The organism is Aeromicrobium sp. JP4, from assembly GCF_054957925.1.
The window spans coordinates 1,350,741-1,462,730 of the sequence record NZ_CM143290.1 but is presented as its reverse complement, the minus strand read 5'-3'; the positions used below and the strand labels follow the sequence as shown (position 1 = coordinate 1,462,730).

Here is a 111,990-nt window from a genome sequence, read left to right as displayed (position 1 = left end):
CCCACGACCGGAGGTAGTGCGTGACCGTGGACTCTCCGAACGGGTAGTCGACGGTGCGCCCGACCGCCTCGGGCCAGGCGCGCCGGCGGAGGTCCGCCAGGTTCGCCAGGTACGGATCGATCTCGCGGTGGAACTGCTCCGACATCCTCACAGGAAACGCACCTCTCGGCCGACGATCTGACTTGAAGTTGAAACAAGTTTCAGTTTGAACACTATGACCTTCATCACGTCTGGTCAACGCCACATTCGCGCGGGCCGGTCGGGGAATTCCCGCTGAACGATCGTTCACCACTGGGGCGTGGCGAGTTGAGGTCCGTGCGGTGCCGTTGAAGATTTCCCCTTGCCTGATGTGATTTCCGTCTCTATCGTCGTCGGCACGAGGACCTAAGCAGTCGCTTAGACCACTCGAGCGTGACCACCTGCGAAAGGAACCAGCTCATGATCAGGTCCCGAATCGGCGTCGCCGTCGCGGCCGCCGTGCTTGTCGCGGTCAGTGCCTGTGGAGGAGGAGGGTCGGACGACGGATCGGGCAGCGGCACGCTCCGCGTGGCCACCCAGGCCGACATCTCCTCGATGGATCCCATCCGGGGCAACTCCGGTGGCGACCACCAGATGCTCTACCCGCTCTACGACACCCTCGTGTCGTTCGACAAGGACCTGAAGCCCCAGCCCGGGCTGGCCGAGTCGTGGGAGTACAAGTCGCCCACCGAGCTCGTGCTGAAGCTGCGCGACGGAGTCACGTTCCACGACGGCGCGCCGTTCAACGCCGAGGCGGTCAAGTACAACCTCGAGCGCGCCGCGGCCGAGGGCTCGAACATCGTCGCCGACGTCGAGTCGATCGAGTCCGTCGACGTCGTCGACGACCTCACCGTGCAGCTGAACCTCGCCCAGCCGAACTCCGCGCTCGTCATGACCCTGGCCGACCGCGCCGGGATGATGGTGTCGCCGAAGGCGGCCGAGGCCGCGGGTGGCGACCTGAGCACGAAGCCGGTGGGCGCCGGCGGCTGGAAGTTCGTCGAGTGGAAGCGCGGCGCCTCCATGACGTACGAGAAGTTCGACGACTACTGGGACAAGGACGTCGAGCGGATGGACAAGGTCGTCATCAGCGTCATGCCGGAGCCGAAGACGCGAGCCACGTCGCTGCGCTCGGGTCAGCAGGACATCGCCTGGGACATCGTGCCGTCCGACGCCGAGTCGATCCAGAAGGACGACAGTCTCACGCTCGACGAGCAGCCCCGCATGTGGACCTGGATGATCTACACGAACCGGGCGTCCAAGGAGCTCGGCGACCCGCGGGTCCGCCGGGCGCTGAGCCTGGCCATGGATCGCGACCTGCTCCTCAAGAGCGCGTACTTCGGCCTCGGTGCGAAGCCGCGCGGCTTCCTGCCCGACGGCTACTGGGCCGAGCCCGCGGACGACGTCCAGCTGGACTACGACCTCGACGAGGCCAGGAAGCTGATCGCCGACGCCGGCGCGGAGGGCCTGACCTTCGACATGCTGCTCTACGCCGACGCCACGTCGACGCGCGTCGGGGAGATCCTCAAGGAGCAGTGGTCCGAGATCGGCGTGACCGTCAACCTGATGCCCCGTGAGGTCAACCAGGCCAACGGCGACTACTTCAACGACATCAAGACGCCGGCGTTCTTCGCGGCGTGGACCGGCCGTCCGGACCCGGCGCTGACCTACCGGCTGATGTTCACGAAGGAGGCCTACTTCAACACCTCGAAGCAGTCGACGCCCGGCATCGAGGAGGCGCTGGCCAAGGACGCCGGCCTGACCGAGCCGGAGGAGCGCAAGGCGGCGCTCGACGATGCATCGCGGGCCGTGGTCGACGACATGCCGATCATCCCCATCGTGTTCCAGCACTCCCTGACGGGACTGGGGGAGAAGGTCGAGGGCTTCGAGAACAACCTGCTCGGCAAGCCGAAGCTGACGGGCGTGACGTTGAAGGAGTGACCCGAGGGAGCGCCCCGGACCGTCGTCGAGGACGGTCCGGGGCGTCTCACGTCTCGACCGTGCCTCGCCGTTGCCACCAGCTGCCGTCCCGCCCCTTGGGTCGCGGAGCACAGGAACGGCGAAGGCCGCGAACCCCGAGGGGCTCGCGGCCTTCGCCGTTGCTGCGTCAGCTCACTTCCAGCGCTCGCTGGCCGGAACGAAGTCCAACTGGCGTCCGCCGGTGTAGATCTGCTTGGGGCGGGCGATCTTCTGCTCCGGGTCGTCCACCAGCTCGAGCCACTGCGCCAGCCAGCCCGACGTGCGGGGGATGGCGAACAGGACCGTGAACATCTCCGGCGGGAACTGCAGGGCCTCGTAGATCAGGCCCGAGTAGAAGTCGACGTTCGGGTAGAGCTTGCGCTTGACGAAGTACTCGTCCTCGAGCGCGATCTTCTCCAGCTCCTGGGCGACCTCGAGCAGCGGGTTGACCCCGGTGACCTCGAAGACGTCGTCGCAGGCCTTCTTGATGATCGTGGCGCGCGGGTCGTAGTTCTTGTAGACGCGGTGACCGAAGCCCATGAGGCGCTCGTCGCCGTTCTTGACGCCCTCGATGAACGCCGGGACGTTCTCCTTGGTCTTGATGCGCTTCAGCATCTTGAGGACGGCCTCGTTGGCGCCACCGTGCAGCGGGCCGTAGAGGGCCGCGATGCCGGCGGTGACCGCCGAGTACGGGTCGACCTGGCTGGAGCCGACCGAGCGCACCGCGTTGGTGGAGGCGTTCTGCTCGTGATCGGCGTGCAGGATGAACAGCACCTCGAGGGCCTTGGCCAGGCGCGGGTCCGGGTCGTACTTCGGCTCGCTCATGCGGAACAGCATCGAGAGGAAGTTCTCGGTGTACGACAGGTCGTTGTCGGGGTAGACGTACGGCTTGCCCTGCGCGTGGCGGAAGGACCAGGCGCCGAGGGTCGGCATCTTCGCGATCATGCGCACGATCTGCTCGTGGCGGATCTGCGGGTCCTTGATGTTGCGGGCCTCGGGGTAGAACGTCGACAGGGCGCCGACGCTCGACAGCAGCATGCCCATGGGGTGCGCGTCGTAGCGGAAGCCCTGCAGTTGGCTCTTGAGGTTCTCGTGCACGAAGGTGTGGAACGTGATCTCGTGCACCCACTGGTCGTGCTGCTCCTTCGTGGGCAGCTCGCCGTGGATGAGCAGGTAGGCGACCTCCAGGTAGGTGGAGGACTCGGCGAGCTGCTCGATGGGGTAGCCCCGGTACTCGAGGATGCCCTTGTCGCCGTCGATGTAGGTGACGGCGCTGCGCGTGGAGGCGGTGTTGGTGAAGCCCGGGTCGTAGACGGCCAGGCCCGGGTCGTCGTCGGACTTGCCGATCTTGCCCAGGTCCGCGGCGCGGATGCTGCCGTCGGTGATCTCGACCTCGTACTCCTCGCCGGAGCGGTTGTCACGAATGGTCAGCGTCTGCTTGTCGGTCACGATTCGGGTCTCCTGTGACGTCAGAGAAGTAACGGCCGCGGGGGTGAGCGACCCACTCCAACCTAGTGTCCCCCGCACTCTCGCGCGAGAGCAGGGTCACGTTGTGGTGACCCGTTTTGACCCGCGTGGGTGCGGGCAGGTAATCTGGGCAGTCGTTGTGTTGCGGCATGTCATGTGGATCGTGCCCGACCGACGCGAAAGTCCCGACTTCACAGATTTCGATTTGCAGCGAGAAGGTCACGCCGTGCGTACGTACAGCCCGAAGCCTGCTGACATCACCCGTCAGTGGCACGTCATCGATGCCCAGGACATTGTCCTGGGCCGTCTCTCGGTTGCTGCGGCGACCCTCCTGCGAGGCAAGCACAAGCCCACCTATGCGCCCCATGTCGACGGTGGTGACTTCGTCATCATCATCAACGCCGACAAGGTCGCACTGTCGGGCAACAAGCGCTCCGACAAGAACGTCTACCGCCACAGCGGTTACCCGGGCGGCCTGAAGCAGATCGCCTACGGCGACCTGCTCGACAAGGACGCCCGCAAGGCGATCGAGAAGTCGGTGCGCGGCATGCTCCCCAAGAACCGTCTCGGCCGTCAGCTCATCACGAAGCTGAAGGTCTACGCCGGCCCGGATCACCCGCATGCCGCCCAGAAGCCCCAGCCGTTCGAGATCACGCAGATCTCCCAGTAAGCGAGAAGCAGGTTCATCGTGGCTGAGACCACCACCGAAGAGACCGAGTACACCACCAACTCCGAGGGTGTCGCCTACACGTCGGAGTCCTCCGGCGCTGCCGCGACCGGCGAGATCAAGTCGATCATCGCTCCCGGCTCGGCGACCGGCCGTCGCAAGGAGGCCGTGGCCCGGGTTCGCATCGTTCCCGGCACCGGCGTCTGGACCGTCAACGGCAAGCCGCTCGAGGAGCACCTGCCGAACAAGCTGCACCAGCAGATCGCCAAGGAGGCGCTGGCCGTCACCGGCCTGGTGGACTCCTTCGACGTGATCGCTCGCGTCAGCGGCGGCGGCATGACCGGCCAGGCCGGCGCGCTGCGCCTCGGTGTGGCCCGTTCGCTCAACGCGATCGACGTCGAGGTCAACCGACCCACCTTGAAGAAGGCCGGCCTCCTGACCCGCGACTCGCGGATCAAGGAGCGCAAGAAGGCTGGACTCAAGAAGGCCCGCAAGGCGCCGCAGTACAGCAAGCGCTGATCTGCCGGCGCGCATGGGCCGGATCTTCGGTACCGATGGTGTTCGGGGTCTGGCCAATCGGGACCTGACCGCCGAGCTCGCGGTCGACCTCTCGGTCGCCGCGGCCCACGTCCTCGGCGAAGCCGGTGCCTTCGCCGACCAGCGCCCCACGGCAGTCGTCGCCCGCGACACCCGCGCCTCCGGAGAATTCCTGGAGGCCGCGGTGGTCGCGGGTTTGGCGTCTGCGGGGGTCGACGTGCACCGCCTCGGCGTGGTGCCCACCCCCGGTGCGGCCTACCTGACGGCGTTCCTCGAGGCCGACATGGGCGTCATGATCTCCGCCAGCCACAATCCGATGCCCGACAACGGCATCAAGTTCCTGGCGCGCGGCGGGGTCAAGCTCGACGACGCGATCGAGGCTGCCATCGAGCAGCGCCTCGAGGAGCCGTGGGACCGGCCCACGGGTGCCGACGTGGGTCGCGTCGGTGACAGCCACGCCGGACTCGGCGCCTACGTGCGCCACCTGCTCGACACCCTGCCCACCCGCCTCGACGGGATGCGTGTCGTCCTCGACTGCGCGAACGGCGCCACCCACGAGGCGGCCCCCGACGCCTTCGCCCGGGCGGGCGCCGAGGTCATCGCGATCCATGCCGAGCCCGACGGGCTCAACATCAACGAGCGCTGCGGCTCCACGCACCTGGACGACCTGCGCCGCGTGGTCGTCGAGCGCCGGGCCGACGTCGGCTTCGCGTTCGACGGCGACGCCGACCGCTGCCTGGCGGTCGACCAGTTCGGCGAGGTCGTCGACGGCGACCAGATCCTGGCCATCCTGGCCCTGCGCGACAAGCGCGAGGGCTTGCTGGTCGACGACACGGTCGTGGCCACGGTGATGAGCAACGTCGGCTTCTCCCGCGCGATGGACGCCGCGGGCATCACCGTCCTGCGCACGGCGGTCGGCGACCGCTACGTGCTCGAGGAGATGCGCGCCGGGGGTTACACGCTGGGCGGCGAGCAGTCCGGCCACGTCATCATGGGCCGCCACGCCACCACCGGCGACGGCACTCTCACGGCGCTCCAGCTGGCCGCCGAGATGGCCACCACGGGCCGCACGATGTCCGAGCTGGCCTCGGTGATGCAGCGGCTGCCGCAGGTGCTCGTCAACGTCGGCGGCGTCGACCGCGCCGGTGCCGCCAGCCACGAGGTGCTGCTGGCCGAGGTCGCGGCCGCCGAGGAGAAGCTCGGCGACTCCGGTCGCGTGCTGCTGCGTCCCTCGGGCACCGAGCCGCTCGTGCGCGTCATGGTCGAGGCGCCCACCGCCGACCAGGCGCAGGAGATCGCCGACCACCTCGCCGGCGTCGTCCGCACGACCCTCGCGCTCTGACCATGGTCACCGTGGAGCCGGGAGGGCTCGACTGCGACGACGTCCGCGCGCTGCTGTCCGAGCACCTCACCGAGATGTTCGCCACCAGCCCCGCCGAGAGCGTGCACGCGCTCGACTTCGACGCCCTGCGGCACGAGGCGATCAGCTTCTGGACGGCTCGCGAGGACGGCCGGCTGCTGGGCTGCGGAGCGCTCAAGGACCTCGGATCGGGGCACGGTGAGATCAAGTCGATGCGCACGACGGCGCTCGCCCGCGGCCGCGGTGTGGCCACCACGCTGCTCGAGCACCTCGTCCGGAACGCGCGCGAACGCGGCTTCACCCGGCTGAGCCTCGAGACCGGCACCGAGCCGTACTTCGCTCCCGCCCGGCGCCTCTACGTCCGTCACGGGTTCGAGCCGTGCGAGCCGTTCGCCGACTACGTGCCCGACCCCCACAGCGTCTTCCTCACCCGCGCGATCTGACCCTGTCGGCGCCCGTGCTTCGGTGCGAGAATGCCCGGGTGAGCTTGACCATCGACGTGCTCGATCCCACCGACCACGGCAGTTTCGTGGAGTTCCACGACGTCTACCTGCGGTCCAACGAGCGCTACATCGACCAGCCGTGGTCCGCCGACGAGCTGCGCGTGCTGCTCATCGGCGACGCCTACACCCGCTGCGACTCCCTGCTGCTGCGCGACGGCGAGACCGTCGTCGCGGTGGCGCTGGCCGAGCTGCCCGAGCGAGACAACGCCACCACCGCGTTCGCGGAGGTGTGGGTGCCGCCCGAGCTGCGACGGCGCGGCCACGGCACCGCCCTGCTCGAGCGCCTGGAGCTGCGCGTGGCCGAGGACGGCCGCGACCAGGTCCTCACCGAGACGCTGCGCCCGATCGAGGACGAGACCGGGTCCGGGCGTGAGTTCATGCTGGCCCGCGGCTACCGCTTCGACACGCAGTTGGTCCAACGCGAGCTCGCCCTGCCGGCCGACGTGCCGCCCGCCGAGCCCCGGGACGGGTACACCCTGGCCGCGTGGCGGGGCGCCCCGCCGCAGCAGTGGCTCGAGCAGTACGCGCACCTGCGCGCGCTGCTCAACCAGGAGGCGCCGTCCGGGGAGACGCAGCTGGAGAACGAGTACTGGGACCCCGACCGGCTGCTGCACGAGGTCGACCAGTGGAAGCGCCAGCGCCGGGTAGCCCAGACCGTGGTGGCGGTCGCGCCCGACGGCACGCTCGCCGGCCACACGCAGCTGCTGTTCCCGCACGGGACGCCCGAGGTCTACCAGTGGGACACCCTCGTGCTGCCCGAGCACCGCGGCCACGGGCTCGGCTTCTCGCTCAAGCAGCAGGCCATGCGCGAGTCCAGCGACCTGATGCCCGGCCGTCGCCGCGTCGTCACGTGGAACGACGCCCAGAACGACCACATGATCGCCGTCAACGAGGACCTCGGCTACCGCGCCAGCGCGTGGGCCGACCAGTGGGTCAAGCACCTCGCCTGACGGTGCCGGCGGTCAGAGCTTGCGCAGCCGGACCCACTCGACCGTGTGGTCGGCCGACTTGCGCAGCACGAGGTCGGCGCGGCCGCGGGTGGTGGCCACGTTCTCGCGCAGGTTCGGCCAGTTGATCGTGTCCCAGAGCTCCTCGGCGCGCATGACGGCCTCGGCGTCGGTCAGGGTGCTGTAGCGGTGGAAGTACGACGCGGGATCGGCGAAGGCGGTCTCGCGCAGCCGCAGGAACCGGCTGATGTACCAGCGGCGGATGTCGCGGCTGTTCGCGTCGACGTAGACCGAGAAGTCGAAGAAGTCGCTGATCGCCAGGCCCGGCGAGCCGTCGCCACGGGTGCGCGGGGGAGCGAGGACGTTGAGGCCCTCGACGATGAGGATGTCGGGACGCTTCAGCGAGACGGTCTCGTCGGTGCGGTCGTAGGTGAGGTGGTCGTAGACCGGCGCCTCGATGTGCTCGGCGCCGCTCTTGGCCTGCATGACGAAGCGCAGCAGCGCCTTGCGGTCGTACGACTCGGGGAAACCCTTGCGGTGCATGATGCCGCGCCGCTCGAGCTCGGCGTTCGGCAGCAGGAAGCCGTCGGTGGTCACGAGGGCGACGTGCGCGTGGTCGTCGTGCTGGGCCAGCAGGTCGCGCAGCAGGCGCGCCGTGGTGGACTTGCCGACCGCGACCGATCCGGCCAGGCCGATGATGAACGGCACACGGTCGGGCTGGGGATCGCCGAGGAACCGCTCGGTGGCCCGGTAGAGCGCCTCGGCCAGCCGGACGCGCAGGCTGATGAGCTGCGTGAGGGGCACGTAGACCTGCTGCACCTCCTCGAGATCGAGCTCCTCCCCGAGGCCCCGGACGCGCTCGATCTCCTCGCCGGACATCGGTTGGACGGCATCGCGTGCGAGCTCGGCCCACGCGGAGCGTTCGAGCTCCACGTAGGGGGACGGGTCCCGTGACATACCGACCATTGTTGCCAGCGACCTCGCCCACCGCTCAGTCGGTACCCTGAACCCATGTGTGGAATCGTCGGATACGTGGGCCATCGCCAGGCGCTGGACGTCGTGATGGGCGGTCTGCGACGGCTGGAATACCGCGGCTACGACTCCACCGGAGTCGGCGTCGTCGACGGCGACCGGATCGCCTGGGCGAAGAAGGCCGGCAAGCTCGCGAACCTCGACGCCGAGTTGTCCGAGCACCCGCTGCCGGCGTCCACCACCGGCATCGGCCACACGCGCTGGGCCACCCACGGCGGCCCCACCGACGCGAACGCCCACCCCCACCTCGACCCGGGTGAGCGGGTCGCCGTCGTGCACAACGGCATCATCGAGAACTTCATAGTGCTGCGCGACGAGCTCGAGGCCGCGGGCTACGAGTTCGCGTCCGAGACCGACACCGAGGTCGTCGCCCACCTGCTGCACCGCGAGCTGCAGCAGACCGCCGACCTCCCCGGCGCCGTGCGCGCGGTGTGCCGGCAGCTCCAGGGCGCGTTCACCCTCGTGTTCGCCGACGCCCTGAACCCCGGCGTCGTCGTGGGCGCCCGGCGCAACTCCCCGCTCGTGGTGGGACGGGGCGACGGCGAGAACTTCCTCGGCTCCGACGTGGCGGCGTTCATCGACTACACGGCCGAGGCCATCGAGCTGGGCCAGGACCAGGTCGTCACGATCACCGCCGACTCGATCGAGGTCACCGACTTCGACGGCCGCGAGGCGCCCACCACCGCCTACACGGTCGACTGGGACGTCACCGCCGCCGAGAAGGGCGGCTACGAGTGGTTCATGGCCAAGGAGATCGACGAGCAGCCCAAGGCCGTCGCCGACACCCTGCTCGGCCGCGTCGGGGCCGACGGCCGTCTCCAGCTCGACGAGATGCGCCTGTCCGACGACGAGCTGCGCGAGATCGACAAGATCATCGTCATCGCGTGCGGCACCGCCTCCTACGCCGGCCTCGTGGCCAAGTACGCGATCGAGCACTGGACCCGCATCCCCTGCGAGGTCGAGCTCGCGTCGGAGTTCCGCTACCGCGACCCGATCATCGACCGCTCCACGCTGGTCGTGGCGATCAGCCAGTCGGGCGAGACCATGGACACCCTCATGGCCATCCGCTACGCGCGCCAGCAGCGCGCCCGGGTGCTGTCGATCTGCAACACCAACGGCTCCACGATCCCGCGCGAGTCCGACGCGGTGATCTACACGCACGCGGGTCCCGAGATCGCGGTCGCGTCCACCAAGGGCTTCCTCTCGCAGATGGTCGCCTGCTACCTGCTCGGTCTCTACCTGGCCCAGGTCAAGGGCGCGAAGTACGGCGACGAGATCAGCCACGTCATCGACGAGCTGCACGCCATTCCCGCGAAGGTCCAGCGGATGCTCGACGAGGGTGACCAGGTGCGCAAGCTCGCGGCCGACCTCGTCGACCGGCGCTCGTTCCTCTTCCTGGGCCGCCACGTCGGCTTCCCCGTGGCGCTCGAGGGCGCGCTGAAGCTCAAGGAGCTGGCCTACGTCCACGCCGAGGGGTTCGCCGCCGGTGAGCTCAAGCACGGGCCGATCGCGCTGGTCGAGAAGGGCCTGCCGATGTTCGTCGTCGTGCCGCCCCGGGCGCGCGACCAGCTGCAGGAGAAGATCGTCAGCAACATCCAGGAGGTGCGGGCCCGCGGTGCCTACACGATCGTCCTGGTCGAGGACGGCGACGACTCGGTCGTACCCTTCGCCGACGTCGTGATCCGGCTGCCGAGGACGCCCACCCTCCTGCAGCCCCTCGTGGCCACCGTGCCGCTGCAGATCTTCGCGGGCGAGCTGGCCGAGCTGCTGGGTCACGACGTCGACCAGCCGCGCAACCTGGCCAAGTCCGTCACGGTCGAGTGATCCGATGCTGACCGCCCACACCGTCGCGCAGGTGCGCGCGGCGGAGGAGGTCGCCGCCGCCGAGCGGGGCTGGGACGCCCTCATGCAGAGCGCCGCCACGGCGCTGGCGCACCGGGTCTCGCGGGTCGTGCCCGCCCACGAGGCGCTCGTCGTCCTGGTCGGTCCGGGCAACAACGGCGGCGACGCGCTGTTCGCCGCCGCGCACTGGTGCCGCGAGGGCCGTCGGGTCAACCTGTGCCTGCTCGACCCGGCGGCGGTACACCCCGCCGGGCTGGAGGCCGCGCGCGAGGCCGGTGCCCGCGTGGTCGGGGGACCCGAGGGCCACCGCTTCGTCGTGGACGCGATCTTCGGCATCGGGGCGCGCCCCGGGCTCGAGGGCACGGCGGCCGCGTGGGCGCGGTGGATCGAGCGCGAGCGGCCCTTCGTGGTGGCCGTTGACGTGCCGTCGGGCATCGGCGTCGACGACGGCCGGCTCGACGGGCCCGCGGTCCGCGCCGACCTGACCGTCACCTTCGCCACCGCCAAGTACGGCCTGCTGGCCGGTCCGGCGGCCGAGCTGGCCGGCGAGGTGGACGTCGTCGACATCGGACTTGACCTCGCCGCCGAGTCCGCCCTGGAGGCGCTCGGGCCGGGCGACGGGCCGCGGTTCCGCGACGCCATCGTGCCGGGACGTGACGCCCACAAGTACACGCGCGGCGTACTGGGAGTCCGAGCCGGCTCCCCGCAGTACGCCGGTGCCGCGCACCTCTGCGTCGCGGGGGCCCAGGCCGGTCCGGCGGGCATGATCCGCTTCGTCGGCGCCCAGGAGCTGGCGCGCCGGGTCGTCGACCGCGCGCCCGAGATCGTCGCCCGCCGCGGGCGGGTCCAGGCGTGGGTCGTCGGGTCGGGCGGCGAGGACACGCCCGCGCCGCTCGCCGCCGCGCTCCGCGACGACGTGCCGGTGGTCGTGGACGCGACGGCGCTGCACCACCTGCCCGACACCTTCGAGGTCGACGCCCTCCTGACGCCGCACGCCGGCGAGCTCGCCGCGGTGCTGGACACCGACCGCGAAGCCGTCGAGGCCGACCCGCTGCGCCACGCCCGCGAGGCCGCCGCGCGGTGGGGCGCCACGGTGCTGCTCAAGGGACCGCGCACCGTCATCGCCGCCCCGGACGGCCGCCTGCGGGTGAACCTCACCGGTACCCCGTGGCTCGGCACGGCCGGCTCCGGTGACGTGCTGGCCGGCTTCATCGGCTCCCTGCTGGCCGCCGGCCTCGAATCCTTCGACGCCGGCTCGGTGGGCGCCCTGCTGCACGGGCTCGCCGCCGAGCGCCTCGGCGGCCCCCTCGTCGCCTCCGACGTCGCGCGCGAGCTGCGCCCCGTCCTCCACGACTTCTGTGACGACGTTCCCCGGGGTGGCCGTCCGTGAGCGCCAACGCGGAGCTCGTCATCGACCTCGACCAGTACCGCGCCAACCTCGCGGCGCTGCGGGCCCACGCGCCCGGAGCCCTGCAGATGGCCGTGGTGAAGGCGAACGCGTACGGGCACGGGATGGTCCCCGTCGCGCGCGCCGCCCGGCAGGCCTCGGTGGACTGGCTCGGGGTCGCCACGCCGGCCGAGGCGCTCGAGCTGCGCGCCGCCGGCGACCACGGGCCGCTGCTGTGCTGGCTCGCGGTGCCCGGCGCTCCCTTCACCGAGCTGATCGGCGCGGACGTCGAGGTGACCGCCTCCGGCGTCGATCAGCTCGAGGCCATCGCCGCCGCCGGCGACCGCCCGCGCGTCCAGCTCAAGGTCGACACGGGACTGTCGCGCAACGGTGCCTTCGGGCCGCAGTGGGACGATCTCGTGGCGGCCGCCGCTCGCATGCAGGCCGCCGGCCGGATCGAGGTCACGGGCGTCTGGTCGCACTTCGCCAGCGCCGACGAGCCCGAGCACCCGGCGAACGACCACCAGGAGGCCGTGTTCCGGGCCGCGGTCGACCAGCTGGCCGCCGCAGGCGTCCACCCGGCGCTGCGCCACCTCGCGAACTCCGCCGCGGCGGTCACGCGTCCGTCCTCCCACTTCGACCTCGTCCGCCTCGGCATCGCCACCTACGGCATCGCTCCAGACCCGGCGGTCCCCGTACCTGACGTGCGTCCCATCCTCACCGCACGCACTGTGCTGGCGAACGTCAAACGGGTCCCGGCGGGCAGCTCCGTGTCCTACGGCTGGCGCTGGAGCGCCGACCGTGAGACCACCCTCGGCCTCGTCCCGGTGGGCTACGGCGAGGGCATCCACCGCACCGCCTCGAACCGGGCGCAGGTGGGGTTCGCGGGCGGCCGCGCGCCCGTCCGTGGGACGATCTGCATGGACCAGCTGGTCGTCGACCTGGGCGACCGGCCCGCCCGGATCGGCGATCCGGTCACGGTGTTCGGGCCCGGCGACGACGGCGAGCCCACCGCCCAGGACTGGGCGGACGCCGCCGGCACGATCGCCTACGAGATCGTCACGCGCCTCGCCGGACGGTGGTCCCGGACCTACCGAGGAGAGCGATGACATCGGTCGCAGGACGTGTCGCAGCCACCGCAGGCGCCTTCGCGGCGGCGGGGGTGGCCGGTGCCGCCGCGACGATCCTCAACAAGCGCAAGACCGAGCAGCGCCGCCTCCAGCGTGGCGAGGAGATCGCGTTCGGCACGGTTCGTGGCGACTCGTACTACGTCTCCGCCGCCGACGACGTCCCGATCCACGTCGAGGTCGACGAGGGCCCGGCGCCGACCGTCGTCTTCGTGCACGGCTGGATGTGCGACCTCGACACGTGGCACTTCCAGCGCCTCGCGCTGCGCGACCAGGCCCGTCTCGTGTTCATGGAGCAGCGATCGCACGGACGCTCCGGACGCAGCGGTCCGCGCAACTCCTCGCTCCACGACATGGCCGACGACCTGCGCCGCGTGCTGGACGCGCACGCCGCCGAAGGGCCCGTGGTCATCGTCGGGCACTCGATGGGCGGCATGGCCGTCATGCAGCTGGCCCAGCTCGATCCCGAGCTGTTCGACGACCGCGTGAAGGGCGTCGTGCTCATCAGCACGAGCGCCGGCCAGCTGATGCGGCGCAGCCCCGGCCTGCGCTTCGTCGTGCCGCTGGTGAAGGCCGCCAGCCCGCTGCTCGACTGGGGCCGCGAGTTCAACAGCTACTCGATCATCCGTCGCTGGGCGTTCGGGGCGCACGCGCAGCCTGCGATCGTCGACATGGCCGACGAGATGATCCTGCGCGCCCCCACCGCGGTGGTGCTGAACTTCTACGACAACTTCGTCGAGCTCGACCTCGGGGCGGGACTGGGCGCCATCTCGCGCTGCCGCACCTCGGTGGTGTGCGGGACGAAGGACGTGATGACGCCGTTCAGCCACAGCCGCTGGCTCGCGCGCCACATCGCCGGAGCCGAGCTCGTGCCGGTCAACGACGCCGGCCACATGGTGATGCTGGAGGAGCACGAGCAGGTGACGGAGGCGATCGAGCGGGTCCTGAAGGACATCGCATGAGCGAGCGCCAGCGAGTGATCGAGAGTCCCCTCATGCCGGTGCCGACGTACTGTGCTTCTCCCACGGAGGTGGCGGCATGAGCAGTGAGCTCGACGTCACGCTGGTCGGCCCGGATCGCGCGGCCGAGGTCGTCGGAGTCATCCATCGTGCCTTCGCCGCGCGGCCGCGCCTCGATCCGCCCGCCACGGCCGGCGACGAGACCGTCGCGACGGTGGCCGCCTCGCTCGAGCGCGACGGCGGCCTGCTGGCCACCCGCCGCGGCCACCCGATGGGCGCGATCCTGTTCGACCGCTCCCGCCCGGGGATGCTGGGCCTGAAGCGCGTCAGCGTCGACCCGCTCGGCCGCGACCGCGGGGTCGCGTCCGTCATGGTCGGCGTCGCCGAGGACGTCGCCGAGGAGCAGGGCATGGACGGCATCTGGCTGACCGTGCGCGAGGAGCTTCCGGCCAACTACCGGTTCTGGAACCACCGGCTGTACCTGCCGGTGCGCCAGGACGGTCCCACGATCGAGATGGGCAAGACGCTGTGGCTGGCGCGCGAGGTGCCCGACGCCGACGCGATGCGCGACCTCGCCGCGCGCGTCGCCGGGCTGCTGCGCCCCGGTGACCTGCTCGTGCTGACCGGTGGTCTCGGTGCCGGGAAGACCACGTTCACGCAGGGCCTCGGCGAGGCGCTCGGCGTCCGCGGGCCCGTGACGTCCCCGACCTTCGTGATCGCGCGCACCCACCCCAGCGAGGTGGGCGGCCCGCCGCTCGTGCACGTGGACGCCTACCGCCTCGGCGACGCGGCCGAGATCGACGACATCGACCTCGACGCCACGACGGACGAGTCCGTGACGGTCGTGGAATGGGGCGAGGGGATGGCCGAGCAGCTGTCCGACAGCTGGCTGTCGATCTCGATCGAGACCCGCGCGGCCAGTCCGGGCGATCCGCTCGGCACGGCCTGCGGCATCCCGTCGGACGAGATGCGCGTGGTCTCGATCCGGCCCCACGGCCGGCGCTGGCTCGAGGTCCCGTTGCGCACCGCCCTGCTCGGCTGAGCCCGGCGCGCCGAGCGCGTTCGGACCCTGCGATGCCCCGCAACTAGGCTGGGCCCGTGCTGCTGCTCGCGTTCGACACCGCCACCCCGGCGATCTCCGTCGCCCTCCACGACGGCTCGTCCGTCGTCGCCGAGGCCACGGGGGAGGGCGCCATGGCCCACGGCGAGCTGCTGGCGCCCGCGATCCGCACGGCGCTCGAGCGGGCTGGGGCCACCGCCGCCGACCTCACCGACGTCGCGGTCGGCGTCGGTCCGGGCCCGTTCACCGGGCTGCGTGTCGGTGTCGTCACGGCACTCACCCTGGGCCAGACCCTCGGCCTGGCCACGCACGGCGTGTGCTCGCTGGACATCCTCGCCGCCGAGGCCGCGGGCCTGCTCGACACCGACTTCGTCGTGGCCACGGACGCGCGTCGCAAGGAGGTCTACTGGGGCCGCTTCCGCGCCGACGGGTCGCGCGTCACCGGCCCCGACGTCGACTACCCCGACACCGTCGCCGCGCTCGGACTGCCGGTGGTGGGCCGCGGGGGAGTGCTGTACGCCGACCGGCTCGCGGCGGTCGAGGGTGCGCCGCTCGACCCGTCCGCCGCCGCCCTGGCCGGCCTCGTCGCCGCCGGGAGGGCCGCCGAGCTCCCGCTCGAGCCGCTGTACCTGCGCCGACCCGACGCGATGCCCCAGGTCGCGCCCAAGCTGGCATGATCCGGTCCGCGGGCCTGCGTGATCTCGACACGCTGGAGTCGATCGAGAACGCGAGCTTCGGCCGCGACGCGTGGTCGTCCGGCCAGGTCCGCGACGAGCTGGTGGGCGACCGGATCGTCCTGGCGCTCGTCGACGAGTTCGGCGTCCGCGGCTACGCCTCGCTGCGGATGTTCGCCCCCGACGCCGAGCTGATGCGCATCGCCGTGGGTCTGGGGTCGCGGCGCCAGGGTGTGGGCTCGGAGCTGCTCGAGGCCGTGCAGGACGCCGCCCGTGCTCGCGGCGCCGAGCGGCTCCTGCTCGAGGTGGCCGACGACAACGGGGCGGCGCTCGCGCTCTACCGCCACGCCGGGTATCGCGAGACCGGCCGCCGCCGCGGCTACTACCGCTCCGGCGCGGACGCCGTGCTCATGGAGCTGGGCTTGGCATGACCGAGCTGCTCGACTCCATCCGCGCATGGCCGTGGTTCTGGGCGTGGCTGACGTTCTTCGTCATCGTGCTCCTGCGCGCCGGTGCCACCTACGGGATCGGGCGCGCAATCGCCGCCGGTCTGCTGCGCGAGCGCGAGCCCGGTCCGCGCGTCCGGGCCGCCATGCGACAGGTCGACCGCTGGGGTCCTCCGGCCGTCACCGTGAGCTTCTTCACGGTCGGCGCGCAGACTGCGGTGAACCTGGCCGCGGGCCTCGCGCGCATGTCGTTCCCGCGCTACCTGACCGGTCTCGTGCCGGGCGCGGTGATCTGGGCGACCATCTGGTCCACCATCGGGATGAGTGCGTTCCTGGCCGTCTTCACGGGCGGATCCGAGCGTCTCGCCTGGCTCTTCGTGCTGATGGTCGTGGTCGTCGTGGCGGTCCTGCTGAAGCGTTCGGCCAGCCAGGCCGACCCCGCGCGCGAGCCCGGCCCGGACTGATCCGCACGACCGGCGCCTGCTCCGGGTGCGTGGCAAGGTGGAGGCATGACTGATCCGCGCAACCAGCCCCCGGCCCCTTCCCAGTACCTGAGCCAGGACCAGGACCAGGACACGCTGCTCGGTCGCGAGACCCATGACCCGCTCGACGAGGGGCTGACCGCTCCCGAGCGCTGGTCGGCCGGCGAGGGATTCGGCACGACGGTCGACGAGCAGATCCAGGGCGAGTCGTTCGAGCAGCGCCTCTCGCAGGAGGAGCCTGACGTCGACCCCGACTCCGAGTGGAGCGAGGAGGACCTCGACGACGGTGAGGTCGGAGGTCGTCGCTCGGGCCGCCTCGTCGATCCCGAAGGCGGCAACGGCGTCGACCACGTGTCCGAGCTCGTCGGCGACGATGTCGGCATCGACGGTGCCGGTGCGAGTGCCGAGGAGGCCGCGGTCCACGTCGTCGAGGACGAGTGACGAGAAGCCTCATCGGTGAACGCGCGTGCACTAGGGTTCACGCATGCGCGACGTGACGTACCCGCCCATCATCGGCACGGCCAAGACGTTGTTCCGGGTGCTGGGCATCAGCTTCCAGACGTCCGGCACCGAGCACATCCCGCGTGAGGGCGGGGCCATCCTGGCCTCCAACCACGTCAGCTACGTCGACTTCATCTTCAACGGACTCGCCGCCCAGCCCGCCGGCCGGCTCGTGCGCTTCATGGCGAAGAAGGAGGCGTTCGAGCACAAGGTCTCCGGACCGATCATGCGCTCGATGCACCACATCCCGGTCGACCGGGCCCAGGGCGAGGCGTCGCTGCACGCGGCCGCCGACTACGCCCGCCGCGGCGAGATCGTCGGCATCTTCCCCGAGGCCACGATCAGCCGGTCGATGGAGGTCAAGGAGATCAAGACCGGTGCCGTGCGCGCCGCCGCCGAGGGTGGTGTGCCGCTCATCCCGATGGTCGTCTGGGGCACGCAGCTGCTCAAGACGAAGGACCACGAGGCCGACCTGTGGGGCCGGGGCAAGACGATCGCGCTCCACGTCGGTGAGCCGATCCCGGTGACGGGGGAGGACCCGGTCGCCGAGACGGCGCTGCTGCACGACTCGCTGACGGCCCTGCTCGACAAGGCGATCCACGAGTACCCCGTCTCGCCCGAGGGCCAGTGGTGGGCCCCGGCCCGCTACGGCGGCACCGCTCCCACGCCCGAGGAGGCCCGCCGCCTCGACCTTGAGGAGAAGGCGGCCCGCGACGCCAGGCGCGCCGAGCGGGGCTGAGCCTGCGCACCGACGGCACGGTGCTTCCTGCTCCACGGCACAATGGTCCGGTGAGCGAACCGCTGGTGCTGGGGATCGAGTCCTCCTGCGACGAGACCGGTGTCGGCATCGTGCGAGGCACCACCCTGCTGGCGCACGCGGTCGCGTCCAGCGTCGAGGAGCACGTGCGCTTCGGCGGCGTCGTGCCCGAGGTCGCCAGCCGGGCGCACCTGGAGGCGATGGTTCCCACGCTCGAGCAGGCCTACGAGCAGGCCGGCGTCGACGTGCGTGACGTCGACGCGATCGCGGTGACGAGCGGTCCGGGCCTCACCGGCGCCCTGCTCGTCGGGGTCGCCGCGGCGAAGGCCCTCGCCCTGGCCCACGACAAGCCGCTCTACGGGGTCAACCACCTGGCGGCGCACGTCGCGGTCGACCAGCTGGAGCACGGCCGGTACACCGAGCCCTCGATCGCGCTGCTGGTCAGCGGCGGTCACACCGAGCTGCTGCTCGTCAACGACATCGCCACCGACATCACGCTGCTCGGCGGCACCATCGACGATGCCGCCGGCGAGGCGTTCGACAAGGTCGCCCGGCTGCTGGGCCTGCCGTACCCCGGCGGCCCGGAGATCGACAAGGTGGCGCGCGACGGCGACCCCACCGCGATCGCCTTCCCGCGTGGCCTGACCACGGGGCGCGACCTCGAGCGGTACCGCTGGGACTTCTCCTTCTCCGGGCTCAAGAGCGCGGTGGCCCGCCACGTGCAGCACGAGCAGCGGATGCAGCGCCCGGTCGCCGTGGCCGACGTCGCGGCCTCGTTCCAGGACGCGGTCTGCGACGTGCTGAGCCGCAAGGCGATCAAGGCGTGCCTCGAGCACGACGTCCCCCGGCTGATCCTGGGCGGGGGCGTGGCCGCGAACGGCCGTTTGCGCCACTTCGTCCTCGAGCGCGCCGAGAAGGCCGGCGTCGAGGTCCGCATCCCGCAGATCTCGCTGTGCACCGACAACGGCGCGATGGTCGCGGCGCTCGGCGCCGAGGTCGTCCGCCGGGGCATCGCTCCGTCGTCGCTCGACCTCGCCGTCGACTCCAGCCTGCCCGTCACGCGCATCGTCGCCGCCTGACCGGCCTGCCCCCGACACTCGCGACCCCGGTTTGCGCCACTCGGCGTTAGTGGGTCAATGCCGGGGCGTCAGGCGCGGTGGCGGCGGAACCGCAGCGTGTCGCCGGGCCGCAGCTGGGCGAGCACGTCGGTGTCGGCGTCGAGGACCACGCCGATCACGGGGTAGCCGCCGGTGACGGGATGGTCCGGACCCAGCACCACCGGACGACCCGAGGTCGTCACCTGGATGCTGCCGCGCACCACGGGCTCGCTCTCCAGCTCACCCTCGCGCGCCCGGTCGAGCGCGGGCCCCTCCAGCCTGACACCGATGCGGTCCGAGACGGGGTCGACGCCCCAGCCGGTCGAGAGCAGCGTCGCGACGGCCGCCGGGGTGAACCAGTCGTCGCGCGGGCCCAGCACGACCCGGACCGCCACCTCGCCCGTGGGCAGCAGGGGCGGCAGTCCTTCGAGCGAGACCGGTCCGACGGGAGGACCCACGGCGAGCTCGTCGCCGGCCGCCAGGGCATCGGGGCCGAGGGAGGCGAGCGTGTCGCGGGAGCGGCTGCCCAGGACCGGGGGCACCGCGATCCCGCCCGCGACGGCGACCGTCCAGCGCAGCCCGGCGACCGGCGCCCCGAGTCGCAGCACGTCGCCACGCCGCAGCGCGAGCGGGCGGCCGGAGTCGACCGGCCGGCCGTCGACGGTCAGCGGCCCCGCCGCCCCCGTGACGGCCACGACGTGCGGCAGGGTCGCCACCAGCGCGAGTCCGCCGCCGAGGGCCTCCACGACGGACGCGTCGCCCGGATTGCCGACGAGGTGGTTCGCGGTGCGCAGGGCGCGGCGGTCGAACGCGCCCGACGGCCCTACGCCAAGATCGCCCAGCCCGGGACGCCCGAGGTCCTGCACCAGGCTCAGGGCGCCTGCCTCCAGCACGCGCAGGGTCATCGCGTCACCTCGACGAACCGGACGGTGTCACCCGGGTGCAGTAGTGCAGGGTCGTCGCGATCGAGGTCCCAGAGCGGCGCGTCGGTACGGCCGATGAGCCGCCAGCCGCCGGGGGAGGCGCGGGGGTAGACGCCGCTGAACCGGCCGGCGAGTCCGACCGAGCCCGGCTCCACGCGTGGCCGCGGACGGTCGAGCCGCGGGACCTCGAGGCGGGGATCGCCCCCGGACAGGTAGGCGAAGCCGGGCGCGAAGCCGGCGAACGCCACCGTCCACGGCGTCGCCCCGTGGAGGCGCACGACCTCGTCCGGGTCGAGTCCGCAGTGTCGCGCCACGGCCTCGAGATCAGGTCCGTCGTACACGACCGGGATCTCCACCTCGGCCCCGGCGACGGCGGCCAGATCAGCAGGGGTGGTCGCGCCCACCAACGAGCGCAGCTCCTCGGGCCGCCCGCGCAGCAGCACGGTGGTCGCACCGAGCGTCGCTCCGCGATCGCGCAGCGCGGCATGCCAGCGACGGGCCTCGTCGGCGTCCGCGCAGTCGAGCAGCACGGCGCGATCGCCGCAGGGCAGGATCCTCATCTCAGTGGAAGGGCTCGATCTCGACGCGGTGCTCCACGAGGACGCCGCGCACGTGGCGCAGCAGGCGCTCGGCGTCCGGGCTGTCGCCGTGCACGCACAGGGAGTCCACCGATCCCACCAGCTCGAGAGCCTGGGCGGCGGCCTCGGCCGGATCGGTCAGCACGGCATGCGGCTGGTCGCGGGACACCAGGCCACCCTCGGGGGTGTACGCGCGGTCGGCGAAGCCCTCGAGCACGACACGGATCCCGGAGTCCTGCGCCATCTCGAGCGCGACCGACCCGGGCATGCCCACGAGGGGCAGCGGCGTCCCGTCGGCCAGCAGCGCCTCGACGACGGCCTCCGCCTGGTGGGGATCGTGGCCGATGCGGTGGTAGAGCGCACCGTGCGGCTTGAGGTAGGTGACCAGGCCGCCGACGCGGTCCGCGAGCTCGCGCAGGTGGTCGAGCTGGCGCCGGACCTCGTCCACGAGGTCACGGGGCGGCAGGTCCACGAACCGGCGGCCGAATCCCTCGCGGTCGCGGTAGCCCACCTGCGCCCCGATCGCGACGCCGTGCCCGACCGCGGCCTCGCACGTCGCGCGGATCAGGTCGTCGTCGCCGGCGTACGCGCCGCAGCAGACGTTCGCACTGGTCACGAGGGGGAGCAGGCGCTCGTCCTCGCCGGACGCCCACCGCTCGGGCGACTCGCCGAGATCGACGTTGAGGTCCACGCGGCCGGCCATGGCCCGACGCTACCGCGCGCCAGGTCATCGCTGGCGGTGACGTTCCGGGGGTGCGCACCGGCGTGTCGACCCCGCGAACGTCACGCTCAGCGCTGCCGTTCCACCAGGAAGGCGCGCGCCTCGTCGGCCACGCGGGTCAGCACGACCGTCGCGGTGCGGGACCCGGTGAGCTTGAGGCGGGCCACGAGCCGCTCGGGCACGACGTCGACGCCTCGCTTCTTGATCGTGAGGGTGCCGATGTCGCGCTCGCGCAGGGCGGCGCGCAGCTGCTTCTCGCGGAAGGGCAGCTCCTCGACGACGCGGAACGCGCGGCCGAAAGGCTCGGCCGCGGGGGAGTCCGTGGTGATCCAGGCGATGCGGGGGTCGAGGAGGTGGCCGCCGAGGTCCTCGGCGAGCTCGGCCACGAGCCCCGCCCGGATCACGGCGTCGTCCGGCTCGACGAGGTGCGACAGGACGTCCCCGACGCGGGCCCGGGCGCCACGACCCACGAGCGAGGCGCCGCTCGGCAGCACGGTGGCGTGGCGGGCCGGGTCCTGGCCGAAACCGGCCCCCCAGAGGCTCGCCTCGACGAGGTCGCCGCCGTGCGAGACCCACTCGGCCTGCACCCCCGGGGGGACGGCGTCGTGGGCGATGCCCGGCATCACCTTGGCCACGGCGCGGCCCTCGAGCAGGCCCGTGACGAAGTCCCAGGCGGGCACGAGCGCGTCGAGCCGGAACGTGCGGCCGGCGCCGTCGCGACGCGCTGGGTCGACGAAGGCGACCTCGTCGGCGCCGATCGGGGTCGTCGTGGCGTCACCGACCTCGACCGTCCCGGCGAGGCCGAGTGCGGCCAGGTTGGCTCGCGCGATCGCGGCGCGGACGGGGTCGAGCTCGACGCCGCGCACCTCGAGGCCTGCCCGGGCAGCGGCGATCAGGTCGCCGCCGATGCCGCAGCCGAGGTCGACCACCCGTTCGGCGCCGAGCGCTGCCAGCCGGCTCGCTCGGTGCGCCGCGACCGGCGCCCGCGTGGACTGCTCGAGGGCGTCGGGGGTGAAGTAGAGGAGCTCGGCCTCGGTCCCGAACTTCGTGACCGCGCGTCGCCGCAGGTGGTGCTGGGTGACGGCCGCCGCGACGAGCTCGGCGGGGTGGTCGCGTCGCAGTCGCGTGCCCAGTGCGAGGTCGGACTCGCGCCCCGCGCCGTCGGCCACCTGCGCCAGGAGCGCCTGCCCGGCGGGGGCCGTGAGCTCGGCGAAGGTGTGCGCATCCACGCGCCAGAGTCTGCCACCGGACGCTCTCCCGACCTCGGCTCTGGCACTCCGTTTGGTCGAGTGCCAGCCGGTGCTACGCTGACAACTGGCACTCCCACCGAGTGAGTGCCAACCGAACGTTACTCATCCGAAAGGGGAGGTCGACCAGTGTCGGTCACCATCAAGCCGCTCGAAGATCGCATCGTCATCAAGGCCGGAGAGGCCGAGCAGACCACCGCGTCGGGTCTCGTCATCCCCGACACCGCCAAGGAGAAGCCGCAGGAGGGCGAGGTCGTGGCCGTCGGCCCCGGTCGCGTCAGCGACAGCGGCGAGCGCATCCCCGTCGACGTGGCCGTCGGCGACAAGGTGCTCTTCAGCAAGTACGGCGGCACCGAGGTCAAGCACGGCGGCGAGGAGTTCCTCATCCTCAACGCCCGCGACGTCCTCGCCGTCATCGCCTGAGTCCACCCAGCCAACCGTTAGGGAGCACTCGTGCCCAAGATTCTGGAATTCGACGAGGACGCACGCCGCGCCCTCGAACGCGGTGTCGACAAGCTCGCCGACACCGTCAAGGTGACCCTCGGCCCCAAGGGCCGCTACGTCGTCCTGGACAAGAAGTGGGGCGCCCCCACGATCACGAACGACGGCGTGTCCGTCGCGCGTGAGATCGAGCTGGACGACCCGTTCGAGAACCTCGGCGCCCAGCTGGCCAAGGAAGTCGCCACCAAGACGAACGACGTCGCCGGTGACGGCACGACGACCGCCACGGTGCTGGCCCAGGCCATGGTCCACGAGGGCCTGCGCGCCGTCGCGGCCGGCGCCAACCCGGTCGGCCTGAAGAAGGGCATCGAGGCTGCCGTCGAGGCGGTCACGAACGAGCTGCACTCGCGCGCCCGCGCCGTCGACTCGGTCAAGGACATGTCGGCCGTCGCCACGGTCTCCAGCCGTGACTCGGTCATCGGCGAGCTCATCGCCGAGGCGTTCGACAAGGTCGGCAAGGACGGTGTCATCACGGTCGAGGAGTCCAACACCATGGGCACCGACCTCGAGTTCACCGAGGGCATGCAGTTCGACAAGGGCTACCTGTCGCCGTACATGGTCACCGACACCGAGCGCATGGAGGCCGTCCTCGACGATCCGTACATCCTCGTCAACCAGGGCAAGATCTCGGCCGTGTCCGACCTCCTGCCGCTGCTGGAGAAGGTCGTCCAGTCGGGCAAGAGCCTGTTCATCATCGCCGAGGACGTCGAGGGCGAGGCCCTGTCCACGATCGTGGTGAACAAGATCCGCGGCACGTTCACGTCCGTCGCGGTCAAGGCGCCGGCCTTCGGCGATCGCCGCAAGGCGATGCTGCAGGACATCGCGACCCTCACGGGCGCGACGGTCGTCACCCCCGACGTCGGCCTCAAGCTGGACCAGGTCGGCCTCGAGGTGCTCGGCACCGCGCGTCGCGTCGTCATCACGAAGGACGACACGACGATCATCGACGGTGGCGGCGACCAGGCCGAGGTCGAGGGCCGCGTGGCCCAGATCAAGGCCGAGTTCGAGCAGACCGACTCCGAGTGGGACCGCGAGAAGCTGCAGGAGCGGCTGGCCAAGCTGGCCGGTGGCGTCTGCGTCATCCGCGTCGGCGCGGCCACCGAGGTCGAGCTCAAGGAGAAGAAGCACCGCATCGAGGACGCCGTCTCGGCGACCCGCGCGGCCATCGAGGAGGGCATCGTCCCCGGCGGTGGCTCGGCGCTGGTCCACGCGGTCGGCGTGCTGGACCAGGACCTGAACCTGTCCGGCGACGAGGCCCTCGGCGTGCGCATCGTCCGCAAGGGCGCCGACGCCCCGCTGGAGTGGATCGCCCGCAACGGCGGCGTCTCCGGCGAGGTCGTGGTGGCCAAGGTCCGCGAGTCCGGTGAGGGCTACAACGCGGCCTCGAACGAGTACGGCGACCTGCTCGCGCAGGGCATCCTCGACCCGGTCAAGGTCACGCGTTCGGCGCTCGCCAACGCGGCCTCGATCGCGGCCATGCTGCTCACCACCGAGACCCTCGTGGTGGACAAGCCGGCCGACGAGGCCGACGATCACGCTGGCCACAACCACTGATCGGTCCCTGCTGACGATCTCGTCACGCACGAAGGCCCCGGGCACCCGCCCGGGGCCTTCGTCGTGTCCGGCGACGCCGCGACGCGTGGGTGAGACACGGGGACGACAAGGCGCGTCGGGCCCAATAACCTAGGGGTCGACCCGGTGTCCGCACCCGTTGATAGGACTGCCCCATGACGACGCCATCGACCACCTGCCCGTGGTGGTGCACCGACCACCGCTCCGGCGAGACGGCTGAGGACGAACAGCACGCGCGCGTGTTCCCGGTGCCCGGGGGTGCCTGGGTGGCGATCCTGCACGGGACCCTGCCCGGCGACCGGATCGAGCTGGCCTACGGCGCCGAGGCCTACGCCGCGTCCGCGGGAGAGAGCCGGGCCTTCGCGGCCGCCCTGCAGCACGCGGCCGACGTGTTCGACCGGATCGTCGCCGACGTCGAACGGGCCGCCGGGCTGGCCGGCGACCGCAGGAGGGTCAGCGCCCGGCGGAGTCCATGAACTCGCGGACTTCCACCAGCAGGTCGCCCAGCGACAGTCCGAAGGCCGCCTCGAGGGCCAGCAGGGTGTCCAGGCTCGGGTTGGCCGACGACCGTCCGGTGGCGTTGTTGTTCCGGTTGTTCTCCAGGTTCTGCACCTGGTTGCGGCTCAGGCCCGCGCGGTGCGCGAGGTCCTCCTGGGTCATGCCCGCGCCCTCGCGCCGGTGGCGCAACCAGGAGGCGAAGGCGCTGGCGACCTCGGCGGTGTGGGCCGTCGGTGTGCGTTTGGGCATGCACAACAGCATGGGCCCAATGGGCAGCCGGTGCAGCCCAATACGGTAGGGCTGAAGTCCGGTGCCCGGAAGTCTGGTGACACGCCTCACATCTATGTTACATTCACAATGTCACATACCGCTGACCGAGGAGATCGCATGACCGTCACCGACGATCGCGCCGCCGTCGAGTTCCGCCAGTCCATCGACATGGACACCGAGCTGGAGCGACTGCTGGAGTCCGCCGCCGTCCTGTCGTACGACCCCGACCAGGAGATCGACTGGGCCAAGCCCCTCGACCCGACCAAGTACGGCCTCAACCCCGAGTGGTCCACCCTCTACGGCACGCCGCTGTGGGACTCGATGAGCGAGCAGCAGCGGATCGACCTCACCCGTCACGAGGTCGGCTCCATCATGAGCACGGGCATTTGGTTCGAGACGATGCTGCAGTCGATGGTGCTGCGCTCGCAGTACTCCGCCGACTACGGCGACCCGGAGTTCCGCTTCGCCCTCACCGAGATCGCCGACGAGTGCCGGCACTCGCTCATGTTCAGCAAGACGTGCAGCAAGATGGGCGTCCCGCACTACCGCCCGCGCCGGCTCTTCCACGAGCTCGCCCGCGTCTTCCGCAGCACCGCCAACGGCGAGCAGTCCTACGCGTCGATCCTGGTCGCCGAGGAGGTCCTCGACGTCATGCAGCGCGACTGGATGCGCGGCGAGAACGTGCTCGAGGAGGTGCGCACCACGAGCAAGATCCACGTGGTCGAGGAGGCGCGCCACATGAAGTTCGCGCGCATGGAGGTCAAGGAGTACCTCGAGGGGGTCTCCAAGCCGCGGCGTCACCTCGCGGCCTTCGTCATCTCGGTCGTCGCGGCGATCATCGTGGACTCCCTGGTGAACGACGACGTCTACGCCAACGTGGGTCTGGACCCCGAGGTGGCCAAGGCGGCCGTGAAGGCCAACACCCACCACCAGAACCTCATGCGGATGAGCTGCGTGCACCTCATGGACTTCCTGTCCGAGGTCGGCCTGCTCACCCCGGCCGCGATGCGGATGTACCGCACCGTCCACATGCTCTGACCCGGCCCGGCCGACCCTCGAACCCGAAAGCACCCGCCGTGGCCTACGCGATCACCCAGTCCTGCTGCAAGGACGCCTCGTGCGTCTCGGTCTGCCCCGTGGACTGCATCCACCCCACTCCCGACGAGCCCGACTTCGGCACCACCGACATCCTCTACGTCGACCCGAAGGCCTGCATCGACTGCGGGGCCTGCGCCGACGCGTGCCCCGTGGCGGCGCCCAAGGCGATCGACCTGCTGCGCGGTGCCGAGGCGGTGTTCGCCGACCTCAACGCCGAGTTCTTCGAGCGGCGCCCGCCGCGGGAGAAGCCGAAGACCCACACGTGGGACGAGATGGGCGGCGACCTCGAGCGCTCGCTGTCGATCGCGATCGTGGGCACCGGCCCGGCGGCCGCGTACACGGCGCGGCAGCTGCTGCTGTCCACCGATGCGAAGATCACGATGATCGACAAGCTGCCCGTGCCGGGCGGCCTGGTGCGCGGCGGGGTGGCGCCCGACCACACGGACACGAAGAAGTTCGCCGACCTCTTCCACTGGGCCTACCGCCACCCCCGCACGAAGATGGTGATGAACGTCGAGGTGGGCCGAGACATCTCCCACGCGGAGGTGCTGCAGCACCACGACGTCGTGATCTACGGCGTCGGCGCCCGTCGCGACCGCGAGCTGGGGGTGCCGGGGGAGGACCTGCCCGGCGTGTACCCGGCGCCCGAGGTGGTCGGCTGGTACAACGGCGCGCTCGACGTGGCTCCCGACGGCGTCGTGCTGTCCGGCGACCGCGTGGTCGTGGTGGGCAACGGCAACGTGGCCCTCGACCTCGCCCGCCTGCTGCTGCACGACCCCGAGGTGCTGGCCCGCACCGACATGCCCGACCACGCCGTCGCCGCCTTCCGCGGTCTCGACGTGCGCGAGGTCGTCCTGCTCGGTCGCCGGGGACCCTCGGCCGCGGCGTTCACCCGTCCCGAGCTGCTGATGATGCCCCCGGGCATCGACGTGGTCGTGGCCCGCGACGAGTTCACCGAGGCGGAGCTAGCCGACGCCGAGCCCGAGTCGAACGCCGCCGTCCTGGCGGCGCTGCCCCTGGTCGACGTCGACCTCACCGCACCGCCCGGCGAACGCCGCCGGCTGGTGTTCTCGTTCGGCCGCCAGGTCGTCTCGGTGGAGGGGGGCGAGCGCGTCGAGGCCGTGCAGGTGGCCCCGTCCGGAGTGCCCGAGCAGGCCCAGAAGGTCCCGTGCGGCACCCTGATCCGCGCCACGGGTCACCGCGGCACCCCCGTCGCGGGCCTGCCCTTCGACGAGGACACCGCCACCGTGCCCAACGAGCACGGGCGCGTGGTCGACCCGGCCACGGGCGAGGCGGTCCCCGGCACCTACGTCGTCGGCTGGATCAAGCGCGGCGCCACCGGCGGCATCGGCACCAACCGCACCTGCGCCCACGAGACGATCGCCACGATCGTCGCCGACGCGAACGCCGGTCTCATCCCGCCGGCGCCGAAGCGCAGGCTCACGTTCGGGCCGTTCGTGCGCACCCGGGTCGACCGCGTCGTCGGCCGCCGCCGGATGCTCGCGATCGAGAAGGCCGAGGAGACGCGGGGCCACCGCGAGGGACGCCCGCGCGTGAAGTTCGAGTCGGTCGACGAGATGCTCCGGGTCAGTCCCGCCACGAGCCTGCACTGACGGCTCAGATCACATCCCGCGCGTGTGGGAGCGCGGTCGCGCGCGGGTAGACTCGGCCCATGGTGGGCATCCCCGACAAGTTCTCCTCCCTCGGCCTCACGTACGACGACGTCCTGCTGCTTCCCGGCGAGACCGACGTCATCCCCAGTGAGGTCGACACCACGACCCGGCTCACGCGCGAGATCTCGCTGCGGATCCCGCTGCTGTCCAGCGCGATGGACACGGTCACCGAGTCGCGCATGGCCATCGCGATGGCGCGCGAGGGTGGCATCGGCATCCTGCACCGCAACCTCTCGATCGACGACCAGGCGTACCAGGTCGACCTCGTGAAGCGGACGCAGACGGGCATGATCCCCAACCCCGTCACGATCGGCCCGAAGGCCACGCTCGAGGAGCTCGACGAGCGCTGCGGCGAGTACCGCGTCTCCGGCCTCCCGGTCGTCGACGAGGACAACACGCTGCTGGGCATCGTCACCAACCGCGACCTGCGCTTCACGCCCGTCGCCGAGTGGGCCACCACGCTCGTCCACGACGTCATGACCCACATGCCGCTCATCACCGGCCCGGTCGGCATCAGCCGCGAGGACGCCTCCGCCCTGCTGCGCCAGCACAAGCGTGAGCGCCTGCCGATCGTCGACGACCAGGGCAAGCTCGCCGGCCTCATCACCGTCAAGGACTTCGTGAAGTCCGAGCAGTTCCCGATGGCCAGCAAGGACGCCGAGGGCCGCCTGCTCGTCGGTGCGGCCGTCGGCTTCTTCGGCGACTCCTACGAGCGCGCCACGCGCCTCATGGAGGCCGGCGTCGACGTGCTCGTGGTCGACACGGCCCACGGCCACGCCCGCGCCCTGCTCGACATGGTGCGCAAGCTCAAGGCCGACTCCGCGTTCGACGGCGTGCAGATCATCGGCGGCAACGTCGGCACGCGTGAGGGCGCCCAGGCGCTGGTCGATGCGGGCGTCGACGCGGTGAAGGTCGGCGTCGGGCCGGGCTCCATCTGCACCACGCGCGTCGTCGCGGGTGTCGGCGTGCCCCAGATCTCCGCGGTCTACGAGGCGTCGCTGGCGGCCGAGCCCGCGGGCATCCCCGTGATCGCCGACGGCGGCCTGCAGTACTCCGGCGACATCGCCAAGGCGCTCGTCGCCGGCGCCGAGAGCGTCATGGTGGGCTCGCTGCTGGCCGGCTGCGAGGAGAGCCCCGGCGAGCTGATCTTCGTCGCGGGCAAGCAGTACAAGACCTACCGCGGCATGGGCTCGGTGGGCGCGATGGCCTCCCGCGGCAAGAAGTCCTACTCCAAGGACCGCTACTTCCAGGCCGACGTCACGAACGACGAGAAGATCGTCCCCGAGGGCATCGAGGGCAGGGTCGCCTACCGGGGTCCGCTCTCCTCGGTCGCGCACCAGCTGGTCGGCGGCCTGCACCAGTCGATGTTCTACGTGGGCTCGCGGTCGATCCCCGAGCTGCGTGAGCGCGGACGCTTCGTGCGGATCACGTCGGCGGGGCTCAAGGAGAGCCACCCGCACGACATCCAGATGACCGTCGAGGCGCCGAACTACACGATCCTCTGACGCGATCGGCGCCCGATAGGCTGGGCGGGTGAGCATCGACATCGGACTGGCCAAGCGAGGCCGGCAGGGTTACCACTTCGACGACATCGCCATCGTGCCCAGCCGTCGCACGCGCGACCCGCAGGAGGTGTCGACGCACTGGCAGATCGACGCCTACCGCTTCGACCTGCCGGTGATCGCCGCGCCGATGGACTCGGTGATGAGCCCCGAGACCGCGATCGCGCTCGGCAAGTTCGGCGGCCTCGGCGTGCTCAACCTCGAGGGCCTGTGGACCCGGTACGAGGATCCCCGCCCGCAGCTGGAGGAGATCGCCCGGATCGAGCCCGCGCAGGTCACCCGGCGCCTGCAGCAGATCTACAGCGAGCCGATCAAGGCCGAGCTGATCACCGCCCGCCTGCAGGAGATCCGCGACGCCGGCGTCACGGTCGCCGGCTCCCTGTCCCCGGGCCACACCAAGCAGTTCGCCGACGCGGTCGTGAAGGCCGGCGTCGACCTGTTCGTCATCCGCGGCACCACGGTCTCGGCCGAGCACGTCTCGGGCAACGCCGAGCCGCTGAACCTCAAGGAGTTCATCTACGAGCTCGACGTGCCGGTGATCGTGGGCGGCTGCGCCACGCACCAGGCCGCGCTGCACCTGATGCGCACGGGCGCCGCGGGCGTGTTGGTCGGCTTCGGCGGCGGCGCCACCCACACCACGCGCAGCGTGCTGGGCGTCGCGGTGCCGATGGCCTCCGCCGTCTCCGACGTCGCCGCGGCACGCCGCGACTACCTCGACGAGTCCGGCGGTCGCTACGTGCACGTCATCGCCGACGGCTCGATCGGCCGCAGCGGTGACCTCGCCAAGGCGTTCGCCTGCGGCGCCGACGCCGTCATGATCGGCTCGCCGTTCGCGCGCGCCACCGATGCGCCGGGCCAGGGCTTCCACTGGGGTGCCGAGGCCTGGCACGACGACCTGCCGCGCGGCGAGCGCGTGGAGATCGGCACGGTCGGCTCGCTCGAGCAGGTGCTGTTCGGCCCGTCGCACGTGCCCGACGGCACGATGAACCTCGTCGGGGCGCTGCGCCGCGCGATGGCCACCACCGGCTACACCGACCTCAAGGAGTTCCAGCGCATCGAGGTCGTCCTCGGGTGACGCTGCGCGTCGCAGCCGGCCAGTACGCCTCGGCCGGCGACGTCGAGGCCGACATCGCCACGGTGGTCCGGGCGATCGAAACGGCGCGCGCCGACCTGCTGGTGATGCCCGAGCTCTTCCTGGGCGGCTACCGAATGCCCCCGATCGTCGTGGGGGAGACCGACCCGCGGCTCCAGCCGATCGCCGACGCGGCCGCGACGGCCGGCACGGTGGCGCTCGTCGGCGCCTGCCTCGACGGGCCCGACGGCTTCACGATCTCCACGCTGGCGTTCGGCCTGGGCGACGACCCGGCCGGCCGGCGGATCTACGACAAGCAGAACCCGTGCGGCGACGAGGGCGACCACGTCGTGGCCGGTGCCCACAGCGTCCTCGTCGACGTGAAGGGCTGGGCCGTGGGCCTCTCGATCTGCTACGACGGCTGCTTCCCCGAGCACGCCCGCGCCGTGGCGCTCGCCGGCGCCGAGGTCTACGCGGCCTCGGTGGCCTACTACGCCGGCAGTGCCCATCGCCGCGAGGTCTACTACCGGGCCCGTGCGGTCGAGAACGGCATGTTCGTGGTGGTCAGCGGGCTCAGCGGCTCGGTGGCCGGTGCGGAGTTCGACGGCGGCAGCGCCGTGTACGACCCCGAGGGACGCGTCCTCGCCGAGGTCAGTGAGGTCGAGGGGCTCGCCGTGGCCACGCTCGACCGGCCGCTGCTGAAGGCGACCCGCGCCACCCACACGATGCTGGCCGACGTCCGCGACCCCGGTCCGGTGGTCCGGCGGTGACTGCGGAGATCGTCGAGGTCGACTTCCTCGACCCGCGGGCCGCTGCGCTGCGCAGCCGCATGGCGACGGAGATGGCCGAGCTCTACGGCGAGGCCCGCCACGGCACGGGCGCCGAGGGGATCGACCCCGACTCGGTGCTGGCCTGCCTGCTCGTCCTCGACGGCGACGAGCCCGTGGGCACCGTGAGCCTGCGCCGGCTGCGCGACCTCGTCGAGGTCAAGCGGATGTACCTCCTGCCGTCCACCCGCGGCACGGGCATCGCGGCGCGCCTGCTGGCCGGGATCGAGGCGCGCGCCGCCGAGATCACCGACCGTGTCGTGCTGCACACGGGGGAGCGGCAGCGCGCCGCGATCGCCCTCTACACGCGGTCGGGCTACGAGCCCATCGAGGTCTACCCGCCGTACGACCAGGTGCCGGAGTCGGTGTGCTTCGCCAAGCGCCTCGGCGGCACCGGCGTAGTGTAACCGTCGTTGACATGATGTGACAGACGCGGTGTCACATCAGGCCGTTCCGGGGTATCGTCCTCTTCATGCCTGATGTCGCCCAGATCACAGTCGCGCCCGCGCGCATCGCCGAGCTCACCGCCCTGATCCGGGCCACGGGCACGGAGACCCGCACGACCGTCTCGCCGCTGGACGGCGCCGACGTCGCCACCGTCCCGGTCTCCACCGACCAGGACGTGCTCGACGCCTTCGCGGCGGCCCGCGTGGCCCAGCTCGACTGGGCCCGCACGCCGCTGCGCCGCCGCAAGAAGGCCCTGCTGCGCCTCCACGACCTCGTGCTGAAGCACCAGGGCGAGCTGCTCGACCTGATCCAGCTGGAGTCGGGCAAGGCCCGCTCCCACGCGTTCGACGAGGTGCTGCACACGGCCCTGACCGGCCGCTACTACGGGCGCAGGCTGTCGCGGATCCTCGGCCCGCACCGGCGCAACGGGGTCTACCCGGTCATCACGGGCGTCCGCGAGCACCACCAGCCGAAGGGCGTCGTCGGGCTGATCACGCCATGGAACTACCCGCTCTCGATGGCGCTCGTCGACGGCCTCGCCGCGGTCGCTGCGGGCAACGCGGTGGTGCACAAGCCCGACAGCCAGTCGCCCCTCACGGCCCTGGCGATCATCGAGCTCATGCACCGCGCCGGCTTCCCCAAGGACCTCTGGCAGGTCGTCAGCGGAGCCGGCTCCGTCATCGGCTCGGTGATCATCGACCACGCCGACTACATCTGCTTCACGGGCTCCACGGCCACCGGCAAGCGCATCGCCGCGCAGTGCTCGCAGCGGCTCATCGGCTGCTCGCTCGAGCTGGGCGGCAAGAACCCGATGATCGTCCTGCCCGGCGCCGACGTCGAGAAGGCCGTCGAGGGCACGGTGACCGCGGCGTTCAGCTCGGCGGGTCAGCTGTGCGTCTCCATCGAGCGCGTCTACGTGCACGACTCGATCTACGACCGCTACCGCGACGGGCTGGCCGAGCGCCTCTCCCACCTGGCCTACGGCGCGAACGCCGACTGGGAGGTCGAGATGGGCACCCTCGTCTCGCCGTCGCAGCTGGCCACCACCCAGAAGCACGTCGCCGACGCGCTCGACCACGGGGCGACCCTCGTCTCGGGCGGTCACGCCCGCCCCGACATCGCGCCGTGGTTCCACGAGCCCACCGTGCTGGAGGACGTGCCCGAGTCGGCGCTGTGCTTCGCCGAGGAGACGTTCGGCCCGCTCGTCTCACTCCACCGGTACCGCAGCATCGGCGAGGCCGTGCAAGCGGCGAACGACACCCCCTACGGACTGAACGCCAGCGTCTGGGGTCCGGCGCGCCGGGCCCGCAAGGTCGCCACCCGGATCAAGGCCGGCACCGTCAACGTCAACGAGGGCTTCGCCGCCACCTTCGGCAGCATCGGCGCGCCGATGGGCGGCATGAAGGAGTCGGGCACCGGCCGCCGCCAGGGCGCCGAGGGCCTGCTGCGCTTCACCGAGACCCAGTCGATCGGCGTCCAGCGGGTGATCCCCGTGGGGGGCCCGTCGTTCTTGTCCAAGCGCACCTTCGGTGCCCTCCTGACCATGGGCCTCATCGGCCTGCGTCGCTTCACCCGCCGGGCCTGAGAGGAAGACGAGCATGAGTGAGTTCGACTACGACGTCATCATCGTGGGATCGGGGTTCGGCGGCAGCGTCTCGGCGCTGCGGCTGACCGAGAAGGGCTACAAGGTCCTCGTCGTGGAGGCGGGGCGCCGCTTCGCCGACCACGAGTTCGCGAAGAACTCCTGGCACCTGCGCGAGTACCTGTGGGCGCCGAGGCTGGGGTGCTACGGCATCCAGCGGATCAACCTGCTGCGCAACTCCCTCGTGCTGGCCGGCGCGGGCGTCGGCGGCGGGTCGCTGGTCTACGCCAACACCCTCTACGAGCCGCTCGACCCGTTCTACGAGGATCCGGCGTGGAGCCACATCACCGACTGGAAGAGCGAGCTGGCGCCGTACTACGACCAGGCGAAGCGCATGCTCGGCGTCAACCCGGTCACGCAGATGAGCCCGGCCGACACGGTCGTGAAGAACACGGCGGAGCGCCTCGGCTACGGCGACAGCTTCCACTTCGCGCCCGTCGGCGTGCTGTTCGGTGACGACGAGGGACGCGACGTCGGCGACCCCTACTTCGGCGGCGTCGGTCCCGCCCGCCGCACCTGCATCAACTGCGGTGAGTGCATGTCGGGCTGCCGCCACAACGCGAAGAACACCCTGGTGAAGAACTACCTCTACCTGGCCGAGCAGGCCGGCGCCGAGGTCCGCGACCTCACCACCGTGGTCGACGTCCGCCCGGCGGGTGGCGGCTACGAGGTGCACACGCGCTCGACCCGGAAGTGGCGCGGCAAGCAGCCGGTCATCCGCGCCGAGCAGGTCGTCTTCGCCGCCGCCTCGCTGGGCACCCAGCGGCTGCTGCACCAGCTGCGCGACTCGGGCAGCCTGCCGAACATCTCCGACCGGCTCGGACTGCTCACCCGCACCAACTCCGAGGCCCTCATGGGGTCGGTGGCGATGCACCGCGACGTCGACTACACCCGCGGTGTCGCGATCACGTCCTCCATCCACCCGAACGACACGACCCACATCGAGCCCGTCCGCTACGGCAAGGGCTCCAACGTGATGATGTTCGTGCAGATGGTGCTGTCCACGGACGGCAGCGGGAACGGCAAGCCGAGCGTGTTCACGGTGCTCAAGAACATCGTCAAGATCGCGCCGCGGCTGCCCAAGCTCTACGACGCGTTCCACTGGTCCGAGCGCACCGTGATCGCCCTGGTGATGCAGGCGCGCGACAACTCGATCACCACCTACACGAAGCGCCGGCTCTTCGGTGGCCGCAAGATGACCACGAAGCAGGGGTCGGGCGAGCCGAACCCCACCTACATCCCCGAGGCGCACCGCGCGGTGTCGGAGATGGCCGACTACATGGACGGCGTGGCCGGCGGCATCGTCACCGAGCCGATCGGCATCCCGATGACGGCGCACTTCCTGGGCGGCTGCGCGATCGGCGACTCGCCCGAGACCGGCGTGATCGACCCGTACCAGCGCCTCTACGGCCACGAGGGACTCCACGTCATCGACGGCTCGGCGATCAGCGCGAACCTCGGCGTGAACCCCTCGCTCACGATCACCGCGCAGGCCGAGCGGGCGGTGGCGCTGTGGCCCAACCGCGGCGAGCGCGACGAGCGGCCCCCGCTCGGCCGCGCCTACCGCCGTCTCGAGCCGGTGATGCCGAAGAACCCGGTCGTCCCCGAGTCCGCGCCGGCCGCCTACCGCCTGCCGATCGTCCAGGTGTCCTGAGGCGCGCCGACGCTACGGCTCTCGGTCCCGCTCGGGACGGAACGTGCCCGAGGGTGTGAGCACGAGGTCCACGGGCCGGTCGTGCGGCTCGCTGGGCACGTGCGGCAGCAGCTCGTCCTCGAACACGACGGCGCAGGTGACACCGGTGAAGTCCGCCAGCGCGCGGTCGTAGTACCCCGCGCCCCGGCCGAGCCGGTTCCCGGCGTGGTCCACGGCCAGTCCCGGCACCAGGGCCACGTCGCACGTGGCGAGGGCCTCGGGGCCCAGCGTGGGGCCCGTGGGCGCGGGCACGCCCAGCGCGCCGGCGACCACCGCGCCCGGCTCGTACGCCGCCCAGTCCAGCGACCGGTCGGGCCGGCTCACGGGCACCAGCACCTCGACGCCCCGTCCCACCAGCATCTCGAGCAACGGGGCGGTGCCGGGCTCGCTCGGCAGCGACAGGTAGGCCGCGACGCGCCGCGCCCGCACCAGCGCGGGGAGCGCGGCGGCATGCAGGGCGATCGCCTCGGCCGCGAGGACCCGATCCCCGGCCGGCCTGGCCCGTCGACGTGAGGCGACCGCTTCGCGGAGGTTGGACTTCTCACCCGTCACGGAAGTCGACATGGCGCTAGCCTAGGGCCGATGAATGCACTGGCAGCCGCACAGAAGAAGATGCGCTCGGACGGACTGCCCGAGCAGGCCATCGACGTCTTCACGGCGTTCTACCACCAGCTCCACGAGGGCGCGTCCGGCCTGATCCCGGAGTCCGAGGTCGAGCCGCTGAAGGACGTCGCGAGCATCGAGTCGCTCGACTTCGACGCCGAGACCCTGCGTCGCGCCGCCGCCGAGACCGTGGTCATCAAGCTCAACGGCGGGCTCGGCACCACGATGGGGATGACGCAGGCGAAGTCCCTGCTGCCGATCAAGCACCGCCTCAGCTTCCTGGACCTCATCGTTGACCAGGTCTGGCACGTGCGCTCCACCCTGGGCGTCGACCTGCCGCTGCTGTTCATGAACAGCTTCCGCACCCGTGACGACACGCTCGCGACGCTGGCGCGATACCCGGAGCTCCGGGTCGGCGACCTGCCGCTGGACTTCCTGCAGAACCGCGAGCCGCGCCTGGACGCCGAGACGCTCGAGCCCGTCGACTGGCCCGACGACCCGTCGCTCGAGTGGTGCCCGCCCGGACACGCCGACCTCTACACGGCGCTCGACGCCTCGGGCGTCCTGGACCAGCTGATCGAGGCCGGCTACCGCTACGCCTCGATCTCCAACGCCGACAACCTCGGCGCCGTGCCCGACCCCGCGATGATGGCCTGGTTCGCCCAGACCGGGGCGCCGTACGCCGCCGAGGTGTGCCGCCGCACCCCTGCCGACGTGAAGGGTGGCCACCTCGTCGTGCGCCGCTCGGACGGCCGGCTCATCCTGCGCGAGACCGCCCAGATCGCCCAGGACGACCGCGACGCCGCGGCCGACCTGTCGGTCCACCGGTACTTCCACACGAACAACCTGTGGTTCGACCTGCCGGCCCTGCGCGCCGAGCTCGACCGGGCGAACGGTGTGCTCGACCTGCCGCTGATCCGGAACCAGAAGAACGTCGACCCCACCGACCCCGACAGCCCGCAGGTCATCCAGATCGAGTCCGCGATGGGCGCGGCCATCTCGGTGTTCGAGGGCGCCACGGCGATCGAGGTCGACCGGGCCCGGTTCCTGCCGGTGAAGACCACCGACGACCTGATGCTGCTGCGGTCCGACGTCTACGACGTGGGACCCGACTACCAGATGCGGGCGCGCGTGGACGAGGTTCCGTCGGTCTCCCTCGACAAGCGCTACTTCGGCGCGATCAACGAGTTCGACAAGCGGGTGCCGTTCTCGGTGGGCCTGCTGTACGCCTCGTCCCTCACCGTGCGCGGCGACTGGAGCTTCGGCGAGGGCGTGGTCGTGCGCGGCGACGTGGTCCTCGAGGACGAGGGCCGACCGCGCCACGTGGCCTCCGGAACGGTGCTGTCCGGGATCTGAGGCGGAACGGCCGTTAGGCTGGCACGCATGTCGTCAGGTCAGCTGCCTCCGCGGACGCGTCCCGTCAGCGTCGCCCCCGGGCGCCTGACGGTCGAGGACCATCTCGAGACGATCCTGCGGGGCGTCGGACCGCTCGCGGCCTACGACCAGCCCGTCGTGGAGTCCCTCGGCCTGACCCTGCACGAGGACGTCATCAGCAACGAGGACCTGCCGCGCTTCTCCTCCGCCGCGGTCGACGGCTACGCGGTCAACGCCACCGACGTCGTGGGTGCCCGACCCGGTGACCCCGTCGAGCTTCCCGTCGTCGCCGAGATCGTCCCCGGCCTCGGCAAGCCCTTCGCCATCAGCGGCGGCTCGTGCGTGCGGATCATGGCCGGCGCGCCGCTCCCGCGCGGTGCCGACGCCGTGGTGGCGGCCGACTCCACCGACGGTGGCCGCACCCGCGTCGCCATCAGCCGCGCCGTCCTGGCCGGCTCGGGCGTGCGACACGCGGCCGGTGACCTGTCCCGCGGCGGCATCGCGCTGCCCGAGGGCGCGGTCCTCGGTCCCCGCGAGATCGGCCTGCTGGCGGCCATCGGACGCGACCGCGTGCGCGCCCGGCCCCGCCCGCGCGTGGTGGTCATGTCCACGGGCCGCGAGCTGCGCGAGCCCGGGGCCCACCTCGACGCCGACTCGGTCCACGACGCCAACTCCTCGATGCTCGCGGCCGCCGTGCGCGACCTCGGCGCGATCGCCTACCGCGTGGGCGTCGTCGACGACGACCCGGCGCACTTCAAGCGCGTCCTGTCCGACCAGCTGGTGCGCGCCGACCTGGTGATCACCACCGGCGGCATCACCGGCGACGAGCGCGCGCTGGTGAAGCGCACGCTCTCCGAGATCGGCGAGGTCACCTTCTCCGACATCGCGATCAGCCCGGGGCGCACTCACGGCTTCGGTCGCGTCTTCGACGAGCAGACCCCGGTCATCACGCTGCCGGGGGATCCCGTCTCGGCCTACGTCGGCTTCGAGGTCTTCGTCGTGCCGGCGATCCGTCGCATGCTCGGCCGCACGCCCTACCGACGTCCGCAGGTGCACGCGGTGCTCGCCGAGGACCTCACCTCCGACACCGGCGTCCGCGAGTACCGGCCCGCGTTCTTCGAGGTCACGCACCGCGGGGCGAAGGTCACGCCGTTGCCGCACACCGGGCCCCACCTCGTGGGCGCCCTCGCCAAGGCCAATGCCCTGATCGTGGTCGGTGAGGACGAGAGCGCGCTGCACCTCGGCGACACCGTCCGCACCCTCGTGCTGGACCGCAACTTCTGATGGCGCGCGGCTGGCCGGCGACCCTCTCGGACGGCTTGATCGGGGTGCGACCCCTCACGCGTCGCGACGCCTCCACCTGGGCACGGCTGCGTGCGGAGAACCTCGAGTGGCTGTCGCCGTGGGAGGCCACGCTGCCGCGCGGCGAGGGCACCGCCCCCGACTCGTACGGTGCCACGATCGCGGCGCTGCGGCGCAAGGCCCGCGAAGGCCTCGCGATGCCGTTCGCCGCCACGTGGGCCGGCGACATGGTCGGGCAGGTCACCGTCACGGGGATCACACGTGGCTCGGCCCTGTGGGCGAGCATCGGCTACTGGGTGGCCCGCAGCCATGCCGGCAAGGGCGTCACGCCCACCGCGGTGGCGCTCGTGTGCGACCACCTGTTCACCAAGGCGGGCCTGCACCGGATCGAGATCTCCATCCGTCCGGAGAACGCGGCGAGCCTGCGGGTCGTGGAGAAACTGGGCTTCACCGAGTTCGGTCTGGCGCCGCGCTACCTGCACATCGCGGGGGACTGGCGCGACCATCGCGTCTTCCAGCTGCTCAAGGAGGACGTGCCCCACGGGGTGCTCGAGCGGCTGCGCCAGGAGCGTCCCCCGGCCTGAGCCGGACGGGGCCGGCGTGAACTCTGGTGCGACACACCCGGCTCGCTCCCACGGATCGAGCGCTGCACGACCTACGGTTTCAAGCGTGGGTTCCAGCGGATTGATCGTCGCGTTCGTCGTCGCACTGTGGGCGGCGTACTTCGTGCCGCTCGTCCTGCGTCGCTACGACGAGGCGAGCAAGAACTCCTCGTTGGACCAGGACGGTCCGACCCGCCGCGTCGTCGAGCCCCGCCGGGTCTCCGTCGCCGCCGAGGAGCGCCCCGTGGACGCCCTCGCCGTGCAGAAGAGCCCCGTGGTGAAGAGCCCCGCGGCTCCGCAGCGGGCTGAGGCCGCCCCCACCCCTTCGGCTTCCCCTCGTGTCGACCGGACTTCTCCGGCGGTCGACACGCAGCGTCCGCGCGTCACGCGCGACGCCGCCCGGATCGCGGCCCGACGCCGTCGCAACGTGTTGCTGACGCTCGTGGCCGTCCTGGCGGCGCTCTCCGGCCTGGCCGTCGGCCGGGTCGTGCCGGTCTGGACCCCGGCCGTCGGCGTCGGCCTGATCGTCGGCTGGCTGATCCTGTGCCGGGTCATGGTGCGCCAGGAGCGTGGCATCGCCCGCCGCTCCTCGCAGGGCCGTGTCCTGCGCGGGCTGCGCGCCGTGCCCGCCGCCACGGGCCGGGTCTTCGGCTGGGCCGCCGGCCGGGTGGGCGACCGCAGCTCCACCGCCGTGGGTGGCTCTGCGGCCGACGAGGAGATGACCGTCGTCGTCTCCGACCAGGTCGAGGACCTCGACCCCGACCGTCGCAACGTCATGGAGATGGACGCGCCCCTGGGTGCCGACGCCCTCGACGAGCAGCTGCAGATCGCCGTGCCCAGCGTCTCGGCCAACAGCGGCGAGCCGCTGTGGGACCCGCTGCCGATCACGGTGCCCACCTACGTCAGCAAGCCGCGCGCGGGCCGCACCGTCCGCACCATCGAGTTCGGCCAGCCGGGCGCGTGGACCTCGGGTCACGTCGAGGGCGAGCAGACCGAGCTGCCGGGCGTGGACGAGGGCGACGCCGGCACCGACCAGCACGCCGTCGGGCACTGACCCGACTCACCGACCCTCGGGAGCGACCGCCTCGGCGGTCTTGCTATCCTGAATCACGACCTTGGGGCATTGGCGCAGTTGGTAGCGCGCTTCGTTCGCATCGAAGAGGTCAGGAGTTCGAATCTCCTATGCTCCACGTCTGATCGACGCCCCCGGACCAGTTCCGGGGGCGTCGTCGTCTGTCCGGGGCCGTGCGAGGCGTGGCCGTTGCTACATCGCGTGGTTCTTTGGCACCACCTTGGGACGAAAGTCCTCCCAGCAGTCACATGCGCCCCTAGGCTCACGCGCATGATCCCCCCGAAGAATCAGACCCGAGTCCTGTCCGGACTCCTCACCGGCGCCCTCGCCGCCGGTGCTCTCGCGTTCGCCGCGCCCGCCGCGACGGCAGCCCCCGAGCCGGCGGAGCCCGGCGCCAAGATCGCCCTGCTCAACGACCCGAGCTTCGTCGACACGACCGACCTCGAGAACGTGAGCACGCAGCCGGACCACGAGGCCGCCAACATGATCGTGGGCCTGCGTGCCGACGGCCACACGGTGACGCCGTTCACCGGCACGAGCGCCGAGGCCGTCACCACGGCACTCGAGGGCCAGGACACGCTCGTGGTGCCCGAGCTCGAGCGCGGCGAATGGGTGCCCGCCCTGGAGCCGGCCGCGAAGTCCGCCATCGTGTCGTGGGTCAACTCTGGTGGCTCCATCGTCGTCGCCCTGGACCGCCTGGGAACCCTCAACGGACTGTTCGGGTACGAGGTCGAGGCCACCAGTGACGACCAGTGGCTCAACGTGGCACCCGCGGACAGCCCGTTCCACGGTGGCCCGGCGACGCTGCCGAGCAACAACGGCTCGCTGTCGTACCAGATCTCCACGCTGCCCGCGGGCGCCGTGAGCCAGTACGCCGACGCTGACAACGACAATGCCGGCGTGTACACGACGCGTGAGGGCAAGGGCACCACGGTGTCGCTGGCCTGGGACTGGTTCCTCGCGAGCCCCGCGCATGCCGAGGGCCAGGACGGCGGCTGGCGCGCCGTCCTCGACACGGCGGTGCGCACCGGCATCAAGGCCCCGGTGGTCGTCCCCGAGCCTGACCCCGTCCCCGTCCCCGTCCCGGCCGCGCCGAGCAACGCGTTCACGCTGCCCAAGGCCTCGGCCTACTCCCGTGCCGCCGCGGTGAAGCTGAAGATCCAGCTGCCCGGCGCCGGCCGGTTGACCGTCGGCCCGTCCCGGAAGGGCGCGCTGAAGACCGTCTCGAAGCGGGTCGGCACCTCCGGCAAGGCCGCGGTGTGGGTCAAGCCGTCGCGCGCGACGATCAACAGGCTCAAGAAGGAGCTGAAGAAGAAGGGCGCCGCCTCGACGAAGATCCGTGTCAAGGCCACGTACACGCCGACGGGCGGCAAGCCCCGCACCGTCACGAAGGTCTACGTCTTCAGGATGAAGCGGTAGTCCCTTCGACTCACGCGCGGTGGATCGTGGCTCCGGCCACGGTCCACCGCGCTGTCGTTCCCGGGAGCGTAGGCTCGGCGCGCACCCGTGCCGTCACCACCGAGAGGACTCCCGTGCGCGCTGACGACGCCACCGCGCGGCCGCTGTTCCTGCAGCCCGCCGTGCTCGCCCTCGTCCTGGCCGGCGGCGCGATCGGCACGGCCGCGCGTGCCCTGCTCACCGACGCCCTCCCCGTGGCCCACGGGGACTGGCCGTGGGCGACCTTCGGGGTGAACGTGGCCGGCTCGTTCCTGCTCGGGCTGCTCGTGGCGCTGCTCGCGGTGCGTGGTGGTCGTTCGGGCTCGTGGCGGTTCGTTCGGCCCGCGTTGGGCGCCGGGGTGCTCGGCGGCTTCACGACCTACAGCACGTTCGCGGTCGAGGTGGACCGGCTGCTGGGCGGCGGCTCGGTGGGGCTGGGGCTTGCGTACGCCTCGGTGAGCGTCGTCGCGGGAGTCCTCGCGGCGGCGCTCGGAGTGCTTGCGGGCGGCGGCGTCCCGGCGCAGCGGTCCGGGGAGGCCGGCCGATGATCGCGCTGGTCGCCCTCGCCGGAGGGCTCGGCGCCGCGCTCCGCTTCATCGTCGACGGCGTGGTCGCCCGGTGGGTCCGCGGATCGGTCCCGCTGGGCACGTTCGCCGTGAACGTCACCGGGTCCTTCGTGCTCGGTCTCGTGGTGGCATCGACGACGGCCGGCTCCGACGTGCGCGCCGTCGTCGGCACGGGCCTGCTCGGCGGCTACACCACCTTCTCGGCCGCCAGCGTCGAAACCGTGCTGCTGGCCCGCGCCGGCAGGACCCGCGCGCTCACCGCCGCCGCGCTCCACGCCGCCGCGATGCTCGCCTTCAGCCTCGCCGCGGCCGCGCTGGGGCTCTGGGCCGGGTGACAGTCGACAGCCTCAGAGGACCAGCTCGGCCATCATCCGCAGGGTGTCGGCGTCGCCGCCGACCATGAGGGTCGTGACGACGGACTCGTTCCAGGCGGCGAGGTCGTCGCGGATCTTCTCCTTCGGGCCGATCAGGGCGATCTTCTCGACGAGGTCGAGCGGGACCGCCGCGGTGGCCTCGTCCTTGCGGCCCTCGAGATAGAGGTCCTGGATCTTCGCGCAGACCTCCTCGTAGCCTAGGCGCGCGACGGCGTCGAAGTGGAAGTTCGCGCCCTTCGCGCCCATGCCGCCCACGTAGAGGGCGATGAACGGGCGGATCCAGTCGGCCGCGGCCTCGAGGTCGTCCGAGACGATCACCTGCACGGGGCAGGCGATCTCGAACTGGTCGCGGGGGAGGCGCTCGGGCGCGCGCCGGGCGAAGCCCTCCTCCAGCGCGGTGTGCGCGAAGTCGGCGTCCCAGGGCGAGTAGAAGAACGGGAGCCAGCCGTCGGCGATCTCGGCCGACAGGGCGATGTTCTTCGGGCCCTCAGCGGCGAGCAGCAGCGGGATCTGGTCGCGGACCGGGTGCAGGGTCGAGCGCAGCGCCTTGCCCAGGCCCGTCGACTTCATCCCGTACTTGTCGACGTAGGGGATCTGGATCTGCGCGCCGTCGTGCTCGACCCGCTCGCGGGCGATGGTCTGGCGCAGCACCTCGAAGTACTCACGGGTGCGGGCGAGCGGACGCGGGTACGGCTGGCCGTACCAGCCCTCGACGACCTGGGGACCGGAGACGCCCAGGCCCAGCAGCACGCGGCCGCCCGAGAGGTGGTCGAGGGTCATCGCGGCCATGGCCGTGGCGGTGGGCGTGCGGGCCGACATCTGGACGATGCCGGTGCCCAGCTTGATGCGTGAGGTGGAGGCACCGAGCCACGCGAGCGGGGTCAGCGCGTCCGAGCCGTACGCCTCCGCGGTCCACACCGAGTCGTAGCCGAGCTCCTCGGCCAGGGCCAGCTGTTCGGCCTGGCCCGGCGGCTGTCCCTTGCCCCAGTAGCCGAGGCTGAGTCCGAGCTTCATGTGCACCTCCGTGGTCCGGGCGGCCCTCGCCCGTGTCGAGGCTCACGCTGCCACATCGAGGGGCGTCCCGTCCCGGGGCCCGGTCAGACGAACGATGATGCGTTCGGGTACGGGAGCGGGGCAGAATGCATCATCGTTCGTCGCGCCGTGCCCGCCACCGCCGGAACGCCAGCGCGACGGCGGCCACGAGCCCGAGCGGCAGCAGCCACGGCACGGCCACGCCGACGGCGGTGACGAGCGCGTCGACCGTGTCGACCAGCGCGTTCCAGCCGCGGGTGAGCCCACCGACGAAGCCGTCGCCGGGATCGACCGACCGCGCGGCGTCCCGCGCCACGACCGACACGTCGATCGTGGCCAGTGAGGTCTCGTCGCGCAGGGCACGGCGCTGCGCCTGCAGCGACTCCAGCTCGCCCTGGCGCTGGGTCAGCTGCGCCTCCGCGTCGAGGAGGTCGCGGGTGGAGGAGGAGTCCGCGATGATCGCCCGCAGGCGCCGGATGGAGGTCTCCAGCGACTCGATCCGCGCGTCCACGTCGGCGATCACGGTGGCCTGATCGGAGCGCTCGAGGAAGACCCCGGAGAGGTCGCCGAGCTCGTCGAGCTCGCGGCGCAGCGGCTCCACGTCGCGGGCCGGGACCCGCACGACGAGACTCGCGCTCGAGCGTTCGAGGCTCTCGGAGTCGATCCGCCCGCCCGTGCCGCCGACGAAGTCGCGGATCGAGGCGACCGCGTCGTCCACCGCATCGACCTCGACCGACATCGACCCGCGGGTGACGACCGTCGTCACGAACGGCGCCTCCGCGTCGTCGGCCTCGGCCCCGCCCTCGGCGGCTCCGGCGTCCTCACGGGCGGCCGGTGCCTCGACGTCGCTCGCCTCGCCGCTGCTCATCGAGTCCGAGCCACCGGTGGTGCCCACGAGCCCTCCGCTCAGCCCGATCCCCACGCCGCCCACGACGAACACGGCAGCCGCGGCCGCGCCGGCCAGAACGCCGCGCACCCGCCGGCGCTGGCGTCGCGACTGCGCCTCGTGCTCGGTGACGGCGTCCATGACGCCCGCCCTCATCCGCTCGATCCGCTCCGGCTCCAGCACCGGCAGTTCCGTCCCGGTCATCACGCACGCTCCTCACGCAGGTCGCCGCGCAGGCGGGTCCGCAGCCGCGACACGCGGTTGCGGACGGCGCCGTGGGTCACGCCCAGCTCGGCGGCCGCCTGCTCGTAGGTCAGGTCGCCGTCGACGCACAGCTCGAAGAGCCGGCGGTCGACGGCCGAGAGGCGGGCCACGGCCGCCTCGATGGCCGCCGCGACGGCGGCCTCCTCCACGTGGCCGGCCGGGTCGGCGCCCGCGTCGGCCGGCTCGTGCTCCAGCGCCACGGCGCGCAGCCGCGCCCGCTTCCGGCCGGCGTTGAGCGCCGTGTAGCGGGCCGTGACCATGAGCCACGGCAGGATCGAGCGGTCGACGATCGTGATGTCGTCGATCCGCCGCCACGCCGTGACGAAGGTGTCCTGGCAGACGTCCTCGGCCTCGTCGGCGTCACCGACCACGCGGTGCGCCTGCCAGTAGACGGCTCCGACGTGCCGGTCGAACAGGGCCCCGAACGCCCACGTGTCGCCGCGCTGGGCGCGGGCCAGCAGCGCGGCGTCGCTCACCGGCGCGTCGGTCGACGCGGGCTCGGCCGGTCCGGCCATGGTCTCGATCCTTGCCTCCACGACCTCACATGTCGCGGATGCGGTGATCGTCTCAGATCCAGCGGTCCCACCACATGCGTTCGCGCCACTGGTCGTACGTGATGATCCGGTTCGCCAGGATCGGGTAGAAGTACCAGAACGCGACGACGACGACGCCGAGGTAGGCACCCACGGCCGGCCACCACAGCCGGTCGGGGACGCGGCGCCGGATGGCGTTGAGCACGAGGCACAGCGCGATGATCATGAACGGCACGATCGCGACGGCGTAGAAGGTGAAGATGGGGCGGCCCGACGTGATCCACCACGGGGCCCACGTCGCGAGCACGCCCACGAGGGGCAGGCTCCAGCGCCACGTCGGGTTGCGGATCCAGGCCACCAGTGCGGTGACGAGGCCGAGCGTGCCGACCCACCAGAGAGCGGGGTTGCCGAGCGTCAGCACCTGGCGGACGCACTTGGAGTCGGCCGCCGCTCCACAGACGTCGGCGGCGATGTCGAAGTTCGACGAGACGTTCGTGGGCCGCCACTGGATGAGCCAGCCGAACGCGTTGGACTGGTAGGGGTGGGTCTTGGTGGCGAGGTAGTCCCCCGTGTGGAAGTCCAGGGTCATCACGTGGAACGCCCACAGCGAGCGGAACGCGTCGATCACGCCGCCCAGCGGGCCACGCGTGGGATCGGAGACGCTGCCCCACACGGGCTCCTCGCCGTAGCCGTGGCCGAACCGGGCCTCGAAGACGTCGTGGTGCAGCAGCCAGCCGGTCCAGGTCAGCAGGTAGACGACGAGGGCCACGCCGACGAGCCAGCCGAACGCCGGCAGCCCGACGCGCAGGACGCGGGTGGCGGCCTCCTGCCAGGTGGTCACCCGGCCGCGGGCCCAGACCTCCCAGATCACGACGGTGACGCCGAACGCCGCCAGGACGGTCAGGCCGCTCCACTTGGTGGCCACGGCCATGCCGAAGCAGGCGCCGGCGGCCAGCTGCCACGGCCGCCACGCGTAGTAGCGCCGGTCGACGGCCAGCCGCTCGCCGAGCCAGTCGCGGTCGACCGCGAGGCAGGCGACGGCACACAGGATCCAGAACGCCAGGAAGATGTCGAGCAGGGCGATCCGCGACATCGTGAAGTGCAGCCCGTCGAGCGCCAGCAGCAGCCCGGCGATGCACCCGAGCGCGAGCGACCCCGTGAGGCGCAGCACGAGCCGGGCCAGCACGAGCACCATGAGCGAGCCGACGACGACCGCCGCGAACCGCCAGCCCAGGGGCGTCAGGCCGTAGATCTTCTCGCCGATCGCGATCAGCCATTTGCCGCCGTCGGGGTGGACGATCCACGTCGGGTCCTGCGTGAAGACGTCGGTCTCGCCGTTGATGATGCGGCCGTTGGCGTCGTCCGTGGCGTCCCGTGCGTAGCCGCCGTGGATCAGCCCCCAGGCGTCCTTGGCGTAGTAGGTCTCGTCGAAGGTGAGCGAGTTGGGGCTGCCGACCTTCCAGATCCGCAGCGCGAACGCCACGAGGGCGATGGCGATCGGTCCGATCCATTCCCACGCGCGCAGGCTGATCCTGTCCAGCAGAGTCACTCGCACACCCTAGCCAGACGCGGCGCTCCGTGGGAGAGGCTGGCGAACTCCGAGTTACATTCTTCTCCCGCCGCCGGACCTGCGGCGCCGGGCCGCCGTGGCAGGATCGAGGGGTGCTGATCCTCGCCGCGACGCCCATCGGAACCGTGGCGGACGCGTCCGGGCGACTCGCCGTCGCGCTGGCCGAGGCCGACGTGGTGGCCGCCGAGGACACGCGGCGCTTCCGCCGGCTCGCCTCCGACCTGGGGGTCGAGGTGCCCGGGAAGGTGGTCTCGTACTTCGAGGGGAACGAGCAGCAGCGCACCGTCGAGCTGCTCGAGCACCTGCGCGACGGCGCCACGGTGGTGCTGGTCACCGATGCAGGGATGCCCAGCGTCTCCGACCCCGGCTACCGAATCGTGGCCGCCGCGGTGGCCGAGGACCTGCCGGTCACGGCGATCCCCGGGCCGTCCGCCGTCCTCACGGCCCTGGCGGTGTCGGGACTGCCGGTCGACCGGTTCTGCTTCGAGGGATTCCCGCCGCGCAAGCCGGGAGAGCGGGCCCGCGTCCTGGGCGCCCTCGCCGCCGACGAGCGCACGATGGTGTTCTTCGAGTCCCCGCACCGCACGGCCCCCACGCTCGAGGCGATGGCCGAGGCCTTCGGTCCCGATCGCCGTGCCGCCGTGTGCCGCGAGCTGACCAAGACCCACGAGGAGGTCAGGCGCGGCCCGCTGTCGGAGCTGGCCGCCTGGGCCGCCGACGGCGAGCGCGTGCGCGGCGAGATCACGATCGTGGTCTCCGGTGCCGAGCCGCAGGCGCCGGCCGACCTCGCCGAGACCGACCTCGCCGCGATGGTGGCCGAGGTCCGCGCCGAGGGTCTCAGCACGAAGGATGCGATCGCCGACGTCGCGCGGCGCACCGGAATCTCCCGCAAGGTGGTCTATGCCGCCGCCCACGCCCCGAAGGAGTCGTCATGAACGAGCGCCAGCCGCTGAAGCTGGGATACAAGGCCTCGGCCGAGCAGTTCGGTCCGCGCGACCTGGTGGAGTTCGCCGTCTCCGCCGAGGCGCACGGGATGGAGTCGGTCTGGACGAGCGACCACTTCCAGCCATGGCGCCACGTCGGCGGGCACGCGCCGTTCTCCCTCGCGTGGATGACCGCGGTGGGGGAGCGGACCGAGTCGGTCGTCATCGGCACCTCGGTGATGACGCCGACCTTCCGCTACAACCCCGCCGTGATCGCGCAGGCGTTCGCGACGATGGGCTGCCTGTACCCGGGACGGATCGTCCTGGGCGTCGGCACCGGCGAGGCCCTCAACGAGATCGCCACCGGATTCCGCGGCGCGGGGGAGCAGGACTGGCCCGAGTTCAAGGAGCGCTTCGCCCGCCTGCGCGAGTCGGTTCGGCTCATGCGCGAGCTCTGGTCGAACGAGCGCGTGTCGTTCGAGGGCGAGTACTACTCGACCCACGACGCCTCGATCTACGACCGGCCCGACGAGCCCATCCCCGTGTACATCGCGGCGGGCGGACCCATGGTGGCCCGCTACGCCGGCCGCGCCGGTGACGGCTCGATCTGCACGTCCGGCAAGGGCGCTGAGCTCTACACCGAGAAGCTGCTGCCGGCGTTTCGCGAGGGCGCCGAGAAGGCCGACCGCGACCCCGACGCCGCCGACCGGATGATCGAGATCAAGCTCTCGTACGACACCGATCCCGAGCTGGCGCTGGAGAACACGCGGTTCTGGTCGCCGCTGTCGCTGACGCCCGAGCAGAAGCACTCCATCACCGACCCCGTCGAGATGGAGAAGGCCGCCGACGCGCTGCCCATCGAGCAGATCGCGAAGCGCTGGATCGTGGGCTCGGATCCCGACGAGGTCGCCGCGATGATCGGCCAGTACGTCGATTGGGGCTTCAACCACCTCGTGTTCCACGCCCCCGGCCACGACCAGGAGCGCTTCCTCGAGCTGTTCGAGCGCGACCTCGCCCCGCGCCTGCGCGACCGCTGAGCCGGCTCAGAGCGCGATCTCGGGCTTGATCTGCGAGACGCGCCAGATCCGGCGGCGGTAGGCGGCGCCCGCGGAGATGGCGACGCCTCCGACGACGTAGGCGGCCAGCACCGCGATGTCGCGCGGCAGCGAGTCGAGGTTCGCGCCGTACATCAGGTGCCGGATCCCGTCGATCGCGTAGGTCATCGGCAGGACGTGGTGGATCGACTGCAGCGTGGGCGGCAGGGTCTGCCACGGGAACGTGCCGCCCGCACTGGCCAGCTGGAGCACCAGCAGCACGAGCCCGAGCAGCTGTCCGACGGGACCGAGCCAGGCGTTCAGGGCGTGCACGATCGCCACGAAGGCCGCTCCCACGAGCAAGAGGAAGAACGCCACCTGCGTCGCGCGCAGGACGTCGATGCCGACGACCGACATCACCACGGCGAGCATGATCAGCACCTGCGCCGCGGCGAGTGCGGCAGGCGTGAGCCAGCCACCCAGCGCGGTGCGCCACGGCGACTGCCGCGCCGCGATCGCGCGGTTCGACAGCGGGCGGACCAGCAGGAACATGACGTAGCCGCCCACCCACGCGCCGATCGCGAGGAAGAACGGCGCCAGTCCGGCGCCGTAGCTGTCGGCGGAGGCCTGGGCGACGTCCTCGGTCCGGATGGGCGAGGCGATCGTGCGCGCCGTCTCGTCGCGGCGTTGCTCGGAGAGGTCGGGGATCGACCGCACGCCGTCGGCGAGCCCGTCGGCCAGCTCGCGGGAGCCGTCGCGGGCGCTCTCGAGCCCGGAGGCGAGGGTGCCCGCGCCGTCGGCCAGCTGGGCGGCGCCGTCCTGGGCGTCGGTCTGTCCCGCGAGGAGCTCGGCGTTGCCGTCGCGCGCAGTCTGCAGGCCGTCACGCAGCGTCCCGGCGCCGTCGGAGAGCCGGGTGGCTCCCGCGCGGAGCTCGCCCGCACCCGAGGCCACGCGGTCCGCCCCGTCGGCCAGCTCGTCGATCTGGCCGGTGGTGGTCTGCACCCGCTCGTCCAGGTCGTCCAAGGGCTGGCGCAGGTCGTCGAGCGAGGCGAGGATCGCCTCCTGCTCGGCCGGGTCCAGGCCGGAGGCGGCCAGCCGCTCGGCGATGTCGGCGCGTGCCGTGTCGAGATCGCCGTTTGCCTGGGCGGACGCCTCGGCGATGCGGTCGGCGACGGTGGCCAGCTCGGCGTTGCCGTCGGCGACCTGCCGGGCACCCGAGGCGAGCTCGCCGGCGCCGTCGGACAGTGTGTCGGCCCCGGAGGCCAGCGTGCCGGCTCCGGTCGCGGCGTCGTCCAGGCCCGCGCCGAGGGCACGCTGGCCCTCCACCAGCCTGGCCTCGCCCGCCGACAGCTCGGTGGCGCCCGCGCTGAGCCGCTGGGCACCGTCGTGGGCGTCGACCAGGCCGTCGGCGAGCGTCTCGGCGCCCTCGCCGGCCTCCTTCAGCTGGTCGTGCAGCGTCGAGAAGCCGAGCAGGAAGGAAGAGGCGGCGCGCTCGCTGACGTTCTCGGCGATGGAGGAGCTGACCTTCGTCAGCACCTGCTCGGCGATGGTCGAGGAGAGGTAGTTGTTGGCCTCGTTGGTCGTGAGGATCAGCGTGCCCTGCGCCGGGTCGAAGTCCGCCGTCGACGCGAGGGCGGTGGAGAAGCCGCGGGGGATCGTGAGGGCGAACAGGTAGGTGCCGTCCTCGACCCCGGCCGCGGCCTCGTCGGACCCGACCTCCTGCCAGTCGAACGAGCCGTCCTCGACGAGGTCGCGGGCCACGTCCCGCCCGGCGTGCACGGTGCCGCTCTGGGCGCTGTCGGCGGGCACGTCCTCGACGACGAGCGCCGCCTGCACGGAGGCGAGCTTGCCGTAGGGGTCGTGGTTGGCCCACAGGTAGAGGGAGGCGTACATGGTCGGGATCAGCACGATCGCCAGCACGGCCAGCCGCGGCATCCGGCCGGCGGTGAGGCGGCGCAGCTCGCTCAGGGCGAGCCGCAGCGCGGTCACCGGGCACCTCCGAGAGTCGCGTGCGAGGTCCTGACGTTGCGCAGCGAGTTGGTGGTCAGCTGCAGGCACACCGCGAGACCCCGGTCGGCCAGCTCGTGCGCCACGCCGAGCGCCGCGTGGGGATCGGCGCCGTACCGGTCGGGGCAGCACAGCACGAGAGCCGTGACACCGGGCCGCCGGGCGGCGACGTCGGCCAGCAGCGCGAGCCGCACGTCGGGTGGGACGTCCTCCACGCGGGTGCGCCGCCACTCCTGCGCGTCGCGCTCCTCGAGCCAGTCGCGGACGTCGCGTCGACCCGCGGGCCTTCGCGCCATCGCCAGCTCCTCGCCCATCGTCGTGGCCAGCGAGACGACGTCGTCGGGCTCGGAGACGTCGGGAACGTCCACGAGCGCCACCTCGTCGCGCAGTTGCTGCCCGTCGGCCTCACCGTCGATGAGCACCCGTCCTGAGGACGGGACCAGCCGGCCGCCGAGCAGCAGGCTGAACGCGGTGTGACCGGTGCCGGGCGGGCCGTCGACGACGGTCACCCCTCCGGACTCGATGGTGGCCGAGGTCGGCTCCAGCACCGCGGAGTGCGGGCCGTCCACCGACGTGGCGATCGCTTCGATTCTCATGATTCTCGCTCCCGGGGCCGGGGAGGGGGCCCGACCTTCCAGTCTCCAGCGTCACCCGCGGTTGCCCCAGAGGCGAGGCAGGTGATTTCCGTTACCCGCGCCGGGCGGTCCGGACCCCGTCGGCGCGATCACTAGACTCGGACTCGTGCCCGAACCCACCTTCTACGCCACGACGCCGATCTACTACGTCAACGACGCGCCCCACATCGGTCACGGCTACACGACCACGATCGGCGACGTCATCACGCGGTGGCACCGCCAGCGCGGCGAGCGGGTCCACTACCTGACCGGCGTCGACGAGCACGGCCAGAAGGTGCTGCGCAAGGCCGACGCCCACGGCGTCTCGCCGCAGGAGTGGGTGGACCGCCTCGTGGAGAACGAGTGGCTGCCGATGCTGCGCACGATCGACGCGGCCAACGACGACTTCATCCGCACCACCGAGCCGCGCCACGAGAAGGGCGCCCAGGCGTTCTGGCAGGACCTCAACGACCGCGGCGAGGTCTACCGGGGCGAGTTCTCCGGCTGGTACAGCGTCGGCTCCGAGGAGTTCGTGGCCGACGAGTACGTCGCCGACGGCGAGGGGGAGGACGAGGGCTTCAAGGTCTCCACCCTCGACGGCAGCCGGGTCGAGCACGTCACCGAGGAGAACTACTTCTTCCCGCTGAGCAAGTACGCCGAGCGGCTGCTCGCGCTCTACGAGGAGCGCCCCGACTTCGTCCAGCCCGAGTCCGCCCGCAACGAGGTCATCGCGTTCGTGCGCGGCGGCCTCAAGGACCTGTCGATCTCGCGCTCCACCTTTGACTGGGGCATCCCGCTGCCGTGGGACGACTCGCACGTCATGTACGTGTGGATCGAGGCGCTGCTCAACTACGTCACGGCCGCCGGGTACGGCGTCGACGACGAGCGCTTCGAGGACCTGTGGCCGGCCAACGTGCACTTCGTCGGCAAGGACATCGTCCGCTTCCACGCGGTGATCTGGCCCGCGCTGCTGATGGCCGCCGGGCTGCCCGTGCCGCACCGCGTCTTCGCGCACGGCTGGCTGCTGGTCGGCGGCCAGAAGATGAGCAAGAGCAAGGCCAACGGCATCCACCCCACCGAGATCGTCGGCACGTTCGGCTCGGACGCCTACCGCTACTACTTCACGCGCGCCCTCACGTTCGGCAGCGACGGCTCGATCTCGTGGGAGGACATCGGCGCGCGCTACCACGCCGAGCTCGCCAACGGCTTCGGCAACCTCGCCTCGCGCGTGGCTGCGATGATCGGCAAGTACTTCGACGGCGAGCTGCCGCCGGCGGGCCCGCTGGGCGACGCCGAGCAGCACATCGTCGACACCGTCGCGGCCGCGGTGACCGAGGCCGACGAGGCCATGGAGCGCATCGCGCCGCAGGACGCCCTCGTCGCGATCTGGCGCATCGTCGACGCGCTGAACCTCTACATCACCGAGTCCGAGCCGTGGGCCGTCGCGAAGGACGAGTCCCAGCGCGAGCGCCTCGGCACGATCCTCAACACCGCCGCCGAGGGCCTGCGGGTCCTGGCCGTCACGCTGCACCCAGTGATGCCGAAGGCCACGGCCTCGCTGTGGGAGTCGCTCGGCGCCGAGCCCGGCCTGGGCGCGCTGGCCGACCAGCGCATCGACGAGGCCGCGCAGTGGGGTCGCCTCCGACCCGGCGCCACCATCACGAAGGTGCCGTCGCTGTTCCCGCGCATCGACCTCGCCGAGGCCTGAGTCGGTGACGCTCACCGAGGGCTGGCCGGCCGCGCCCGAGGCGCTGCCGCGCCCGGTCGTGGACAACCACTGCCACCTCGACACCCGCATCCGCGGGGGCGCGCTCATCCCCGTCGACGAGGCGCTCGACCGTGCCGCCGCGGTCGGGGTCACCCGCACCGTGCAGGTCGGCTGCGACCTGGCCGGCTCGCGCTGGGCGGTCGAGGTCGCCCGCACGCAGCCGAGCGTCGTGGCCGCGGTCGCGATGCACCCCAACGACGCGGCCCGCAGCGACACCCTCGAGGCCGACCTCGCCGAGATCGACCGGCTCGCCGCGGACCCCGTGGTGCGCGCCGTGGGGGAGACCGGTCTGGACTACTTCCGCACCGGTCCCGAACTGCGGCCGCTCCAGCACCACAGCTTCCGCCAGCACATCCGCATCGCGAAGCGCCACGACCGCTCGCTGGTGATCCACGACCGCGACGCCCACGACGACGTGCTCGCGATCCTCGACGACGAGGGCGTCCCGGAGCGCGTGATCATGCACTGCTTCAGCGGCGACGCCGAGTTCGCGCAGCGGTGCGTCGACCGGGGCGCGTACCTCTCGTTCGCCGGCACCGTCACGTTCAAGAACGCCGAGTACCTGCGTGAGGCACTGCGCATCGCGCCCCGCGACCGCATCCTCGTGGAGACCGACGCGCCCTTCCTCACGCCCATGCCGCACCGGGGCGAGCCGAACGCCTCCTTCCTCATCCCGCACACCGTGCGCTTCATGGCCGAGGTGCTCCAGACCGACGTGGCAGAGCTGTGCGAGGCCATCGACGAGAACACCGATCGGGCGTTCGGCGGACACTGGCCGGAGCGAGTCGCTACAGTCACATGAGTCACAGGATTTGAAATTGCCGCCACCAACACGCATGGTGGAAAGGTTGTATCTCCAACCCCTGAGGTAGTTTGTGCCCCGTTTGTTGCCTGAAGTCACCCCCCGGAACACCGTCACGATGGCCCTGGTGGCCGTCGGTCTGGCCGTAGCCGTCGGCGGCGTCGTCCACGCCTCGACCTACGACGACCTCGTCCGTTTCGACGTCGACGGCGTCGTCACCGAGGTCCGCACCGAGAGCGAGACCGTCAGCGAGCTCCTCGCAGAGAAGAACGTCACGCTCGACCCCGCCGACCAGGTCAGCCCCGCGCCGGCCACCGACCTCGACGACGGCGACGTCGTGAAGGTCCGCCGCGCGAAGGCCGTCACCCTCGTGGTCGACGGCAAGATCAGCCAGCGCACCGTGAACGACGTGGACGTCGCCGGCGCGCTGGAGACCCTCAACGTCCAGCCGAAGGAGGGCGCCTCGTTCTCGATGGCTCCCGACGAGCGGCTCGGCCTCGAGGGCAACAGCGTCGTCGTGAGCAACCCCAAGCCCGTCATCCTCAAGGTGGACGGCAAGAAGCAGAGGCTCGTCACCGCCGCCCCCACGGTCCAGTCGCTGCTCCAGCAGCGCGGCGTGAAGGTCGGCGAGATGGACGAGGTCAAGCCCGGACTCGGGTCGTACCTCAAGCCGCGCCAGTCGCTGCGCGTCGTGCGGATCGAGAAGGTCACCCGCACCGAGAAGATCGAGGTCGACCACGAGGTCGAGTTCACCGACGACTCCTCGCTGTACGAGGGCGACACCGAGGTCCTCAAGGAGGGCCGCGACGGTCTCGTCCGCGCGAAGGTCGAGCTGATCCTGGCCGACGGCGAGGTCCGCAAGCGCCGCGTCATCTCGCGCAGCACGGTCCGCCCGCCGATCGCCGAGGTGCAGAAGCGCGGCACGAAGAACCCCGACACCGTCGACGGCGGCGTCTGGGACCGCATCGCGAAGTGCGAGTCGGGTGGCAACTGGAGCATCAACACCGGCAACGGCTACTACGGCGGCCTGCAGTTCTCGGCCGCCACGTGGCGCAGCGTCGGCGGTCCCGGGCTCCCGCACCAGCACAGCAAGGCCACCCAGATCAAGTACGCCAAGATCCTTCAGGCGCGCTCCGGGTGGGGTCAGTGGTCCTGCGCGGCGAAGGTCGGCGTCAACTGAGCGAGTCCGGAGCCGACCGCTCCGTCCGCCTCCTCGGCGCCGCCGACATCCGTCGGCTGGCGGCCGAGGCCGGCGTGCGCCCCACGAAGCAGAAGGGGCAGAACTTCGTCATCGACGGCAACACGGTGCGCCGCATCGTCGACGTCTCCGGTGTCGGCCCCGACGACGTCGTGGTCGAGATCGGGCCCGGCCTCGGCTCGCTGACGCTGGCCCTGCTCGATCGCTCCAGCCACGTCACGGCCGTCGAGATCGACGACGTGCTGGCGGGTCTGCTGCCGGCCACGGTGGAGGAGTTCGCCCCCGGCGCTGCCGACCGCTTCGACCTCGTCGTCGCCGACGCGATGCACGTCCGCGAGCTGCCCGGCCCGCCGCCCACGGCTCTCGTGGCGAACCTGCCGTACAACGTGTCGGTGCCGGTGCTGCTGCACTTCCTCGAGACCTTCCCGTCGCTGCGCACCGTCCTGGTGATGGTGCAGGCCGAGGTCGCACACCGGCTGGCCGCAGGGCCCGGCTCCAGGACGTACGGCATCCCCAGCGTGAAGGCCGCCTGGTACGCCGACGTGCGCCTGGCCGGCAACATCGGCCGCAACGTGTTCTGGCCGGCGCCCAACGTGGACTCCGCGCTCGTCGCACTCACCCGGCGCGAGCCTCCGGCGGGCGACCGCAAGACGGTGTTCGCCGTGGTCGACGCCGCGTTCGCCCAGCGCCGCAAGACGCTCCGCGCCGCGCTGTCGGGCTACGCCGGTGGCGGCGACGTCGCCGAGCGCGCCCTCCTGGCAGCGGGCATCGACCCGCGCACCCGCGGCGAGCAGCTCACCGTCGAGCAGTTCGCGGCCGTCGCCGACGCGCTGCCCTCGCGCTGAGCCGGCGGAGCCGCGCCGCCGGTCACGGCGCGCGGTGCGCCGATGGGCACGCCCGTTAGGTTGGTGCCCGTGGTGACGAGGGTGACCGTGCGCGTGCCGGCCAAGATCAACCTGTGCTTGGGCGTGGGTCGCGTGCGCCCTGACGGGTTCCACCCGCTGGCCACGGTCTACCAGGCCGTGGACCTCCACGACGAGCTGCGCATCACCGCGCGCGAGGACGGCGAGCTGAGCGTCGCCGTGCACACCGAGTTCGACCTGCCCGAGGGCATGAGCGTGCCGGAGGGCCCCGACAACATCGCGGTCCGCGCGGCGCAGCTGCTGCGCGAGCGGCTCGGTGACCCGGGCCTCGGCGCGGAGATCGCGATCCGCAAGGTGATCCCGGTGGCCGGTGGCATGGCCGGCGGGTCCGCCGACGCGGCCGCGGCCCTCGTGGGCTGCAACGAGCTGTGGGGCGGCGGGCTGGGCCGCGCCGACCTCGAGCCGCTCGCCGCCGAGCTGGGCAGCGACGTCCCGTTCCTGCTGCACGGCGGCAACGCGATCGGTGGCGGCCGCGGCGAGACCGTCAGCCCCGTCCTGGCTCGCGGCAGCTACCACTGGGTGTTCGCCACGTCGTCCGAAGGACTCTCCACCGCTGCCGTCTATGCCGAGTTCGACCGGCTCAACCCCGACGCGCCCGAGGTGCCCGAGGTGCCCGACGAGCTGATCAACGCGCTGCGCGCCGGCGATGCCCACGCGCTGGGGCGGGCCCTGTCCAACGACCTCACCGATGCCTCGCTCTCGCTGCGCCCCGAGCTGGCAGACACGCTCGAGGTCGGTCTCGAGGCCGGCGCACTCGGTGCCGTGATCTCGGGCTCCGGTCCCACCACGGCCTTCCTGGCCGCCTCCGAGGAGCACGCGCTCGACCTCGCGATGGCGCTCGCCAGCACGGGGTCGGCCGCCGACGTCATCCAGTCCCGCGGGCCCGTGTCCGGGGCGCGGCTCGTCTGATGCCGCCCCTCGTCGTCGGCGAGCGCATCGCGCAGTCCTTCCCGTCCGGCACCGTCCTGTCCGACGTCACGATCGGCGTCGGCGACGGCGACCGGATCGGCGTCGTCGGCCGCAACGGCGACGGCAAGTCCACCCTCCTGCGCATCCTGGCCAAGCGGCTCGAGCCCGACTCCGGCCGCGTCACGTGGCGCCGCGACCTGCGCGTGGGCGTCGTCGAGCAGGACGACGTCCTCGACCCGAGCCTCACCGCGATCGGCTCCGTCGTGGGCGACCGGCCCGAGCACGAGTGGGCGTCCGACCCGGCGGTCCGCGATGTGCTCGCGGGGCTGATGGGCGACGTCGACCACCACGCCGAGGTCGGCACCCTCAGCGGTGGGCAGCGGCGCCGCGTCGCGCTGGCGCGCACGCTGGTGCGGCGCTGGGACCTGCTGATCCTCGATGAGCCCACCAACCACCTCGACCTCGAGGGCGTCACGTGGCTCGCCGACCACGTGCGGCGGCGCACCGAGGCGCTCCTCGTGGTCACCCACGACCGCTGGTTCCTCGACGAGGTATGCACGCTGACGTGGGAGGTCCACGACGCGCGCGTGGACGCCTACGAGGGCGGCTACGCGGCCTACGTGCTGCAGCGCGTCGAGCGCGACCGGCAGGCCGCCGCCAGCGAGGAGCGGCGCCAGAACCTCATGCGCAAGGAGCTGGCCTGGCTGCGACGCGGCGCGCCCGCCCGGACGTCGAAGCCCAAGTTCCGCATCGACGCGGCGAACGAGCTGATCGAGCGCGAGCCGCCCGTGCGCGACTCGGTGTCCCTGGCCAAGCTCGCCACGGCGCGGCTGGGCAAGGACGTCGTCGACATCCTCGACGTCTCGGTCTCCTACGACGACCGACCCGTCCTGCGCGACGTGGAGTGGCGGATCGGTCCGGGCGACCGCGTCGGCATCCTGGGCCCGAACGGCGCGGGCAAGAGCACCCTGCTCGGCCTCGTGACGGGCGAGGTGACGGCCACGTCCGGCCGGGTCAAGCGCGGCAAGACCGTGAAAATCGCCGCCCTCACGCAGCACCTCGCCGATCTCGATGCCGTGGCGGACGACCGGGTCAGCGAGGTCGTCGGCCGCAGGCGCACGTCCTACGAGACCGAGGGCAAGGAGATGACCCCGGGCCAGCTGCTGGAGCGCCTCGGCTTCACCTCCGCCCAGCTCTCCACGCCGGTGCGCGACCTGTCGGGCGGCCAGAAGCGACGCCTGCAGCTCATGCTGATCCTGCTCGACGAGCCGAACGTGCTGATCCTCGACGAGCCGACGAACGACATGGACACCGACATGCTCGCGGCCATCGAGGACCTCCTCGACACGTGGCCCGGCACCTTGCTGGTGGTGTCGCACGACCGCTACCTGCTCGAGCGCGTCACCGATCACCAGTTCGCCGTCCTCGACTCGCACCTGCGCCACCTGCCGGGCGGGGTGGACGAGTACCTCCGGCTCCGGGCAGCCCAGCCCGTCGCCGCTTCCGGCGCCCCCGCGAAGCCGGCGGCGCCCGCGTCCTCGTCGCAGCGCGGTGGCCAGAACGAGCGCCAGCTGAAGAAGGACGTCGCCCGGATGGAGCGCCAGATCGAGCGGCTCACCGAGCGGATCGCGGACCTCGACCGCGCGATGGTCGACGCCTCGACCCAGCCCTCGCGGCTCATGGAGCTCGATGCCGAGCGCCGCCCGCTGGCCGAGGAGCTCGAGGCCACCGAGGAGGCGTGGCTCGAGGCCTCGGCCGAGCTCGAGTCCTGAGTGCCGCGGTTCCCCCCGTCGCAACTTTTGGAGCGCGTTGCACCCTTGTCCCGGACGGAACGGTGCAACCCGTTCCACAAGTCGAAGAGGGGGCGCGGAAACCGCCGCGCGGGTCAGCCGTTGAAGTGAGCCGTCAGGGTGCGCAGCGCGTCGGCGACGTGGTCGCGCTCGGACTCCGGGAGGTCCGCCAGGATCGTGGTCTCCAGGGCCAGCAGCGTGTCGAGCGCGCCGTCGACGCGGCGGCGGCCCTCCGGCGTCAGCCGCACCAGCACGCCGCGCCGGTCGGAGGGTGCGGGGCGTCGCTGCACCAGGCCGCGCTGGACGAGCCGGTCGACGCGGTTGGTCATGGTGCCGCTCGTGACCATCGTGGCGGCGACGAGGTGGCCCGGGGAGAGCTCGTACGGCTCACCCGAGCGGCGCAGGGCCGAGAGGACGTCCCACTCCCACACGTCGAGCTCGTGCGTCGTGAAGGCCTGCTTGCGGAGCCGCTCGAGGTGCTTGGCCAGCCGCATGAGCCGGCTGAAGACCTCCAGCGGGGAGACCTCGACGTCCGGGCGCTCGCGGCGCCACGCCGCGACGATCTCGTCGACCTCGTCCATGTCGCCACGGTAGACCATCAAGAATCTTGACGTAGAGATAGTTCCCCGGAGCGCTTCACGGGGGCGTCGGCGGACCGCGCGGCTCCGGTAGCCTGAGGCCACCGATCCCCGGTTGGTCTGCCGGCAGGGCCCGCCTGACTTTGAATCAGGACTAGCGACGTAGGTTCGACTCCTACCCGGGGAGCCGTCTCAGCGGTAGAAGCCCTCGCGCAGGTTGATCCCGTGCTCGACCCACACCTTGAGGGCGGCGAGCATCCCCGTCCAGCCCTCGCAGTTGCCGAACGCGTTCGTGGCGCCCTCAGGCGTCACCGTCCACGACTGCTCGGAGATGGTGACCAGGGTGCGGCCCTCGTCGCCCTCGACGGGCTCGAGCTCGAACGTCGTCCGCGTCGTGCCGGTGTCGCTCGTCGTCGCGTTGCCCTCCCACTCGATCACGAGGCGGCGGGGCGGGTCGGCCTCGACGACGGTCACCGGGAAGCGGCCGGGGTAGTCGTGGAAGTCCCAGGTCACCTCGGCGCCGGGCTCGAGGCGCCCGCGCGCCCCACCCGTCGTGAAGTACCGGGAGAGCTGGTCGGGATCGACGATGGCCTCGTACACCTCGACGCAGGGTCGGGCGATGCGGCCGGAAACGGTGAACGACAGGGTGTCGAGACGTGTGGAAGGGCTCATGTGTTGTAAATTTACAACATGAATGCCGCCACGAACAGGAGTGACGACGACCTGGTCTTCAAGGCCCTCGCCAATCCCGTCCGCCGGCGGATGCTCGACGCGCTGCGCGAGGAGCCCCTGACCACGGGTGCCCTCTGCGGGGAATTCGACGACCTCGACCGCACCACCGTCCTCCAGCACCTGCGGGTGCTGGAGCGTGCCGAGCTCGTCACGGGACGCAAGATCGGTCGCGAGCGCCACCTGTCCCTCGCCCCGCTGCCCATCAAACGCATCCACGACCGGTGGATCAGCGACTACGCCCGGGCCGCAGTCGACCTCCTGGGGCGTCTCGACGGCGACTGACCCGCCGGGCTCCCGGGAGGCACCTACACTCGAAAGGTCGTCAACGAAGGAGTGCCGTGAGCGAGCAGGTCACCGCGATCGTCCTGGCCGCAGGGGCCGGGACGCGCATGAAGTCACGCCGGGCGAAGGTGCTGCACGAGATCGCCGGGCGCCCCATGCTGGGCCACGCGCTCGACGCCGTGCGGGCCGCCGGGGTCGACCGGGTCGTCACCGTCGTGGGCCACGACCGCGAGCAGGTCGAGGCCGCCGTGGCCGCGCTCGACCCCTCCGTCACGATCGCCGTCCAGGCCGAGCAGCGCGGCACCGGGGACGCGGTGCGGGTGGCGCTCGACGCCGCGGGCGCGGACGCCGCCACCTACCTCGTCACCTACGCCGACGTGCCGCTGCTCTCGGCCGAGACCCTGCGCGCGCTCGTGGACGAGCACCGCGCCAACGGCCGCGCCGTCACGATCCTCACCTCCGAGCCCGAGGACCCCACCGGCTACGGCCGCATCCTGCGCGACGGGACCGGCGCCGTCGTGGCGATCCGCGAGCACAAGGACGCCACCGACGACGAGCGCGCGACCCGCGAGGTCAACAGCGGCATCCTCGTCGTCGACGGACCGTTCCTCGACCGCGCCGTGCGCGCGCTCAGCACCCACAACGCGCAGGCCGAGCTGTACCTCACGGACATCGTCGGTCAGGCCGTCACCGAGGGGCTGCCCGTCGGCGCGCACGTCCTGGAGGACGTCTGGCAGACCGAGGGCGTCAACGACCGTCGCCAGCTCGTTCGCCTCGGCCGCGAGCTGAACACGCGGATCGTGAACCACTGGCTGGCCGAGGGCGTCACGATCCTCGACCCCGGCACCACGTGGATCGACACCGGTGTGACGATCGGCCGCGACACCACGATCCTGCCCGGCACGCAGCTGCTGGGCGCCACCACGATCGGCGAGGGCGTCACGATCGGACCGGACACCACGGTGCGCAACGTCGAGATCGGCGACGACGCCTCGGTGGTGCGCACGCACGGCTCGGACTCCGTCGTCGGGCCCCGCGCCACCGTCGGTCCGTTCGCCTACCTGCGCCCCGGCACGGTCATCGACGAGGGCGGCAAGGTGGGCACGTTCGTCGAGGTCAAGAACAGCCACATCGGCGCCGGCGCGAAGGTGCCGCACCTGTCCTACGTCGGCGACGCCGAGGTGGGGGAGGGCAGCAACCTCGGTGCCGGGGCGATCACGGCGAACTATGACGGGGTGAACAAGCACCGGACCACCATCGGTGCCCACGTGAAGACCGGCTGCCACAACGTGTTCGTGGCGCCCGTCGAGCTCGGTGACGGAGCGCACACCGGCGCGGGAACGGTCGTGCGCGACGACGTGGCGCCGGGGGCGCTGGCCGTCCCCGCCGCTGGACAGAGGACAATCGAGGGGTGGGTCGCGAGCCGGCGACCGGGTACGCCTTCCGCGCTTGCCGCGGACCAGACCACGCAGGAGACCAGCGGTGGCCACTCACAAGAGCCTCAGTAAGCGCACGCCCACGAGCAACCTCATGTTGTTCTCGGGCCGCGCGCACCCCACGCTGGCGAAGGAGGTCGCCGAGCTGCTCGAGGTCGACTGCGTTCCGACCACGGCCTACGACTTCGCGAACGGCGAGATCTACGTCCGCTTCGAGGAGTCGGTCCGCGGCTGCGACGCCTTCGTGATCCAGAGCCACGCGGCGCCGATCAACGAGTCGATCATGGAGCAGCTCATCATGATCGACGCGCTCAAGCGCGCGTCGGCCAAGCGCATCACCGTGGTGCTGCCGTTCTACGGCTACGCCCGCCAGGACAAGAAGCACCTGGGCCGCGAGCCGATCAGCGCGCGCCTCATGGCCGACCTCTTCCTGGCCGCCGGCGCCGACCGCCTCATGACGGTCGACCTGCACACGGCGCAGATCCAGGGCTTCTTCGACGGCCCGGTCGACCACCTGCTGGCCATGCCGATCCTGACCCGTCAGGTCCGCAAGCGCTACGGCAAGAAGCCGCTCGCCGTCGTGTCGCCGGACGCCGGTCGCATCAAGGTGGCCGAGCAGTGGGCGCGCCAGTTCGACAACGCGCCGCTGGCCTTCATCCACAAGACCCGCGACGTCTCCAAGGCGAACGTCACCAAGGCCAACCGCGTCGTGGGCGAGGTCGCCGGCCGCACGTGCATCCTGGTCGACGACCTCATCGACACCGGCGGCACGATCTGCCAGGCCGCCGAGGCGCTCATGAATGACGGGGCGGCCGAGGTCGTCATCGCGGCCACGCACGCCGTGTTCTCGGGCGAGGCGATCGACAAGCTCAAGAACTCCGTCGCCACTGAGGTCATCGTCACCAACACGCTGCCGCTCGCCGACGAGCACCGCTTCGACAAGCTCACCGTCCTGTCGATCGCGCCGCTGCTCGCGCAGGCCGTCTCGGCCGTGTTCGAGGACGGTTCGGTCACCAGCCTGTTCTCGGAGTGAGGACGCCGTGACCACGGGACAGGTGCTGCGCGCCGCCGCGCAGCTGGGCCTGCTCTACGCCGCGATCGGCGTCCTCGCCACGCTGCTGCTGGCGCTCGTGGGCAGCGGTCTCGGCGAGTCCCTGCTGCTGCCGCTGGTGGTGCTGGCCGTCGCGCTGTTCGTCGCCGCCGCCTTCATCGTGGTGCTCGCCCGGCTGGCCGCCGGCTGGCTGCAGGGACGCGTCCGCGATCCCGTCGCCGGCGCGATCATGATCGCCTCCGCAGTCGTGCTGCTCAGCGGAGCGCTCACCGTGCAGTCGCTCGGCGTCCTCGCGCTGGCCGTCTCCGCCCTGATGGCGCTGGCCACGCATCTCGTGCTGACCCGCCGCTGGGCCTGATCCCGGGTCCGCAGCCGATTTCGGCTCCGGCTCGAGGGTGCGTTAGACTCGTGGGGTTGCCTCGGCGAGGGTCCACCTGACCGTGATCGACAGGGCGCTCCACAGGAGTGCTGTGTCGAGCGCCGAGACCAAAGACTTCAGACTGAACCCCCTCCCAAGGAGAGAATCCCCGTGGCCGAGATCAAGCTTTCCGCCGAGCAGCGCACCGAGTTCGGCAAGGGTGCCGCCCGCCGCATCCGTCGCGAGAACAAGGTTCCCGCCGTCCTCTACGGACACGGCTCCGACCCCATCCACGTCACGCTGCCCGGCCACGACACCATGCTGGCGCTCAAGACCGCCAACGCGCTGCTCGCGATCGACCTGGGCTCGGACAACCACCTGGCCATCCCGAAGCAGGTCCAGCGCGACCCGCTCAAGGGCTTCATCGAGCACGTCGACCTGCTGATCGTCAAGAAGGGCGAGAAGGTCACCGTCGACGTCGCGATCACCGTCGTCGGCGAGCCCGAGCCGGGCGTGCTGCTCGTCACCGAGAACACCACCGTCTCCCTCGAGGTCGAGGCCACGCACATCCCCACCGACATCGAGGTGCCCGTCGCCGGCCTCGAGGTCGGCGCCCAGGTGCTCGCCTCCGACCTCGCCCTGCCCGAGGGCGCGTCCCTCGCGGTCGAGGAGGACCTGCTGATCCTCAACCTGACCCACGCGCCCACCGCGGCCGAGGTCGACGCCGAGCTCGAGAGCGCCGAGGCCGACGCCGGCATCGAGCACGACCAGCCCGAGACGCCCACCGAGGGCGCGCCCGAGCCGGAGTCCTCCGAGGGCTGATGACCTGGCTGGTCATCGGGCTGGGCAACCCCGGCCCGTCCTATGCCGCCACCCGGCACAACGTCGGGTATCACGTGACCGATGAGCTGGCCGCCCGCATGGGCGGCCGGTTCTCGTCTCTGAAGGCGGCCCGCGCCGACATCGTCTCCGGACTGCTCGCCGGCGAGCGCACGGTCCTGGGCCGGTCACGCGCCTACATGAACGAGAGCGGCGGTGCCGTCTCGTCGCTGATGAAGTACTACGACGTCACGCCCGAGCGCCTCATCGTCATCCACGACGAGCTCGACCTGCCGCTCGGCTCGCTGCGCTGCAAGTCCGGCGGCGGCGACAACGGGCACAACGGCCTCAAGTCGATCCGCCAGTCGATCGGCACGGGCGACTTCCTGCGCGTGCGGTTCGGGATCGGCCGCCCGCCGGGCCAGCAGCCGGTGCACGACTTCGTGCTGAAGCCGTTCGCCAAGGCCGAGCGCACCGAGGCCGACATCGTCACGCAGGAGGCCGCCGACGCGGTCGAGAGCCTGATCTCGGTGGGCCTGGAGAAGACGCAGAGCGCCTTCAACTCCTGAGCGCGGAGCGTCAGAGGCGCTTGAGCTGGACGAGCTCGCCCTCGGCGAAGACGCCGACGTAGCGCGTCGCGACACCGCAGGCCGCGAACTCGCGCTCCTGGATCGAGCGCACGCCCTTCGCCGCGAGGCGGCGCAGCGGCGCGAGCTCGGCGTTCGCCTGGGCCATCACGTTCGGGTCGCCGGCGTACAGCTCGGACAGGCGCGCCGAGTGCTGGAGCACCTGCGACACGTCGACCCGCTCGAGGACGCCCGGCGATCGCATGAGCCGCTGGGCCTGCGCCAGCGAGGTGCCCCGCACGGAGGGGGAGTACGCCGCGTCGACCTTGAGGGCGCGCACGTCGGGTGAGGTCGCGCAGGCGTTCTGCCGCACGACGAGCCGCAGGGAGCGGCGGGTGGTGCTGGTGCGGCCCCTGGCCTTCGACTTCACCTTGACGACGAGGCGGTAGGTGCCGGGGCGCAGGGTCACGGCCCGGCGATTCGCCTGGCGCAGCTTGCCGGAGCGGTAGACGGTGATCCGCTTGGAGACGACCTTCACGCCCGACCCCTTCTTCACCAGCGGGGTGACGCGGACCGATCCCGACCAGCCCACGACGCGCTGGGTCGGGTTGGTGATCTTGACCTTGCCCTTCGGCACCGCCGCCGCGGCGGTGACGGTGCGCGGGGCCGGGGAGCTGGCTCTGGCGGACGTGATCGCACCGGCCACCAGCACGGTGGTCGCGATCGTCGCCACGAGCGATCCCAGCGCCCACGTCTTGGTGTTCACCTCTGAAGTATGGGGCACATGTGACTCGCGTGACCACTGATATGCCAGATACGCATTGTTACTCGTGGTAAAGCAGCGTTCCGAAGGCGTATCACCGCCGGCCGAGGAGCGCTCATGGGCAGCAAGGTCGGTTCGCCGGGAACAAGGTTTCGAACCACATCCGTCGCACTGGTCACAACATTGTCCAAGCGGCCAAAACGCAGTCGTTCCAGTCGTTAGGCTCCCAGTCACGGGGGTGCTCGCGGTAGGTCACGTTCACGGCGCGCCGCGTGGCAACGATGAAGATTCGGGTCTCATGCGTCGCACAGGGCGGGAGTTGCAGAGGCCATCGGTGAAGGACGGCACGATGCTCCATCTCAACCCTCCCGGGCGACGCACGGCTGCCATCGCAGCCGCGCTGGTCGTCCTGACGGCGGCGCTCCAGGGCCCCGCCGCGGCGGAGACGGAGGGCACGGCGTCCACCTCGGCACCGACCTCCGCGCCCACCAGCACGCCGACCTCGGCGGCTCCCACCACGGCCCCGACCCCCGCCCCGACGCCGGCGCCGACGGCGGCGCCCACGAGCGCGCCGACCCCGTCCGCCTCCGCGTCGGCCGTCCCGGACTACAGCCGCTCCGTGCTCGACACGTCGCCGTCCCAGCTCGCCTTCGGCACCCGCCACGCCGTGCAGTGCGACGGTGCCCAGACCGTCTCCGTCGTCACGTGGAGCGGTGACAACCTGCCGTGGGTCGCCTCGGCCGACGCGCCGTGGATCACCCTGTCGGCCACGTCCGGAGCCAGCCCGGCCCAGTTCACGGTCACGGCCGACTGCGACGACCTGCCGGTGGGCGTGCACTCCGCCCGGGTCACGGTCCGTGACGACGTGGCCGGGGTCGACCAGAGCCAGAGCGTCGACGTGCGCGTCGTGGTCAACCCGTCAGGCCCCGTCGGCATCTCGACGTGGAAGGACGGCCACCGCGGCGCGTTCAGCGCGTCGACCGACGACAGCTTCTCCTCGGGCTACCCCGAGCTCAAGGCGGCCGGCATCACGGGCACGTTCGTGATGAACGGCAGCACGCCGCCCGCGGACTACCCCCAGATGTACGCCGACGGGATGGAGCTCGGCTCGCACCTGCTCTACCACCTGTGCACGCTGGTCAGCCGCACGAGCCTGATCTCGCACATGACCGGCAGCATCAGCGCCGTCGCCCAGGCGACCGGCTCGGCCGACGAGGTCTCTAGCCTCGTGTGGCCGTGTGGCCTCCGGAACACCGAGTACGGCGTCATCGCCGCCGACTACTTCCTCTCGGCACGCGGCTACAACTGGAACGCAATGGAGGACACCACACCGACCGACTTCATGGACATGAAGAGCTTCAACTCCCACGAGCACACGCCAGTGCCACCGGCCGACCTGAAGGCGATCGTCGACCGAGCGCAGAGTGAGGGCAAGTGGGCCAATCTCGTACTGCACGCGGCGACGAATGACGACGGCGCGATCACCTACGCGGCGACGAAGGACGTGTGGAGCGCGCCCATCGGCACCGTCGTGAAGTACATCCACCAGCGCAACCGCACGGTGATCGACGACGTCGTCGAGGGCGAGGACGCGCTCGACTTCACGATCCGGCGCCTGGGCCTGCCCGAGGTGCCGCAGCGCGATGCCGAGGCGTTCGTGAAGTCCCGCGACAAGCTGACCTTCACGGTCGACGTCACGGGCGTGCCGCACGTCTCGGGCGTTCGTGTCGCCGGTGCCGCGGTGCCGTTCCGCATCCGCACCGACGGGGGCACGTCGACGCTGTACTTCTCCTCGGCGGTCACCACCGACAAGCAGTCGGTGAAGGTGCTCAAGTCCGAGACGGTTCCCGCGATCCTCGACGCCGACGACGCGCCGCTGACCCTCACGGCCGCCGAGGGCGGCGCCGCCGTCGAGAAGGCGCTCGGCGTCCGCAACGCCGGCGAGGGCACCCTGCAGTGGACCGCCGAGGTCCTCTCGGGCGAGTCCTGGCTCTCGGTGTCCCCGGCATCCGGCACGGGCAACGGCTCGTTCACCGTGCGGGCCACGCCCGGCACGCTCGCCGCCGGATCGCACACGGGCTCGATCAAGGTCCACGCCGCGGGTGCCGCCGGCAGTCCGGTCACGATCCCCGTGACGCTCAAGGTCACGCCGCGCGGCGAGGCGAGGTACGCGCTGACCTATCCCGACCGCCAGGCGCTGCTGGCCGACGGCTGGGACTTCCGGGCGAGGACCGCCGCAGGCGCGGTGCGCGACACCGAGCGCACGAGCGGCTCCGTCGTGGCCTACTCGGCCGCCGGGCTGCGGATGCCCGTGGACACCGGCGACATCTGGTCGTCGATGAACAACTCGCGCAACTCGCTGCTGCGCGACCTGCCGACCGGCTGGAACCGCGTCGAGCTGAACGTCCCGTCCTTCGCCCCGACGCGGAACTACCAGTCCGCCGGCATCGGCGTCTACGACGACGACGACAACTACGTGCTCCTGACGCGCAGCTTCAACGTCGGCCAGCGGGTCTCGCTGGTCAACGAGGTCGCGGGCAACGCCCAGATCGTCCTGGCCCAGACCTCGACCGCGACGAGCCTGCGGCTGCGCCTGACCCGCTCGGGCAACACCATCACGGCGGCGATGTCGACGAACGGCGGAACCACCTGGACCCCCGCCGGGACGGTCACGTCGACCCGGGCGTTCTCGCGCCTCGTCCTGCTGACCGGTGCCGACGCGCAGTCCACGTCGCAGCCGACGGCCGTCTACGACGAGGTCGTCGTCGCCTCGGCGGGCGAGTCGACCGAACCGACGACGACGCCCACGACGCAGCCGACCACGACGCCCACCACGGTGCCGACGACCGAGCCGACGACGACGCCGACGACGACGCCGACCACGGTGCCGACGACGGTGCCGACGACCGAGCCCACGCCCACGACGCCCACCCCGACGCCTCCGGCGCCGAGCGCGGGCACGTTCTCGCTGGGCTACCCGAACCGCGCCGCCCTCGTGGCCGACGGCTGGGACTTCCGGGGCCGCACCGGCGCCGGCCTGGCCCGCGACACCGAGCGCACGTCGGGCAGTACGGCGACGTACTCGGCCCAGGGGCTGGGCCTGCCGACCACCTCCGGTGATCTGTGGTCGACGTCGAACAACTCCGACAACACGGTCCTGCGCGACCTGCCGAGCAACTGGAGCTCGGTACGCGTCCGGCTCACCCACGCCCCGAGTGCGAACTACCAGCACGCCGGCATCGCGCTGTACGACAACGACGACAACTACCTCGAGCTCGCGCGGTCGTACCACTCCACCGCGGGCGGGCAGATCGTGATGGCGATCAACGAGACCGCGGGCACCCCGGTGGCACAGGCCGTCGCGGGCGTGACGGCGACCGACCTGGTGCTGCGCTTCGAGCGCAACGCGGCGACGAACCAGGTCGTGTCGTCGTTCTCCACCGACGCGGGCGCCACGTGGCGCACGGTCAGCACGGTGACCCGCGGGTTCACGGCGCCGCGACTGGCGCTGAACTCCGGCGGCGCCACGGGTGCGCAGGTCACCGCGACGTTCCGCGAGGCCACGGTGCAGGTGCCCACGACGGTGGCTCCGACCGAGCCCGCGCCGTCGCCGACGCCGACCACCCCGTCGCCGACGCCGACGCCGACGCCGACGCCGACCCCGACCCCGACGGTCCCGACCGAGACGACGGACACGCACGTGCTCGACCAGACCTCGCGCACGGCACTGCTGGCAGCGGGCTGGGACTTCGCCGCCCGTACGGCGGCCGGCGCGGCGCGCAGCACCGAGAGCGCGACGCTCGCCCCGACCTACGCGGCGAACGGGCTCGGTCTGGCGACCGGCCCGGGCGACCTGTGGCAGGCGATGAACAACACCACGAACACGGTGTTCCGCGACCTGCCCAGCACCTGGACCAGCGTCACCGCGACGATGGCCTACGCGCCGACGGCGAACTACCAGCACGGCGGCATCGTGCTCTACGTCGACGACGACAACTACATCGAGCTGACCCGCGCCTACAACTCCGGTGCCGGCGGGCACAGCGTGGCCCTGATCGACGAGCGCGCAGCCAGTCCGATCGTGCAGCGCGTGCCCACCACCGCCACGTCCCTGAGACTGCGGTTCACCCGTGATCCGGCCACCCAGGTGATCACCGCGGCCTTCTCGGCCGATGGTGGCTCAAACTGGAGCGAAGTCGGTCGCGTCACCCGTACGCTGACGAACGTGCGCATCGGACTCAACGCAGGCGGAGCCGTCACGGGCGCGCCCGTGGCGCGGTTCGAGCGGGTCGTCGTCGGCCGGAGTGCGAGCTGATCCATGCGCGTCGGAATCATCGGGGGCGGCTTCTTCGGCTTCCACATCGCCCAGCAGATCGAACGGCGCTTCGGCGACGTCCGGGTCGAGATCTTCGAGCGTGAGCCCACGCCGCTGATCGGCGCCGGCACGACCAACCAGTGCCGGCTGCACATGGGGTTCCACTACCCCCGGTCGGGCTACACGATCTACCAGTCGATCATGGGCTTCGACCGCTTCACCGCCGAGTACTCCGAGTTCCTCAGCGACGTCGACGAGAACCTCTACGCCGTGCACCACGACGGTCTGGTCTCGGTCGAGGAGTACCTCGCCGTGATGAGCTCGTTCCACCTCAAGTACGAGGTGCTGCCAATCACCGGAGAGCTGCTGCGCCGCCCCGACGACTACGGGCTGCTCATCAAGGTCCTGGAGAAGTCGATCGACGTGAAGGCCCTGCGTGAGCGCCTCGTCCGCAGGTTCGACGGCGTCCTGCACGTGGACACGCCCGTCGACGAGGTGGACGCCGCGGCCGGCACGATCCGCAGCGGCACGCGCGAGTTCGGTCCGTTCGACTACGTCATCAACGCCAGCTACACCGACCCGAACATGGGCCTGCCGGCCGACAAGCACTTCCGGATCAAGTGGGAGCTGGCGGCCCTCGTGCTGGCCAAGACCTCGTTGCACTCGAGCATGGCGGTCACGATCATGGACGGCGACTACGTCTCGGTCTACCCGGCGTACGACGGCCTGCACACCCTCTCCTCGGTGGCCTACACGCCGATGCGGCGCTACGACACCCACGCCGAGCTGATGGCCGACTACCCCCACCGTCACGAGATCGCCGAGCGCGAGCACGTCGCGGCGAAGATCGCGCAGGACGTGGGGGAGTACCTCCACGTGGAGCACGACCAGAAGGAGCTGTGGGTCACCGCGAAGACCAAGCTCGCCACCGACATGGGCGACTCCCGGGTCACCGAGGTCCGTCACCACGACCGGCTCTTCTCGGTGCTCTGCGGCAAGATCGACGCCGTCTTCGAGGCCTCCGACGCCATCTTGCGAGAGATGCGGTGAGCGAGCCACGGCGGCTGTCGATCGGCATCCGCGACTCCACGTTCGGCGACGGCTGCGTCGTGGCCGACTGCGTCAACGTCTACCGGGCCACGTTCGGCGACCGGTGCTTCGTGGGCCCGTTCGTCGAGGTCCAGAACGACGTCGTCTGCGGCACGAACGTGCGCATCCAGTCCCACACCCTGGTCTGCGAGGGGATGCGGATCGGCGATGACGTGTTCATCGGGCACGGGGTGATGACCGCCAACTCCCGCTACCCGAAGGCCGGTGCGTCCGACTGGACCTGCGAGCCGCCGGTCGTGGGCGACCGCGTGTCGATCGGCTCCAACGCCACGATCCTGCCCGGGGTCACGATCGGCGACGACGCCGTGATCGGCTCCGGCGCCGTGGTCTCGCGCGACGTCGCGGCAGGCACCATCGTGGTGGGTACCAACCGTGTCCTCGAGAAGCCGGAGCCCGCATGACCGTCCCCTTCCTCGATCTCGCCGCCCAGCAGGCCGAGATCGCCGACGAGGTGCTGCCGCTGTGGCAGGAGGTCTTCGCGTCCGCGGACTTCGTCGGCGGACCCCACGTCGAGGCGTTCGAGCGTGAGTACGCCGCCTACGTGGGCGTCGAGCACTGCATCGCCGTCGCCAACGGCACCGACGCGATCGAGCTGGCGCTGCGCGCCGTGGGCGTCGTGGCCCAGGACGAGGTCGTGCTCCCGGCGAACACGTTCGTGGCCACCGCGGGCGCGGTCGCCCGGATCGGAGCGGTGCCCGTCCTCGTCGACGTGGACCCCGACCACCTGCTCATCGACCCGGCCGCCGTGGTCCCCGTGATCACGGACCGCACCCACGCGGTCGTCCCCGTCCACCTGTTCGGCCAGACCGCGCCCGTCGAGCTGGTGCGGACCGTGGTGCAGGACCGGGGCATCTTCATCGTGGAGGACACCGCCCAGGCCCAGGGCGCCCGCTCGGCGGCCGGCACCGCCGGCGCACTCGGCGACGCGTCGTCCACGAGCTTCTACCCGGGCAAGAACCTGGGCGCGGCCGGCGACGCCGGCGCGGTCCTCACCCGCGATCCGGTGCTGGCCGAGGTGGTGCGCAGCACCGCCAACCACGGCAGCACGGTCAAGTACGTGCACGACCGAGTCGGCATCAACTCGCGCCTCGACGCCGTGCACGCGATCGTCCTGAGCGCGAAGCTGCGCCGCCTGGAGCGCTGGAACGACGCCCGCCGCGCCAGCGCCCAGCGGTACACCGAGCTTCTCGCCGACGTCCCCGGCGTCCGCACCCCGCGCACGCGGCCGGGGAACGAGGACGTATGGCACCTCTACGTCGTGCAGGTCGACGACCGCGACCGCGTGCTCGCGCGCCTGCACGAGGAGGGCATCGGGGCGGCCATCCACTACCCGACGCCCGTGCACCTCACCGATGCGTACGCGCACCTCGGCTACGGGCCGGGCAGCTTCCCGGTCGCCGAGGAGGCCGCGGGCCGGATACTGTCGCTGCCCATGCACCCGCACCTGAGCGCCACCGACCAGGACCGCGTCGTCGACGCCCTCGCCCGCATCGTGGGGGAGGGCGCCGCATGAAGGTGCGCTGGCCGAGCCGGCCCACGGTCGGGCGACTGCCCCACGTCGAGGTCGTCGTGCCCTGCTACAACTACGGCCACTACCTGCCCGGCGCCGTCGAGGCGATCGTGCGCCAGCCGGGGGTCACCACCACCGTCACGATCCTCGACGACAAGTCCACCGACGACTCCGCCGAGGTCGCGGAGCGGCTGACCGAGCAGCACCCGAACGTGCGGCTCATCCGCAACGAGCAGAACCTGGGCGCCGTCCCCACCTTCAACAAGGGCGTCTCGCAGGCCGACTCCGACTACGTCGTCCTGATCTCGTCGGACGACCAGCTGGCGCCCGGTGCGCTGGGCCGGGCCACGGCGCTGATGGAGACGCACCCCAGCATCGGGCTGGTCTACGGCAAGACGCAGAAGTTCCTCACCGACCCGGTGCCGCGGCCCACGCGGCCGGCGGTCACCTGGACCACGTGGGACGGCGACGACTGGATCCGCATGCAGCTGCGCCGGTCGTGGAGCAACATCGCCTCGCCCGAGGCCGTCGTGCGCACCTCGGTCCAGCACGAGGTCGGTCCGTACGACGAGGACCTGCCGTTCACGCACGACGCGCTGATGTGGCTCAAGATCGCCGCGGTCGCCGACGTCGGCCACGTGAACGGCGTCGACCAGGCCTACTACCGGCGCCACCCGAGCAGCATGTCGATGCAGGTCGGCCTCGCGCGCGACGCGTGGGAGCGCTGGCGCGCGTACGACCGCTTCCTCTCCTCGTGGCCGAACCGCGCCAGCGCCGAGCGCCTGCACCCGCACGTGCGCCGGCGGCTGGCCGACGAGGTCCTGCTGACCGCACTGCTTCTCGGCGCGGAGTCGCCTCTGACGGACGAGGCGTTCGACGAGGCCTTCGACACCGCCCGCCGGATCGACCCCGAGGTCGTCGGCCGGGCCCAGTGGTCGGATCTCGAGGCCCTGCGCGACGGCCGCCCCGCCGAGGGCCTGCCGGCGCACGCCCGGGCGGCGGCCCGGACGGCCGCCCTCAAGTCCCGGTGGCAGCGCTGGCACCGCTACCGCTACTTCGGGTAGGACGATGAGCTCCCTGCGGTCGCGGCTGTCGCGTCCGGTGGTCCTCGTGGCCATCGCGCTCACGGTCGTGCTCGTCGCGGTCGTGGCGGTGGCCGTCCTGGCCACCCGGGGCGACCCCGGCGACGGTCAACGGTCGACCGCGCCGCTGCCGCAGGAGCCCGGCGAGCTCCTGGAGGCGACGCCCGTCGCCGAGGGAGCGCCCGAGGGCAGCCGCGCCTGGCGCATCCTCTACACGACCACCGACCGCGAGGGCACCACGATCGAGGCGACGGCCGGCGTGTACGCGCCCGCGGACACGTCCCTCACCGACCTGCCGGTCGTCGCCTGGGGTCACGGCACGTCCGGCTTCGCGCGGGCGTGCTCGCCCAGCCTCCAGCCCGACCCCATGGCCGCCGGCTCGATGTACGTGGCCGACGAGGTGATCGACCGGGGCTGGGTGCTGGTCTCGCCCGACTTCCCCGGCGTGGGTGACGACGGCGACCAGCCGTACCTGATCGGCGAGGGCGCCGGCCGGGCCCTGCTCGACGCGGCGCAGGCGGCGCGCGACCTCGACGACCTCGACACGGCACCCGAGACGGTGGTGTGGGGCTTCTCCCAGGGCGGTCACGCGGCGCTGTGGGCCGGCGGGCTCCAGCCGGCCTACGCCCCCGACGCAGAGCTGGCCGGAGTCGCCGCCCTCGCGCCGGCCACCTTCCTGAAGGAGACGTTCGACCGGCTGCCGGCGCAGGACCGGATCTTCGCGGCCTACACGATGGCCTCCTACGACGCGGCCTACGACGACGTGCGCTGGAGCGACTACGCGACCGAGGAGGGCGAGTCCTTCGGGCGCGAGGTCGCCGCCGAGTGCCTCCCCGACCCGCAGGCCTACTCCGAACTGGCGACGGAGGTCATGTCGTTCCAGGACGGCGCGCTGTTCGACCAGTACTTCGCCAGCGGTGCGATGGGCAAGCGGCTGGCCGAGAACGAGCCCGAGCTTCCGGTCGAGGCGCCGCTGCTGATGGCCCAGGGCGCGACCGACACCGTGGTGCTGCCCGAGCGGCAGGCCGAGTTCGCCACGCGGGCGTGCGCGCGCGGCCAGGTCCTGGAGTACGTCACGGTCGAGGGCCGTGACCACCTCGGTCTCGTGCTGGAGGACTCGCCACTGTTCCCCGACCTGTTCGCCTGGACCGAGGCCCGCTTCGGCGGGACCCCCGGTCCTGCCGAATGCGTCCGGCGCACGGCCGGCCGCGGGTAGGCTCGGCGCGATGCTCGACTACGCCATCGTGGTGGCCACCCGGAACCGGCTCGACATGCTGCGCGTCTCGCTGCCGCTGTTCGTGGCGCAGTCCCGGCCCGCCTCCCGGATCGTCGTGGTCGACCGCAGTGACGACCACGAGGCCGTGCGCGCCTACTGCGAGTCGGTGGCCCGGGAGACCGAGATCCCCCTGGTCGTGCGGTACGGCGACCAGGCCAACCTGCCCGCCCAGCGCAACCAGGGCCTCGATCTCGTGACGGAGCCGGTCACGATGTACCCCGACGACGACTCGCTGTGGTTCCCCGACACGGCCGAGCACCTCATGGACGTCTACGAGGCCGACCGCAACCGCCGCTACGGCGCGATCTCCGCCACGCCGGTGGCCGCGGCCCCGCCCGGCGTCGACGTGCCGATCGCGCCCACCCGGCGACTGACGAACGTCCCGGTCGTGATGGCGATCAGGAACCGCGTCGAGCGGCTGATCGTGCCCGCCCCGTTCGTGCTCTTCGGCGCCGAGCGCACGAAGGCACTGCGGTCCGGCGCGGAGCAGGACGGTCTGGACCACCCGCTCGTGCCCACCATCGGCGGCTACCGGATGACGTTCCGCACCGAGGTCCTGCGCGAGCTGCGGTTCGATCCCACGCTGGGCTCGCGCGTCGGGTACGCCACCCACGAGGACATCGACATCGGCCTGCGCGTCCTGGCCTCGGGATCCCTCGTCGCGGCGGCGCCGCGGTCGCTGGTGTTCCACTGCGTCGCCCCCGGCGCGCGGGCCGCCGGGTTCGACTACGGCTTCTTCCACGTCCTGAACTACCTGTACATCTGCGCGAAGGTGATGCCCGAGCGGTCGCTCGCGCGGCGCCGGCTGCGGCGGTACCTGCGCTACAAGCTGTTCCTCTACGCGGCCAAGCGACGCGACCAGTACGGGCGCGAGGTGCACCAGGGCGCGAAGGCGGCGTACGCAAGGTTCGACGAGGTCATGGCGGCCGACCAGTCCTCGCTCCCCGTGCTCTACGGGCAGGTCGCCGACGCCGAGCGCGCGGCCCACGCCGCGTCGCTCACCGCTCGCAGCTGAGCGGCCCGAGGGCGCTGATGTCGCCGTCCGGCGACACCGACACGATTTCGTTGCCCGCGCCCCAGGTGGTCCGGTCGCACGTGGTGACGTTCGAGGGCCCGTACTGCCAGGAGTCGGCGACGACCTTGAGGCCCGAGACCCGGCCCGGGGTGCCGAGCCGGAACGAGAAGCCACCGCCGCCGACCAGCACGTTCTCCACCGTCAGACGCTCGTTGCCCGAGTTCTCGGGGTGGAAGATCGCGCCGTTGCCCAGGCACCCCTCGTCGTGGTTGAGCAGGATCGTGGTGTCGCGGATCGTGGCGGGGGCGGCGCTGTTGGCCTGGAAGCCGTCGCCGTGCCAGTCGACGTCGGGGCAGCCGTCCGCCGGGGCGATGCTGAGGTAGGAGTCCTCCACCACGACGGGGCCGCAGCCGTGCTCGGCGCCACCGGCCCGCAGCCCCTCGGACAGGCCGATGACCTTGACCCGGGTGGCTGTGTAGCCGCCGAACTGCACGGCCGGCTGGAACAGCTCGGTGTCGCCGCGGACGAAGCTGGAGTCCTCGATCACGAGGTTGTTGTTGCAGGCGTTCGCCTGCAGGTTGTCGATGCGCGAGCCGACGAACTCGACGCGTCGGATCGTGACGTCGGGGGCGCGGACGTGCAGCACGCCGTTGACGATCCTCACGTCCTCGAGCACGGTGCCGGGCTCGTCGACGTCGAGGTCGCCCGTGTACGTCTGCTCCGGCTCCCAGTCCTCGGGCACGCCGGTGTCGGCCGACGTGGGGTAGCCGGAGGCCTTGAAGTCGTCGGTGTCGACGATCTTCGGGTCGGCGGGGGCCGCGGCCTCGGGCACCTTGCCACGCGGCATGAACAGCGGGTCGACCCAGTACTGGCTGGACTCCCACGACTTCGTCGGGAAGTTGCTCTCGGCGCCCTCGGCGTAGACGCCGCTCTTGCCGGGCTCGATCTCGAGCGCCCCGGAGTACGACTGGCCCGAGTAGCCGACCGTCTGGGCGAAATTGCCCTGCGGTGCGTGGTACGACACGACGTGGCGCTCGCCCTGCTCGATCTCGACGGGCTGGTCGAACCACGCGGTGCGCCACCCCTCCTGGCCCCCGGTCTCCCCGAAGTCGACGGTGGCGAGCCGCTCGCCGTCGGACGACCACAGGCTGGCCACGTGGGGCCCCTCGTTGCGGGGTGTCCACCAGAAGCGCACGCCGGCGACCGCGCCCTCGACCTTGCTCGTGAACGCCGTGCCGAGCTCCACGGGACCTTCGTCGTTCACCACGCCGACGTGCGCAGGGGGGACTTCGGGCCACAGCGAGACGACGTCGCCCGAGGGTGCACCGTCGTCGAGCGGGTCGATCACGAGGAACGCGACGACGCCGAGCGCGACGAGGGCGACGATGACCCCGAGGCTGATCAGCAGGAGCTTGCGCATCAGCGACCCGCTCTCGCGTCGACCGGCCCGCGCGAGGTCTCGTCGCGGTTCCACGCGCGCGTCGAGCGCACCCGCGCATGCAGGCGGGCCGCGACGGTGACCGCGACGTAGACGACGGCGGCGGGCAGCAGGCGCGGCTCCTCGCGGACGATGTCGCGCCACGTGGGCCGCGGTGCCTGCACCCGGTGGCCGAGCGCGACCAGTTCCTGGTTGCCGGCGACGATGCGCACCTGGCGGCGGTAGAGCGAGCGCAGGGTGCGCGGGGGATGCACCGTGAAGGTGGCACCGTCGGGGTTGTGGCGCTCGGCGTGCTCGAAGTGGGCGTAGACGAAGCCGTCGTCGGCGATGACATCGGGGAAGGCGCCGAAGCGGGCGCGGCCCTGCTCCGACAGGGCGTAGACCCCCGCGCCGATCACGTGGTGCCTGACGTAGCCCAGCCGCGAGCGGATCGCGTAGTAGGCCCGGCACGGGAGCGAGAGGCCCGTCATGTCGAACATCGGCCGGGGTGCCGCCGCGAGGTGTCCCGACTCGAGCGCGCCGACGACCGCCTCGAGGGCGCCGGGCGACAGCACGACGTCGGCGTCCAGGTAGATGCGCGGGAAGGCCGAGACAGCCGCGTCGCCGGCGTTCAGGGCAGCGGTCTTGGAGGCGGTGGGGATCTCCACGACCCGGACGCCGTCGTACGCCGCGGCGACCCGGGCGGTGGCGTCGGTGGTGGCGTTGCAGACCACGACGGTCTCGAAGTCGGCCGGGTCGAGGCCGTCGAGCGCCGCCTCGATCGTGCGGCCGATGACGCGCTCCTCGTCGTGGGCCGGAATCACGATGCTCGCGCGGGCCCGGTTCATCGCGCCTCGCCGGGGAAGCCATCCCACCACTCGCCGCGACGACGCCAGGTGGCGAGCCACTTCGCGCCGCGGCCGGTGAGCCGAGAGCCGAGGGCGCGCAGGCCGACCCCGGCCCGCAGCAGCGCGACGCCGAGTGGGGCGCCTCGACCGTGGTGGGTGCGGGCGTAGGTGATCTTGCCGGCCAGCAGCAGCGGTTTGCTGCCTGCCGTGCCCTCCGACGAGCGGCCGACGGCGTGGACGACCTCGACCGCGGGATCGATGACGGGCCGGGCGCCGAGTGAGCGCGCGCGGGCGCTGAGGTCGGCGTCCTCGCCGTAGACGAAGTAGCGCTCGTCGAAGCCGTCGAGGCGGTTCCACAGGTCGCGCTCGACCAGCAGCAGGCAGCCGGTGATCATGCCGACCTCGCGCACGGTGTCGCGCGGCCACCGACCGAGCGACTCGGGGTCGAAGACGGTGGAGTGGCGGAAGACGGTGGACAGGCCCGACGCGAAGCAGAACGTGCTCCACAGGCTCGGCAGCCCCCAGCACGAGGAGGGCTCGAGATCACCCTCGGTGGTGAGCGTGCGACCGCCGTACATGCCGTGGCCCGGGTGGCGGCGGGCGAAGTCCACGAGCTCGGCGAGCGAGCCGGGACGGGCGTCCATGTCGGGGTTGAGCATGAGCACCCACGGTGCGGAGCTCGCGGCGGCGCCCTGGTTCACGGCACGGGCGAAGCCCACGTTGGCGTCGTTGCGCAGCAGCATGGCGTGCGGCGCGTGGAGCGAGACGACCTCGGCGCTGTCGTCGGCCGACGCGTTGTCCACCACGACGAGCTCGGCGGACAGGTCGCCCAGGGCGGCCGGGAGCGAGTCCAGGCAGCGGCCCACCCAGTCGGCGCTGTTGTAGGTGACGATGACGATCGCCAGGTCGGCGGTGCTCACGTGGCGGCACCGCGGCGGCGCACGACCTTGGCCGGGACGCCGGCGGCGACGGAGTCGGGCGGCAGGTCGCGGGTGACCACGGCGCCGGCGGCCACGATGGTGCCGTCGCCGATCGTGACGCCCGGCAGCACGACGACCCGCGTGCCCAGCCACGTGTTCGCGCCGATGACGACGTCGGCCTCGCGCTTGGGCAGGTCCATCACGGGGCCCGGCCCCGCGTCGAAGTCGTAGTTCGAGGCGGTGATGAAGACGTCGGGGCCCAGGAGGGCGTGGTCGCCCAGGGTGATGCGGCCGTTGGAGTCGCCGGCCCACAGGCAGCTGCCCTGACCGATGTGCGAGCCGTCGCCGATCGTGACGCGGCTGCCGTTGCGCACCGAGACGGTGGGGGAGAGGCGCACGCCCGCGCCGATCGTGGCGTCGTCGATCGAGGCGCCGTCGTACCCGGCGAAGTTCGCCATCCGCGCCCAGCGACGCCACGTGCGGGGGCGCAGGACGCGTCGCGCCGCACTCGAACCCGGTCGACCGTCGCTCATGAATCGGTCCTCTCGACGTCGCCCGCGAGGTGCGGGCGGTCTGCGCATTCGGCCTCTGACGGACAGTGCCGCGCAGTACAGTGTATTGCGGTCGGGCGCTGCCTTTCCGGGGTTTGGGGCGATGGACCGAGGTCCGTGCGATGGGGTGGGAATGAGCGAAGACACCGGACTCGCCCGGCACACCTCGATCAGCGTCCTGTGGATGACCGCGCAGCGCTGGATCACCCGGCTCGGCGGCTTCCTGACGATCATCATCCTCACCCGGATCCTGTCGCCCGAGGACTTCGGCGTCGCCGCCACGGCCACGACGCTGCTCCCGCTGATCTACGTCCTGGCCGACGCGGGCTTCTCGGCATACCTCGTCCAGGCCGACGAGGTCGACGAGCGCACGCTGGCCACCGCGTTCTGGTTCTCGCTCGTGTCCGGTGCGGCCCTCGCCGGGGTGATCGCGCTCGCGGCGCCGTTCATCGGCGCGGCGCTCGACGTGCCCGAGGCCGCTCCGCTCCTGCAGGTCATGGGCCTGTCCGTGCTCGCCGTCGCGGTCGGCTCCGTGCCGATGGCGCTGCTGCGGCGCGCGATGGAGTTCCGCAAGCTGGCCCTGATCGAGGCCAACGCGGCCATCATCGCCCAGGTCGTGGCGATCACCGTCGCGGTCACCGGCGGGGGCGCCTGGGCGCTGGTGCTGCAGGTCCTGTGCGGCCAGACGATCGTGCTGGTCTCGGTGTGGATCGTGGCGCGCTGGCGGCCCCATCCCGGCTTCTCGCTCGCGCGGTTCAAGGTGATGGTCGCGTTCGGCTCGCACGTCGTCGGCAGCGGGCTCGTGTACGCGCTGCGTGTCTGGGCCGAGACGGCGATCGTCGTCGCCGGGCTCGGCGTGCGCGAGATGGGCTTCCTCTCGATCGCCCAGCGGCTGGTGCAGACGGCCCAGGACCTCTCGATCTCGGCGCTGCTCCCGGTCTCCATGGCCGCGTTCGCGAAGATCCGCGACTCCGTCGACCGGCTACGCGGCTTCTACCTGCGCGCCTCGGCGGTCGCGTACGCCGTGATCACGCCGCTCATGGTGTTCCTCGCGGTCGCGGCGCCCGAGGTCGTGGAGCTGCTCTTCGGCGCCGACAAGGCCGAGAGCGCGCTCGTGGTCCCGGCGCTGGCGATCATGGCGATCGCGGGAGTGGGCTGGGCCGTCGACCAGGCGCTCCTGGTGGGCACGGGTCACCCGGGCCGCTGGTTCGCCTTCATCGCGGTGATCTACAGCCTCGCGCTGCTCGTCTCGCTGTACCTCGTCCAGTTCGGGCTGATCGCGGTCGTCACGGGCTGGGCCGCCATCGCGGTCGCCGAGGCGCTGCTGCGCTCGATCCCCGTGGCGCCGGTCATCGGCGCGACGCGGTGGCAGGTCATGGCACCGTTCGTCAGCGTCGTGCCCACCGCGGTGCTGGCGGGGGCGGCCGGCTGGGGCGTGCTCTGGCTGGCCGACCCGCTGCCGGTCCTCGTCGAGATCTTCCTGGGCGGGACGGCGGTTCTCGTCACCTACCTCGTGGCGATGGCCCTGCTCAAGCCCGCGACGACGGCCACGGTGCTGTCGGTGCTCCCCGGTCGCATCGCGGGTCCGGTGCGCGCCGTGCTCGGCCGTCGCCTCCGCGTCGGGGACGAGTCCCCGGGCGCCTGAGGTCAGCGACCCTCGAGGGCGCGGCGGTAGAGCGTCTCCAGGTGCTCGACGCGGCTGTCCCAGAGCGAGACCTCCGCACTGCGCTCCCGCGCTCCCGCGGCGAGGCGGGCCCTCAGGCCCGGATCGGCGCACAGCCGGGTGAGGGCGTCGGCGAGGTCGCGCGCCAGCTGCTCGGGATCGGTGACGGGCACCCGGATGCCGCAGTCGTCGGTGACGGTGCTCGACGGACCCCCGCGGTCGCACGCCACCACCGGCAGACCGTGCGAGAGCGCCTCGATCACGACGATGCCGCCGGCCTCGCGGTAGCTGGGAAAGACGAAGACGTCGGCGGCCGCGTAGAAGTCGTCGACCGCCTCGTGGTCCACGCGACCGTGGAAGTGGACGAGGTCGGCGATGCCGAGCTCAGCAGCCAGCTCCTCGCACGCGGCCCGGTCGTAACCGTCGCCGACCACGTCGAGGGTGGCGGTGCCGCGGGGGAGCTGGTGCAGGGCGCGGACGGCGTCGCGGACGCCCTTGTTGCGGATGACGCGGCCCACGTAGAGCAGCCGCACACCCCGGGTGCGGGCGGAGCCGGGCGCGGCCGGCGGCAGGACCTCGATGCCGGTGTCGCTCATCGTGGTGAAGTCGCGCACGGGGATGTCGCCCAGCTGGTCGCGCACGTAGTCGGCGATGCCCACGACGAGCGAGGCGTTCGCGAACGTGGCGCGCAGCGCGGGGCTGCGCCGCAGGCGGAACCGGTCGAGCCGGCGCAGCCCGGTGAACCACGGGGCGCCGCCCTCCTGGTCGGCGAACGCAGGCGGGGACTCCAGGCTGCCCCCGACGGGCCCGATCACGTACGGGACGCCCGCATCCCGCAGCGGCGAGGCGAAGCGCAGGGACACCGGGGTGATCTGGTGGGCGAGGTCGAAGCGCTCGCCGCGGGCCAGCGCCCGGCGGATCCAGCGGCGGGCGCGCCACGCGAACGGGTAGTAGCCGGGGTTCAGCATCGCCTTGAAGCGCTCGTGGCGCCCGATGAGCGGGGGCTCGTCCCACTCGACGATGCGCGCGCCCTCGACCGTCCCGGTCAGCGGCAGCCCGGCCCGCTGGCGGTAGCACAGGACGGTGACGTCGTGGCGCTCCGCGAGGCGCCGGATCCACTGGTGCGCGATCCACGCCTCGCCCACGGACTCCGGGTGCGCCGTGGAGACGACCAGCAGGAGCCTCACGCGCCGCGCCCCGCGCGGACGGGGACGAGGAGGACCTCGGGATCGGACATCGCAGCGCTCACCTCGGCGTCGGGGACGGTCGGGCACATCGTATCGGCGAGACGCCCTCGGGCGGGCGATTCCGCGACTAGGCTCGGGCCATGGCAGATCCATCTCGGCTGGTGCCGATCGCCGGGATCGACCGGCTCCTGGGCGGCTCGCGGATCCGCCAGTCCTTCAGCCCACTCGACCTGCCGCCGCTGGAGCTGCTGGGTGACGCGCTCGTGCGGCTCGCCGCCCACGGCCCCCACACCCGGGCCGGGTTCGTGAAGGCCGACGACGAACACTGGCGCTACGTCGGCGCCGGCATCGCCGAGCGGCTGCCCGAGATCTTCCGCGTCGTACCCGAGGGCACGGCCGAGTCGGCCCAGGACTGGCTCGCGGCGCACCTCGTCGAGGACCTCCCGCTGCAGTTCGCCGTGAAGGGCGACGAGCTCGCCTCGGCCTTCGACCACGTGCTGCTCGACGCACCTCTGGCCTCGAGCATGCCGACCATCATCGTGACGATGGCCGGGGGAGCGCCGGTCCCGTCGCTGTTCGACACGGTCACCGAGCGGCCCGTGACGCGCGCCCTGTGGAACACCTTCGGCCGTCACCCCGGCACCCTGCTGACCCTCCTGCGCAGCCGCGGCGCTGCTCCCGAGGTGGCCGCCCTCCCGGCCGGTGCGGTCGAGCGCGAGGACGATCGCGTGCCCCTCGTCGATCCCGGGCACCTGACCCACCGCCTGCACCGCTCGTGCGACGTCGAGCAGATGGCCGGGGTCCGCGAATGGGGTGCGGCGCACGGTCTCGGGATCAGTCCCACCATGATGCTGCTGGCGGCCGCCGCCACGCAGCAGGCCGGCATCCCCATCGAGCCGCAGGGCGACCTGGTGGTCGACCTGCGCCGCTACCTGCCGAAGGGCGTGACCACGGGCGGGAACTTCATCACCGGGGTGTCCGTCCCGGTGTGGGGCGAGGGGTTCGAGCCGCCGATGGTGGGCGAGCGCCTCAGCACGATGCTCGACTCGGGCCGGCCGCTGGCGGCGGTGGCCGCGCGACTGCTGCGAGCGCGGCGGCGCCCGCCCACGGCCCCGACCGAGGCCGACACCGTGCCGCGGCCGGTGCGCGCCCGGACGTCGGTCAGCAACCCCGGCGTCCTGCGGATCTACGAGGCGCTGCCGTGGAAGGTACCGCCGGCCGAGCGCCGGGTCGTGCACGGCACCGACGGCGTGGTGCCGAACGCCATCGGCTGGATCAGCTCGACCGACGCGGGACAGTTCCGCGTCTCGGTGTCCTTCCGTGCCGACGTGTTCGACCCCGCCCTGGTGGACCGTGCCGCCACGCTCATGTTCACCGATCCGGTGGGCGTGCTCGACGCGATGGTCTGACGCCTCAGCGCGCGCGGCGGAGGCGGCGGCGCACCGCGCCGACCCAGCGCCGCGGGTGCGGGACGGCCGGCTTCGTCAGCGCCAGCGCCGCGGGACGACGTGGCTCGAGCACGACGATCCTGTGCACCGCTCCGGCCATGCCCAGCAACAGGAAGTACGTGCCCATCGTCATCGGGAACGCGAACGAGTCGAACAGCGCCATGCCCGTGGCGCCGGCGGCGATGGCGGCCAGCAGGGACAGGCCCAGGTCGCGCGTGTCCTCGTCCTCGGCGAGCAGGCGCACCCGCAGTGACACCCAGAGCCCGGCCACGGCGAGCAGCAGGAAGGCCGCCGTGCCGACCAGGCCGATGCTGACCATGAGCAGCAGGTACTGGTTGTCGAAGATCCGGTACTTGGGCAGGAACGAGCCCAGGCCGCGGCCGAAGAAGGGCGACTGCGCGATGTACGCCCAGGCGATCTCGTAGCTGTCGGTGCGCGACGTGATGCTCGGGTCGGTGCCGACGTTGCGGAACAGCGACTGGATCGTGCCGAACAGTCGGGGCACGGCGGCGAACAGCACCACCGCCATCGCGAAGGCGCCGGCGAGGAAGAGCCGACGACGCTCGCGCGGCCAGCCGATCACCAGCACCGCCGCGGCGACCGCGGCGCTGACGTAGGCCGAGCGCGAGAAGGTCAGGGCGATCGTGACACCCACCATGAGCGTGGGGATCCACTGCAGCAGCCGTCGCCCGTGAGTGGTGTGGAACGCCGCGTGCAGCGTGAACGGCAGCATCATCGCCATGATCACGCCGAACTCGATCGGGTGCGTCGCGGTGGCCGAGGGCCGGATCGTGTCGCCGCGCGTGAACACCTCGAACTGCGCGGCGGACAGGCCCGGGATGGAGATCCGGTTGATGATCGGGTCGCTCGTGACGACCTGCATGATGCCCAGGAACGCCATCAGGCCACCGGCCCACGCCAGGCCCGTCGCCAGCGTGCGGGCGCGCTCCATGGAGGAGATGCCGTCGTGCGCGACCAGCAGCGTGCCCGACCACGAGAGGACGACCGCCATCGCGACGTTCACGGGGCTGATCTCGTCGAAGTCGATCGGCCGGGACATCGCCACGACGTAGGTGATCGCGACACAGGCCACGAAGCCGAACAGGGCGCGCCGGACGGGCAGCACCTCGCGGGCGTGACTCTGGCTGGTGGTGCGCCCCACCTGGTAGAGCGCCCAGCCGCCGAGGCTGATCAGGCCGACCAGCATCGAGGGCGAGCCGGCACTGCCGAGCGCGGGGACGACCAGCCGGGACGGGATCGCGTAGAGGACGGTCAGGTAGAGCAGGAGCCAGGTGACCGAGTCCATCCGCGCCGGAGTCCGGACGGACGAGCTCATGGCGGGGTGAGGCTCCGGGGGCTCCGGCGGGCGAGCTCCTCCTCCGTGGGCTCCCACGTCTGCTCGCCGCCGGGCGTGTCGGTGCCCCCGTCGGTGTCGGAGGTGGCGTCCTTCACGGACTGCTCGTCGGCCAGCTCGGTGGCCACGGCGTCGTCCGTGTCGGTGGAGTCGGAGGTGACCGTGCCGTCCGTGGCGGGAACCGGTGCGGCGTCGGCCTCGCGACGGCGCCGCGCACGACGGCGGCGCGCGATCGCGTCGATGCCCGCGGTGGCGCCCGCGGTCAGCGCCAGACCCACGGCGACCGCCGCGACGACGGCTCGCGTGGTGGCGCGGGTGACGGCGGTGGCCTCGAGGTCGGCGGCGAGCTGCATGGAGGTGATGGAGTCACCCTTCGGCACGTCCTGCTGGGCCTGCAGGTCGGTGAGCGCGGTGGGCGCCGCGGCCAGGACCGCCTCGAGGGTGTCCACGGTGGCCTTGGCGCTCTGCGCCGACACCTGGACGAGGACCACGGGACCGCGCATCGTCGGGTCGGTGGTGACCTCGTAGAGGGCGCCCGGCTGCTGCTCGAGGATCTGCGCGCGGACCTCGTCGCCGTTGAGGCGGGCCACCACGAGCGACGTCGGCACGTCGAGGTTGTTCAGCTGGAGGAACGGGTTCTTGATGCCCTCGCCGCTGACCTGGTCCTCGGGAGGCAGCAGCAGCACCGTGCCGCTGGCCTCGTAGACCGGAGGAGTGGACGAGTACGCGGCGTAGCCCAGGACCCCGGTGAGGAGCAGGCCCGCCACGACGACGTACCAGCGTCGCAGCACCGTCTTGATGACTTCTACCAGCATGGATTCCCCAGTGGATCTCGTTCCCCGACTCCCGCGCGATGACCCTGTGCCGGCCGCCGTGGTCCCATCGTAACGAGGGGATCGCGATGCGGGGGGCTTTCCGCCCGGCGGTGGAACACCGCGATCGGCCCGGAACGACGGGAGTGCGTGCCAGACTGGAGGGCGACGCGGACGCCCGGTCCGCCGGAGGAGGAGTGACGTGGTCTTCTGGGACGTGCTCGTCGCCGCCTTCCGGCGCTGGTACGTCGTCGTGCTCGGGCTCGGGATCACCTACGTCGCTGTCGCGGCGGTCGGCTCCGGACAGGACGTCTACTACTTGCGCGGGCAGGCCGTCTTCGTCTCCCCGGCCAGCGAGGTCTACCCGAACAAGCTGCGCGTCAACGCCGCCGACCTGATCACCGTGGCCGGAATCGTCGGCAAGCGGATCAACGGCATGGACGCGCTGCCGAAGACGGCGTCCTCGGCCGCGACCATGGTGGGTCGCGGGGTGCGCGACGGCGTGCTGATCACGCTGCCCGACAACGGGGTCCAGTGGGCGCCGTACTTCGACACCCGCGCCCTCTACATCGAGGTGGCCGCCCCCGATCCCGAGATCGCGCGAGCTCGGCACCGCGAGGCGCTGCGCCAGATCTCGGCCGAGCTCCAGACCCTCCAGGACGAGCAGGACGTCGCCGCGGACGAGCGGGTGACGATCGCGCCCTCGCCCGAGTCGCCGGCCGTGGTCCAGTTCCGCGGCCAGCCCAGGCTCGCCCAGCTGATGGTGCTGGTCCTCGGCGGCGGCGCCACCCTGCTGTGCGTGGCGGCCCTGGAGCGGAGCGCCCAGCGCCGCCGCGACCGCAAGCCCGCGGCTGCGGACGACGACCGTGAGCTCGCTCGGGTCTGACCTCCTCCTGCCTGCACGACGAAGCCCCGCGCACCATCAGGTGCGCGGGGCTCCGTCGTCACGATCGCAACGGGCGGTGCGGGGTCAGCCGCGGAAGCCCAGGCACGAGAGCGGGCGACTGGACGACCAGGCTCCGGTGCTCTCGTTGTAGTTGACGTACTCGTTCCCCGAGCCCCAGGTGATCCCGGCGCCGCAGGCCTGGTTGTGGCTCGGCCCGTAGATCCAGGAGTCCTCGGCCACCTTGAGGTTGGTGACCTGACCCGGGGTGTCAAGGCGGAAGACGAAGCCGCCGCCGGACACGAGCACGTTGTCGATCACGGCACTGGTGTTGCCCTGGGTGGGGTAGAAGAACGCCGAGTTGCCGATGCAGTACGGCGTCGGGTTCAGCTTCAGCACCGAGTGCCGCACCGTGACCTTCGCGCCGTTGTAGCCCTGCAGCGCGTCGCCGTGCCAGTCGATGCCACTGCCGGCACGCTCGCAGCCGGCGTAGGCGTTCACGCTGACGAACGAGTCGACGACGGAGACCTCGCCGCAGCCGTAGTCGCGGCCACCGACGCGCAGGCCCTCGGACGGACCGTCCACCTTGACCCGGCGCGCCGTGTAGCCGCCGAACTGGATGGCCGGCTGGCCGATGTCGGTCGACCCGCGCAGGATCGTCGTGTCCTCGACGACCAGCCCGTTGGAGCACTGGCGGTTGAAGACGTTGCTGATCTGCCCGCTGCTGATCTCGACCCGCCGGACGGTGACGTTCGCCGCGCGGATGTTGAGGTTGCCGTTCACGATCCGCAGGTCCTGGACCACCGCGCCGGCCGTGGTGACGTTGTGGTCACCGTTGATCGTGCGGGTGGGTGTCCAGCCGGCCGGCGTTCCGGTGTTGGCGCGGGTCGGGAAGTTGGAGCCTCCCGGCGGCGGGCTCGTCGGCGCGGTCGTCGGGCTCGTGGTGGGCTGGCTCGTCGGTGCCGTGGTCGGAGCCGTGGTGGGCGCCGAGGTCGGAGCCGTGGTGGGTGCCGAGGTCGGAGCCGTGGTGGGTGCCGAGGTCGGAGCCGTGGTGGGCGTCGTGGTGGGCGGGGGCGTCGTGGGCCCGGCGTCGCCGGTGGAGACCACCACGTCGACGTGGTAGTTCGAGGCGCGGTACGTCCGCGTCGGGAAGTTGCCGAGGCGTCCGCTGTAGACACCCGCCTCCGGGGCGGCCCGCAGCACGCCGTTGCTCACCGCACGGGTGAACTGGCGCTGGTCCTGGGGCTGGCGGCCCTGAGGTGCGGAGTAGGAGACGACGTAGTTCTCACCGGGCTCGAGCAGCACCGGGGAGTCGAGGTCCACCGTCTGCAGGCCGGTCTGGCCCGAGGCGGGGAAGGTCGCGGTCGACAGCGGCGAGCCGGTGGGCGACCACAGGGTCGCGATCGTGCCGCGGCTGAGGGTCTGGCTCCGGTACACCTGGATCGACTCGGCGTAGGCCGGACGGGTGACCTGGAACTTCAGCCCGACCTCCCACGGGCGGGAGTCGCCCAGCGCGCGGGGGCGCAGGTCGTCGGGGAGGAGGCTCTGCGTCTCCGCGGCGGCGGAGGTGCGCTCCGTGGCGGCGAACAGGGCTGGGGTGGTGAGTGTGACGGCGAGCAGTGCCATGACGAGGCTGCGTCGCGAGAAGGAGAGTTTCCGCTTGGCCGAGATCCTGCGGTGCTTTCGGGGGGACTGGGGGGTCAACGGCATGGAGATAGGCCTTGAAGTAGAGGCGTGAACCCGCCAACCCTCGCACGCCCCGACACGGCGATGCAAGCGAAATGGCAGGCAGAACCGGCCCTCGGACGAGAGTGGAGTGACTCAGGATGCGGGTGGGAGTGGGCCCCGCGAGAGCACGAAGCGCTCGAACTCCTCCTGTGTGACCAAGTCCACATAGTTCTTTCTGGCTGGTCCGGACTCGTCCGTGGTACCCAGCAGGGCCCTCCAGACGCCGACGTAAGCCGCCGACTGCGGTTTCCAGTCCAAGCGGGTCGAAACGCGTTCGCGGGCCTCTCGCGCCAGCCTGACGCGCAGTCCCGGGTCGTCGAGCAGGCGCTCGACGGCATCGGTGAAGGCGCCGATGTCACCCGATTCGACGAACAGACACGTCTCACCTGCCGAGACCCTGGTCTCCACGAGGTCGAACGAGACGGTGGGCAGCGCATAGGCCATGTACTCCATCGTCTTGTTCATCGTGGAGACGTCGTTGAGCGGCGTCTTGAGGTCGGGGCACAGCCCCACCGTGGCGGCGCTGAGGTGCCGCGCGATCTCGGCCGGACCGACCCGACCGGTGAAGGTGACGAGGTGATCCAGGCCCAGCTCGGTGGAGCGCCGGCGCAGGTCCTCGTAGCAGTCGCCGAAGCCCATGAGGACGGCGTCGACGTCGGTGCGTCCGCGCCGGTGCACGAGCTCGTCCATGACGTCGAGCACGGTCTCCACGCCGTCCTGCGGCCCCATGATCCCGAGGTAGGCCAGCGTGTGCCGGGTGGGCGAGGGGGCACCCGGGTCGTGGATCGGCCGCATCGTCGACGTGTCCGGGCCGCTGCGCACCACGGTGACGTCCTCCGGGCGGAACCCGCCGCGCTCGAGGGCGATCCGCTTGTACGACTCGTTCGTGGAGATCACGTGGTCCGCGGTGGCGTACGTGCGGCGCTCGAGCCACTTCAGGAAGGTGAACTGCAGGCGCTGCATGAGCGAGTCGGGCTCGCCGAAGCGCGAGAGGAAGAGCTCGGGGTTGAGGTCGTGCTGGTCGAACACGAAGGCCACACCACGCCGGCGCCACAGCCGGGCCAGCGCCCAGTAGGTGTCGGGCGGGTTGCAGGCCTGGATCGCCTGGAAGGGGCGCTCGCGCCACACGCGCAGCGAGAGCCAGGCGGTGCGCAGCCACGAGTAGACGAACTCCACCAGGTAGCCGAGCGCGCCCGAGGCCTGCGGCGCGGGACGGTACTTGTGGATGCGGACCCCGTCGAGGGTCTCCGCGGACGGGTCGCCCGGGCCCTTGGGGCAGATCACGCTCACGTCGAACCCGGCGGCGATCAGCGCCCGGCACTCGAGCCACACGCGGCGGTCCAGCGGAACCGGCAGGTTCTGGACGATCACGAGGACGTGCGGCCGGGATGCGGGCGCGTTCGACATGGGCACCAGCGTAGGCAGTCCGCCGGGCCGTCGTGGCGAAACCGCGAGTCTGTCCCGACAGCCGCGTTTCGTGGCTCGACCGGCGGCCCTCGTCCGGTGCCATACTCCTGCCATGACGACAGACCAGGAGCCCGCGAAGCCGACCGCGCCGGTCGTCACCGACCCCACCGAATGGGACATGTCGACGTGGCAGGGCCTGCTCGACATCGTCCGTGAGGACATGGCCTCGCACGCTCCCGGCTGGCTCGTGCCCGCCAAGCACATGCTCGCGGTGCACCGCTTCGGCGAGTGGGTCCACGCCCCCGCGCGCGGCTTCCTCGTCCGCCGCCTCGGACGGGTGCTCTACAAGTTCGTCAACGCCGCGTACGTCCGGAACGTGCTGGGGTTCGAGGTCAGCCACGACACGGCGATCGGTCACCGGGTGGTCTTCGTCCACCAGAACGGCGTGGTGCTCCAGCCCGGTGCCGTCATCGGTGACGACTGCATGATCTACCACGGCGTCACCCTCGGCCGCCGGTGGGAGCCCGACCATGCGGAGTCCTATTACGCGCCGCCACGGATCGGCCGCGGCGTCCACCTCGGCGTGGGCAGCGTCGTCATCGGAGCGGTGCGCGTCGGCGACGGCGCCAAGGTCGGTCCCAACGCGGTCGTCGTCACCGACGTCCCGGCCGGCGGCAGCGTGGTGTCGCCCCCCGCCCGGTCGCTGAGGCTGCGATGACGGGTGTCTCGTTCGCCGACCTGCTGCGGTGGACCGACGACCCGCAGCGCGTCGCGGTGATCGACGGGGAGACCGTCCTCACGCGTGGCGACCTGTTCACGCGGGCGCTCGAGCGCGCCGAGCACATCGCGGCCACCGTGCCGGCCGACGAGCGCGTCGCCCTGTCGGGTGCGGGGCACGAGGCCGTCGTCGACATCGTCGCGGTGCTCCTGTCGGGCCGGTCGCTCGTCATGCTGCCGCGACCCACCCCCGAGCGCACCCGCGAGCTCGCGGCGCGGTCGCGGTGCCGGTTCGACCTGGCGGCCGGCACCCTCGAGCCGTTCGGCGTCGAGCCCTCGACCGATCCGCGCCACCTCCCCGCCGACGGCGTCGACGTCGTCGGCTCGCCCGAGGCGCTGCTCCTGTTCACCTCCGGCACGACGAGCGAGCCGAAGGGCGTGCGGCTCTCGGCACGGAACGTCGCGTGCAACGTCACCGCGGTGAACCAGGTGGTGCAGCCGTGGGACACCGACCGGGACGTCCTCGGCTTCATCCTCGACCCGACGCACTCCTACGGGTTCTCGATGGTGCTGCTGGCGCTGATGCGCTCGGTGCCCCTGCTGATGACGTCGGGCACCCTGCCGTCGCGGCCGCTCGCCGATCTGCTCGACCAGCACGGCGTGACGATCCTGCCGTGCGTCCCCTACTACCTGCGCCTCGTCGCGCGCCGCTTCACGCTCGGCGAGGACTTCGCCCCGGCCCTGCGCATGCTGCTGCTGGCCGGCGGCGGGGTGTCCGACGCCTCGCTCGCCGAGCTGACGCCGGGGTTCGGTGGCGGCACGCACCTCATGTACGGGCTCACCGAGGCCACCGCCCGGGTGGCCGTGCGGCCGCCGGGCAGCACCGCGCCGGCCGACTCCGTGGGCCTGCCCCTGCCGGGCACCACGGTCGACCTCGTCGACGCCGACGGCCGGGTCGCGACGGACGAGGAGGGACGCATCCGCGTGAACGGCCCCTCGGTCTTCATGGGCTACCTCGGCGACCCGGTGCGCGAGCCCGGCACGCCGCTGGTCACCACCGATCTCGGCCGGATGGACGCCCACGGCCACCTCACCGTGACCGGACGGCTCGCGGAGATGATCAACTTCCGCGGCAACCGCGTCTCGGCCGTGGCGGTCGAGGCCGAGGTCGCCCGCGTCGACGGCGTGGCCGGTGCGCTGCTGCTGGCCGACGACACGGTCGAGGACGCGCAGTGCTCGCTGTTCGTCGAGCTGGCGCCCGACGCCGATCGCGAGGGACTCACGCGGCGTGTGCTGGCCGCGGTCGACCCGCGCGGCCTCGTGCGCGAGGTGGTGGTGGTCGACCGCCTCGAGACCACGCGCACCGGCAAGCTGGTCAGGCGCCGCCCGGCCGGCGCCTGAGGCTCACAGCGACGTCAGCAGGTACTCCGCGTACAGCGCCCGGCGCGTGTAGAGCTCGAAGAACTTCTCCACGTCCGAGGTGCCCAGGCCGAGGCGCTCGGCGGTGGCCGCCGGGTCCTCCTGCTGGTCCCAGGCCAGCCACAGCTCGTCGTTCATGCGCACCGACGTGCCGTAGAAGTACTCCTCCTGGCTCTGCGGCGCGCTGAACGTGTCGGTCGTGGGCGGCCGCTTCTGCACCGACTCGGGCACGCCGATGTGCGCCGCGACCTCGTACACGTGCGACTTGAGCAGGTGGCGCAGCGGGAAGACCTCGCCGCAGCCGTCGCCGTGCTTGACGTAGAAGCCCTGGTCGAGCTCGAGGCGGTTGGAGGTGCCCACCACGATCTGGTTGCGCTCGTCGGCGATGCGGTAGGTCGAGAGCATCCGGATGCGCTGCTTCTGGTTGGTCGCGGCCATGATCGTCAGGAAGTCGCGGCCGCCGAGGCGGTGCATCGTCTGCTCGCCGCCGCGGATCACGTTGAGGCGGAAGGACTGGAGCTGCTCGTCGTTGCCCAGCGCCGGATCGAACTCCACCGAGTAGCGGTCGCCGGCGTCAGCGTCGAACTCGGGCACGATCTTGCGGACCACCGCGAGGCGGTCGTCGTAGCAGCCGAGGGCGTCCAGCGGGGCGGTGATGTCGCGGTGCAGCAATTCGACGCCGAACGCGTCGGCGACCTCCTGCGCGTAGCCCACGGTCTCGCCCGAGCTCTCCTTGTCGGGCAGCGTCAGCGCGACGACGCGCTTCGCCCCCAGCGCGCGCACGGCCAGGCCCAGGCAGGCGGAGGAGTCGATGCCGCCGCTGAGCGCGACGATCGCCCCGGTGCGGCGGAAGTGCCGCGCGGTGTCGCGGATGGACGCGACGAGCAGGTCGGTGGTGGCGCCCACGTCCTCGAGGTCGATCCGGCGGCTCAGTTCCTGGATGTCGGTCATGCGGTTCCCCTTCGAAGGTCGGCGTCCGCGTCCGCGAAGCCGTAGGTCTGGACGAGCATCGTGGTGCTGAGGATCCACACGAGCGCGAGGTCGTCGTGAAAGCTCGTGCGGCTGCGATGGGTCTTGTCGATGAGCCACGCCACCCGTCGGGGGTCGAAGACCCCGGCGTCGGCCACGGCGTCGGGCGAGAGGTACCGGTCGAGCAGGGCGCGGCCGGTGGGCGAGCGGAAGACGCCGCCCTCGGGCGCGGTGTAGGGCTGCTTGACGCGCTCGGTGACCGCGGCCGGGAGGTGGGCGCGCACCGCCTCCTTGAGCACGAGCTTCTCGTTGAGGTCGTGCAGCTTCGAGGCCTCGGGCAGCGTCAGGGCGAAGTCGATGACGTCCTCGTCGAGGAACGGGTAGCGGCACTCCACGCTCTGGGCCATGAACGGGCGGTCGCACTGGGTGGCCAGCAGCGAGGTGCCCAGGAAGTAGGTGGCCTCGAGGTACTGCGCCCGCTCGACCGTGGACCACCCGTGGAAGGCGTCGGGCAGCCGGTCGCGGACGCGCCCGAGGGTGCCCTCGAGCGAGGTCTGCTCGCGCAGCGGCTCGGCGAGGTACTGGGTGATCCGGAAGGCCGCCGACCATCGGTGCAGGTGCGAGAAGACGGGGTCGTCGCGCTGCTCGAGTCCGCGCTCGTAGAACGCGGCGCTCGCTCCGCGACCCAGCTGCTCCTGGTGGGCCAGCGCCTTCTCGAGCAGCCGGCCGAAGGCGGGGGAGTCGGGGTCGGCGGCCCAGGCGTCGCGGATGGACGCCACCTTGAACACGTCGTAGCCGCAGAACAGCTCGTCGGCGCCCTCGCCGCTGAGCACGGCGCGCGAGCCGCTCTGCTTGATCCGCTCGGCCAGCGCGATCGAGGACCCCGGCGCGGTGCGCATGAGCGGAAGCTCGGCGTGGCGCGTGATCAGCTCGAGGGCCGACGCGACCGACTCGTCGTCGCACACGATCGCGTCGTGGTTTGTGCCGAAGTGCTCCGAGACGAGTGCTTGGTAGGGAGCCTCGTTGAGCCCCTCCTGGGCGAACTGGATCGAGAAGCTGTCGATCGTCTGGTCGGGCCGGATCGAGCGCAGGGCCGCGAGCACCGCGCTGGAGTCCAGGCCACCCGACAGCAGCACGGCGGGGTCGCCGTACTGGGGCACCCGACGCTCGACCGCGGCCGTGAGCAGCCCGAGCAGCTCCTTGGCCTGGTCGTCGACGCTGCGGTCGTCGCGCTGCTCGGCGAACTCGAAGCGCCAGTAGCGCGTGGCGGTCTCGTGGCCGTCGTGGGACTCGACGAAGCCGCCGGCCGGGACGGAGGAGACGCCGTGGAACGCGGTGCGGCCCGGGTGCAGTCCCCACAGCACCCCGGCGTCGACGATGTCGGGCAGCGACATGGGAGTGCGCAGGCCCGCGTCGGCGAACGCCTTGACCTCGGAGGCGAAGACCAGCTCGTCGGCGGGCGTCCGCGTCCAGAACAGCGGGACGATGCCGAGCCGGTCGCGCGCCAGCAGCAGCCGGCGCCGGTCGGCGTCCCAGAACGCGATCGCGAACTGGCCGCGGAAGCGGGCGAACGCGTCGGAGCCCCACTCCATCAAGGCGTGCAGCACGACCTCGGTGTCACCGGAGGTGCGGAACGTGTGCCCGACGCCCTCCAGCGCCGACCGCAGCTCGGCGAAGTTGTAGACCTCGCCGTTGAACGACAGGAGGTAGCGCCCCGCGTCGTCGGCCATCGGCTGGCGGGACGTGGGCTTGTCCACCAGCGCGAGCCGGACCGTGCCGAAGTGCGCGGCACCCGAGCTGGTGGAGAGGCTCTCGTCGGGGCCGCGGTGCGCGATGCTGGCCAGCATCCGCTCCACCGACCGGAGTCGGTGGGCGTCGTCGTGGGACGCCGGTGCGACGATCCCCGCAATTCCGCACATGGCCGGTCCGGTGGCGAATCAGCTGTGCTGCACGATGAAGTCGACGACGGAGTCCACGGACGCGAAGGTGGCCCGGGTCTCCTCCTCGGCGGCGAGGGGCCGCCCGATGCGGTCCTCGACGAACACGGCGACCTCGGCGATGCCGAGGGAGTCCAGGACGTCGTCCACGAGGGGGGAGTCGTCCTTCAGCTCGTCCGGATCGAGGGGAATGAGCTCTCCGAGGATCAACTCGCGCAGCTCGGTCACGAGCTCTTCTCGCGTGGCCATGGGCACTCCTTTACCTTCTGTCACACCTGCCGGTGCCAGCCCGGGGTCGACCGTCCCGGTGTCCGGACACTACCAGTCGAATTACGGGGAATTCACGGGTTTCCGGCAACGGTCGGACGGTACGATCGGGGCACCGGATCACGTATCTGCCACGAGCCCCACGGCTCCTTGGTGATACCGCCCCGACGAGAGGAGTTCGACGATGCGCAAGGCCTGGGTCATCCTGGTGGCGCTGCTGGCCGCCGTCGCCCTCGCCGCCGGCGTGGGAATCGCCGTGGCGGCCGACGTCGACGAGGTCGCCGGCGAACCCTTCACCCCCGTCGAGGCGAGCGAGGCCGACATGGAATCACTGGGAGACACCAAGGTCTTCTTCGCGCACCAGTCGGTGGGCGACGACGTCCTGCGGGGGATCGGGCTGATCCACGAGCAGGAGGGCCTCCCCGCTCCCGAGGTCACCGAGGCCACCTCGGTGGCGGGTCCGGGGATCACCCACATGCGCGTCGGCACCAACGGCGATCCCCTGGGCAAGATCAAGGAGTTCGACTCCGTGGTCCGTGCCGGGGTCGGCGATCAGGCCGACGTCGTCGTGTTCAAGCTCTGCTACGTCGACCTGTGGGCGTCCTCCGACCTCGACGAGGTCTTCACGGCCTACCGCGACACGCTGCGCTCGCTGCAGGAGGCCTACCCGGACACCACGTTCGTCGCCACGACCGAGCCGGTCACCACGCGACGCAGCTGGAAGGGCTGGGTCAAGAAGGCGATCGGGCGCGACGACGGCCTCGCGAACGAGAACAACGTCGCCCGCGAGCGCTACAACCAGATGATCCGCGCGGAGTTCTCCGAGCCGGGCGGGCTGTGGGACGTCGCCGCGATGCAGTCCACCACGCCCTCGGGCGAGCGGGTCGCGGCCTCCGAGGACGGCCAGACCTTCTACTCGCTCTACGACGGGTACGCCCGCGATCCCGGTCACCTGAACGAGGCCGGCAGCATCGTCGCCGCCCACAGCTTCCTGGCCACGGTGGCGGCGGCGAACCGGTCGTGACCCCCGGCGTCGCCTGCGGGGTCGACATCGTGTCGGTCGCCCGCATCCGGGCCGCCGTGGAGCGCTCGGGCCCCCGGTTCCTGCAGAAGTACTGGACCGAGGACGAGCTGGCCTACTGCGCGGGGCGCCCCGAGCGGCTGGCGGCCCGGTGGGCGGCGAAGGAGGCCGTGATGAAGGTCCTGGAGGGCGGCTTCGACCGGTTCGACCCGCTCTCGATCGAGGTGCGCCGCGACGCCGGGGGAGTCCCGCGGCTCGAGCTCGCGGCCGCCGCCGCCGACCACGCGCGCGAGGTCGGGCTCGCGTCGTGGTCCCTCTCGCTCTCGCACGAGCAGGAGCACGCGATCGCGATGGTCACGGCACTGCGCTGGCCCACGTCGTCCTGAGGCTCGCCCGGCGGGTCCCGTGCGGCCCCAGCCCGTAGGCTTGACAGGCCATGGCACAACCTGAACTGACCGCGGCGGTCGCCGCCGAGCCCCATCTCGTCGAGTTCGCCTCCGCCCTGCGCGGAGGTGCCGCGACGGCGCAGCTGACGGCTCCTCCCGCGTTCCACCCGTTCGTCGCCGCGGCCCTGTCCGGCGACGAGTCCGTCGTCGTGGCCGTGACCGCCACCGAGCGCGAGGCCGACGACCTGGCTGCCGCGGTCGGCGCCCTGATCGGCCCCGAACTGGTCGCGTCGTTCCCCGCGTGGGAGACGCTGCCCCACGAGCGGCTGTCGCCGCGCTCGGACACCGTGGGCCGGCGGCTCGCCGTGCTGCGCCGCGTCGTCCACGGCGGCGACGAGCGCCCGCGCGTCGTGGTGGCGCCGATCCGGTCGATGCTGCAGCCGCAGGTCAAGGGGCTGGCCGACCTCGAGCCTGTCGAGCTGCGCGCCGGCGAGGACGTCGAGCTCGACGACATCGTCGCCCGCCTGGCCGCGGCCGCCTACACCCGCGTCGACCTGGTCGAGCGGCGCGGCGAGTTCGCCGTCCGCGGTGGCATCGTCGACGTCTTCCCGCCCACCGAGGACCACCCGCTGCGCGTGGAGTTCTGGGGCGACACGGTCGACGAGATCCGCCGCTTCGCCGTGGCCGACCAGCGCACCCTCGAGCCGGTCGACCGGCTGTGGGCGGCGCCGTGCCGCGAGCTGCTGCTCACCGACGAGGTCCGCGCCGCCGCCGCGCGGTACGCCGTGAGCCACCCCTCGCTGGCCGAGCTCTTCACGAAGCTGTCGGAGGGTCACGCGGTCGAGGGCATGGAGTCGCTGGCCCCCGTGCTGGCGGGGGAGATGGAGCTGTTCGTCGACCTGCTGCCGCCGGGGTCGACGATCGTGACGTCCGAGCCCGAGCGGATCAAGGCGCGCGCCGCCGACCTGTTCGCGACCAGCGAGGAGTTCCTCGCCGCGTCGTGGGCCACGGCTGCCGGCGGCGGCGAGAGCCCGATCGACCTCGGCTCGGCGGGCTTCCACGAGCTCGACGACGTCCGCGAGCACGCCGCGAAGCTCGGCCTGGGCTGGGGCGAGGTCTCGTCCTTCGCCCTCGACGAGTCGCACGTCGTGCAGGCCGAGCCGGCCCCGCAGTACCGCGGTGACACCGAGGCGGCGTTCGCCGACATCGTGAAGTGGCGGTCCGAGGGCCGCCACCTCGTCCTCGTGGCCCCGGCCCACGGGCAGGCCCAGCGCACCGTCGAGTGGCTCGCCGAGCACGACGTCCCCGGCGCCATCGTCGATCGGGCCGACGGGTCCGACGGCATCGAGCGCGGCGTCGTCCAGGTGATCTGCGCCGAGATCGGGCACGGGTTCGTCTCGGACTCGCTCGGCCTCGTCCTACTGACCCGCGACGACCTCGTGGGCCAGCGCGCCGTCGAGCGCACCACGAAGTCGATGCCCGCGAGGCGCCGGCGGCAGATCGACCCCCTCGAGCTCAAGCCCGGCGACGCCGTCGTCCACGAGCAGCACGGCGTCGCCCGCTACGTCGAGCTGGTCAACCGCGTCGTCCACGGCGCGGCCCGCGAGTACCTCGTGCTCGAGTACGCGCCCAGCAAGCGCGGCCAGCCCGCCGACCGGCTGTTCGTCCCGATGGACCAGCTCGACCAGGTCAGCCGCTACATCGGCGGCGAGTCGCCGTCGCTCGACCGACTCGGCGGCGGCGACTGGTCGAACCGCAAGTCCAGGGCCCGCAAGGCGGTGCGCCAGATCGCCGACGAGCTGATCAAGCTCTACGCCGCGCGCCAGTCCACGAAGGGCCACGCCTTCGGTCCCGACACCCCGTGGCAGGCCGAGCTCGAGGACGCGTTCGCGCACGTCGAGACCCCCGACCAGCTCGCCACGATTGACGAGGTCAAGCGCGACATGGAGCGCACCGTCCCGATGGACCGCCTCGTGTGCGGCGACGTCGGCTACGGCAAGACCGAGATCGCCGTCCGCGCGGCGTTCAAGGCGATCCAGGACGGCAAGCAGGTCATCCTGCTGGTGCCCACCACGCTGCTCGTGCAGCAGCACTACGCCACGTTCGCCGAGCGCTTCGGCCAGTTCCCGGTCACGATCCGGCCGCTGTCGCGGTTCCAGAGCGACAAGGAGTCCAAGGCCACCCTCGAGGGGCTGGCCGACGGCTCCGTCGACCTCGTCATCGGCACCCACCGGCTGCTCCAGCCCGGCGTGCGGATCAAGGACCTCGGCCTCGTGATCGTCGACGAGGAGCAGCGCTTCGGCGTCGAGCACAAGGAGGCGCTCAAGCACCTGCGCGCCGCCGTGGACGTGCTGAGCATGTCGGCCACCCCGATCCCGCGCACGCTCGAGATGGCCGTCACCGGCATCCGTGAGATGAGCACGATCGCCACCCCGCCGGAGGAGCGCCACCCGGTGCTGTCCTTCGTCGGGCCGTACGAGGACAAGCAGGTCACGGCGGCGATCCGGCGCGAGCTGCTGCGCGAGGGCCAGGTCTTCTACCTGCACAACCGCGTGCAGAGCATGGACAAGACCGCCGCCCACATCCGCGAGCTCGTGCCCGAGGCCCGCGTGGCCGTGGCCCACGGCAAGATGGGCGAGCACCAGCTCGAGGAGGTCATGGTCGCCTTCTGGGAGAAGCGCTTCGACGTCCTGGTCTGCACCACGATCGTCGAGTCGGGCCTCGACGTGTCGAATGCCAACACGATGCTCATCGAGCGCGCTGACACGCTCGGCCTCTCGCAGCTGCACCAGCTGCGCGGCCGCGTCGGCCGTGGCCGCGAGCGCGCGTACGCCTACTTCCTCTACCCGCCCGACAAGCCGCTCACCGAGACGGCGCACGACCGGCTCGTCACGATCGCCCAGCACTCCGAGCTCGGTGGCGGCATGGCCGTGGCGATGAAGGACCTCGAGATCCGCGGTGCGGGCAACCTGCTCGGCGGCGAGCAGTCCGGGCACATCGCCGACGTCGGCTTCGACCTCTACATCCGGCTCGTCGGCGAGGCGGTCGCGGAGTTCCGCGGCGACGCGGCGCCCGAGAAGGAGGTCAAGCTCGAGCTGCCCGTCGAGGCGCACCTGCCGCACGACTACGTGCCCAGCGAACGGCTGCGCCTTGAGATGTACAAGCGACTCGCCGACGTGCGGGCCACCTCCGACATCGACGAGCTGCGCACCGAGCTGCAGGACCGCTACGGCAAGCTGCCCGACTCCGTGGAGGCGTTGCTCGACGTGGCGGCGCTGCGGGTCAAGGTGCGGGCCGCGGGCCTCACCGAGGTGACCTCGGCCGGGTCCAACATCCGGTTCAACCCCGTCACGCTGCCCGAGTCCGCGAAGCTGCGCATCAACCGCATCTACCCCAAGAGCCTGTACAAGGAGGCCGTCAAGGTCTTGCTCGTGCCGGCCCCGCGCGAGCCCGGCATCGGCGGCAGGCCGCTGCGTGGGCGCGAGCTGCTCGACTGGGTCGGACGCGTCGTGGACACCATCGTCGGCTGACTCGGGCGCAGCCGCCTGAGAGGTTGCTGAATCCGCGGAAACACCGGCGGAATCTCGGTTACTGTCAGGCGGTGACCGACACCGAAGCCCCCGTCGCCGCGGCGCCCAAGCCGCGCTGGCGGCGCGTGCTGCGGAGCCTGGTGATCGTCACGGCGATCGTCGTCACCGTCGCGGTGCTCGCGGCCGTGGGCACCGGCGTGTGGGTCCAGAGCCGGCTGGGCGGCCAGGTCGAGCACCTGCCGTCGGCGATGCCGCAGGGGGAGCGCCCCGCGGAGTCCGCCGGGGACTCGATGAACATCCTGCTGATGGGCAGCGACAAGCGCGTCGACGGCTCCGTCGCCGGCCAGCGCAGCGACACGATGATGGTGGTGCACGTCCCCTCCGACCGCAGCGGGCTCGGTGTCGTCGGCATCCCGCGCGACTCCTGGGTGCAGGTGCCCGGCCGCGGGCCGGCCAAGATCAACGCCGCGTTCGCCTGGGGCGGCCCGGCACTCGCCGTCGAGACGGTCGAGAACCTCACCGACGTCCGCATCGACCACGTGGCGGTCATCGACTGGGAGGGCTTCAAGGCCCTCACCGACGCGATGGGCGGGGTCGAGATCACGGTGCCGGCCACCGTCACCGACGGGTACTCCGGCCGCACGTGGCAGGCCGGTACCCAGCGCATGGGCGGCGCGACCGCGCTGGACTACGTGCGTCAGCGGGCCGGGCTCGCCGGCGGTGACTTCGACCGCATCAAGCGCCAGCAGAACTTCCTGCGCGCGCTGATGGCCCAGGTGCTCTCCACGCGGACCTTCGCCAATCCCTTCCGCATGTACGACGCCCTCGACGCGGTCACCGCGAACCTGACGGTGGACGCGGGCTGGAGCACCGGGGACCTGCGCGACTTCGCCTGGTCGCTGCGGTCGATCCGCTCCGAGGACGTGGCGTTCACGACCGTGCCGGTGAAGGGCACGGGGATGGAGGGCGACCAGAGCGTCGTCTACCTCGACCGCCAGGCCGGCGAGGAGATGTGGCAGGCCGTCCGCGAGGACGCGGTGGCCGAGTGGATCGCCGAGACCGGCACGGGCCTGCCGGCTGACGTGAACTGAATCACGCTCCCGGTACGCTGACGCCATGTCGAAGACCCGCCTGGCCGTCCTCGGGCTCGCCGCGCTGCTGATGGCGGGCTGTGGCCCCGTCAATCCCGGTGCCGCGGCCGTCGTGGACGGCACCCGGATCCCCATGTCCGACGTCGAGGACGTCGCCGACGTGTACTGCACCGCCTCCCTCTCGGGCCAGAGCGGCAGCGCCGCCGGCATCGACTCGGCCGCCCTGCGCCGCCAGTCGGTCGCCGACCTGGTCTCGGGCGAGGTCGCCGACCAGGTCGCGAAGGACCGCGGCTACGACGTCACGGTGCCGGCGCTGGCCACGGCCGACCAGGAGCAGCTGGTGCAGATGTTCGGTGACGACCTCGACGCGGCGCTGAGGCTGATCGAGCGCAACCAGCGCACCGGCGTCATCGCCCAGGAGATGGCGCGCGAGGCCGACGCCTCGATCCAGGAGGGCGAGCAGCTGCTCCAGGCCGGCCAGCAGCTGCTGGCCGAGGCCACCGCCGAGGCCGACATCTCGGTCGACCCGCGGTTCGGCCTCGACGAGACCATCCAGCAGATCTCCGAGACCGGGTCGCTGTCGGTGTTCGGCGGCGAGCTGGACGCCACGGCCACCGAGGACCGGCCCGCGGCGCTCCAGTGCTCCTGACGTGAGCCGGGAGTTCGACCGCCTCGTCGAGGTGATGCGGCGGCTGCGGACTGAGTGCCCGTGGACCCGCGAGCAGACCCACGCGTCGCTGCGGCGCTACGTCATCGAGGAGGCCTACGAGACCGCCGAGGCGATCGACCTCGCCGACTCGAGCCACCTGCGCGAGGAGCTGGGCGACCTGCTGATGCAGGTCGTCATCCACGCCGCCATCGCCGAGTCCGACGACGAGGGCTGGACCACCGACGACGTGGTGCGCGAGATCGCGGACAAGCTGGTGCACCGGAACCCGCACGTCTTCGGCGACGTGACCGTGACGTCAGCGGCCGAGGTCGACGCCAACTGGCAGCGCCTCAAGGCCGAGCGCAAGCAGCGCACCCACCCCGCCGAGGGCATCCCGGCCGACCTGCCGGCCCTCATGGCCGCCGACAAGGTGCTGGGCCGGGTCGACCGCCCCGTCGAGGGCGACGACCTCGGCGCGGACCTGCTGAGGCTGGTCGAGAAGGCGCGCGCCGCCGGCCTCGACCCCGAGGCCGAGCTGAGGCGAGCCACCCGCCGCCACGCCGACGGCTGATCTCGATACGCCCCCGCAAGCGGGAGGTGCCCCCACGTCTCGCTGCGCTCGCCGGCACTCGATCACCGGCCGGCTGACCCGAGCCTGACCAGGCGGAGCGGCACTCGATCACCGGCCGGTGGTCGAGTAGCTCCGCGAGGAACGAGCGGGCGTATCGAGACCAGGCCCGGCCGCTGACCCCGAGCCTGATCTCGATACACCGTCTCGCTGCGCTCGCCGGCACTCGATCAGCGGGGCCGCCCGGTGGTCGAGTAGCTCCGCAAGGAACGAGCGGGCGTATCGAGACCACGCCCGGCCTCAGACGACGGTGATCTGCGGACCGTAGAGCGCCATCACGTCGAGCGCCTTGGCGTGGTTCTCCGGCGTCGACCCGGCGCAGGCCCGCGCGACGACGCGCACCGTCGCACCCGCGTCCGCGGCCGCCAGGGCGGTAGAGATGACACAGCAGTCGGTGGCCACCCCGGCCAGCACCAGCTCGGGCGCCGGCCCCGTCACGGCCTCGAGCGCCGGCCACTTGCCGAACGTGGTGGCGTCGACGGTGCCACCGGCGGCCAGGTCGGCCACCTCGGGCACGAGGTCGAACAGCGCGTCCCCGGGCGGACGGTCGGCGAAGGGCCACGCCTCGAAGTAAGCGTTCCAAGCGCCCACCCGCTCGTCACCCACAGCCGGCACCCATCGCGTGACGATCGTGCGGTGCCGCGCCGCGAGCTCACGCACCGGCTCGACGATCGCCTCGAACATGGGCGACCCCCACGGCGAGTTTGGCGCCGCGAAGACCCGCTGCGGGTCGATCACGACGAGCCAGGGCTCGCTCACGCGCGCTCCTCCTGGCGGGCCACCCGCCCGCGCTGCAGCAGCAGGGTCGCGAGGAATCCGATCGCGAAGGCCAGCAGGACGCCGAGGTTGGCGTAGGCCCAGTTGCCGTCCCAGTACGCCCCGTCCTCGACCCACGTGGCGAGGCCGAGCGGCTCGAGCAGGTAGCCCTGCCAGTTGTTCCAGGAGGCGTCCTGCGCGAAGTTGTTCACGACCAGGCCCCAGCCGATGACCGACGCGACCACCATCGCGGCGATCGCACCCCAGTTCACCGCGCCGTACCGCCCGCCGGAGTCGAACAGCGCTGCCTCGTCGTAGTCGCTGCGGCGCAAGGCGATGTCGGCGATCACGATGCCCGCCCACGCCGCGATCGGGACGCCGAGCGTGATGAGGAAGCTCTGGAAGGGCGCCAGGAAGCTCTCGGCGAAGAAGACCACGTAGATCGTGCCGAGCGTCAGGATCACGCCGTCGACGAACGCGGCGGTGGGCCGGGGGATCTTCACGCCGAGGCTCAGTAGCGTGAGGCCGGAGGAGTAGATGCCGAGGACGGCGCCGCTGACCAGGGCCAGCACGGAGGCGACGAGGAAGGGCACGAGGTACCAGGTCGGCAGCACCGTGGCGAGCGTGCCGATCGGGTCGTTGACGATCCCGGCGCTGAGCTCGGGCGAGGACCCGGCGAGCAGGATGCCGTAGAGGACGAGCACCACGGGGGCCAGCGCGCCGCCGACGGTGTTCCACAGGACGATCTGGGCACCCGGAGTGGAGCGGCGCTGGTACCGCGACCAGTCGGCGGCGATGTTGATCCAGCCGAAGCCGAAGCCCGTCATCACCATCACGAAGGCGCCGATGGTGGCCTGGCCCGAGCCGTTCGGCAGCGCGGTGACGGCGTCGAGGTCGATCTCGTCCAGCGTGAGGAGGATGTAGCCGATCGTGGCCAGACCGGTGAGCCACGTCAGGACCGACTGCATCCGCATGATGATGTGGTAGCCGGCCACGGAGGCGGCCACGATGAGCGCGGCCACCACGAGCATCGCGATGACCTTCACCGCGTCGCCGCTGCTCCAGCCGAGCTCGCGGAACACCGTCGCGGTCGCGAGGGTCGCCATGATCGCCAGGAATGTCTCCCAGCCGATGGAGATGATCCAGCTGAAGACGCCCGGCAGCTTCTGGCCGACGACGCCGAACGGCGCGCGGGACAGGATCATCGTGGGCGCGGAGCCGCGCTTGCCGGCGATGGCCACGAGTCCGCACGCGGCGAACGACACGACGATGCCGAGGACGGCGACGAACACGGCCTGCCACAGCGAGATGCCGAAGCCGAGCACGTAGCTGCCGTACGAGATGCCGAAGACCGACACGTTGGCCGCGAACCACGGCCAGAACAGGTCGGAGGGTTTCGCGGTGCGCTCGCTCTCGTCGATGATCTCGATGCCGGTGGTCTCGATGCCCGCGCGGCGGATCGCCTCGAGGCCCCTGCCGGGCCCCTCGCTGTGAATCGTCATGTCCGTCCTCCTGCCGATGCCTGGGCTCACTGTCCCACGCAGGCGACGAAGGATGAGGCATTCGGCCCCGCTGCGGTACCCGAATGCATCATCGTGCGTCCGGCGGGCGCGGGGTCACCCCGGCACAGGGGCCCACGGCGCTACGCTGGGGCTGCTCGACTCCCACACCTTCCGTCACCCACCGAGGAGCCTGCCGTGGCCATCATTCATGACGTCGCCGCCCGAGAGATCCTGGACTCCCGGGGCAACCCGACCGTCGAGGTCGAGGTCGTCCTGGACGACGGCACGCTGGGCCGCGCCGCGGTCCCCTCGGGTGCCTCCACCGGTCAGTTCGAGGCCGTCGAGCTGCGCGACGGCGGCGACCGCTACCTCGGCAAGGGCGTGCTCAAGGCCGTCGAGGCCGTCAACGGCCCGCTCGCCGAGCTCCTCGTCGGGTTCGACGCCGACGACCAGCGCGCGATCGACGAGGCGATGCTCGACCTCGACGGCACGCCCAACAAGGGCCAGTACGGCGCCAACGCGATCCTGGGCATCTCGCTCGCCGTCGCCCACGCGGCCGCAGAGTCGGCCGGCCTGCCACTGTTCCGCTACGTCGGCGGCCCCAACGCCCACGTGCTTCCCGTGCCGATGATGAACATCCTCAACGGCGGTGCCCACGCCGACTCCAACGTCGACGTGCAGGAGTTCATGGTCGCGCCGATCGGCGCCGAGAGCTTCGCCGAGTCGCTGCGGTGGGGCGCCGAGGTCTACCACGCGCTCAAGGGCGTCCTGCACGACCGCGGCCTGTCCACGGGTCTGGGCGACGAGGGCGGCTTCGCGCCCAACCTCGAGAGCAACCGCGCCGCGCTCGACCTCATCGCGGTCGCGGTGGAGAAGGCCGGGTTCACGCTGGGCTCCGACATCGCGCTGGCGATGGACGTGGCCGCGAGCGAGTTCCACGGCGACGCCGGCTACACGTTCGAGGGCGTGGCCAAGTCGACCGACGAGATGATCACTTACTACAGCGAGCTCGTCGCCTCCTACCCGATCGTGTCGATCGAGGACCCGCTCGACGAGGAGGACTGGGCCGGCTGGACCGCGATCACCGCGGCGCTGGGCGACAAGACGCAGCTCGTCGGCGACGACCTGTTCGTCACCAACGTCGAGCGCCTGGGCCGCGGCATCGCCGAGAAGGCCGGCAACGCGATGCTGGTCAAGGTCAACCAGATCGGCTCGCTCTCGGAGACCCTCGACGCCGTCGACCTCGCGCACCGTGCCGGGTTCCACAACATGATGAGCCACCGCTCGGGCGAGACCGAGGACGTCACGATCGCCGACCTCGCGGTCGCCACGAACTGCGGCCAGATCAAGACCGGCGCCCCGGCCCGCTCGGACCGCGTCGCCAAGTACAACCAGCTGCTGCGCATCGAGGAGCTGCTCGGCCCCGCCGCCAGCTACGCGGGCGCGCAGGCCTTCCCGAGGTTCGCCTGAGCCATGGCAGGACGCGGATCGTCCCCGTCGTCGCGCCGACCCACGGGTCGGCGCGACGGCCGGTCGACCCCCCGCACCACGTCACGCCCCACCACCGCACCCGTCGTCGCGGCGGGGCCGGGCGGCTCCGGTACCCGGTTCACCACCCGCGCCCTGATCCTGCTGGGCGTGGCGGTCATGCTGATCGCCTCCTACACGGCCTCGGTGCACGCGTGGTGGCAGCAGCGGTCCGAGATCGCTGCGCTCGAGGCGCAGAACCGACAGACCAGCGCCGAGATCGAGGACCTCGAGGACCAGCAGCGCAGGTGGAGCGACCCGGCCTACATCCGCCAGCAGGCGCGCGAGCGCTTCGGCTGGGTCATGCCCGGCGAGATCGGCTACCGCGTCATCGGCGTCGACGGCGAGCTGAAGGGCCAGTCCTCGCGGCTCGAGGAGCCCGAGGTCGCACCGCGCCAGCCGTGGGTGGAGCGGCTCTGGGGCTCGGTCGAGGCCGCCGGGACCCCCGAGCAGGAGTCCGCGCCGCAGGGCGACCCCGAACTGGAGACCGACGAATGATCGACCCCGCCGACATCGCCGCGATCACCGAGCAGCTCGGCCGGCCGCCCCGCGGGATGATCGAGATCTCCTCGCGCTGCCCTTCTGGGCACCCGAACGGCGTGAAGACCGAGCCGCGGCTGCCCGACGGCACGCCCTTCCCCACGCTGTACTACCTGACGTGCCCCCGCCTGACCGGCGCGATCGGCACGCTCGAGGCCTCGGGCCTGATGGCCGAGATGACCCAGCGACTCGGCGAGGACGCCGAGCTGGCCGCGGCCTACCGCGCGGCCCACGAGTCGTACCTGGCCGAGCGCGAGGCGATCGGGCACGTCGAGGAGATCGACGGCATCAGCGCCGGCGGCATGCCCGACCGCGTCAAGTGCCTCCACGTGCTGGTCGGCCACTCGCTGGCGAAGGGCCCGGGCGTGAACCCCCTCGGCGACGAGGCGGTCCGCCTGCTGGGCGACTACTGGGGCCACTCGGCGTGCGCGCCCGCCGACCCCGCCTGACCGAGGTCCTCGCACCGGCGCGGAGCCGGGCCACGGCGCCCCGATAGCCTGACGGCATGGCTGGGAGCACGGTGGCGGCGATCGACTGCGGGACCAACTCCATCCGTCTGCTCGTCGCGCAGGTCGACGGCGGCACCAAGACCGACCTGCTGCGCGAGATGCGCGTGGTGCGGCTGGGGCAGGGCGTCGACCAGTCGGGCACCCTCGCCCCGGAGGCCGTCGAGCGCACGCTCGAGGCCTGCCGCGAGTACGGGCGGGTCATCGAGGCCATGGGCGTCGACGTCGTCTCGTTCGCGGCCACCTCGGCGGTGCGCGACGCCGACAACGCCACCGAGTTCTCCGACAAGGTCGCCGAGATCCTCGGGGTGCGACCCCGCGTGCTGAGCGGGCAGGAGGAGGCCCGTGCCTCCTTCGAGGGCGCCACCGGCGACATCGCCGAGGCGCTCACGGCCGTGATCGACCTCGGCGGCGGATCGACCGAGGTCGTGCAGGGCCTCGGAGCGCCGACGTTCTCGCACTCCTTCGACCTCGGCTCGGTGCGCATGACCGAGCGGTTCCTCTTCACCGACCCGCCCTCGGTGGGCGAGGTCACCGCCTGCATGAGTCACCTCGACGCCGTGCTCGCCCCGGTGCTGGGCTCGCTGCCGGCCTCGGACGAGATCGTCGGGGTCGCCGGCACGATCACCACGATCGCCGCCCACTCCCTGGCGCTGCCCTCCTACGACAGCGAGCTGATCCACCAGGCGCGCATCCATGTCGACGACGTCCGTGCGGCCTGCGGCAACCTCATGCAGATGCCCGTGGCCGACCGGCGCGCGCTGCCGTACATGCACCCCGGACGTGCCGACGTCATCGCCGGGGGAGCGCTGATCCTCGACCGCGTCCTGGAGCACCTGCCGCGCAGCACCGACGAGCTGGTCGTCAGCGAGCAGGACATCCTCGACGGCATCGCCTGGGCCGCAGCGAGGGGGATCGCCTGATGCGCGTCTCGGTTCCCGACGAGTCCTGGCTGGACGTCCTGGGCGACCTCCCGGTCGACGTGATCGTGTGGGACGGACGCGCGCCCCAGCCCGAGGGCCGCATCGACCTCGCCGTCTGGCCCTACACGCTCGACCCCTCCGACATGGCGGCCGTCGACGCGTCGCGCATCGGCCTCATCCAGGGGCAGTCGCTCGGCTACGACGGGGTCGCGGCGGTGCTGTCGGCCGGTGGCCGCTACGCCAACGCCGTCGACGTGCACGAGGACTCCACCGCCGAGCTGGCGGTGGCGCTGCTCCTGGCCGCGGTCCGCGACCTCGACGTCTTCGGGGCCCAGCAGGCGCAGGGTCTGTGGCGCAAGAGCTGGACCACCAGCCTGCTCGACCGGCGGGTGATGCTGCTCGGCGTGGGCGGCATCGGCCGTCGCGTCGCGGCCCGCCTCGACGGCTTCGGCTGCGAGATCGTCCGCGTCGGCTCCCGGGCCCGCGACGACGAGCACGGTCACGTGCACGGCACCGACGAGCTCGCCGACCTGCTGCCCACGGTGGACGCCGTCGTCGTGGCGGTGCCGCTGACGCCCGACACCGAGGGCATCGTCGACGCCGAGTTCCTCGCGCGGCTGCGCGACGGCGCCATCGTCGTCAACGTGGCGCGCGGACGCACCGCCGTCACCGAGGCGGTCCTGGCCGAGGCGGGCCGTGTCCGCTACGCCTCCGACGTGTTCGACCCCGAGCCGCTGCCCGACGGTCATCCGCTGTGGTCGGCGCCCGGCGTCATCATCACCCCTCACATCGGCGGCATGACGTCGGCGATGGCACCGCGGATCCAGGCCGTCGTGCGCGGTCAGGTGGAGCGTCTGCTCGCCGGGCAGGAGCCGGCCGACGTCGTGGTGGACCACAGGGACGCGCCCGGATCGTAGGCTGGGCCAGGCTCCCGTAGCCCAACGGCAGAGGCAGACGGCTTAAACCCGTTTCAGTGCGGGTTCGAATCCCGCCGGGAGCACCTCAGGACTGGGTGAGCTGCACCGCGGACCACGTCTCGTCCAGTGCGGTGGGATCCGTCGTGGTCCAGCCGTACTCGTCCACGCCGGTGCGCAGGATCGGCAGCGGCAGGGCGTCCGTGGGGTAGAGCACCCAGGCCCGGCCGATCGAGCCGAGCCGCGGCAGGACGTCGTCGAGCCGCATGTGGAACTCCTGGGTGTTCGACACGGCGATGAGCGCGGTGTCGATTCCCGAGGGCTTGTCGCGCTCGGCCGGCTCGGGATGGTTCTCCGCACCCGTCCAGGTGTCGTCGAACCAGCGCTCGCTCTGCTCGGGCTCCTCGTCCTGGTACGTCTCGACGCCGTCGGGAAGAGGATCGAGCAGCGCGGTCTCCTCGATGGAGTCGCCCACGATCCAGACCAGGGTGCCCGGCTCGATCCCCAGCAGGTCGGCCGTCGTCTGCTCCTGCGTCATGCGCTCATCCTAGTGGCGCTCAGATCCCGGATCGTGCGTCCCTTCGCCGTGCCCTTGGCCTCGAAGCGGGTGACCGGGCGACCCGCGAAGCGCTCGTCCCAGTCGCCGGAGGTGGTGAAGCCCTCGGCGCGGCCCAGCACCTCGAGCATCTGGTCGGCGTAGTCCTGCCAGTCGGTGGCCAGGCGCCAGGTGCCACCCGGCTTCAGGACGCGGCGCACGAGGGGGACGAAGTCGTCGGTGACCATGCGGCGCTTGTGGTGGCGCGTCTTGTGCCAGGGATCGGGGAACCAGACCCGCAGCTCGTCGAGGCTCTCCTCGGGCAGCACGCGGGTGAGCGTGGGGACGGCGTCCACCACCGCGAGTCGCACGTTCTCCACGCCCGCGTGCCGCAGCCCGATGAGCGTCTGGGCGACGCCCGGCACGTAGACCTCGAGGCCGAGGAAGTCGGTGCCGGGGTTCTCCTTCGCCGCGTGCACGAGGGACTCGCCGCGTCCGCTGCCGATCTCGAGCACGAGCGGAGCGCTGCGGCCGAAGAGCTCGGCCGGGTCCAGCGTGAAGCCCTCGGCGACCGAGGTGCTGGTGCGGCTGCGCGGAATGTCGACGACGAACCGCTCGGCGACGTCGTCCCACGCGTCCTGCTGGCGGTCGGAGAGGCGGCCTCCCCGCCGGGTGAACGACACGATCTCGCGGCGGAAGGGCTCTTCGTCTCGATCCGTGCGGTCTTCGGCGGTTTCGGGCATGGTCCGAACCTATCGAGCCTGCCATCGTGGCCGGCATGGCGATCATCCCTGACACGAAGGACTGGACGTGGGTGCTGGAGCGCACCTGCGAGGAGTGCGGCTTCGACCCGGCCGCCGTCGACCCGACGCGGGCGGGGGAGGAGGTCGCGGCGATGGTGCCGCGGTGGCGTGCGGCGCTCGAGCGACCCGACGTGCGCGAGCGGCCCGACGACGCGACGTGGTCGGTGCTGGAGTACGCGTGCCACGTCCGCGACGTGCTGCTGCTGTTCGCCGAGCGCCTCGAGCTGATGCGCGAGCACGACGGCCCGGAGTTCGCGAACTGGGACCAGGACGCGAGCGCCGGGGGGTACGCCCGTGAGTCACCGGCGGCCGTCGCCGCCGAGCTCGCCCCGGCCGCCGACGCCTTCGCGGCGCAGATCGAGGCGGTCACCGACTGGGCACGCCCCGGATACCGCTCCAACGGCTCGGCCTTCACCACCGACACCCTGACCCGCTACGCGCTGCACGACCTGGTGCACCACCTGGAGGACGTCCGGGCCTAGGACCACCAGTCACGACACGCCGGGGCGGTGTCGCGTCGTGCACACTAATGCGGATTGCGTGGTACTGTCCGACGCATGGATGCGACCCAGCTGCTCAAGGGAGTGCTCGACGTGGCCGTGCTGGCCGTCGTCGAGGGCGAGGACGGGTACGGCTACGACGTGGTCCGACGACTGCGCGCCGCCGGACTCGAGGAGGTCGGCGACGCCTCGGTGTACGGCACGCTGCGACGGCTGTACTCCGCCGGAGCCCTGACCTCGTACGTGGTGCCGAGCGAAGAGGGCCCGCACCGCAAGTACTACGGCATCACCGACCAGGGCCGGTCGATGCTCGCCGCGCAACGCAAGACGTGGGCCGAGTTCGCCCGCACCATGGACCGCATGCTCGAAGGGAACGCCGCATGAACGCCACCACCCTGCCCGCCGAGATCATCGCGTTCGCGGCCGCAGTCCGCACCGCGCTCGCCGACCTGCCGGCCGACGAGGTCGAGGAGCTCACCGACGGGCTCGAGGCCGACCTGGCCGAGGCCTACGCCGAGGACCTGGCGCGCGAGCTGCCCGATCCGGCCGCGTACGCCAACGAGCTGCGCGGCGCCGCCGGCCTGCCGACCCCCGTCATCGAGCGCGGCAGCCGCCTCCGCGCCGTCGTGGAGCCCTTCTCCGAGATGGTCCGCGACCTCGACCGCAACCTGCGCCGCAGCCCGGCGATGGCAGCCGTGCTCGACTTCCTGGTGACCCTGCGTCCGGCGTGGTGGATCGTGCGCGGCTGGGCGGCCTACCAGTGCGTCGGCGCCTTCTTCGGGTTCGAGGGCGACCTGCTTCCGACGGGTGCCCACTGGCTCGTCCTCGCCGTGCTGGTCGCCGGCAGCGTTTTCGTCGGTCTGCGCCGGTGGCCGGGGTGGGTCCGGGTGCTGATCGCCGTCGGCAACGCGATCGCCGTCGTGGCCACGGTGGTGGCGGTCGCGCAGGTGCCGTCGAGCGAGGACGTGGGCCGCGCCTGGTCCTACGCCGACTCCGCCTACGAGAACGACAGCGCGATGGTGGGCCCCGACGG

The 111,990-nt window shown here is 71.8% G+C and carries 109 protein-coding genes and 3 tRNA genes (2 of these 112 running past the window's edge); 78 read left to right on the top strand and 34 right to left on the bottom strand.

What is annotated here, in order from left to right; translation table 11 throughout:
• Positions 1 to 145: the 5' end (the start) of an AMP-binding protein gene (locus tag ACY1JX_RS07225; protein ID WP_462565710.1), read on the bottom strand. The gene continues 1,586 nt to the left of window position 1, outside the view; the window shows 145 of its 1,731 coding nt (coding positions 1-145); it begins with the start codon at positions 143 to 145; its stop codon lies beyond the left edge, outside the window.
• 293 nt (positions 146 to 438) lie between these two features.
• Here ACY1JX_RS07225 and ACY1JX_RS07220 point away from each other — a divergent pair, with 293 nt between their 5' ends.
• Positions 439 to 1,956 carry an ABC transporter substrate-binding protein gene (locus ACY1JX_RS07220; RefSeq protein WP_462565709.1) on the top strand — a complete coding sequence of 506 codons (1,518 nt, stop codon included), beginning with the start codon at positions 439 to 441 and terminating at the stop codon, positions 1,954 to 1,956.
• A 171-nt stretch (positions 1,957 to 2,127) separates the two neighbouring features.
• Here ACY1JX_RS07220 and ACY1JX_RS07215 read toward each other — a convergent pair whose 3' ends face one another.
• Positions 2,128 to 3,423: a citrate synthase gene (locus ACY1JX_RS07215; RefSeq protein ID WP_181754596.1), complete on the bottom strand. Its 1,296-nt coding sequence runs from the start codon at positions 3,421 to 3,423 to the stop codon at positions 2,128 to 2,130.
• Positions 3,424 to 3,667: 244 nt separating this feature from the next.
• Here ACY1JX_RS07215 and rplM point away from each other — a divergent pair, with 244 nt between their 5' ends.
• The 5 genes from rplM to ACY1JX_RS07190 are packed head-to-tail and all read left to right on the top strand — an operon-like array spanning position 3,668 to position 7,458.
• A complete protein-coding gene (gene rplM, locus ACY1JX_RS07210; protein ID WP_181754598.1) occupies positions 3,668 to 4,111 on the top strand; it encodes a 50S ribosomal protein L13 in 444 nt (147 codons plus the stop codon).
• A gap of 18 nt (positions 4,112 to 4,129) precedes the next feature.
• Positions 4,130 to 4,627, top strand: coding sequence for a 30S ribosomal protein S9 (rpsI, locus tag ACY1JX_RS07205; protein ID WP_181754600.1), 498 nt, complete (start codon positions 4,130 to 4,132; stop codon positions 4,625 to 4,627).
• Between the two features lie 13 nt (positions 4,628 to 4,640).
• A complete protein-coding gene (gene glmM, locus ACY1JX_RS07200) occupies positions 4,641 to 5,987 on the top strand; it encodes a phosphoglucosamine mutase (protein WP_286929218.1) in 1,347 nt (448 codons plus the stop codon).
• A gap of 2 nt (positions 5,988 to 5,989) precedes the next feature.
• On the top strand, positions 5,990 to 6,448 hold the full coding sequence (locus tag ACY1JX_RS07195; protein ID WP_462565708.1) for a GNAT family N-acetyltransferase: 459 nt from the start codon (positions 5,990 to 5,992) through the stop codon (positions 6,446 to 6,448).
• 38 nt (positions 6,449 to 6,486) lie between these two features.
• The gene (locus ACY1JX_RS07190; RefSeq protein ID WP_286929222.1) at positions 6,487 to 7,458 is read left to right on the top strand and encodes a GNAT family N-acetyltransferase; all 972 of its coding nucleotides are present in this window, start codon (positions 6,487 to 6,489) and stop codon (positions 7,456 to 7,458) included.
• 12 nt (positions 7,459 to 7,470) lie between these two features.
• Here the strand turns inward: ACY1JX_RS07190 and coaA are convergent, their stop codons facing one another.
• Positions 7,471 to 8,421 (bottom strand): type I pantothenate kinase, encoded by a 951-nt coding sequence (gene coaA, locus ACY1JX_RS07185; protein WP_181754606.1) that lies wholly within the window; start codon positions 8,419 to 8,421, stop codon positions 7,471 to 7,473.
• Between the two features lie 45 nt (positions 8,422 to 8,466).
• Between coaA and glmS the strand changes: the two genes are divergently transcribed.
• The 11 genes from glmS to tsaD all read left to right on the top strand — a co-directional run bounded on the left by glmS (position 8,467) and on the right by tsaD (position 18,801).
• Entirely contained in the window at positions 8,467 to 10,311 is a 1,845-nt protein-coding gene (gene glmS / locus ACY1JX_RS07180) for a glutamine--fructose-6-phosphate transaminase (isomerizing) (RefSeq protein WP_462565707.1), read from the top strand.
• A 4-nt stretch (positions 10,312 to 10,315) separates the two neighbouring features.
• A complete protein-coding gene (locus tag ACY1JX_RS07175) occupies positions 10,316 to 11,719 on the top strand; it encodes an NAD(P)H-hydrate epimerase (RefSeq protein ID WP_462565706.1) in 1,404 nt (467 codons plus the stop codon).
• Complete coding sequence (gene alr / locus ACY1JX_RS07170; protein WP_286929229.1) at positions 11,716 to 12,825, top strand: alanine racemase; 1,110 nt, start codon at positions 11,716 to 11,718, stop codon at positions 12,823 to 12,825. Before ACY1JX_RS07175 ends, alr begins: the two co-directional genes overlap by 4 nt.
• Entirely contained in the window at positions 12,822 to 13,805 is a 984-nt protein-coding gene (locus ACY1JX_RS07165; RefSeq protein ID WP_286929231.1) for an alpha/beta fold hydrolase, read from the top strand. Before alr ends, ACY1JX_RS07165 begins: the two co-directional genes overlap by 4 nt.
• A 76-nt stretch (positions 13,806 to 13,881) precedes the next feature.
• Entirely contained in the window at positions 13,882 to 14,844 is a 963-nt protein-coding gene (gene tsaE, locus ACY1JX_RS07160; protein WP_462565705.1) for a tRNA (adenosine(37)-N6)-threonylcarbamoyltransferase complex ATPase subunit type 1 TsaE, read from the top strand.
• A 56-nt stretch (positions 14,845 to 14,900) separates the two neighbouring features.
• Positions 14,901 to 15,539: a tRNA (adenosine(37)-N6)-threonylcarbamoyltransferase complex dimerization subunit type 1 TsaB gene (gene tsaB / locus ACY1JX_RS07155; RefSeq protein WP_462565704.1), complete on the top strand. Its 639-nt coding sequence runs from the start codon at positions 14,901 to 14,903 to the stop codon at positions 15,537 to 15,539.
• A complete protein-coding gene (gene rimI / locus ACY1JX_RS07150; RefSeq protein ID WP_462565703.1) occupies positions 15,536 to 15,967 on the top strand; it encodes a ribosomal protein S18-alanine N-acetyltransferase in 432 nt (143 codons plus the stop codon). Before tsaB ends, rimI begins: the two co-directional genes overlap by 4 nt.
• Positions 15,964 to 16,446, top strand: coding sequence for a DedA family protein (locus tag ACY1JX_RS07145; RefSeq protein ID WP_462565702.1), 483 nt, complete (start codon positions 15,964 to 15,966; stop codon positions 16,444 to 16,446). Before rimI ends, ACY1JX_RS07145 begins: the two co-directional genes overlap by 4 nt.
• Before the next feature lie 45 nt (positions 16,447 to 16,491).
• Complete coding sequence (locus ACY1JX_RS07140; protein ID WP_181754629.1) at positions 16,492 to 16,905, top strand: DUF5709 domain-containing protein; 414 nt, start codon at positions 16,492 to 16,494, stop codon at positions 16,903 to 16,905.
• Positions 16,906 to 16,948: 43 nt separating this feature from the next.
• The gene (locus ACY1JX_RS07135; RefSeq protein ID WP_462565701.1) at positions 16,949 to 17,704 is read left to right on the top strand and encodes a lysophospholipid acyltransferase family protein; all 756 of its coding nucleotides are present in this window, start codon (positions 16,949 to 16,951) and stop codon (positions 17,702 to 17,704) included.
• 50 nt (positions 17,705 to 17,754) lie between these two features.
• Complete coding sequence (gene tsaD, locus ACY1JX_RS07130; protein WP_338072842.1) at positions 17,755 to 18,801, top strand: tRNA (adenosine(37)-N6)-threonylcarbamoyltransferase complex transferase subunit TsaD; 1,047 nt, start codon at positions 17,755 to 17,757, stop codon at positions 18,799 to 18,801.
• Between the two features lie 68 nt (positions 18,802 to 18,869).
• Here tsaD and ACY1JX_RS07125 read toward each other — a convergent pair whose 3' ends face one another.
• The 4 genes from ACY1JX_RS07125 to ACY1JX_RS07110 all read right to left on the bottom strand — a co-directional run bounded on the left by ACY1JX_RS07125 (position 18,870) and on the right by ACY1JX_RS07110 (position 22,270).
• Positions 18,870 to 19,724: a 5-oxoprolinase subunit C family protein gene (locus ACY1JX_RS07125; protein WP_462565700.1), complete on the bottom strand. Its 855-nt coding sequence runs from the start codon at positions 19,722 to 19,724 to the stop codon at positions 18,870 to 18,872.
• Positions 19,721 to 20,302, bottom strand: a complete 582-nt coding sequence (locus ACY1JX_RS07120) for a 5-oxoprolinase subunit B family protein (RefSeq protein WP_286929246.1) — start codon at positions 20,300 to 20,302, stop codon at positions 19,721 to 19,723. The genes ACY1JX_RS07125 and ACY1JX_RS07120 overlap by 4 nt, the downstream gene beginning before the upstream one ends.
• 1 nt (position 20,303) lies before the next feature.
• Entirely contained in the window at positions 20,304 to 21,023 is a 720-nt protein-coding gene (locus ACY1JX_RS07115) for a LamB/YcsF family protein (RefSeq protein ID WP_462565699.1), read from the bottom strand.
• Between the two features lie 86 nt (positions 21,024 to 21,109).
• Positions 21,110 to 22,270, bottom strand: a complete 1,161-nt coding sequence (locus ACY1JX_RS07110; RefSeq protein ID WP_462565698.1) for a class I SAM-dependent methyltransferase — start codon at positions 22,268 to 22,270, stop codon at positions 21,110 to 21,112.
• Between the two features lie 147 nt (positions 22,271 to 22,417).
• Between ACY1JX_RS07110 and groES the strand changes: the two genes are divergently transcribed.
• From groES to ACY1JX_RS07095, 3 genes are all read left to right on the top strand, one after another.
• Entirely contained in the window at positions 22,418 to 22,711 is a 294-nt protein-coding gene (groES, locus tag ACY1JX_RS07105; protein ID WP_078698994.1) for a co-chaperone GroES, read from the top strand.
• Between the two features lie 30 nt (positions 22,712 to 22,741).
• On the top strand, positions 22,742 to 24,343 hold the full coding sequence (gene groL / locus ACY1JX_RS07100) for a chaperonin GroEL (RefSeq protein ID WP_462565697.1): 1,602 nt from the start codon (positions 22,742 to 22,744) through the stop codon (positions 24,341 to 24,343).
• Positions 24,344 to 24,516: 173 nt separating this feature from the next.
• Positions 24,517 to 24,837 (top strand): hypothetical protein, encoded by a 321-nt coding sequence (locus ACY1JX_RS07095; RefSeq protein ID WP_462565696.1) that lies wholly within the window; start codon positions 24,517 to 24,519, stop codon positions 24,835 to 24,837.
• Here ACY1JX_RS07095 and ACY1JX_RS07090 read toward each other — a convergent pair.
• A complete protein-coding gene (locus tag ACY1JX_RS07090) occupies positions 24,815 to 25,108 on the bottom strand; it encodes a helix-turn-helix transcriptional regulator (protein WP_462565695.1) in 294 nt (97 codons plus the stop codon). The genes ACY1JX_RS07095 and ACY1JX_RS07090 overlap by 23 nt on opposite strands.
• Before the next feature lie 138 nt (positions 25,109 to 25,246).
• Between ACY1JX_RS07090 and ACY1JX_RS07085 the strand changes: the two genes are divergently transcribed.
• The 8 genes from ACY1JX_RS07085 (at position 25,247) to ACY1JX_RS07050 (ending at position 35,104) form a co-directional block, all read left to right on the top strand.
• Complete coding sequence (locus ACY1JX_RS07085) at positions 25,247 to 26,167, top strand: AurF N-oxygenase family protein (RefSeq protein ID WP_462565694.1); 921 nt, start codon at positions 25,247 to 25,249, stop codon at positions 26,165 to 26,167.
• Positions 26,168 to 26,205: 38 nt separating this feature from the next.
• Complete coding sequence (locus ACY1JX_RS07080; RefSeq protein ID WP_462565693.1) at positions 26,206 to 27,840, top strand: 4Fe-4S binding protein; 1,635 nt, start codon at positions 26,206 to 26,208, stop codon at positions 27,838 to 27,840.
• Between the two features lie 59 nt (positions 27,841 to 27,899).
• On the top strand, positions 27,900 to 29,405 hold the full coding sequence (gene guaB, locus ACY1JX_RS07075; protein ID WP_462565692.1) for an IMP dehydrogenase: 1,506 nt from the start codon (positions 27,900 to 27,902) through the stop codon (positions 29,403 to 29,405).
• Between the two features lie 34 nt (positions 29,406 to 29,439).
• Positions 29,440 to 30,537 carry a GuaB3 family IMP dehydrogenase-related protein gene (locus tag ACY1JX_RS07070; RefSeq protein ID WP_286929763.1) on the top strand — a complete coding sequence of 366 codons (1,098 nt, stop codon included), beginning with the start codon at positions 29,440 to 29,442 and terminating at the stop codon, positions 30,535 to 30,537.
• The gene (locus ACY1JX_RS07065) at positions 30,534 to 31,304 is read left to right on the top strand and encodes a carbon-nitrogen hydrolase family protein (RefSeq protein ID WP_462565691.1); all 771 of its coding nucleotides are present in this window, start codon (positions 30,534 to 30,536) and stop codon (positions 31,302 to 31,304) included. The genes ACY1JX_RS07070 and ACY1JX_RS07065 overlap by 4 nt, the downstream gene beginning before the upstream one ends.
• Positions 31,301 to 31,768 carry a GNAT family N-acetyltransferase gene (locus ACY1JX_RS07060; RefSeq protein ID WP_462565690.1) on the top strand — a complete coding sequence of 156 codons (468 nt, stop codon included), beginning with the start codon at positions 31,301 to 31,303 and terminating at the stop codon, positions 31,766 to 31,768. The genes ACY1JX_RS07065 and ACY1JX_RS07060 overlap by 4 nt, the downstream gene beginning before the upstream one ends.
• 65 nt (positions 31,769 to 31,833) lie before the next feature.
• A complete protein-coding gene (locus ACY1JX_RS07055; protein ID WP_462565689.1) occupies positions 31,834 to 33,393 on the top strand; it encodes a succinic semialdehyde dehydrogenase in 1,560 nt (519 codons plus the stop codon).
• Between the two features lie 13 nt (positions 33,394 to 33,406).
• Entirely contained in the window at positions 33,407 to 35,104 is a 1,698-nt protein-coding gene (locus tag ACY1JX_RS07050) for an FAD-dependent oxidoreductase (protein WP_462565688.1), read from the top strand.
• A gap of 12 nt (positions 35,105 to 35,116) precedes the next feature.
• Here the strand turns inward: ACY1JX_RS07050 and ACY1JX_RS07045 are convergent, their stop codons facing one another.
• Positions 35,117 to 35,707, bottom strand: a complete 591-nt coding sequence (locus tag ACY1JX_RS07045) for a 5-formyltetrahydrofolate cyclo-ligase (RefSeq protein WP_462565687.1) — start codon at positions 35,705 to 35,707, stop codon at positions 35,117 to 35,119.
• Positions 35,708 to 35,725: 18 nt separating this feature from the next.
• Here ACY1JX_RS07045 and ACY1JX_RS07040 point away from each other — a divergent pair, with 18 nt between their 5' ends.
• From ACY1JX_RS07040 to ACY1JX_RS07005, 8 genes are all read left to right on the top strand, one after another.
• Positions 35,726 to 37,102, top strand: coding sequence for a UTP--glucose-1-phosphate uridylyltransferase (locus ACY1JX_RS07040; RefSeq protein ID WP_462565686.1), 1,377 nt, complete (start codon positions 35,726 to 35,728; stop codon positions 37,100 to 37,102).
• Positions 37,103 to 37,129: 27 nt separating this feature from the next.
• Entirely contained in the window at positions 37,130 to 38,404 is a 1,275-nt protein-coding gene (gene glp / locus ACY1JX_RS07035; protein WP_181754659.1) for a molybdotransferase-like divisome protein Glp, read from the top strand.
• Positions 38,404 to 39,006 carry a GNAT family N-acetyltransferase gene (locus ACY1JX_RS07030; RefSeq protein ID WP_181754661.1) on the top strand — a complete coding sequence of 201 codons (603 nt, stop codon included), beginning with the start codon at positions 38,404 to 38,406 and terminating at the stop codon, positions 39,004 to 39,006. Before glp ends, ACY1JX_RS07030 begins: the two co-directional genes overlap by 1 nt.
• Before the next feature lie 85 nt (positions 39,007 to 39,091).
• Entirely contained in the window at positions 39,092 to 40,078 is a 987-nt protein-coding gene (gene sepX, locus ACY1JX_RS07025; protein WP_462565685.1) for a divisome protein SepX/GlpR, read from the top strand.
• Between the two features lie 63 nt (positions 40,079 to 40,141).
• Positions 40,142 to 40,214: transfer RNA gene (locus ACY1JX_RS07020), tRNA-Ala, on the top strand.
• 152 nt (positions 40,215 to 40,366) lie between these two features.
• Positions 40,367 to 41,515, top strand: a complete 1,149-nt coding sequence (locus ACY1JX_RS07015) for a hypothetical protein (RefSeq protein WP_462565684.1) — start codon at positions 40,367 to 40,369, stop codon at positions 41,513 to 41,515.
• A 113-nt stretch (positions 41,516 to 41,628) separates the two neighbouring features.
• Positions 41,629 to 42,081, top strand: a complete 453-nt coding sequence (locus ACY1JX_RS07010; protein ID WP_286929274.1) for a fluoride efflux transporter FluC — start codon at positions 41,629 to 41,631, stop codon at positions 42,079 to 42,081.
• On the top strand, positions 42,078 to 42,434 hold the full coding sequence (locus ACY1JX_RS07005) for a fluoride efflux transporter FluC (protein ID WP_462565683.1): 357 nt from the start codon (positions 42,078 to 42,080) through the stop codon (positions 42,432 to 42,434). Before ACY1JX_RS07010 ends, ACY1JX_RS07005 begins: the two co-directional genes overlap by 4 nt.
• A 12-nt stretch (positions 42,435 to 42,446) precedes the next feature.
• On the opposite strand, the gene ACY1JX_RS07000 is transcribed toward ACY1JX_RS07005, so the two are convergent.
• From ACY1JX_RS07000 to ACY1JX_RS06985, 4 genes are all read right to left on the bottom strand, one after another.
• Positions 42,447 to 43,487 (bottom strand): LLM class F420-dependent oxidoreductase, encoded by a 1,041-nt coding sequence (locus tag ACY1JX_RS07000; protein WP_462565682.1) that lies wholly within the window; start codon positions 43,485 to 43,487, stop codon positions 42,447 to 42,449.
• 130 nt (positions 43,488 to 43,617) lie between these two features.
• On the bottom strand, positions 43,618 to 44,595 hold the full coding sequence (locus ACY1JX_RS06995) for a DUF4349 domain-containing protein (RefSeq protein WP_462565681.1): 978 nt from the start codon (positions 44,593 to 44,595) through the stop codon (positions 43,618 to 43,620).
• Complete coding sequence (locus tag ACY1JX_RS06990; RefSeq protein WP_462565680.1) at positions 44,595 to 45,170, bottom strand: RNA polymerase sigma factor; 576 nt, start codon at positions 45,168 to 45,170, stop codon at positions 44,595 to 44,597. Before ACY1JX_RS06990 ends, ACY1JX_RS06995 begins: the two co-directional genes overlap by 1 nt.
• A 52-nt stretch (positions 45,171 to 45,222) precedes the next feature.
• A complete protein-coding gene (locus ACY1JX_RS06985; protein ID WP_286929281.1) occupies positions 45,223 to 46,737 on the bottom strand; it encodes a dolichyl-phosphate-mannose--protein mannosyltransferase in 1,515 nt (504 codons plus the stop codon).
• A gap of 113 nt (positions 46,738 to 46,850) precedes the next feature.
• On the opposite strand from ACY1JX_RS06985, the gene rsmI reads away from it, so the two are divergent.
• Together rsmI and fgd are read left to right on the top strand one after the other, a co-directional pair.
• Complete coding sequence (rsmI, locus tag ACY1JX_RS06980; protein WP_462565679.1) at positions 46,851 to 47,693, top strand: 16S rRNA (cytidine(1402)-2'-O)-methyltransferase; 843 nt, start codon at positions 46,851 to 46,853, stop codon at positions 47,691 to 47,693.
• Entirely contained in the window at positions 47,690 to 48,718 is a 1,029-nt protein-coding gene (fgd, locus tag ACY1JX_RS06975; RefSeq protein WP_462565678.1) for a glucose-6-phosphate dehydrogenase (coenzyme-F420), read from the top strand. Before rsmI ends, fgd begins: the two co-directional genes overlap by 4 nt.
• A 6-nt stretch (positions 48,719 to 48,724) precedes the next feature.
• On the opposite strand, the gene ACY1JX_RS06970 is transcribed toward fgd, so the two are convergent.
• Together ACY1JX_RS06970 and ACY1JX_RS06965 are read right to left on the bottom strand one after the other, a co-directional pair.
• Positions 48,725 to 50,704, bottom strand: coding sequence for a YhgE/Pip family protein (locus ACY1JX_RS06970; protein ID WP_462565677.1), 1,980 nt, complete (start codon positions 50,702 to 50,704; stop codon positions 48,725 to 48,727).
• A complete protein-coding gene (locus ACY1JX_RS06965; RefSeq protein ID WP_462565676.1) occupies positions 50,701 to 51,318 on the bottom strand; it encodes a hypothetical protein in 618 nt (205 codons plus the stop codon). The genes ACY1JX_RS06970 and ACY1JX_RS06965 overlap by 4 nt, the downstream gene beginning before the upstream one ends.
• 145 nt (positions 51,319 to 51,463) lie before the next feature.
• Here ACY1JX_RS06965 and metG point away from each other — a divergent pair, with 145 nt between their 5' ends.
• The 6 genes from metG to ACY1JX_RS06935 all read left to right on the top strand — a co-directional run bounded on the left by metG (position 51,464) and on the right by ACY1JX_RS06935 (position 58,708).
• On the top strand, positions 51,464 to 53,044 hold the full coding sequence (gene metG / locus ACY1JX_RS06960) for a methionine--tRNA ligase (protein WP_462565675.1): 1,581 nt from the start codon (positions 51,464 to 51,466) through the stop codon (positions 53,042 to 53,044).
• A 4-nt stretch (positions 53,045 to 53,048) separates the two neighbouring features.
• Positions 53,049 to 53,906, top strand: coding sequence for a TatD family hydrolase (locus tag ACY1JX_RS06955; RefSeq protein ID WP_462565674.1), 858 nt, complete (start codon positions 53,049 to 53,051; stop codon positions 53,904 to 53,906).
• A gap of 127 nt (positions 53,907 to 54,033) precedes the next feature.
• On the top strand, positions 54,034 to 55,086 hold the full coding sequence (locus ACY1JX_RS06950) for a transglycosylase family protein (protein WP_462565673.1): 1,053 nt from the start codon (positions 54,034 to 54,036) through the stop codon (positions 55,084 to 55,086).
• Positions 55,059 to 55,949, top strand: coding sequence for a 16S rRNA (adenine(1518)-N(6)/adenine(1519)-N(6))-dimethyltransferase RsmA (rsmA, locus tag ACY1JX_RS06945; RefSeq protein ID WP_462565878.1), 891 nt, complete (start codon positions 55,059 to 55,061; stop codon positions 55,947 to 55,949). Before ACY1JX_RS06950 ends, rsmA begins: the two co-directional genes overlap by 28 nt.
• A gap of 42 nt (positions 55,950 to 55,991) precedes the next feature.
• A complete protein-coding gene (locus tag ACY1JX_RS06940) occupies positions 55,992 to 56,936 on the top strand; it encodes a 4-(cytidine 5'-diphospho)-2-C-methyl-D-erythritol kinase (protein WP_462565672.1) in 945 nt (314 codons plus the stop codon).
• Positions 56,936 to 58,708, top strand: coding sequence for an ABC-F family ATP-binding cassette domain-containing protein (locus ACY1JX_RS06935; RefSeq protein ID WP_286929293.1), 1,773 nt, complete (start codon positions 56,936 to 56,938; stop codon positions 58,706 to 58,708). Before ACY1JX_RS06940 ends, ACY1JX_RS06935 begins: the two co-directional genes overlap by 1 nt.
• A gap of 113 nt (positions 58,709 to 58,821) precedes the next feature.
• On the opposite strand, the gene ACY1JX_RS06930 is transcribed toward ACY1JX_RS06935, so the two are convergent.
• Positions 58,822 to 59,307 carry a MarR family winged helix-turn-helix transcriptional regulator gene (locus ACY1JX_RS06930; protein ID WP_181754703.1) on the bottom strand — a complete coding sequence of 162 codons (486 nt, stop codon included), beginning with the start codon at positions 59,305 to 59,307 and terminating at the stop codon, positions 58,822 to 58,824.
• A gap of 105 nt (positions 59,308 to 59,412) precedes the next feature.
• Between ACY1JX_RS06930 and ACY1JX_RS06925 the strand changes: the two genes are divergently transcribed.
• Positions 59,413 to 59,491 (top strand) — tRNA-Gln (locus tag ACY1JX_RS06925).
• Positions 59,492 to 59,496: 5 nt separating this feature from the next.
• On the opposite strand, the gene ACY1JX_RS06920 is transcribed toward ACY1JX_RS06925, so the two are convergent.
• Positions 59,497 to 59,976 (bottom strand): SRPBCC domain-containing protein, encoded by a 480-nt coding sequence (locus ACY1JX_RS06920; RefSeq protein ID WP_462565671.1) that lies wholly within the window; start codon positions 59,974 to 59,976, stop codon positions 59,497 to 59,499.
• A gap of 18 nt (positions 59,977 to 59,994) precedes the next feature.
• Here ACY1JX_RS06920 and ACY1JX_RS06915 point away from each other — a divergent pair, with 18 nt between their 5' ends.
• The 6 genes from ACY1JX_RS06915 to pth all read left to right on the top strand — a co-directional run bounded on the left by ACY1JX_RS06915 (position 59,995) and on the right by pth (position 64,551).
• Complete coding sequence (locus ACY1JX_RS06915) at positions 59,995 to 60,318, top strand: ArsR/SmtB family transcription factor (protein ID WP_462565670.1); 324 nt, start codon at positions 59,995 to 59,997, stop codon at positions 60,316 to 60,318.
• 56 nt (positions 60,319 to 60,374) lie between these two features.
• Positions 60,375 to 61,826: a bifunctional UDP-N-acetylglucosamine diphosphorylase/glucosamine-1-phosphate N-acetyltransferase GlmU gene (glmU, locus tag ACY1JX_RS06910; RefSeq protein ID WP_462565669.1), complete on the top strand. Its 1,452-nt coding sequence runs from the start codon at positions 60,375 to 60,377 to the stop codon at positions 61,824 to 61,826.
• A 22-nt stretch (positions 61,827 to 61,848) separates the two neighbouring features.
• Positions 61,849 to 62,787 (top strand): ribose-phosphate diphosphokinase, encoded by a 939-nt coding sequence (locus ACY1JX_RS06905; protein ID WP_181756193.1) that lies wholly within the window; start codon positions 61,849 to 61,851, stop codon positions 62,785 to 62,787.
• Positions 62,788 to 62,794: 7 nt separating this feature from the next.
• Positions 62,795 to 63,163 (top strand): hypothetical protein, encoded by a 369-nt coding sequence (locus ACY1JX_RS06900; RefSeq protein WP_462565668.1) that lies wholly within the window; start codon positions 62,795 to 62,797, stop codon positions 63,161 to 63,163.
• Positions 63,164 to 63,334: 171 nt separating this feature from the next.
• Positions 63,335 to 63,985: a 50S ribosomal protein L25/general stress protein Ctc gene (locus tag ACY1JX_RS06895; RefSeq protein WP_181754723.1), complete on the top strand. Its 651-nt coding sequence runs from the start codon at positions 63,335 to 63,337 to the stop codon at positions 63,983 to 63,985.
• Complete coding sequence (pth, locus tag ACY1JX_RS06890; protein WP_462565667.1) at positions 63,985 to 64,551, top strand: aminoacyl-tRNA hydrolase; 567 nt, start codon at positions 63,985 to 63,987, stop codon at positions 64,549 to 64,551. The genes ACY1JX_RS06895 and pth overlap by 1 nt, the downstream gene beginning before the upstream one ends.
• Positions 64,552 to 64,561: 10 nt before the next feature.
• On the opposite strand, the gene ACY1JX_RS06885 is transcribed toward pth, so the two are convergent.
• The gene (locus tag ACY1JX_RS06885; protein WP_462565666.1) at positions 64,562 to 65,314 is read right to left on the bottom strand and encodes a hypothetical protein; all 753 of its coding nucleotides are present in this window, start codon (positions 65,312 to 65,314) and stop codon (positions 64,562 to 64,564) included.
• A 346-nt stretch (positions 65,315 to 65,660) separates the two neighbouring features.
• Between ACY1JX_RS06885 and ACY1JX_RS06880 the strand changes: the two genes are divergently transcribed.
• From ACY1JX_RS06880 to ACY1JX_RS06850, 7 genes are read left to right on the top strand one after another with little or no spacing between them, the layout of a single operon-like run.
• Positions 65,661 to 69,626, top strand: a complete 3,966-nt coding sequence (locus ACY1JX_RS06880) for a beta-xylosidase family glycoside hydrolase (RefSeq protein WP_462565665.1) — start codon at positions 65,661 to 65,663, stop codon at positions 69,624 to 69,626.
• 3 nt (positions 69,627 to 69,629) lie between these two features.
• Positions 69,630 to 70,676 (top strand): hypothetical protein, encoded by a 1,047-nt coding sequence (locus ACY1JX_RS06875; protein ID WP_462565664.1) that lies wholly within the window; start codon positions 69,630 to 69,632, stop codon positions 70,674 to 70,676.
• On the top strand, positions 70,673 to 71,137 hold the full coding sequence (locus ACY1JX_RS06870) for an acyltransferase (RefSeq protein ID WP_462565663.1): 465 nt from the start codon (positions 70,673 to 70,675) through the stop codon (positions 71,135 to 71,137). Before ACY1JX_RS06875 ends, ACY1JX_RS06870 begins: the two co-directional genes overlap by 4 nt.
• On the top strand, positions 71,134 to 72,249 hold the full coding sequence (locus ACY1JX_RS06865; protein ID WP_462565662.1) for a DegT/DnrJ/EryC1/StrS family aminotransferase: 1,116 nt from the start codon (positions 71,134 to 71,136) through the stop codon (positions 72,247 to 72,249). The genes ACY1JX_RS06870 and ACY1JX_RS06865 overlap by 4 nt, the downstream gene beginning before the upstream one ends.
• Positions 72,246 to 73,310, top strand: a complete 1,065-nt coding sequence (locus tag ACY1JX_RS06860; RefSeq protein ID WP_462565661.1) for a glycosyltransferase family 2 protein — start codon at positions 72,246 to 72,248, stop codon at positions 73,308 to 73,310. The genes ACY1JX_RS06865 and ACY1JX_RS06860 overlap by 4 nt, the downstream gene beginning before the upstream one ends.
• A gap of 4 nt (positions 73,311 to 73,314) precedes the next feature.
• A complete protein-coding gene (locus tag ACY1JX_RS06855; protein WP_286929311.1) occupies positions 73,315 to 74,544 on the top strand; it encodes a lipase family protein in 1,230 nt (409 codons plus the stop codon).
• 10 nt (positions 74,545 to 74,554) lie between these two features.
• The gene (locus tag ACY1JX_RS06850) at positions 74,555 to 75,619 is read left to right on the top strand and encodes a glycosyltransferase family 2 protein (RefSeq protein ID WP_286929312.1); all 1,065 of its coding nucleotides are present in this window, start codon (positions 74,555 to 74,557) and stop codon (positions 75,617 to 75,619) included.
• On the opposite strand, the gene ACY1JX_RS06845 is transcribed toward ACY1JX_RS06850, so the two are convergent.
• Genes ACY1JX_RS06845 through ACY1JX_RS06830 form a run of 4 tightly spaced genes read right to left on the bottom strand, consistent with a single transcriptional unit; the run spans position 75,603 to position 79,337 of the window.
• Positions 75,603 to 77,039, bottom strand: coding sequence for a DUF4082 domain-containing protein (locus tag ACY1JX_RS06845; protein WP_462565660.1), 1,437 nt, complete (start codon positions 77,037 to 77,039; stop codon positions 75,603 to 75,605). The genes ACY1JX_RS06850 and ACY1JX_RS06845 overlap by 17 nt on opposite strands.
• Positions 77,039 to 77,884 (bottom strand): glycosyltransferase, encoded by an 846-nt coding sequence (locus ACY1JX_RS06840; RefSeq protein WP_462565659.1) that lies wholly within the window; start codon positions 77,882 to 77,884, stop codon positions 77,039 to 77,041. Before ACY1JX_RS06840 ends, ACY1JX_RS06845 begins: the two co-directional genes overlap by 1 nt.
• Positions 77,881 to 78,804 (bottom strand): glycosyltransferase family 2 protein, encoded by a 924-nt coding sequence (locus ACY1JX_RS06835; protein ID WP_462565658.1) that lies wholly within the window; start codon positions 78,802 to 78,804, stop codon positions 77,881 to 77,883. Before ACY1JX_RS06835 ends, ACY1JX_RS06840 begins: the two co-directional genes overlap by 4 nt.
• On the bottom strand, positions 78,801 to 79,337 hold the full coding sequence (locus ACY1JX_RS06830) for an acyltransferase (RefSeq protein ID WP_181754749.1): 537 nt from the start codon (positions 79,335 to 79,337) through the stop codon (positions 78,801 to 78,803). The genes ACY1JX_RS06835 and ACY1JX_RS06830 overlap by 4 nt, the downstream gene beginning before the upstream one ends.
• A gap of 151 nt (positions 79,338 to 79,488) precedes the next feature.
• Here ACY1JX_RS06830 and ACY1JX_RS06825 point away from each other — a divergent pair, with 151 nt between their 5' ends.
• Positions 79,489 to 81,000 carry a lipopolysaccharide biosynthesis protein gene (locus ACY1JX_RS06825; RefSeq protein WP_462565657.1) on the top strand — a complete coding sequence of 504 codons (1,512 nt, stop codon included), beginning with the start codon at positions 79,489 to 79,491 and terminating at the stop codon, positions 80,998 to 81,000.
• A 2-nt stretch (positions 81,001 to 81,002) separates the two neighbouring features.
• Here ACY1JX_RS06825 and ACY1JX_RS06820 read toward each other — a convergent pair whose 3' ends face one another.
• Positions 81,003 to 82,205 carry a glycosyltransferase family 4 protein gene (locus ACY1JX_RS06820; protein ID WP_462565656.1) on the bottom strand — a complete coding sequence of 401 codons (1,203 nt, stop codon included), beginning with the start codon at positions 82,203 to 82,205 and terminating at the stop codon, positions 81,003 to 81,005.
• A gap of 140 nt (positions 82,206 to 82,345) precedes the next feature.
• Between ACY1JX_RS06820 and ACY1JX_RS06815 the strand changes: the two genes are divergently transcribed.
• Positions 82,346 to 83,614: a hypothetical protein gene (locus ACY1JX_RS06815; protein WP_462565655.1), complete on the top strand. Its 1,269-nt coding sequence runs from the start codon at positions 82,346 to 82,348 to the stop codon at positions 83,612 to 83,614.
• A gap of 4 nt (positions 83,615 to 83,618) precedes the next feature.
• On the opposite strand, the gene ACY1JX_RS06810 is transcribed toward ACY1JX_RS06815, so the two are convergent.
• Both ACY1JX_RS06810 and ACY1JX_RS06805 read right to left on the bottom strand, forming a co-directional pair.
• A complete protein-coding gene (locus tag ACY1JX_RS06810; RefSeq protein ID WP_286929322.1) occupies positions 83,619 to 84,989 on the bottom strand; it encodes an O-antigen ligase family protein in 1,371 nt (456 codons plus the stop codon).
• Positions 84,986 to 85,822 (bottom strand): YveK family protein, encoded by an 837-nt coding sequence (locus tag ACY1JX_RS06805; RefSeq protein ID WP_462565654.1) that lies wholly within the window; start codon positions 85,820 to 85,822, stop codon positions 84,986 to 84,988. The genes ACY1JX_RS06810 and ACY1JX_RS06805 overlap by 4 nt, the downstream gene beginning before the upstream one ends.
• A 199-nt stretch (positions 85,823 to 86,021) precedes the next feature.
• Here ACY1JX_RS06805 and ACY1JX_RS06800 point away from each other — a divergent pair, with 199 nt between their 5' ends.
• Positions 86,022 to 86,705, top strand: coding sequence for a hypothetical protein (locus ACY1JX_RS06800; RefSeq protein WP_286929324.1), 684 nt, complete (start codon positions 86,022 to 86,024; stop codon positions 86,703 to 86,705).
• Positions 86,706 to 86,789: 84 nt separating this feature from the next.
• Here ACY1JX_RS06800 and ACY1JX_RS06795 read toward each other — a convergent pair whose 3' ends face one another.
• Positions 86,790 to 88,328 (bottom strand): DUF4082 domain-containing protein, encoded by a 1,539-nt coding sequence (locus ACY1JX_RS06795; RefSeq protein ID WP_462565653.1) that lies wholly within the window; start codon positions 88,326 to 88,328, stop codon positions 86,790 to 86,792.
• A 195-nt stretch (positions 88,329 to 88,523) separates the two neighbouring features.
• Entirely contained in the window at positions 88,524 to 89,837 is a 1,314-nt protein-coding gene (locus ACY1JX_RS06790) for a glycosyltransferase family 4 protein (RefSeq protein WP_462565652.1), read from the bottom strand.
• Positions 89,838 to 89,949: 112 nt separating this feature from the next.
• On the opposite strand from ACY1JX_RS06790, the gene ACY1JX_RS06785 reads away from it, so the two are divergent.
• Together ACY1JX_RS06785 and ACY1JX_RS06780 are read left to right on the top strand one after the other, a co-directional pair.
• Positions 89,950 to 90,555, top strand: coding sequence for a serine O-acetyltransferase (locus ACY1JX_RS06785; RefSeq protein ID WP_286929329.1), 606 nt, complete (start codon positions 89,950 to 89,952; stop codon positions 90,553 to 90,555).
• A complete protein-coding gene (locus ACY1JX_RS06780; protein WP_286929331.1) occupies positions 90,552 to 91,955 on the top strand; it encodes a class I adenylate-forming enzyme family protein in 1,404 nt (467 codons plus the stop codon). Before ACY1JX_RS06785 ends, ACY1JX_RS06780 begins: the two co-directional genes overlap by 4 nt.
• Before the next feature lie 3 nt (positions 91,956 to 91,958).
• Here ACY1JX_RS06780 and nadE read toward each other — a convergent pair whose 3' ends face one another.
• From nadE to ACY1JX_RS06765, 3 genes are read right to left on the bottom strand one after another with little or no spacing between them, the layout of a single operon-like run.
• Positions 91,959 to 92,924, bottom strand: coding sequence for an NAD(+) synthase (gene nadE / locus ACY1JX_RS06775; protein ID WP_181754770.1), 966 nt, complete (start codon positions 92,922 to 92,924; stop codon positions 91,959 to 91,961).
• Entirely contained in the window at positions 92,921 to 94,861 is a 1,941-nt protein-coding gene (gene asnB / locus ACY1JX_RS06770) for an asparagine synthase (glutamine-hydrolyzing) (protein ID WP_462565651.1), read from the bottom strand. Before asnB ends, nadE begins: the two co-directional genes overlap by 4 nt.
• A gap of 18 nt (positions 94,862 to 94,879) precedes the next feature.
• Positions 94,880 to 95,128, bottom strand: coding sequence for an acyl carrier protein (locus ACY1JX_RS06765; RefSeq protein ID WP_181754773.1), 249 nt, complete (start codon positions 95,126 to 95,128; stop codon positions 94,880 to 94,882).
• Positions 95,129 to 95,330: 202 nt separating this feature from the next.
• Between ACY1JX_RS06765 and ACY1JX_RS06760 the strand changes: the two genes are divergently transcribed.
• From ACY1JX_RS06760 to ACY1JX_RS06735, 6 genes are all read left to right on the top strand, one after another.
• A complete protein-coding gene (locus ACY1JX_RS06760) occupies positions 95,331 to 96,170 on the top strand; it encodes an SGNH/GDSL hydrolase family protein (RefSeq protein ID WP_462565650.1) in 840 nt (279 codons plus the stop codon).
• A complete protein-coding gene (acpS, locus tag ACY1JX_RS06755; RefSeq protein ID WP_462565649.1) occupies positions 96,167 to 96,553 on the top strand; it encodes a holo-ACP synthase in 387 nt (128 codons plus the stop codon). Before ACY1JX_RS06760 ends, acpS begins: the two co-directional genes overlap by 4 nt.
• A 50-nt stretch (positions 96,554 to 96,603) precedes the next feature.
• Entirely contained in the window at positions 96,604 to 100,083 is a 3,480-nt protein-coding gene (mfd, locus tag ACY1JX_RS06750) for a transcription-repair coupling factor (protein ID WP_462565648.1), read from the top strand.
• 71 nt (positions 100,084 to 100,154) lie between these two features.
• A complete protein-coding gene (locus ACY1JX_RS06745; RefSeq protein ID WP_462565647.1) occupies positions 100,155 to 101,174 on the top strand; it encodes an LCP family protein in 1,020 nt (339 codons plus the stop codon).
• 25 nt (positions 101,175 to 101,199) lie between these two features.
• Positions 101,200 to 101,823, top strand: a complete 624-nt coding sequence (locus tag ACY1JX_RS06740; RefSeq protein WP_462565646.1) for a SurA N-terminal domain-containing protein — start codon at positions 101,200 to 101,202, stop codon at positions 101,821 to 101,823.
• A gap of 1 nt (position 101,824) precedes the next feature.
• Positions 101,825 to 102,394, top strand: a complete 570-nt coding sequence (locus ACY1JX_RS06735; RefSeq protein ID WP_462565645.1) for a MazG nucleotide pyrophosphohydrolase domain-containing protein — start codon at positions 101,825 to 101,827, stop codon at positions 102,392 to 102,394.
• Positions 102,395 to 102,691: 297 nt separating this feature from the next.
• Here the strand turns inward: ACY1JX_RS06735 and ACY1JX_RS06730 are convergent, their stop codons facing one another.
• Together ACY1JX_RS06730 and ACY1JX_RS06725 are read right to left on the bottom strand one after the other, a co-directional pair.
• Positions 102,692 to 103,210: an isochorismatase family protein gene (locus ACY1JX_RS06730; RefSeq protein WP_181754787.1), complete on the bottom strand. Its 519-nt coding sequence runs from the start codon at positions 103,208 to 103,210 to the stop codon at positions 102,692 to 102,694.
• Complete coding sequence (locus ACY1JX_RS06725) at positions 103,207 to 104,709, bottom strand: purine-cytosine permease family protein (protein ID WP_462565644.1); 1,503 nt, start codon at positions 104,707 to 104,709, stop codon at positions 103,207 to 103,209. The genes ACY1JX_RS06730 and ACY1JX_RS06725 overlap by 4 nt, the downstream gene beginning before the upstream one ends.
• Positions 104,710 to 104,904: 195 nt before the next feature.
• On the opposite strand from ACY1JX_RS06725, the gene eno reads away from it, so the two are divergent.
• From eno to ACY1JX_RS06695, 6 genes are all read left to right on the top strand, one after another.
• Positions 104,905 to 106,179 (top strand): phosphopyruvate hydratase, encoded by a 1,275-nt coding sequence (gene eno, locus ACY1JX_RS06720; protein ID WP_181754790.1) that lies wholly within the window; start codon positions 104,905 to 104,907, stop codon positions 106,177 to 106,179.
• 3 nt (positions 106,180 to 106,182) lie between these two features.
• A complete protein-coding gene (locus tag ACY1JX_RS06715; protein ID WP_462565643.1) occupies positions 106,183 to 106,734 on the top strand; it encodes an FtsB family cell division protein in 552 nt (183 codons plus the stop codon).
• A complete protein-coding gene (locus ACY1JX_RS06710; protein WP_181754795.1) occupies positions 106,731 to 107,225 on the top strand; it encodes a DUF501 domain-containing protein in 495 nt (164 codons plus the stop codon). Before ACY1JX_RS06715 ends, ACY1JX_RS06710 begins: the two co-directional genes overlap by 4 nt.
• Before the next feature lie 56 nt (positions 107,226 to 107,281).
• Positions 107,282 to 108,205 carry a Ppx/GppA phosphatase family protein gene (locus ACY1JX_RS06705; protein WP_462565642.1) on the top strand — a complete coding sequence of 308 codons (924 nt, stop codon included), beginning with the start codon at positions 107,282 to 107,284 and terminating at the stop codon, positions 108,203 to 108,205.
• Positions 108,205 to 109,122 carry an NAD(P)-dependent oxidoreductase gene (locus ACY1JX_RS06700; RefSeq protein ID WP_462565641.1) on the top strand — a complete coding sequence of 306 codons (918 nt, stop codon included), beginning with the start codon at positions 108,205 to 108,207 and terminating at the stop codon, positions 109,120 to 109,122. Before ACY1JX_RS06705 ends, ACY1JX_RS06700 begins: the two co-directional genes overlap by 1 nt.
• Before the next feature lie 10 nt (positions 109,123 to 109,132).
• Positions 109,133 to 109,205, top strand: a tRNA-Leu gene (locus ACY1JX_RS06695).
• A 2-nt stretch (positions 109,206 to 109,207) separates the two neighbouring features.
• Here the strand turns inward: ACY1JX_RS06695 and ACY1JX_RS06690 are convergent.
• A complete protein-coding gene (locus tag ACY1JX_RS06690) occupies positions 109,208 to 109,657 on the bottom strand; it encodes a hypothetical protein (protein WP_462565640.1) in 450 nt (149 codons plus the stop codon).
• Positions 109,654 to 110,397, bottom strand: coding sequence for a tRNA (guanosine(46)-N7)-methyltransferase TrmB (gene trmB / locus ACY1JX_RS06685; protein ID WP_462565639.1), 744 nt, complete (start codon positions 110,395 to 110,397; stop codon positions 109,654 to 109,656). The genes ACY1JX_RS06690 and trmB overlap by 4 nt, the downstream gene beginning before the upstream one ends.
• Before the next feature lie 35 nt (positions 110,398 to 110,432).
• On the opposite strand from trmB, the gene ACY1JX_RS06680 reads away from it, so the two are divergent.
• The 3 genes from ACY1JX_RS06680 to ACY1JX_RS06670 form a co-directional block, all read left to right on the top strand.
• Complete coding sequence (locus tag ACY1JX_RS06680; RefSeq protein ID WP_462565638.1) at positions 110,433 to 110,939, top strand: DinB family protein; 507 nt, start codon at positions 110,433 to 110,435, stop codon at positions 110,937 to 110,939.
• A 75-nt stretch (positions 110,940 to 111,014) separates the two neighbouring features.
• Entirely contained in the window at positions 111,015 to 111,341 is a 327-nt protein-coding gene (locus tag ACY1JX_RS06675; protein WP_078698918.1) for a PadR family transcriptional regulator, read from the top strand.
• Positions 111,338 to 111,990 carry the 5' portion of a hypothetical protein gene (locus ACY1JX_RS06670; protein ID WP_462565637.1) on the top strand. 397 nt of this gene lie beyond the right edge of the window, so 653 of the gene's 1,050 nt are visible here — the first part of the coding sequence; it begins with the start codon at positions 111,338 to 111,340; its stop codon lies beyond the right edge, outside the window. Before ACY1JX_RS06675 ends, ACY1JX_RS06670 begins: the two co-directional genes overlap by 4 nt.

Excerpts from the sequence above, each read along its gene's own strand:
- ACY1JX_RS07220 (WP_462565709.1), top strand. The coding sequence starts at position 439 with ATGATCAGGTCCCGAATCGGCGTCGCCGTCGCGGCCGCCGTGCTTGTC.
- glmM (WP_286929218.1), top strand. The coding sequence starts at position 4,641 with ATGGGCCGGATCTTCGGTACCGATGGTGTTCGGGGTCTGGCCAATCGG.
- ACY1JX_RS07195 (WP_462565708.1), top strand. The coding sequence starts at position 5,990 with ATGGTCACCGTGGAGCCGGGAGGGCTCGACTGCGACGACGTCCGCGCG.
- coaA (WP_181754606.1), bottom strand. The coding sequence starts at position 8,421 with ATGGTCGGTATGTCACGGGACCCGTCCCCCTACGTGGAGCTCGAACGC.
- glmS (WP_462565707.1), top strand. The coding sequence starts at position 8,467 with ATGTGTGGAATCGTCGGATACGTGGGCCATCGCCAGGCGCTGGACGTC.
- ACY1JX_RS07175 (WP_462565706.1), top strand. The coding sequence starts at position 10,316 with ATGCTGACCGCCCACACCGTCGCGCAGGTGCGCGCGGCGGAGGAGGTC.
- ACY1JX_RS07165 (WP_286929231.1), top strand. The coding sequence starts at position 12,822 with ATGACATCGGTCGCAGGACGTGTCGCAGCCACCGCAGGCGCCTTCGCG.
- tsaE (WP_462565705.1), top strand. The coding sequence starts at position 13,882 with ATGAGCAGTGAGCTCGACGTCACGCTGGTCGGCCCGGATCGCGCGGCC.
- rimI (WP_462565703.1), top strand. The coding sequence starts at position 15,536 with ATGATCCGGTCCGCGGGCCTGCGTGATCTCGACACGCTGGAGTCGATC.
- ACY1JX_RS07145 (WP_462565702.1), top strand. The coding sequence starts at position 15,964 with ATGACCGAGCTGCTCGACTCCATCCGCGCATGGCCGTGGTTCTGGGCG.
- ACY1JX_RS07140 (WP_181754629.1), top strand. The coding sequence starts at position 16,492 with ATGACTGATCCGCGCAACCAGCCCCCGGCCCCTTCCCAGTACCTGAGC.
- ACY1JX_RS07135 (WP_462565701.1), top strand. The coding sequence starts at position 16,949 with ATGCGCGACGTGACGTACCCGCCCATCATCGGCACGGCCAAGACGTTG.
- ACY1JX_RS07125 (WP_462565700.1), bottom strand. The coding sequence starts at position 19,724 with ATGACCCTGCGCGTGCTGGAGGCAGGCGCCCTGAGCCTGGTGCAGGAC.
- ACY1JX_RS07120 (WP_286929246.1), bottom strand. The coding sequence starts at position 20,302 with ATGAGGATCCTGCCCTGCGGCGATCGCGCCGTGCTGCTCGACTGCGCG.
- ACY1JX_RS07115 (WP_462565699.1), bottom strand. The coding sequence starts at position 21,023 with ATGGCCGGCCGCGTGGACCTCAACGTCGATCTCGGCGAGTCGCCCGAG.
- ACY1JX_RS07095 (WP_462565696.1), top strand. The coding sequence starts at position 24,517 with ATGACGACGCCATCGACCACCTGCCCGTGGTGGTGCACCGACCACCGC.
- ACY1JX_RS07090 (WP_462565695.1), bottom strand. The coding sequence starts at position 25,108 with ATGCCCAAACGCACACCGACGGCCCACACCGCCGAGGTCGCCAGCGCC.
- ACY1JX_RS07085 (WP_462565694.1), top strand. The coding sequence starts at position 25,247 with ATGACCGTCACCGACGATCGCGCCGCCGTCGAGTTCCGCCAGTCCATC.
- guaB (WP_462565692.1), top strand. The coding sequence starts at position 27,900 with ATGGTGGGCATCCCCGACAAGTTCTCCTCCCTCGGCCTCACGTACGAC.
- ACY1JX_RS07055 (WP_462565689.1), top strand. The coding sequence starts at position 31,834 with ATGCCTGATGTCGCCCAGATCACAGTCGCGCCCGCGCGCATCGCCGAG.
- ACY1JX_RS07050 (WP_462565688.1), top strand. The coding sequence starts at position 33,407 with ATGAGTGAGTTCGACTACGACGTCATCATCGTGGGATCGGGGTTCGGC.
- ACY1JX_RS07045 (WP_462565687.1), bottom strand. The coding sequence starts at position 35,707 with ATGTCGACTTCCGTGACGGGTGAGAAGTCCAACCTCCGCGAAGCGGTC.
- ACY1JX_RS07040 (WP_462565686.1), top strand. The coding sequence starts at position 35,726 with ATGAATGCACTGGCAGCCGCACAGAAGAAGATGCGCTCGGACGGACTG.
- glp (WP_181754659.1), top strand. The coding sequence starts at position 37,130 with ATGTCGTCAGGTCAGCTGCCTCCGCGGACGCGTCCCGTCAGCGTCGCC.
- ACY1JX_RS07030 (WP_181754661.1), top strand. The coding sequence starts at position 38,404 with ATGGCGCGCGGCTGGCCGGCGACCCTCTCGGACGGCTTGATCGGGGTG.
- ACY1JX_RS07015 (WP_462565684.1), top strand. The coding sequence starts at position 40,367 with ATGATCCCCCCGAAGAATCAGACCCGAGTCCTGTCCGGACTCCTCACC.
- ACY1JX_RS07005 (WP_462565683.1), top strand. The coding sequence starts at position 42,078 with ATGATCGCGCTGGTCGCCCTCGCCGGAGGGCTCGGCGCCGCGCTCCGC.
- ACY1JX_RS07000 (WP_462565682.1), bottom strand. The coding sequence starts at position 43,487 with ATGAAGCTCGGACTCAGCCTCGGCTACTGGGGCAAGGGACAGCCGCCG.
- ACY1JX_RS06995 (WP_462565681.1), bottom strand. The coding sequence starts at position 44,595 with ATGACCGGGACGGAACTGCCGGTGCTGGAGCCGGAGCGGATCGAGCGG.
- ACY1JX_RS06990 (WP_462565680.1), bottom strand. The coding sequence starts at position 45,170 with ATGGCCGGACCGGCCGAGCCCGCGTCGACCGACGCGCCGGTGAGCGAC.
- fgd (WP_462565678.1), top strand. The coding sequence starts at position 47,690 with ATGAACGAGCGCCAGCCGCTGAAGCTGGGATACAAGGCCTCGGCCGAG.
- ACY1JX_RS06965 (WP_462565676.1), bottom strand. The coding sequence starts at position 51,318 with ATGAGAATCGAAGCGATCGCCACGTCGGTGGACGGCCCGCACTCCGCG.
- ACY1JX_RS06940 (WP_462565672.1), top strand. The coding sequence starts at position 55,992 with ATGGGCACGCCCGTTAGGTTGGTGCCCGTGGTGACGAGGGTGACCGTG.
- ACY1JX_RS06935 (WP_286929293.1), top strand. The coding sequence starts at position 56,936 with ATGCCGCCCCTCGTCGTCGGCGAGCGCATCGCGCAGTCCTTCCCGTCC.
- ACY1JX_RS06930 (WP_181754703.1), bottom strand. The coding sequence starts at position 59,307 with ATGGACGAGGTCGACGAGATCGTCGCGGCGTGGCGCCGCGAGCGCCCG.
- ACY1JX_RS06920 (WP_462565671.1), bottom strand. The coding sequence starts at position 59,976 with ATGAGCCCTTCCACACGTCTCGACACCCTGTCGTTCACCGTTTCCGGC.
- ACY1JX_RS06915 (WP_462565670.1), top strand. The coding sequence starts at position 59,995 with ATGAATGCCGCCACGAACAGGAGTGACGACGACCTGGTCTTCAAGGCC.
- ACY1JX_RS06905 (WP_181756193.1), top strand. The coding sequence starts at position 61,849 with ATGTTGTTCTCGGGCCGCGCGCACCCCACGCTGGCGAAGGAGGTCGCC.
- pth (WP_462565667.1), top strand. The coding sequence starts at position 63,985 with ATGACCTGGCTGGTCATCGGGCTGGGCAACCCCGGCCCGTCCTATGCC.
- ACY1JX_RS06880 (WP_462565665.1), top strand. The coding sequence starts at position 65,661 with ATGCTCCATCTCAACCCTCCCGGGCGACGCACGGCTGCCATCGCAGCC.
- ACY1JX_RS06875 (WP_462565664.1), top strand. The coding sequence starts at position 69,630 with ATGCGCGTCGGAATCATCGGGGGCGGCTTCTTCGGCTTCCACATCGCC.
- ACY1JX_RS06865 (WP_462565662.1), top strand. The coding sequence starts at position 71,134 with ATGACCGTCCCCTTCCTCGATCTCGCCGCCCAGCAGGCCGAGATCGCC.
- ACY1JX_RS06860 (WP_462565661.1), top strand. The coding sequence starts at position 72,246 with ATGAAGGTGCGCTGGCCGAGCCGGCCCACGGTCGGGCGACTGCCCCAC.
- ACY1JX_RS06855 (WP_286929311.1), top strand. The coding sequence starts at position 73,315 with ATGAGCTCCCTGCGGTCGCGGCTGTCGCGTCCGGTGGTCCTCGTGGCC.
- ACY1JX_RS06850 (WP_286929312.1), top strand. The coding sequence starts at position 74,555 with ATGCTCGACTACGCCATCGTGGTGGCCACCCGGAACCGGCTCGACATG.
- ACY1JX_RS06845 (WP_462565660.1), bottom strand. The coding sequence starts at position 77,039 with ATGCGCAAGCTCCTGCTGATCAGCCTCGGGGTCATCGTCGCCCTCGTC.
- ACY1JX_RS06840 (WP_462565659.1), bottom strand. The coding sequence starts at position 77,884 with ATGAACCGGGCCCGCGCGAGCATCGTGATTCCGGCCCACGACGAGGAG.
- ACY1JX_RS06830 (WP_181754749.1), bottom strand. The coding sequence starts at position 79,337 with ATGAGCGACGGTCGACCGGGTTCGAGTGCGGCGCGACGCGTCCTGCGC.
- ACY1JX_RS06825 (WP_462565657.1), top strand. The coding sequence starts at position 79,489 with ATGAGCGAAGACACCGGACTCGCCCGGCACACCTCGATCAGCGTCCTG.
- ACY1JX_RS06815 (WP_462565655.1), top strand. The coding sequence starts at position 82,346 with ATGGCAGATCCATCTCGGCTGGTGCCGATCGCCGGGATCGACCGGCTC.
- ACY1JX_RS06810 (WP_286929322.1), bottom strand. The coding sequence starts at position 84,989 with ATGAGCTCGTCCGTCCGGACTCCGGCGCGGATGGACTCGGTCACCTGG.
- ACY1JX_RS06805 (WP_462565654.1), bottom strand. The coding sequence starts at position 85,822 with ATGCTGGTAGAAGTCATCAAGACGGTGCTGCGACGCTGGTACGTCGTC.
- ACY1JX_RS06795 (WP_462565653.1), bottom strand. The coding sequence starts at position 88,328 with ATGGCACTGCTCGCCGTCACACTCACCACCCCAGCCCTGTTCGCCGCC.
- ACY1JX_RS06790 (WP_462565652.1), bottom strand. The coding sequence starts at position 89,837 with ATGTCGAACGCGCCCGCATCCCGGCCGCACGTCCTCGTGATCGTCCAG.
- ACY1JX_RS06785 (WP_286929329.1), top strand. The coding sequence starts at position 89,950 with ATGACGACAGACCAGGAGCCCGCGAAGCCGACCGCGCCGGTCGTCACC.
- ACY1JX_RS06780 (WP_286929331.1), top strand. The coding sequence starts at position 90,552 with ATGACGGGTGTCTCGTTCGCCGACCTGCTGCGGTGGACCGACGACCCG.
- nadE (WP_181754770.1), bottom strand. The coding sequence starts at position 92,924 with ATGACCGACATCCAGGAACTGAGCCGCCGGATCGACCTCGAGGACGTG.
- asnB (WP_462565651.1), bottom strand. The coding sequence starts at position 94,861 with ATGTGCGGAATTGCGGGGATCGTCGCACCGGCGTCCCACGACGACGCC.
- ACY1JX_RS06765 (WP_181754773.1), bottom strand. The coding sequence starts at position 95,128 with ATGGCCACGCGAGAAGAGCTCGTGACCGAGCTGCGCGAGTTGATCCTC.
- ACY1JX_RS06760 (WP_462565650.1), top strand. The coding sequence starts at position 95,331 with ATGCGCAAGGCCTGGGTCATCCTGGTGGCGCTGCTGGCCGCCGTCGCC.
- mfd (WP_462565648.1), top strand. The coding sequence starts at position 96,604 with ATGGCACAACCTGAACTGACCGCGGCGGTCGCCGCCGAGCCCCATCTC.
- ACY1JX_RS06740 (WP_462565646.1), top strand. The coding sequence starts at position 101,200 with ATGTCGAAGACCCGCCTGGCCGTCCTCGGGCTCGCCGCGCTGCTGATG.
- ACY1JX_RS06725 (WP_462565644.1), bottom strand. The coding sequence starts at position 104,709 with ATGACGATTCACAGCGAGGGGCCCGGCAGGGGCCTCGAGGCGATCCGC.
- ACY1JX_RS06715 (WP_462565643.1), top strand. The coding sequence starts at position 106,183 with ATGGCAGGACGCGGATCGTCCCCGTCGTCGCGCCGACCCACGGGTCGG.
- ACY1JX_RS06710 (WP_181754795.1), top strand. The coding sequence starts at position 106,731 with ATGATCGACCCCGCCGACATCGCCGCGATCACCGAGCAGCTCGGCCGG.
- ACY1JX_RS06705 (WP_462565642.1), top strand. The coding sequence starts at position 107,282 with ATGGCTGGGAGCACGGTGGCGGCGATCGACTGCGGGACCAACTCCATC.
- ACY1JX_RS06700 (WP_462565641.1), top strand. The coding sequence starts at position 108,205 with ATGCGCGTCTCGGTTCCCGACGAGTCCTGGCTGGACGTCCTGGGCGAC.
- ACY1JX_RS06690 (WP_462565640.1), bottom strand. The coding sequence starts at position 109,657 with ATGACGCAGGAGCAGACGACGGCCGACCTGCTGGGGATCGAGCCGGGC.
- trmB (WP_462565639.1), bottom strand. The coding sequence starts at position 110,397 with ATGCCCGAAACCGCCGAAGACCGCACGGATCGAGACGAAGAGCCCTTC.
- ACY1JX_RS06680 (WP_462565638.1), top strand. The coding sequence starts at position 110,433 with ATGGCGATCATCCCTGACACGAAGGACTGGACGTGGGTGCTGGAGCGC.
- ACY1JX_RS06675 (WP_078698918.1), top strand. The coding sequence starts at position 111,015 with ATGGATGCGACCCAGCTGCTCAAGGGAGTGCTCGACGTGGCCGTGCTG.